Source organism: Variovorax sp. P5_A3, assembly GCF_056400665.1.
In genome coordinates, this window is sequence record NZ_JBFUKW010000004.1 from 112,263 (window position 1) to 223,918 (window position 111,656).

A 111,656-nucleotide genomic window follows, 5' to 3' on the forward strand; every position below is an offset into this window, starting at 1 on the left:
GGCGCCCTTCTTCCTTGCCGAGAGCAAGGGCTACTACAAGGATGAAGGCCTGGACGTCACGATCGACACGGGGGCAGGTTCGGTCGCTTCGATCACGCGCATCGCAAGCGGCGTCTACCAACTCGGTCTGGGCGACATCAGCTCGCTGGTCGAATTCAACGCGCAGAACCCGGGTACGCCCATGGTGCAGGCGGTCTACCAGTACTACAACCGGGCGCCTTTCGTGATCATCGGCCGCAAGGACCGCGGCGTTACCGGCGACTTCAAGAGCCTGCAGGGCAAGAAGGTCGCGGCCGCCGCGGTGGAGTCGACGCGCCGCGCCTGGCCTCTGGTGGCGCGCAAGCAAGGCATGAAGCCGGACGCCTTGCTGTGGCAGACCACCGACTTCAGCGCGCGCGACAACGTGATGGTGCGCGGCGATGTCGATGCCGCCACCTACTTCCACGACTCGGCCGTGTCGCTCTTCGCGCGCATGAAGACGGACGACCTTTCGGTGCTCAAGTACGCGGATGCCGGCGTCAACCTCTACGGCAACGCGATCCTCGCGAGCAGCAACCTGATCGCGCAGAACCCGAAGGCCGTGGCCGCGTTCCTGCGCGCGACCAACCGCGCGCTCGTCGAGACCTTCTCGAATCCGGCGCCCAGCATCGCGGCGATGCGCCAGCGCGAACCCATCCTCGACCCCAAGGTGGAACTCGATCGCTGGGCCATCACCGCGCAGTACGTGGGTGCGGCCGACACCCGGACGCACGGTCTGGGCGACATCCGCAAGCTCACGCTCGAACAGCAGGTCGACGAGGTGGCCGAGGTCTTCGGGCTGAAAACCAAGCCGTCGGCGGACGCGATATTCAACAGCTCGATGCTGCCCGCGCGCAGTGAACGTAGCATCAAGGCATGAGCGCAGTACCCCAAGACACCTTTTCCCCTGAAACGCGGCTCGACGAACGCGACGGCCGCTATCTCCGCAAGGCGATCGTCTGGTCGCACGCCGGGCGACGGCGCGGCAACCGGCCTTTCGGCGCCGTGATCGTTTCGAAGACGGGCGAGGTGCTGGCGGAGGCCTACTGCAACACGGCCGAGACCGGCGACGTCACCGGCCACGCGGAGACCAACGCGGTGCGCATGCTGGCCGACCGCAAGCTGTCGCGCGAGGACCTGGCGGGCGCAACGATCTATTCGTCGGGCGAGCCCTGCGTGATGTGCGCCGGCGCCATCTTCTGGTCGAACATCGGCCGCGTGGTTTTCGGCATCGATGCCGAACGGCTGCGCCTCTTCCGCGGCGAGCGCGGCGACCAGCGCGACGCCGAGTTGTCGTGCCGCGACGTGTTCCGTGCGTCGCCGCATCCGATCGAATGCATCGGGCCCGCGCTGATCGACGAGGCCGGCGCGGCGCACGTCGGGGCCTGGAAAACCTGAGGGATTCACAACGCGGGATCGCGGGCGGATCGTTTAACCTGCGGCGTTGAACATCTGACATTCGCCCGGCATGAAATCCAAAGTGCAATTTCGCCTGCGCATCTACCGTGACGACAGCATTGCCATCGGCCCCGGAAAGATCGCACTGCTCGAAGCCATTGCCGAGACCGGGTCGATCTCGGCAGCCGGTCGCCAACTCGGCATGTCGTACCGGCGTGCCTGGATGCTCATTGACGAGATGAACAAGGCGCTGAGTTCGCCGGCAGTGAGCACGGCGGCCGGCGGCTCGCACGGTGGGGGTACCGCGCTCACGTCGGTGGGCGAGCAGATCGTCATGCACTACCGGGCGATCGAGAGTACCGCCCGTGTCACCGCTGCAGCGGACATCACGGCGCTGACGCGCCTGCTGGCCCAATGACTCCGATCCAGACGGCCGGATGAAGTGAGCGGCCCGCTCGTCTGAGTTCGACGCTGTGTCGGCAAGGATACGGACACAGCGTCGACGCCTGTGTTGCACGACCATGTGTAACAATCTCGTCATTCCCAAATGAACACGACGATGTCGCTCCTCGCTTCGATGGACTGGTCGCCCCTCGTCCTGTCGATCAAGGTTGCCGCCTTCGCCACCTTGCTGGCGCTGGTGACCGGCGTGATGCTGGGCTGGGTATTCGCCCGCAGGCGGTTTCCCGGCTCCGCGGTGCTGGAATCGCTGTTCATGCTGCCGCTCGTCCTGCCGCCGACGGTCATCGGTTACGCCATCCTCGTGGCCGCCGGGCGCCGCAGTCCGCTGGGCGGCTGGCTGCGCGAGCACTTCGACTACACCATCATCTTCAGTTGGCACGGCGCCGTCGTGGCGTCGGCCGTGGTCGCCTTGCCGCTGGTCCTGAAGTCGGCCAGTGCGGCCTTCGAAGGCGTAGACCGATCGCTGGAGGCGGCCGCCAGCACCTTGCGTCAGTCGCCCTTTTCGATTTTCCTGCGGGTGACCCTGCCATTGGCGTGGCCGGGCGTCCTGGCGGGCACCTTGCTCGCCTTCGCGCGCGCCATGGGGGAGTTTGGCGCGTCGCTCATGGTGGCGGGATCGATTCCCAAGCAGACCCAGACCCTCTCCATGGCGATCTACGACGCTGCCCAGGCCGGCAACGACGACCTGGCGCTCGTCCTGGTGATCGTCACGTCGCTGCTTTCCATCACCGTGCTGGTTCTGTCGAACCGATTCTTCTCCCTTCGCTGATCCCAAAGGAGCCGCATCATGTGCGTGTCCCGTCTCGCTTCCATCGTCCTCGCGCTGGCCCTGCCCCTGGGCGCAGCGGCGCAACAACTCACCGTGTCGGCGGCCGCGAGCCTGACGGATGCATTCAAGGAATTGGGCACGAGATTCGAGGCGAGCAAGCCCGGCGCGACGGTGCGGTTCAACTTCGCGGCCTCGGGCGTGCTGCTGCAGCAGATCAGCCAGGGCGCCCCGGTGGATGTCTTCGCCAGCGCCGACAAGGAAACCATGAACCGCGCCGCGGAGCAAAAGCTGATCGACACGGCCACGCGCAAGGACTTCGTGACCAACAGCCTCGTGCTGGTCGAACCTGCCAAGGACGGCCCGGGCCTGAAGAGCATGCAGGACCTGACGGGGCCCGCCGTCAAGAAGATCGCTGTCGGCAAAACGGCAACGGTGCCCGTGGGCCGCTACACCAAGGAGGTACTTGAGAGCGCCAATCTCTGGACCGTTCTCGAACCCAAGTTCGTCCAGGCTGACAGCGTGCGCCAGGTGCTCGACTACGTGAGCCGCGGCGAGGCCGAGGCCGGATTCGTGTACCGTACGGACGCGTCCATCATGGGAGACAAGGTGAAAGTGGTGCTCACGCCGTCGGGCCATACGCCAGTGACCTATCCGATCGCCATCGTCGCCGACAGCAAGGAGAAGGCGCTGGCCCGTGACTTCATAGCCTTCCTCTCGACCGATGCGGCACAGCAGACGCTGGCGCGGTTCGGTTTCGGCAAACCGTGATCGATGTCGACATCCAGCTGACGGTCACGGACGGCGCACGGCGCTTCGACCTCGCGGCGCGCTTTGCGAGCGATGTGCCCTTCGCGGCACTCTACGGACCCTCCGGTTCAGGCAAGTCGCTGACTTTCCAGGCCATCGCCGGACTCCTTCATCCCACCCGGGGGCGCGTGCAGCTCGACGGCCGCACGCTCTTCGATTCCGCGCAGCGCATCGACGTGCCGGCGGCTGGGCGCCGTATCGGCTACCTGTTCCAGAACTACGCGCTGTTTCCGCATCTATCGGTACGCGACAACATCGCATTCGGGCTGACGTCGTGGCGCCATCGACGCCTGTCCCGCGAAGACAGCGATCGGGTCGACGCCTTGCTCCGGGGCTTCGACCTCATCGCCATGGCCGACAGTCGGCCACGACACCTCTCCGGCGGCCAGCAGCAGCGCGTGGCACTCGCGCGCGCGCTCGCCTGCCGTCCGCAAGTGCTGCTGCTGGACGAGCCCTTTGCAGCACTCAATCCGATGCTGCGCAGCACCGTGCGCGAGGACCTCGCCAGGATGCGCCAGGAATGGAACATCCCGGTACTGATGATCACGCACGACATCGACGATGTCCTCGAACTGGCCGATATCGCCTTCGTCTACCAGAATGGGCAGGTGGTTCGGGAGGTCAACCTGCACGACGGCACCAGCCGGGAAGTCATGGCCCAAAAACTCGGGGTATCTTCCTTGAAAGAGGACACCCCGCTGCGAGGCAAACTGCGCCGCCTGCTCAAGGGCGAATAGTGATGGAGGTGCCCCGATAAATGCCGGGTGCGCGCAGTCCGTACCCACCATGACGCTCGATGCCTTGACGACTGCAAAGGCCTTGGCGCTTTCGGCCAGGTTGAGCGATTGGGCGGAGCTGCTGGTCCGAGTGCCTACACTCGCGCCATGCCATGGCACGCGCGACTCGACCTCGACTACCAACTTGAACAACAACGCAGCGTCGCGCGCTTTCGCCACGACGGCCCGCTTCGCATCCTGCAAAGCCTCTACCCCGAAGGCGACGCGGTATGCCACAACGTGCTCGTTCACCCGCCGGGCGGCCTGGTCGGCGGCGACACGCTGGACATCCGTGTGCATGCCAAGGGCGGCAGCCACGGCCTGATCACCACGCCGGGCGCAAGCCGCTTCTACCGTTCCGAGGGCGAGCTGGCGCTGCAACGCACCGAGCTGACCGTGGAAGCCGGCGCCCGTCTCGAATGGCTGCCGCTCGAAGCGATCTGCTACAGCGGCTGCCGTGCCGAGAATCGCCTCACGCTGCGCGTCGCCGAGGGCGCGGAGCTGATCGGCTGGGACGTGACCGCGCTCGGCCTGCCCAACGCGGGCAAGCCTTTCGAACGCGGGACGCTGCAGCAGCACATCGAGGCGCCCGGCGTGTGGCTGGAGCGCGGGCGGATCGACGCCGCCGACCGACGCCTGCTGCAAAGCCCGATCGGTTTCGGCGGCCATCGTTGCATCGCGTCGATCTTCTTCGTCGCGGGCACGCCGGTCGCGCGGGCACGCCGCGATGCCGCCCTCGAAATCGCGCGCTCGCTGAGCGACGGCCATGCATTGCATGAGAGCGCCGGAGCGACCAGCCCGCATGCCGAAATCATCGTCCTGCGCGCACTGGCACCGATGGTCGAGCCCGCCATGCAGTTGCTGCGCCAGGTGTGGATGGCGTGGCGCTCCGAACTCTGGAAGCTGCCCGCGCAGGCGCCGCGGATCTGGTCGATGTAGGCCGCTCGCACCGCAGTGCGAAGCACGGAGGTTTGCCATATGAGCGTCACGCACAGCGACATACCCGCCCGCCTCGACCGCCTGCCGTGGTCGCGATGGCACTGGCGCGTGGTGATCGCCCTCGGCGTGGCCTGGATGCTCGACGGGCTGGAGGTGACGCTGGTCGGCTCCATCGGCGGCGTGCTGGAGCGGCCCGACACGCTGGGGCTGAGCGCGGCGCAGATCGGCTGGTCGGGCTCGCTCTACATCGGCGGCGCGGTCGTCGGCGCGCTGGTGTTCGGCCGCCTTGCGGACCGGCTTGGACGCAAGAAGCTCTTTCTCGTCACGCTGGCCGTCTATGCCATGGCCACGCTCGCCACGGCCTTTTCGCCGAACTTCGCCTTCTTCGCGCTGTGCCGCTTCGCGACGGGGCTTGGCATCGGCGGCGAGTACGCGGCCATCAACTCCGCCATCGACGAGCTGATTCCCGCGCGGGTGCGGGGCCGGGTGAATCTCGCGATCAACGGCAGCTTCTGGATCGGCGCCGCGCTCGGTGCCGGACTGAGCCTCTGGCTGCTCGATCCGCGCGTGCTGGGGCCGGTCTGGGGCTGGCGCGCGGGCTTCGGCCTCGGCGCCGTGCTGGCAGTGGCGATCCTGCTCGTGCGCCGCGATGTGCCGGAAAGCCCGCGCTGGCTGATCGCGCACGGCCACGCGGATGAGGCGGAGCGCATCGTCCGGCACATCGAGGCGGAGGTGGGCGCGCAGCACGGCGCACTGCCGGCCGCCGTCGGCCACGTCAGCTTCGGTGGCCGCGCCAGCCCCGGCTGGCGAGAGGTGGCGCGGGTGCTCTTTCGTCGCTACCCGCAGCGCAGCATGGTCGCGCTCGCGCTCATGATTTCGCAGGCCTTCTTCTACAACGCGATCTTCTTCACCTACGCGCTGGTGCTGACGCGTTTCCACGGCGTGCCCGAAGGCAAGGTCGCGCTCTACATCTTTCCCTTCGCGCTCGGCAACGTGCTGGGGCCGCTGTTGCTGGGGCCGCTTTTCGACCGCGTGGGCCGGCGCCGGATGATCGCGCTGACCTATGTGCTGTCCGGCGTGGGCCTCGCGTTGACCGGATGGGCCTTCATGGAAGGCTGGCTCGATGCGCGCAGCCAGGCGCTGTGCTGGTCGGCCGTGTTCTTCCTTGCATCGGCGGCGGCGAGTTCAGCCTACCTCACGGTCAGCGAGGTGTTTCCGCTCGAGATGCGCGCTATCGCCATCTCGATCTTCTATGCGGTGGGCACGGGGGCCGGCGGCTTCGTGGCGCCGGTGCTGTTCGGCGCATTGATAGAGACCGGCAGCCGTGGCGCGGTCGCGGTCGGCTATGCGATCGGCGCGGCGCTGGTCATCGTGGCGGGTTTGCTTGCGCTGCGCTATGCGGTGAATGCCGAGCGCAGGCCGCTGGAAGAAGTGGCGCCGCCGCTCGGCTCGGAGATGGACGAAACCCCCGTCAGCCGGCGCTGAACGCTCAATGTTGCGTGGTCGGGTGCCCCGCCTCGACCCACGCCTCCAGCCCGCCCAACAGTGGACGCGCGCGTTTCAGGCCCCTTGCCGCGAGCGCTTGCGCGCCCAGCGCGGCGGAGACTTCATTGGGGCAACTGCAGTAAAGGATGATCTCGCGGTCCGCGCCGTCGAAAGGCAGTTCGGATCGCCGCTGCTGGATCTCCTTGAGGGTGAACGGCAACGCGCCCGGAATGCGCCGCGGGTCGACCTGGACGCCCGCATCACCTCGCACGTCGATGACGATGGGTGGCGGCTCGCCGCCCATCAACGCCCGAAGCTCGCCCACCGTGACGCGCGGCATGCCGGTCAGCCGCAGGAACGCCCGCCGCCGCAGGTAACGCACGATCAGCATCACGGCCAGCACCACCACCAGCCCCACGGTCGCCAGGGTGCCCGCATCCGCGATGACTTCCAGCACCGCCTGGATCTCGTCGCGGAACAGCCAGCCCAGGCCCAGGAACACGACCACCCACAGCAACGCACCCGCCACCTCGAAAGCCAGGAAGCGCAGCGACGACATGCCGAGCGCACCCGCCATCGGCGGCGCCACCACCGACACGCCAGGCACGAACTTGGCCGCCACGAGCGACAGGCCACCCCAACGGCCGATCAGCGTCTCGCTGCTTCGGACGCACGAATCCGGCGAGATCGAGATCTTGCACAGCAGGCGCATGAACCGGTAGCCGTAGGTGCGCCCCGCGTAGAACCAGATCGCGTCGCCCAGCACGTTCGCCAGCACCGCGACAGCCACCATCGAGACCAGCAGCGCAGGATCCGCGATGGCCGCCAGCCCACCGGCGACCACCAGCACCGGCGATGCCGGCACCGGCAAGCCGACACGCGCCGCCAAGGTCACGAGGAACACCACGAGGATCGCGTGGCTGACCATGAGCAGCATCAGCTCTTGCACGCTGCGCTCCCGGTCGAGGGTGGACGGCGAAGAGTCGGGCGCTGCGGCATGGAGTCTCTCGGGCGATGGAAACCCCGAGCGTAGCGCGTGCCGGGGCGCCCTGCAGCGAAAGCTCAATGCACGGCGCCGACCGTCACTTTTGCCGTCATGTAGGGATGCACCGCGCAGACGTAGTCGTACACGCCGGGCCTGGAAAAGGTCCGCTTGAATGACTGGCCGGGCAACATCAGATCCATGCCCGGGGCGCCATCCGCAAAGGCGATGCCGTGCGGGGCGCCGTCGTTGTTGATCCAGGTCACCCTCTGGCCCGTGGCGATCGCGAGATCCACAGGAGCGAAGGCGAAGTTGTCGATCGAGACCTTCGCCTGGGCGCTCGTCCCAGGACGATGCTGGACGGCCACCTTGCGGGGCGCGTTGCCCACGGGAATCGTCACGGCCGGGCCGCCCGCGAGGTCGACCACGGTGACGTCGTTCGAGCCTTCGTTGGTCACCATCACCTTCTTGTGATCCGGCAGGACGTCCACCCAGTGCGGCTGCTTGCCCACCGCGACGCTGCCGGAGGCGGCGCGTGTCGCCGGGTCGAACATCATGAGTTCTCCCGGCCCCTGCACCACCACCACGCCCGCGCTCGTGCCAGGGAAGTGATGCGCGACATGGGGCGAGACCCCGGTGGGAATCTGCGCCACCAGGCGGTTCGACGCGGGGTCGAAGACCTGCACCGCGCTCACGCCGGCCAGCGTTACGTAGAGCGCCTTGCCGTCGGCGCCGAATTCGAGGTCGCGCGGCGTCTTCTCGACGGGCACGCTGGCGGCCACCGCCCGGGTCGGGAGGTCGATCACCACCAGGGCAAAGTTGCCCGGCGCCTGCGAGGAAACGTAGGCCTGCTTGCCGTCCGAACGGATCGCGATGGTGTGCGGCTTGGGCACCGGCACCGTGGCCTGCACCGTGCGGGTGGCCGTGTCGACGAAGGCCACGCGGTCGTCGCCGTTCACGGCCACCAGCAGCCAGCGGCCGTCGGGCGTGATCGCCAAGCCCTGCGGCCCCTTGCCGACCTCGACGGTGGCCGTGACCTTGTCGCTCGCGGTGTCGATCACGCTGAGACTCGACGCGCTCGCGCCGCTCACGAAGACCTGGGCATCGTCGCGCGAGACGGCGATGCCGTCCGGCCCCGCGGCGACCGGCACCGTGGCGACCACGCGCGAGGCGGAGGTATCGATCACGCTGACCGTGTTGTCCTTGAAGTTCCCGACGTAGGCCTTCGGCCCCGCGGCCCAGGCCGGCGCCGCGAGGCACAGTGCCGTCAAGGTGGAAGCAAATATCGAATGCAGCTTCATGAGCAGACTCCCGGGTGGTTTGGAGAAGGAACAGAATTGCCATCACGCATGACGCGCCGGACGATCCGCCTATTCCCGATCCAACGAAAAAAGCGATTCGCGGAATAAAGGGGGCCGTCCGACCGTCATGCAGGGAAGGAATCCGTTGAACGACCGAACCCGTCGATTCGAGGCCGTCGCCTTGCCGCATCTGCCCGCCGCGTACAACCTCGCGCGCTGGCTGCTGCGCGACGACCGGCAGGCCGAGGACGCCGTACAGGAAGCCTGTCTGCGTGCCTTTCGCTTCCTCGACGACCTGCGCGGCGAGGACGCTCGCCCCTGGCTGCTGGGCATCGTGCGCAACGCCTGCTACGACTGGATGCGCCACCACAGGCACCTGGCGGACCAGGTGGAGTTCGACGAAGTGCGCGACAGCGGCGCCGTCGAGCCCGGCATCGGATCGAGCCCACCGGATGGCGGCGACCCCGCGGCGCTATGGGAACAACGCGCCCGTGGCCAGCGCATCGACGCGGCGATCGACGCGCTGGCACCGGCTTTTCGGGAGGTGATCGTCTTGCGTGAACTCGAAGACATGTCGTATGAGGACATCGCGCGCATCACCGGCATTCCCATCGGGACGGTGATGTCGCGCCTGTCGCGCGCCCGCGCCCTGTTGCGTGCCGCGTTGCGTGCGGAGGCGCCGCGCGGGCAGGCGGAAGGAAAACGTGATGCAGGCACCTGACGACGACGAGCTCGGTCTTCTGATCCGGCGCGAAGCCACGCGGCACGCGCCGCCGCCGGCATTGGCCGAGCGCATCCTCGCCGACCTGCGGAACGCCGATGTGCGCGAACCGGCTCGCCCGCCAAGACGCCCCCTGCCATGGCGTTGGCTACAGGCGATCGCGCTGTTCGGCGCGGGCGCAGCCACCGCCTGGGGCATCGCGCTGAGTCTGCTGGTGATGCCGGTGCAGGACCTCATGAGCGAGTCCGTCACCGACAGCCACGTTCGTTCATTGATGGGATCGCACCTCACCGACGTGCTGTCATCGGACAGGCATACGGTGAAGCCCTGGTTCGCCGGAAAACTCGACTTCTCGCCGCCTGTGGTCGACCTTGCCGCGGAGGGCCTGCCACTCGTCGGCGCACGGCTCGACTACATCGAGGGGCGGCCGGTCGCTGCGCTGGTCTACCAGGCAGGCCAGCACGTCATCAACCTGTTCGTGTGGCCGGCACCGACGGAGAAGGCGGCCGCGCCGCGAACGATGGCCAGGCGCGGCTACAACATCGTTCACTGGAATGAAGGCGGCATGCAGGCCTGGGCCGTGTCGGATCTGAATCCGGGGGAACTTCAGGCTTTCGCCACGCTGGCGCGCGAGCGGATGGCAGCGGCGGACACCGCGCCGCGCTGATCAGATCGCCACCAACTGCCGCACGCCCTGGGCTTCCATGTCCTTGCCGAGGCCGCGCGCGATGACTTCGCCGCGCTCCATCACCAGGTAGTCGTCGGCCAGTTCCTGCGCGAAGTCGTAGTACTGTTCGCACAGCACGATCGCCATGTCGCCGCGGTCGGCCAGCATGCGGATCACGCGGCCGATGTCCTTGATGATGCTGGGCTGGATGCCTTCGGTGGGCTCATCCAGGATCAGCAGCTTGGGTTTCGGCGCCAATGCGCGTGCGATCGCGAGTTGCTGCTGCTGGCCGCCGGACAGGTCGCCGCCGCGGCGGTTGAGCATCTGCTTGAGCACCGGGAACAGCTCGTAGAGCTCGGGCGGGATCGGCGTGCTGCCGGACTTGTAGGCGAGGCCCATGCGCAGGTTTTCCTCGACCGTGAGACGCGCGAAGATCTCGCGGCCTTGGGGCACGAAGCCCATGCCGGAGCGGGCTCTTTCATAGGGTGTCTTCTTCTGGATGGGTCCGCCGTCGAACTCGATGCTGCCGCTCTTGATGGGGACGAGGCCCATGAGGGACTTGAGCAAGGTCGTCTTGCCTACGCCGTTGCGGCCGAGCAGGACGGTGACCTTGCCTAGGCGGGCTTCGAAGCTGACGTCGCGGAGGATGTGAGAGCCGCCGTAATACTGGTGGATGTTTTTTACGCTGAGCATGGGTTGCCTTTGTTCCCTTTGTTGAGGGCGGGGGCCGGGTCTCGCCCCGGCGGGCGACTCACTTTCTTTTGCTTCGCCAAAAGAAAGTAAGCAAAGAAAAGGCGACCCTGCTGTGGGCGGGCCGTCGCTTCGCTCGGCCAGTTGAATACCGGCAGCCCGACGCAAATCAAGTACGCGCCATGGCGCGTACTTGTGGTTTTCGGTATTTGTATTGGGGTCCCCTCTGTGCGTGCCGAGGAGCGCAGCTTCAGGCGGAAAAAGGGCCGCGCGTGTTTGAGCGAAGCGAGTTTGCGCGGACCCCGCCTGAAGCGAGCACCGCAGGTTGCCCGTATCGAAGCGAAGGGACACGCACAGTGGGGTCGCCTTTCTTTTGCTTACTTTTCTTTGGCGAGACAAAGAAAAAGTCGCCCGCCGGGGCGAGTCCCGGCCACCAACCTCCCCCTCAACGAGACCGTTGCTACCGTCCAAGATAAACCTCGATCACCCGCTCATCAGCCTGCACCTCATCCAACGTGCCCTGCGCCAGCACAGACCCATCGCACAGCACCGTCACGATCTCCGAAATGGTCCGGATGAAGCTCATGTCGTGTTCCACCACCATCAGCGAGTGCTTCCCCTTCAAGGTCAGGAACAGTTCGGCCGTCCGTGCCGTCTCTTCATCGGTCATGCCCGCCACGGGCTCGTCGAGCAGCAGCAACTTCGGGTCCTGCATCAGCAGCATCCCGATCTCCAGCCACTGCTTCTGCCCGTGGCTGAGATTGCCCGCCAGCCGAAGCACGCTGCCTTCGAGATGGATCGTATGCAGCACCTCGGCCAGGCGATCGCACTGCGCCGAATCGAGCTTGAAGAGCATCGACGCCTTCACGCCCTTGTCGGTCTTGAGCGCCAGTTCGAGATTCTCGAACACGGTGAGATGCTCGAACACCGTCGGCTTCTGGAACTTGCGCCCGATGCCGAGTTGGGCGATCTCGGCTTCCTTGTGGCGCAGGAGGTCGATGGTGCTGCCGAAAAACACGGTGCCTTCGTCGGGGCGCGTCTTGCCGGTGATGATGTCCATCATCGTGGTCTTGCCCGCACCGTTGGGGCCGATGATGCAGCGCAGTTCGCCGGGGGCGATGTCGAGCGACAGCTTGTTGATGGCCTTGAAGCCGTCGAAGCTCACGCTCACGTCCTCGAGGTAGAGGATCCGGCCGTGTGTCGTGTCGACTTCGCCGGCCGTCATGGGGCGGCCATAGCCCGCGGCACGACCGCCCGATTCGGTCTGCAGCGCATGGTCGAAGGCAATGTGCCTGGCGACGCGCTCGGCGCCGGCTTCCATCAGGTCGGGGGTCATGCGCGTGCTCCTTTCGGTTCGACCGCCAGCGGCGGTGTCAACGCGGCGGGTTCGACGCCCTGCTCCGCGGCCATGGAGCGCTGCGCTTCGCGGCGGCCCTCGGCGGGCGCCTTTTCCCTCGTTGCCCATTTCTTCACCAACCCGACGATCCCGTTCGGCAGGAACAGCGTGACCGCAATGAACAGTGCGCCCAGGAAGTAGAGCCAGTATTCGGGGTAGGCCACCGTGAGCCAGCTCTTCGCGCCATTGACGATGAAGGCGCCGATGATCGGCCCGATCAGCGTCGCGCGACCGCCGACCGCGGCCCAGATCGCGATCTCGATCGAGTTGGCCGCGCTCATCTCGCCCGGGTTGATGATGCCGACCTGCGGCACATAGAGCGCGCCGGCCACGCCGCACATGATGGCCGATATCACCCAGATCGTGAGCTTGTAGCCCAGCGGGTTGTAGCCCGAGAACATCACGCGCGATTCGGCGTCGCGGATGGCCTGCAGCACGCGGCCGAACTTGCTGCCGATGAGCCACTTCGAGAACAGGAAGAAGCCGAGCAGCGTGAGGCCTGTGAGCACGAAGAGCGTCATCCGCATCTCCTGCGTTGCCACGGGAATACCCAGGATGCGCTTGAAGTCGGTGAACCCGTTGTTGCCGCCGAAGCCCGTCTCGTTGCGGAAGAAGAGCAGCATCGCCGCGAAGGTCATCGCCTGCGTGATGATCGAGAAATACACCCCCTTGATGCGCGAGCGGAATGCGAAGAAGCCGAACACGAAGGCGATCACACCCGGCACCGCGACGATCAGGATGAGCGTGGCGATGAAGCTGTCGCTCAGGCTCCAGTGCCAGGGCAGCGTCTTCCAGTCGAGGAACACCATGAAGTCGGGCAGGTCGCTCTTGTAGTTGCCGTCGCGGCCGATCTGGCGCATGAGGTACATGCCCATCATGTAGCCGCCCAGCGCGAAGAAGAGGCCGTGGCCCAGCGAGAGAATGCCGGTGTAGCCCCAGATCAGGTCCATGGCGAGTGCGCAGATTGCGTAGCACATGATCTTGCCGATCAGCGCGACCGCGTAGTCGCTCATGTGCAGCGCGCTCTCCGTGGGCACCACCATGTTGAGCACCGGCGCCAGTGCGCACACGACGATCAGCACGACGAAGAAGACGGTCCAGCCCTTGCCGCTGAGCAGCGGGCCTTTGGAAGGAAGTGCGACCTTGGTCATGCCTCTGCGCTCCGGCCTTTCATTGCGAAGATGCCCTGCGGACGCTTCTGGATGAAGATGATGATGAAGACCAGCACCGCGATCTTCGCGAGCACCGCGCCGGCCCAGCCTTCGATGAACTTGTTCAGGATGCCCAGGCCCATGGCCGCGTACACCGTGCCGGCGAGCTGGCCGACGCCGCCCATCACGACCACCATGAAGGAGTCGACGATGTAGCTCTGCCCGAGGTCAGGCCCGACATTGCCGATCTGCGAGAGCGCGCAACCGGCAAGCCCTGCGATGCCGGAGCCGAGCGCGAACGCATAGGTATCGATGCGCGCGGTGTTGACGCCCATGCAGGACGCGATCGGCCGGTTCTGCGTAACGCCGCGCACGAAGAGCCCGAGCCGCGTGCGGCCGATCAGCCAGCCCATCGCGAGCAGCACCAGCCCCGCGAAGATGATGATGCAGATGCGGTTCCACGGCAGCGTCACGTTGCTCAGCATGGTGAAGCCCCCGCTCATCCACGCCGGGTTCTCCACGCCGACGTTTTGCGCGCCGAAGATCGATCGCACCAGTTGCTGCAACATGAGGCTGATGCCCCAGGTGGCAAGCAGCGTTTCGAGCGGACGGCCGTAGAGAAAGCGGATCACCCCGCGTTCGAGCACCGCGCCGACCAGGGCCGAGGCCAGGAAGGCCACCGGAATCGCCGCGACCAGGTACCACCCGAAGGCCGACTCCGGAAAGTAGCGCTGGAAGATCCCCTGCATCACATAGGTCGCATAGGCGCCGATCATCATCAGCTCGCCGTGCGCCATGTTGATCACGCCCATGAGCCCGTAGGTGATCGCCAGGCCCAGGGCGGCAAGAAGCAGCACCGAGCCGAGGCTGATGCCGCTGAAGATCGCGTTGATGCGGTCACCCCAGACCAACGAGCCGTCGATGCTGCTGATCGACGAGACGATCGCCGCCTTGACGTCTGCTTCGGTCTCGTCGGCAAGGCGCTGGTTGAGCAGCAGCTTTGTCTCGGGGCTGCGGCTCTCGCCCAGTTCCTTGGCCGCGACCAGGCGCTTGCCCTTGTCCGTACTGCTCAGCATGCTGGCGGCGCGCACCAGTTCGAGCTGCGCCTTGATCTTCGGATTGGTCTCGGCGGCCAGCGCCTTCTCGACCAGCGGCAGCCGCGACTCGTCCGGCTCCTTGAACAATGCCAGCGCCGCCTCGGAGCGCGTCGCGTCGTCCTTGCTCGTGAGCTTGAGCGCCGCCTGCGCCGCATCGAGCGCGCCCCGCATCATGTTGTTGTTGACCACGTCCTGCGCGTCGTCGGGCAGCTTCTGCTCCGCGCCGGAGACCGGGTCGAATGCCTTGTCATCCTTGATGACAAAGACCTTGTCCTCGGTGAACTTCACCGCATCATCCGACATCGCCTGGATGAACGCCGCCGTCTTCTCGTCAGCCGTCGCAACGGCCTTGTTGAGCGCCGCAATACGCTCCTCCGACTCGCCAGAAGCGATAGCCTTCGCTTCCTCAGTGGTCAGTGCATGGGCAGAAACACCCATCAGCAACATGACCGCAACCGCTGATAAACAGATAAGGCGCATAAAACCAATCACCCACGTTCCAGATTCCAGAAACACCGCGGGCCGGCTCGGCCGGCCCGCTGGTGTTGCCCCCTGAAAGGGGGTGCCCGAGCCACACGAAGTGGGCGAGGCTGGGGGTTAGAGAGATTTCCCGGCAGGTTGGTCAGGCTTCTTGTCGTTGCCCTCGATGTACGGGCTCCACGGCTTGGCCTTGACCGGGCCCGGCGTCTTCCACACCACGTTGAACTGGCCGTCGGCCTTGATCTCGCCGATGAACACGCTCTTGTGCAGGTGGTGGTTCTTCTCGTCCATCTTCGAGACGATGCCCGACGGTGCGTTGAAGGTCTGGCCGGCCATCGCGGCGATCACCTTGTCGGTGTCCGTGCTCTTCGCCTTCTCGACCGCCTGCTTCCACATGTGGATGCCGATCCAGGTGGCTTCCATCGGGTCGTTGGTCAGCGGCTTGTCCTTGTGGCCGGCGATGTTCTTCGCCTTGGCGTAGTCGCTCCACTGCTTGATGAACGCCGTGTTGGTCGGGTTCTTGATGCTCATGAAGTAGTTCCACGCGGCCAGGTGGCCGACCAGCGGCTTGGTGTCCACGCCGCGCAGCTCTTCCTCACCCACCGAGAAGGCCACCACGGGCACGTCCTTGGCCTTCAGGCCGGCATTGCCGAGTTCCTTGTAGAAGGGCACGTTGGAGTCGCCGTTGATAGTCGAGACCACTGCCGTCTTGCCACCGGCCGAGAACTTCTTGATGTCGGCGACGATGGTCTGGTAGTCGCTGTGGCCGAAGGGCGTGTACTTCTCGTCGATGTCCTTGTCGGCCACGCCCTTGCTCTTCAGGTAGGCGCGCAGGATCTTGTTGGTGGTGCGCGGATAGACGTAGTCCGTGCCCAGCAGCACCCAGCGCTTGGCGCCGCCGCCTTCCTTGCTCATCAGGTAGTCCACCGCGGGGATGGCCTGCTGGTTGGGCGCAGCGCCGGTGTAGAACACGTTCTTGCTGAGTTCTTCACCCTCGTACTGCACGGGGTAGAACAGCAGGCCGTTCATTTCCTCGACCACCGGCAGCACCGACTTGCGCGACACCGAGGTCCAGCAGCCGAAGATCACGGCGACCTTGTCCTGGCCGAGCAACTGCTTGGTCTTCTCGGCGAAGAGAGGCCAGTTGGAAGCCGGGTCGACCACCACGGGCTCGAGCTTCTTGCCGAGCACGCCGCCCTTGGCGTTGATGTCGTCAATCGCCATGAGCACCGTGTCCTTCAACACGGTCTCCGAGATCGCCATCGTGCCGGACAGGGAGTGCAGCACGCCGACCTTGATGGTGTCCTGCGCGAACGCGGGTGCCGCGGACAGGCTCGCCAGGGCGACGGCGGCGGTAAGCGCCTTGAGAGTGAAACGACGTTGCATGATGGGACCTTCTCCTGTTTGTGAACGATGGAGAGGAGTCTGCGGAAGAGGTCATGGAGCTGAAATACGCCGGGTGGCGTACGAGCCGCGAGCGCAGGAAAGCGCTAGGGGTAGCGCTGCTCCAGATTTTTTTTCAAGACAATGAACAAGCTCTTCGCCCGCGCCGTGCATTCGGCGACCATGTCGGACGTCACCACATCGCCCGTGTAGTCGTTGGAGTTGCGCTTTCTTCGCAACGCATCGAGCACGATCCACGTCTCATTGGCGACCCCGAGGGTGAGCGGCAGCGATTGGATGAGCGTGACATGATGTCCGGGCTCGCTGGTGGAGGGTCGGTAGCCGGAATCCAGCATCGCGGCCAGCGCACACTGCATCACCGCCTTGTACGCGGCGTCGAACCGAGTCTCGTCGCTGATTGAGATCACCGCTGCATCGGCAATATTCCGCTCGATCGCAATCAGCAGTTGCCTGATCTCAAGCGCCGTGGCCACGTGCTCCTTGAGCTTTCCGATGCTCAACAAGTTCTGCAAAGTCATTCTCATCCCCCTTTAGCCAAATCTTGGGGCTTTCAGCCACGTTGGCTGCAAAGCCTTGCCCTTCCTTCAACTTCTTCGCGAAGTCTGCGATGCTCATGGGCGTGGGATTGACCTCTCGACCCAGGATCGATTGGGCCTCGACCAGGGCAATCGCAATGTCGGCGAAACCTGCACTCCCGAGAACCATGACATCGACGTCGCTGCGCGCGGTTTCCTTTCCCGACGCTATCGAGCCATAGACGAAGGCCAGGGAAATTTCTTCGCCGAGGGGCGACAGCGCGCGGCGCAGCACGTCGGCAACGCCAAGCGTCTTGCGCAGGAATCCGGCCAGTTCATGGAAGACGGGACTTTGGACGTTGGCCTGGTAGTGCACCTGCCGTCCGCTTTCGGTTCGCAACAGGAGGCCGGCTTCGGTCAGTCCTCGCAGTTCGCGATGGAGGGAACCCGGCGATGCGCCGGTGGCGCGCGCCAACTCGCGAACATGCAATGCCTGCTCCGGATGGAGGAACAACGTCGCAAGCACGCGTGCACGCGCCTGACCCATCAAATATTCGGCAATACCTGTCATGTTCTCAGAATTGCTTCAATTGTAGCCAATTTGAGAACATGAATTGGGAGGATTGGTGGCTACCCGAAAAACGCTCTCGCATAGTTGATCGGCGCATGGTCCGCCAGTTCGCGCAGCAGCACCGCCCCTGGCTTCCACGCATGCTCGGTCGCATAGCGGGCGCGCCCCTGGATGCGATCGGCTTCGACCATGGGCGGCGCCGGATCATCGACGCAAATCCCATCGAGGCAGGTGATGTAGGTCACCGCGCCGGCATGCGCGTAGAACGAAAGCGCCGGCGGCAGTTGCGTCACCACGTCACAGCCATCGACCAGTCGCACGATGTTCGTTTCGGCCAAAGCCGCCACGAAATCTGCATCGCCCACTCGGGGCGATCCGAGCGTGATGAGCAGGTCCGGCCGCAGCACGGTGGCGGTCAATGTCGCGAGAGCCGCGCCCAGGCTGTGGCCGGCGAGGATCAGCCGTCTGCGCTGGATGCCGACCCCCGCCAGCCATTCGTGCAACTGGGGCACGACGGCGCGTGCAGCCGTCGCGAAGCCGGCATGCGCGCGACCGCCGCTTTCGCTCCAGGGCGACTGCTGGGCCTGGAGATTGGTCGCAAGGTGACGGATCTCGTCGGGTTGCGTTCCCCTGAAGGCGATCAACGCACTGTGGTCGCCCGCATGCACGGTGCCGAACGCAAAGATGGCGCCGTCAACGAACAGCGTGGGCGGGCCGAAGCCGGCGTTGGCCAGCGCGACCGTCAGCCGCCATTTCTCCGCCTCGGAAACCTCGGCGCGGTAGTACGCCAGTCGGGACGTCTCGATGGCCCATTGGATGGGCGTGTGGTTGCGGCCCTGCTCGAACAGCGTCTCGTGCCGCTCGGGCGAATACAGCGCGGTTCGGCTGGCGTCGTAGGAGAGGATGGGCATGGACTGGCGCCTCGCAGGTCCGCCCTAGTGCTGCGCCTCGGCCAGCCGGAATTGCCGCGCTGCGAACGACCACACGATCTTGGTCGCGTCCGGGCCCGCTGCATCGGTGAACAGCATGCTGGCCACGCCGCCGCTCCAGGCATGGCCGAGGCCGGCGATCTCGCACAGCGTGACCACGGTGCTGCCCCGGCGGGTGTAGTCGGTGATGCGCATGGGATGACGCTTGCCGCGCTGCCGTATCCGGGGCTCTCCGGGCCGCGCGCCAGTGGCCATGGCCCAGACCTCGGCGGTGCTGCCGGCATTGCTGGCCGAGACGACGGTATCGGCGTCGCCATGAAGGATGAGCAGCGGCGGCAGTGTCGTGAACGCCGCCGCTGCGCCCATGGCCTTGCCGACCGCCGTCGCCGGCATGAGCGGCACGTGCTGCCCACGCATGGCACCGAGCGCCGTGGCCGGCGACTTGGCGGCGCCCGGCGCCACGCCCGAGTGCATGGCCAGCGCCTTGAAGCGCTGCGGATAGCGCGTGGCCAGCAGGGCCGCCATGCTGGCGCCGGCCGAGAGACCGGCGATCGCGACCCGTTCGCGGTCCACGGGATAGAGCGCCTGCGCCTGGTCGATGGCCACCATCAGTGTCGCGGCTTCGGCGTCGGCCTTCCCCGAGCGGCGGTCGTACCAGTTCCAGCACCCTTGCGCGTTGGCGAGGCGGTCCTGCTCGGGATAGAGCACCAGGAAACGCTCGCGCGCCGCAAGACGGTTCATGCGGGTGCTGACGGCGAAGTCCCGGCCGGTCTGGCCGCAGCCGTGGAGCATGACCATCAGCGGCAGCTTCTCGCCAAGCTGGAGATGCAGGTCCGGCGGACGGTACAGGTGGTAGCGCCGTGCGCCGGCCGGGCCGAGCGCCACGCCGGGCAGCCAGTCGCCCTTTCCGGGCGGCGGCTTGAGTTGCTTGGCCGCCGCGCGCCGAACCTGGTTGGCGATGCGCTTGCTGCTGCTCAGCGTGGCCTTCGTGAGCGCCTTGAGGTTGCGCTGGTAGGCACGCGTGAGCGGGGAAATGAGACGTCGGGGCATCGAGGAGCGCAGGGGTCGGTCGACGCACGGTAGCAGCTTCGACCGCAGCTTTCCACCCGGTCGAACGGCCGGGCCGAGCCAGGCACCGGCTCCCGGATCAGTACACCTCGGGCACGTACATCTCGGCGGGAACCGGGTGACGCAGGTAATCCGCGTTGCGAACACGCGCGGGAAGCGTGATCGGCGCGTGTTCGATCTCGTGATAGGGCATCTGTTCCAGGAGGTGGGTGATGCAGTTCAGGCGCGCCTTCTTCTTGTCGACGGCCTGCACGACCCACCATGGCGCCTCCGGGATGTGGGTCCGATCGAGCATGGTCTCCTTCGCCTTGGTGTATTCCTCCCAGCGGCGACGGGATTCCAGGTCCATCGGACTCAGCTTCCACTGCTTGAGGGGGTCGTGGATGCGGCCCAGGAAGCGCATATGCTGCTCTTCGTCGGTGATGGAGAACCAGTACTTGATGAGCTTGATGCCCGAGCGAACCAGCATCCGCTCGAAGTCCGGCACAGTCCTGAAGAATTCCTCGTATTCATCGTCCGTGCAGAAGCCCATCACGCGCTCCACGCCGGCACGGTTGTACCAGCTGCGGTCGAACAGCACCATCTCGCCCGCCGCGGGCAAGTGCGCCACATAGCGCTGGAAGTACCACTGGGTTCGTTCACGGTCGTTGGGCGCCGGCAGCGCGGCCACCCGGGCCACGCGCGGGTTCAGCCGCTGGGTGATGCGCTTGATCACGCCGCCCTTGCCCGCCGCATCGCGTCCCTCGAACAGGATCACGACCTTCTGCTTGCTGTTCTGCACCCAGTCCTGCAGCTTGACCAGTTCGCCCTGCAGGCGAAACAGCTCCTTGAAATAGGCCTGTCGCCCGGCTTTGTCGGCGATCTTTCCCGACTCGAGTTCCTCGAGGTTGCGATCCTCGAGTTCGAGTTCGATCTCCTCGTCATAACTGTCGACCAGATCGCGCGCGATGCGCTCCATCAGGTCGTCGTGGTCGCCGAAGGTGCTGGGCAGCGTCATGGTCGTTCTCTGAGGGCAGGGAAAATCGCATCCTGCGGCCCCCGCGTGACCGTTCTGTGACAAAAAGTGCGCCGATCGGGTGTCGTCACATGGCTGACATACGCCAGAGACAGCATGAGGCGACTCATCACAACGCCTCCAAACACCATGAGTTCGATCGCCAGCGCCTCCCCGCTAGGGACCCATTCCGCACCATCCGGCAGGCCGCAACTCGACGGGAAGGTAGGGCCGGTCACCCTGATCGTCTTCGTCGGCCTGCTGGCCGCGGGCCTGCTCTATACCGCATGGAGCCTGGTCCAGGACGTGAGCGCTGCGCATGCACCCGTGACGACCTATGTGCCATTCATCCTGCTCGGCGTGGCGTTGCTCATCGCCCTGGGCTTTGAATTCGTCAACGGCTTCCACGACACCGCCAACGCGGTTGCCACGGTGATCTACACCCATTCGCTGCCGCCCAACTTCGCGGTGGTGTGGTCGGGGTTCTTCAACTTCCTCGGCGTGCTGGTGTCGAGCGGCGCCGTTGCATTCGGCATCATCTCCCTGCTGCCGGTCGAACTGATCCTGCAGGTCGGCTCGGGCGCAGGTTTCGCGATGGTCTTCGCGCTGCTGATCGCCGCCATCCTGTGGAACCTCGGCACCTGGTGGCTGGGGCTTCCGGCATCTTCGTCGCACACGCTGATCGGATCGATCATCGGGGTCGGCATCGCCAACGCGCTGATGCACGGGCGAGACGGGACCAGTGGCGTGGACTGGTCACAGGCGACCAAGGTGGGCTATTCGTTGCTGCTGTCGCCGCTGATCGGCTTCGTCTGCGCGGCGCTGCTGCTGCTCGCGCTGCGCGCCCTGGTCAAGAACAAGGCGCTGTACGAGGAACCCAAGGGCAACAAGCCGCCGCCGTTCTGGATCCGGGGCCTGTTGGTCCTCACCTGCACCGGGGTGTCCTTTGCCCACGGCTCGAACGACGGCCAGAAAGGCATGGGCCTGATCATGCTGATCCTGGTCGGCACGGTGCCGATGGCCTACGCGTTGAACCGTTCCATGCCGGCCGACCAGACGGTTCAGTTCGTCGCCGTGGCCGAAGTCGCTCAGAATGCACTGATCCGCAGCCTCCCGGCACCGGTTGCGGCCCCGCAGCAGGAGAAAGCGCGCGACACCGTTTCGAGCTTCGTGCGTACGCGCGAATTCAATGCGAATGTCGTTCCCGCCGTCGCGGCGCTCGCGGGCAGCATCGGCACCCAGGTCAAGGAGCATGGCTCGCTCGCCGGGGTCCCGGCCGACGCCGTGTCCAACGTGCGCAACGACATGTACCTTGCCTCCGAGGCCATTCGCCTGCTTGACAAGAGCAACGCCGCGAAGCTGGACGAGGATGCCCAAGCCAAGGTCAATACCTTCCGCAAGGAGATCGACGATGCGACCAAGTTCATCCCGTTGTGGGTCAAGGTGGTGGTGGCGATTGCGCTGGGGCTCGGCACGATGGTCGGCTGGAAGCGCATCGTCATCACGGTCGGCGAAAAAATCGGGAAGACGCACCTGACTTACGCGCAAGGCGCTTCCGCCGAACTGGTCGCGATGGTGACCATCGGCGCGGCGGACATGTACGGGCTGCCGGTATCGACCACGCACGTCCTGTCGTCTGGCGTGGCCGGCACCATGGCAGCGAATCGGTCGGGGCTCCAGTGGAGCACGCTGCGCAACCTGGCACTCGCCTGGGTGCTCACGATGCCGGCCGCGATCGTCCTGTCGGGCTCGCTCTACTGGCTTTTCAGCCACGTGCTCTGACGTATCGCCACCTTGCCAGTTCTCGAGGAAAGGGCCGTCGGCACCTACGGCAGCGATGAAGCAGGGCTGATCTGCGGCTACCTGTTCGATGCCACCTCGCCCGAGGCGGCGCGGTCCGTCGATTCGTCGCAGGCCGCCGAATGGCTCGCCCGACACGGCAGCACGAGCCAGGAGGCCGGCGGCGCCTACATGTGGCTCCACTTCAATCTCAGCCATGCACAGGCGGAGCGCTGGCTGGAGCGCCATGCGGGGCTTTCGGACCTCTTCTTCGAGACGCTCAGGGAAGGCCTCCACTCGACCCGAATCGAACGCGCGGACGACCTGCTGATCGCCGTCATCAACGACGTGCACTTCGACTTCGGCTTCGAGCCCTCCGACATCTCGACCCTGTGGATCAGTGTCGGCCCGCGTCTCGTGGTGACGGCGCGCACGCAGCCGCTGCGGTCGGTCGACGCGCTGCGCACCGCCGTGAAGGCCGGCGACGCGCCGCGCTCCAGCACCGAACTGCTGGAGCACCTCCTGCGGGTCCAGGCCGACGTGCTGGTGAACATCGTGCGCGGCGTGACCACGCGCATCGACAAGATCGAGGACGAACTGCTCGCTGGCCGCCTCGACCACAAGCGGGCGCGGCTCGGGGTACTGCGGCGGGTGCTGGTGCGGCTGCAGCGTCTCCTGGCGCCGGAGCCGGCCGCCCTCTTCCGCTTGCTGCAGAACCCGCCCGCATGGATGGCGGAACCCGATGCGCAGCAGCTGCGCGGCTCGACCGAGGAGTTCTCCGTGGTGCTGCGCGACATGAGCGCGCTGCAGGAACGCATCAAGCTCCTGCAGGAAGAGATCGCCGACAACGTGAACGAGGACAACAACCGCAGCCTGTTCGTGCTGACCGTGGTGACGGTGCTGGCACTGCCCATCAACATCCTCGCCGGACTGTTCGGCATGAACGTTGGCGGCATACCGCTGGCCGAGCACAAGCACGGGTTCTGGATCGTCGTGGCCATCGTGGCAAGCTTCACTGCCGTGGCGGCCTGGGTAGCGTTTCGCAAGAAGCGTTGAGGCCGCCATCGCGGCATCCGCAGCGCGGACGCCACGCGCTCGCTATTCATTTGATAGCACCTGACACAGACGCCATGCGCCCTGCAGGCAATCTCGAGAAAGAATAAGATCGAGGCGTGTCTTCCATCCTCAACGCCGACCTCCATTGCCACTCCGTGGTTTCGGATGGCACCCTGACGCCCGAGGCGCTTGCGGCCCGCGCTGCTGCCAACGGCGTCGAACTCTGGGCCCTGACCGATCACGACGAAATCGGCGGACAGCACCGCGCAGCCGCAGCGGCCCGCGAGCAGGGCATGAAATACCTCACCGGCACCGAAATCTCGGTGACTTTCGCGGGCGAAACCGTGCACATCGTGGGCCTGGGTTTCGACCCTGACGACGCGGCCATCAGCGAAGGCCTCTACGACACGCGCGGTGGCCGCGGCAAGCGCGCCCAGGAGATGTCCGAGGGGCTGGCCAAGGTGGGCATCCACGGCGCCTACGAAGGCGCGCTCAAGTTCGTGGGCAACCCCGAACTCATCTCGCGCACCCATTTCGCCCGCTTCCTGGTGGAAACGGGCCATTGCCGCGACACCTCCGAGGTGTTCCGCAAGTTCCTCACCGAAGGCAAGCCCGGCTACGTGCCGCACCGCTGGGCCACGCTGAAGGACGCGGTGCAGTGGATCACCGCGGCCGGCGGTCTGGCCGTGATCGCGCATCCGGGCCGCTACAAGTTCACGGCCAATGAGGAGTACGCGTTGTTTGTCGAGTTCAAGGCGCACGGCGGCAAGGCGATCGAGGTCGTGACCGGCAGCCATACGCCGGCCGAATACGTCGAATATGCCGACAAGGCGCTTGAATTCGGCTTTGCCGCCTCGCGCGGCAGCGATTTCCACAGCCCCGACGAAAGCCATTGCGACCTCGGCAAGCTGCCCTGGCTCCCAGGCAAGCTCACCCCCGTGTGGGAACTGCTGGAGCACCGCATCCAGTGACAGCGTTGGACAGCGGCATGGCCGCCGCGAGAAAGAGCACGCGCGATCTGGAATCGGAGCGCATCCTCGCCGGCATCGGGCTTGTACTGCTTGCCGTCGCGTGCTTTGCCACACTCGATACTGCCACCAAGCTCTCGACCGCCGCCGTGCCGATCCTGATGGGCGTTTGGGTGCGCTACGCCTTCCAGGCCGTCGCGACGACGCTCGTCCTGCTGCCGAAGTACGGCCCCCGGCTGCTGAGCACGCAACACCCCAAGTACCAGTTGCTGCGCGGCGCCCTGCTGCTCGCATCGAGCACGCTGGCCTTCCTGAGCCTGCGCTACATGCCACTGGCGGAGTTCACCTCGATCGTGCTGATCGCGCCGCTGGTCATCACGCTGCTGGCTGCGACCGCGCTCAAGGAACAGGTCTCCCCTTTGCGATGGGCGCTCGTGGCGGGCGGATTCGCGGGCACGCTCGTGATCCTGCGGCCGGGCGGCGAGGCGTTCAGCTGGGCCATGCTGCTGCCGATCGGACTGGTGCTCACCAACGCCTGGTTCCAAGTGCTGACCAGCAAGCTGGCGCGCACGGAAAACCCGCTCACCATGCACTTCTACACCGGCTGGGTGGGCACGCTCCTCGCATCGATCGCGGTGCCCTTCGTGTGGACGGCCCTGCCTTCGTGGCACTGGTGGGCGCTGCTGTGCCTCATGGGCTTCATGGGAACGGTGGGGCACTTCATCCTGATCCTCGCCTACCAGCGGGCTCCGGCCTCGACGCTCACGCCCTACCTCTACGCCCAGATCGCCTTCGCGATGCTGGGCGGCTGGCTCATCTTCTCGCAAGTGCCGGACGCGATATCGCTGACCGGCATGGCGCTGATCGCCATCTGCGGGGCCGCCGGCGCATGGCTCACGGTGCGCGAGCGTCGCGTGCCGATCGAGCCGGCCGAATCCTGAACCCCCGATACTGTGCATCCCCCGACCCAATGACGCCATGGCCCAGTTCTTCGAAGTCCACCCCGACAATCCGCAACCGCGCCTGCTGAAGCAGGCCGTGTCCCTGCTCGCGCGGGGCGAGATCGTCGCGGTGCCGACCGATTCGAGCTACGCCCTGGCCTGCCATCTCGACGACAAGGACGCGGTCGATCAACTGCGCCGCATCCGGCAGGTCGACGAGAAGCACCATCTCACGCTGATCTGCCGCGACCTGAGCGAGCTTTCCAACTATGCGCGGGTCGACAACAAGCAATACCGGCTCTTGAAGGCGGCCACGCCCGGCCCCTACACCTTCCTGCTCGAAGCCACCAAGGAAGTGCCGCGGCGCGTGAGCCATCCCCAGCGCAAGACCATCGGCCTGCGCGTGCCCGACCACAAGGTACTGTGCGAACTGCTCACGCTGCACGGCGAACCGCTGTTGGCGACCACGCTCATCCCGCCCGGCGAGACCGAGGCCCTGAACGACGCCACAGAGATCCGCGAGCGCTTCGAGAAGCAGATCGGCGCCGTGATCGACTCCGGCGCCTGCCCCTCGGAGCCGACCACCGTGGTGGACCTCACGCCGATGGGAACGGGCGGCGATCCCGTGCTGGTGCGCCTGGGCCGGGGACCGCTCGCGGTGCTCGGTCTCTGAGTCCCGCGAGGACAGGCAAGCGTCTGAGACAATCCGGTGGTGGATTTCTCAAACCTCATCCAAACCGTCCTCATCTATGCACTGCCCGTGATCTTCGCGATCACGGTGCACGAAGCCGCACACGGCTACGTGGCCCGCTACCTGGGAGACAACACCGCCTACGTGCTGGGCCGCGTCACGCTCAATCCCGTGAAGCACATCGATCCGATCGGCACCATCCTGATGCCGCTGATGCTGTATTTCGCGACCTCCGGCGCCTTCCTGTTCGGTTATGCCAAGCCGGTGCCCGTCAATTTCGGGCACCTGCGCAATCCGAAGCGCGACATGATCTGGGTGGCATTGGCCGGACCTGCCTCGAATTTCATCCAGGCGATCATCTGGGCCCTGTTCTTCTACGGGCTCGTCGGCGCGGGCATCCATGAACCTTTCTTCATCAAGATGGCGCAGGGCGGCGTGCTCGTGAACCTCGTGATGTGGGCCTTCAACCTGTTTCCGCTGCCACCGCTCGACGGCGGCCGCGTGCTCGCCGGCCTGCTGCCACGCGGCGGCGCGCAAAACTTCCTGGCGCGCATCGAGCCGTACGGCTTCTTCATCGTGATGGGCCTGGTCCTTGCAGGCGTCGTCAGCACCTACTGGCTGCGGCCGTTGATGGGCTTCGGCTACGGCGCCATCGACCTGCTGCTCACGCCCATTGCCGCTCTGATCCGCTGAATCTTCTCCCATGGCCACGTCTTCTCCCGACATCGTTCGCTTCCTCACAGGTATCACCACCAGCGGGACGCCGCACCTCGGCAACTATGTCGGCTCCGTGCGGCATTCCGTGCGCTTCAGCCGCCGGGCCGATGTGCAGAGCTTTTATTTCCTGGCGGACTATCACGCCCTCATCAAGGTCGACGAACCCGCACGCATCCAGCGCTCGACGCTGGAGATCGCGGCCACGTGGCTGGCTTGCGGGCTGGACCCCGAGCGCGTCACCTTCTACCGGCAGTCCGACATTCCCGAGATCCCGGAGTTGACCTGGTTCCTGACGTGCGTCACGGGCAAGGGGCTTCTGAACCGCGCCCATGCCTACAAGGCTTCGGTCGACAAGAACGTTGCCAAGGGCGACGATCCCGATGCCGACGTGAGCGCGGGCCTCTTCATGTACCCGGTGCTGATGGGCGCGGACATCCTGATGTTCAACGCGCACAAGGTTCCGGTGGGCCGCGACCAGGTCCAGCACATCGAGATGGCGCGCGACATGGCGCAGCACTTCAACCATCTCTACGGCGAGCACTTCACGCTGCCTGAAGCCGAGATCGACGATGCCGTGGCGACGCTGCCCGGCCTCGACGGCCGCAAGATGAGCAAGAGCTACGACAACACGATCCCGCTGTTCACGCCGCGCGCCCAATTGCAGAAGCTGATCGCCGGCATCGTGACCGACTCGCGTGCACCCGGCGAGCCCAAGGACACCGAAGGCTCGGCGCTGTTCCAGATCTACCAGGCCTTCGCGGACAGCGAGGAAGCGGAGACCTTGCGGAAGGCCTTTGCCGACGGCATCGGCTGGGGCGATGCCAAGCAAATCCTGTTCGAGCGCATCGACCGCGAAGTCGCCCCGATGCGCAAGCACTACGAGGCCCTCATGAACGACCCGGCGCAGATCGAGAAGATCCTGCGCACCGGGGCCGACAAGGCGCGCGAGATTTCGCGCCCGTTCATGGCCGAGTTGCGCCAGGCGGTCGGCCTTCGCAACCTGGCGAGCCAGGACAGGACAGCGAAGCAGAAGGCGGCCAAGGTTGCACGCCCGAGCTTCAAGCAGTACCGCGAAAGCGACGGGCTCTTCTATTTCAAGCTGCTCGACGCGAGCGGCGTTCAACTGGTACAAAGCCGGGGGTTCGCGTCGCCGCAGGAAGCAGGTCGTGCGATCGGCATGTTGCGGGAACAGCGCGGGGCCGCACTTGCCCTACTCGCCGCGCAGCTCGAGCCCGTCGACAATGAGGCAACAAGTGCGGCATCTGCCGCATTGGAGGCGCTGGCTGCCGACGCAGCAAGCGAAAACTGATTGATGTGACGGCCAACACGCGGCGATGGGCAATCCCCGACCTGCGGACACAGTGAGTAAACCATGAGTATCTATGTCATCGACGACCACCCCCTGATGCGCGACGCCATCGTGATGGTGCTGCGGCGCCTGCGTCCGGCCGAGAACATCGTCGAGCTCGAGCGGCTGGACAAGTTGTCCGCCGCGGTCAAGCAGCACGGTGCGCCGGGCCTTTTCTGCCTGGACCTGAAGCTGCCTGACACCACGGGCGTTTCCGGTGTGGTCGAAGTGAAACGCGCCTACCCGGACGTCCCGATCGCGGTCTATTCCGCCTCACCGTCGGCCGACATGGAGGAAGCCTGCATCGAGGCTGGTGCCGACACCTACATCGAGAAGTCGGCCAGCTCGGCCGAACTCACCGCGGCACTGCGCGGGCTGCTGATGGCCGACACCGAAGCCGAAGAGCCGGTCGCTGCTGCGAACAGCAAGCTGTCGAAGCGACAGACCCAGCTGATCGCGATGCTCGACCAGGGGATGAGCAACCGCGACATCGCCACTGAACTGGACATCAGCGAGCACACCGTCAAGGTGCATCTCTGGCGGCTGTTCCGTCGGCTCGGGGTGAAAAGCCGCACACAAGCCCTGCACCACGCCCGCACAAATGGATTGCTTTCTGGCTAACCCCCAGGCTTGCCCACTTCGTGTGGCCGCCCACCCCCTTGCAGGGGGCGCCGCCCTGCGGCCCGGCCAAGCCGGTTCCGCGGCGGCTCACGAACGGGGCGCGCTGCGCGGCCCTTAGCCCACCGCTCCTGAAATTCGGGTTTGGGCTTGGGATTCGTCGGCGTCGTGCAACGCGACGCGGAATACGCTTCCGCGGCCGAGGCGCGATCGGACGCTGACCGGATGTCCCAATGCGTGCGACAGGCGGGCGACGATTGCCAGACCCAGGCCGAAGCCGTCCGAAGTGCCGGCGTGGTCGGCCACCTTGTAGAACTCCAGGAACACGTCGCGCAGGTGCTCGCGCGCGATGCCGATGCCCGTGTCCCACACCTCGACGCGCAGGCCGTCGCGCGTCTGCCTCGATGCCAGCAGGATGCCGCCCTCGGCCGTGTACTTGATGGCATTGGCGAGCAGGTTGCCGATCATGCGGCGCACGCGGATCGGATCGGTCAGCACGGTGCCCGGCGTCACATGCATGCGGAAGGCGAGGCCCTTGGCCTCCGCTACGGGGCGGTACTGCAATTCGAGATCGTGCAGCAACTGGGCGACGTCGACGCGCTCGATGTGCAAGCGCACCTGCCCCGAATCGATGCGCGCCAAGTCGAAGAGCGAGTCGAACAGCGCATTGACCGCATGGGTCGCCCGCACGATCTTCGGCGCGATCTCGGCCACCAGTTCGGGTTCGTTGCGCAGCCAGTCGGCATAGAGCGAGAGCGCCAGCACCGGCTGGCGCATGTCGTGCGCGGCGCTGGCGAGGAAGCGGTTCTTCATCGCCACGGCGGACACGGCCGCCTGGCGCTGCTGCGTGAGCGAGTTGATCAGGATGTGGTTGTGGAAGAGCAGTTCGAAGCTGTTGCGCGCGGTCTCGTGGATGCGTCGCCCCGCGCGCAGCAGGAGCCACCAGTGCAGCCCCGGCAGCATCAGGAAGCCGTAGTGGAAATGAGGGCGCTCGAAGTTGAGCTCGATCATCCGGAGGAGGATCGCCGCCAGCATCGTGAAGAAGAGAGTGTTGACGTAGCGCTTGAGCAGCGGCGGATGCAGCGCGAGCCCGTTCAGCGGAAAGGTCGCCACGCCGGCGACGATCAGCCAGCTCATGAACTGGTTCACGAGCGGCGTGCGCTCGAAGAAGATCAGGATCGAGAGACCCCACGCGAACGCGCTCGTGCTCCAGAGCCAGCGATAGCGCTCGACAAAGTACTGTTGCGCGGCCGAATCGCGATCGGCATAGTGCCGCGCATAGAGCTGTTCGCCCCAGATCCGGCAGCCGGTCGCGGCGATGCCGATGCAGAACCACACGATCAGTTGCCACGGCGGCACATGCCCCCAGCTCAGCCCGACCATGGCCGGCATCAGTGCCGCGGCCAACAGGTACGAGCCGCGCGATGCCCGCATCAGGCTGCGGATCAGTTCGCCGCGCACCCACGGTTCGGCCTCGTCGGCCGAAGCCGGTGCCGGTGTGAGGCTTGCGAAGGACGAGTTGCCCAGTCCCGCGAACGACGAATTTCCAATCATGGCTATACCGCCCCCTGTCAGCCCGGCCACAAAAAAGGCCCCTCGCGAGGGGCCCTGGCATGTGCGGCGCTGTGGCTCGCAAATAATGAATCGCTGGACGGCATTGGATGCCGCCCCGGACCGCCACCTTTTTGATGGCTGCACACCCGCCTGATCTTAATTGCCAGCGCTGGCATCCTCCTTTAAATCCCTGCGGGATGCGTCGCGCGCGCGCAACGAAAGCCGAAGGGGAGCCGCCTGCTTGCGGAAGAAATCACTGAGGCCCCTAGTGGACGCACTCGCCGCCACGGCCGAACTCGACGTATTGAGGGAAACGTATCACACGCGCATGAAAAAGCCCCGTCTGGCGGGGCTTTTCAAGATTTTGTGCGGATGACGGAAGTCAACCGCGAAACCATTTCTGGAGGAGAGGGAGGGATTCGAACCCTCGGTACTATCGCTAGTACGCCTGATTTCGAGTCAGGTACATTCGACCACTCTGCCACCTCTCCGGTGTCTGTCGAGCCTGCGATTCTAACAGAGCCCGAAGCGCACTTTTTCAGCCGCGCAACACTTCGATGCCGCCCAGATAGGGGCGCAGCGCGACCGGCACGCTGATCGAGCCGTCCTCGTTCTGGTGGTTTTCCAGCACGGCGACCAGCGTACGGCCGACGGCCAAACCCGAGCCGTTGAGCGTGTGGACGAGCTCGTTCTTGCCCTGCGCATTCTTGAAGCGGGCCTGCAGACGCCGCGCCTGGAAGGCCTCGCAGTTCGAGACCGAGCTGATCTCGCGGTAAGTGTCCTGCGCCGGAAGCCACACTTCCAGGTCATAGGTCTTGGTCGAACCGAAGCCCATGTCGCCGGTGCTCAGCAGGACGACGCGGTACGGCAACTCCAGCGCCTGAAGCACGGCTTCGGCGTGGCCGGTCATGGCCTCGAGCGCCTCGTAGCTCTTGTCGGGATGGGTGATCTGGACCATCTCGACCTTGTCGAACTGGTGCTGGCGGATCATGCCGCGCGTGTCGCGACCGGCGCTGCCGGCTTCCGAGCGGAAGCACGGCGTGTGCGCGGTGAGCCTGATCGGCAATTGCGACTCGGCCACCACCTCGTCGCGCACGAAGTTCGTGAGCGGCACCTCGCTGGTGGGGATGAGGTACAGCGCCGAATGGTCGGGCGCCGGCTCGCCGTCCTGTCCACCTTTTTTCGCGGCGAACAGATCCCCTTCGAACTTGGGCAACTGGCCGGTACCGCGCAGCGTCTCGGCGTTGACGATGTACGGCACGTAGCACTCGGTGTAGCCGTGCCGCTGTGTCTGGATGTCGAGCATGAACTGGGCAAGCGCGCGATGCAGGCGCGCGATCGGGCCCTTCATCACGCTGAAGCGCGAGCCCGAGAGTTTGGCGCCGGTCTCGAAGTCCAGGCCCAGCGGCTGACCGAGGTCCACATGGTCCCTCGGCGTGAAGCCCAGCGCGGAAGCGGATGCGCCCGCGCCGCCGTTGGGGCTCCAGCGACGCATTTCGACATTGGCATGCTCGTCCTCGCCGACGGGAACGCTCGCGTGCGGCAGGTTCGGCACGGCCAGCAACAGCGCCTGGAGTTCCGGCTGGATCGCATCGAGCCGGGTGGCCGACGATTCCTGCTCCGTCTTGAGGGCGTTGACTTCGGCCATCAGCGCGTCGACCGACTCGCCCTTGGCCTTCAGCGGCCCGATCTGCTTGTTGAGGGCATTACGGCGCGCCTGGATTTCCTCGGTGCGCGTCTGCAAGGTCTTGCGCTCCGCCTCGAGCGAGGTGAACCTGTCCACGTCGAGGTAGGGCTGGTCCTTCTTGCGTGTTTCGAGGCGGGAAACGACCGACGCGAGGTCCTTGCGTAACAGTGTGATATCGAGCATTTGGGTGATTTTAGGTGCGCGTAGGATCGTGCTCCCTGCCAGCTCACCTCATGGAGATGCAATGCAAGCCTATCTGTCATTCAACGGGAACGCTGCCGAGGCGCTCGCGTTCTACGCCAAGTGCCTGGACGGCAAGATCGTCCTCAGCATGACCTTCGGCGAGAGCCCCATGGGCAAGGAAACGCCCGATTCGCACAAGCAGAAGATCATGCATGCCACGCTCGAAGCTCGCGGCGACAAACTCATGGCGTCCGACCTGCCGCCGGGCTACCCCTTCGATGGCTACAAGGGCTTTTCGCTCTCGGTCCAAGCCAAGGACGTCAAGGAAGGCGAGAAGCTCTTCAAGGCGCTGTCCGAGGGCGGCAAGGTCACGATGCCGTACGCGGCAACGTTCTGGTCCTCCGGCTTCGGCATGCTCGAAGACAAGTTCGGCGTGCCGTGGATGGTCAACTGCGAGCAGCCGCCGGCAAGCAGCTGAAAACTCAACTCAGCGTTGCCGGATCGACATTGGCGCCGCAGACGATGAGGCAGACCTTCTCGCCCTCGCGCGGCACGTAGACGCCGGTTCGCAGCGCGGCCAGCGGCAGGGCCGCGGCCGGCTCGACGGCCAGCTTCAGCTCTTTCCACAGCCAGAGCTGCGCAGCGCGGATGGCTTCGTCCGGCAGCAGAAGCGCGTCGCGCACATGGCGCTGCGTGATCTCCCAGGAAATCGCGCCGATGCGCCGTGCGCCCAACGAGTCGGCTGCGACGCCGCCAACGTCAACGTCGACCGGCTCGCCGGCTTCGCGCGCGCGCACCAGCGTCGGCGCAAGCTTCGGCTCGAGCGCCACCACGCGGCTGCGCTGCTCGAACCAGGCTGCGAGGCCTCCGATCAGGCCGCCTCCGCCCACGCTCACCAGCACCGAATCCGGAAGGCCGCCCTGCTGCTCGACCTCGCGGCCGAGCGTGCCCGCGCCGGCGACCACCTCGGACTGGTCATAGGCATGCGTGAGCAGCGCACCGGTTTCACCTTGGCGTTCGAGACAGGCGGCCAACGCATCGGCGTACGCTTCGCCGACCACGACCACTTCGGCCCCGAGCGCACGCAGCCGCGCCCGCTTGGCCTCGGTCGACACCTTGGGGAGATACACCGCGCAATGCACGCCGAGCGCCTGTGCGGCGGCGGCCGTGGCGATGCCGGCGTTGCCACCCGAGGCGACGATCGCCCCGGCAGCGGGTATGTCATTGGCGAGCAGCCGGTTCATCATGCCGCGTGCCTTGAAGCTGCCGCTGATTTGCAGATGCTCGAGCTTGAGCCAGACTTCGAGGCCTTGCACCTTGACGCCCAGCGCCTCACCGGACACCTTCCAAAGCGGTGTCTCGCGCAGGAAGTTCGGCGCGCGCTCTCGAAGCCGGCGCGCCGCAACCTCGATGTCGCTGCGCCAGGCGTGTGCCGTCCCGCTCACGAGATATGCCCCGGCGGAGGAATGTCGTCGAGCTTGAGGCCCTTGGGCAGCGGGAACTTGAGGGTTTCCTCTATGCCGTCCATCTTGCGCACGGAAACGGCACCCAGTGCCTTCACGCGATCAATCACCTCACGCACCAGGATCTCGGGCGCCGAGGCACCCGCCGTCAGGCCTACGCGCGACTTGCCTTCGAACCATTCCGGCCTCAATTCAGCGGCCGAATCGACCATGTAGCTCTCCGTGCCGAGGCGCTGCGCGAGTTCGCGCAGGCGGTTGCTGTTGGAACTGGTCGGGCTGCCGACGACGATCACCAGGTCGACCTGCGGGCTCAGGATCTTCACGGCATCCTGCCGGTTCTGCGTGGCGTAACAGATGTCCTGTTGCTTGGGCTCGCGCACGTTCGGGAAACGTGCGCGCACAGCCGCGGAAATCTCGGCGGCGTCGTCCACCGACAGCGTGGTCTGCGTCACGACCGCGAGCTTGTCGGTCTGCGACGGCGAGACGTTCGCGACATCCTCCACGTCCTCCACTAGGTGAATGCCGCTCGACAGTTGCCCCATCGTGCCTTCGACTTCGGGGTGCCCCTTGTGGCCGATCATGATGAACTCGTAGCCCTCTTTCGCCAGCTTCGCGACCTCGACGTGCACCTTGGTGACGAGCGGGCAGGTCGCATCGAAGACCTCGAAGCCGCGTTCGCGCGCCTCGGCCTGCACGGCCTTGCTGACACCGTGCGCGCTGAACACCAGCGTGGCGCCCGGCGGCACGTCGGCGAGGTCCTCGATGAAGACCGCACCCTTGGCCTTGAGCTCGTTGACGACGTAGGTGTTGTGCACGATCTCGTGCCGCACGTAGATCGGCGCACCGAACTTCGCGATGGCGCGCTCGACGATCTCGATCGCGCGGTCGACGCCGGCGCAGAAGCCGCGTGGCTCCGCGAGGATGACTTCCTGGACTCCAGTCACAACACGCCGATCAACTTGACCTCGAAGGTCACGGGCTGACCTGCGAGCGGATGGTTGAAGTCGAAGCGCACCGCGGTGTCGTTCGATTCGATGACGGCCCCCGCATAGCTGCCGGTGCCGTCGGGCGTCGGGAACTGCACGACATCGCCCACGGCGTACTGCTCGTCCGGATCGCCCATCTGCGCGAGCAGCTTGCGCGCCACCCATTGCTGCATCTCGGGATTGCGTTCGCCGAAGGCATCGCCGGCGGGTAGCTCGAAGGTGGCGTGCGCACCCTCCTCCATGCCGATCAGTCGCTGTTCGACCGCCGGAGAGAGTTCGCCCGTGCCTAGCGACAGCGTGGCGGGCTTGTCCTGGAAGGTGTTGATGATGTCGCCCGCAGGCCCGGCCAGCCGGTAATGCAGGGTGAGAAATGAACCGGCCGTGACGGCGGCGGCGGTGGTAGTCGAAGACAAGGTGAAGAGTCCCGATAGACTGGGGCCTATATTTTAGGGAGTGGGGCTTGAACCCCGAATGCGCCATGTCTTTCAAGGACCTGATCGAAGAAGCGCGGCCGCGCGAAAAACTCATGGGGCTCGGCGCAGGCGCGCTGGCCGACGCCGAACTGGTGGCGCTGCTGCTTCGAACCGGCATCCCCGGCAAGAACGTGCTTCAGCTCTCGCAGGAACTGCTCGACGGCTTCGGCGGCCTCACAGGGCTGCTCCATGCCGAGCTGGACGATCTCAAGCGCATCAAGGGACTCGGCGGCACCGCCAAGCGCGCCGAGCTGGCGGCCGTCCTCGAACTCGCGCGCCGCGTACTGGCCGAGCGCCTGAAAGAACGCGCTGTGTTCGACTCGCCGGATGCAGTGAAACAGTACCTTCAACTCCATCTCGCCGCGCGGCCCTACGAGGTGTTCGCCGCCCTCTTCCTGGACGCGCGGCACCGTATGATCGCGATGGAAGAACTGTTTCGCGGCACGCTCACGCAAACCAGTGTCTATCCGCGCGAGGTGGTCAGCCGGGCGCTGCACCATCACGCCGCGGCGGTGGTGCTGGCGCACAACCATCCCAGCGGCTGCGTGGACCCCTCCAGGGCGGACGAGTCACTCACGCAGATGCTCAAGTCCGCTCTGGCGCTGATCGACATCCGGGTCCTGGACCACGTGATCGTGGCCAGGGGCAGTACTCTCTCGATGGCAGAACACGGCCTCGTTTGAAGGCCTGCGCTCTCCCTTACCATCCCCCACTTCATGCCTGCCAAATCCAACAGTCTCAAGAGCCTTGCCGACCTGAAGCAGGTGCAGCGCTCGCTCATCGAGCAGCGCGAGCGCGAAGCGGCGGAGGCTGCGGCGCATGCGGCAGCCCAGAAGAAGCGGGTGGCCGACCAGGATCTGTTCACGCGCGCGATCGGTGCCACGAAGCCCCTGCGGCAAAAGGCCGCCGTGCCGCTGGCCCCGGAGCCGCCGGCGCCGATCCCCGTGCAGCAGCAACTCGACGAACAGCGCGTGCTGCGCGAGTCGCTGTCCGACGAGTTCGACGTCAGCACGCTGCTCGACGCGGACGACGCGATGAGCTTTCGCCGCCCCGGCATCAACACCGACGTGACGCGCAAGCTGCGTGCGGGCGAATGGTCGATCCAGCGCGAGATCGACCTGCACGGCCTGCGTAGCGACGAGGCGCGGGAGGCGCTCGGCGCCTTCATTCGCGAGGCGTACAAGCAGGGCGTTCGCTGCGTGCGCGTGGTGCACGGCAAGGGCCTGGGCTCGCCCGGCAGGCAGCCGGTGCTGAAGGCGAAGGTGCAGCGCTGGCTGATCCAGAAGAATGAAACGCTGGCCTTCGTCCAGGCCAAGCCGGCCGAAGGCGGAGCGGGCGCGCTGGTGGTGCTGCTGGCGCCTTCGCGGCGCTGATCAGGAGGCCAAGAGGCCGGGCGGGTCATTCGCCGCGGTTGCGCATCCAGTCGGCCGTCTGGAAGAAGGATCCGCGCAAGCGTTCGCGCAGGTCTTCCGGCACGCCGGTTTCACCCATCGCCTGGTCCATGCAGGCAAGCCACTGGTCGCGTTCCTTGATGCCGATGCTGTGGCCGCCGATGCTCCGGGGCAGGTGGCGCGCACGCAGCATGGGGTGCCCGAAGCGGTCGGTGTAGTGCTGCGGGCCGCCGAGCCAGCCACAGAGGAACCAGAAAAGGCGTTGCCGCGCGTTGTCGAGCGTGGTGCCGTGTACCGCGCGCAGTTGGGCGTAGGCGGGTTCGAGGTCCATGAGGTCGTAGAAGCGTTCGACCAGTGCATGGACCCTGTCTTCGCCGCCGATCCATTCGAAGGGCGTGTCGAAGGGCGGTTTGTCCTGGATTTGCATGGGCGAGATTGTCGCCAAGACTTGCGGCACCATCGGGGCATGCGTGATTTGACCCCACCCTCCTCCGGCAGCGACGCCCTGCCTGTCATCGACGTTTCGGCCTTGGTTTCCGATGCGCCGGGGCGCGACGATGTTGCCGCGCAGATCGGCGCCGCATGCAGGGCGCACGGATTCTTCTATGTCACCGGTCATGGCGTCGACGAGGCGCTCGTGGAACGTCTCGAAGTTCTGAGCCGACGCTTCTTCGCGCTCGACGAGGGCGCCAAGATGAAGTGGCGGATGGCGCTGGGCGGCCGTGCGTGGCGCGGCTATTTCCCGCTTGCCGGTGAATTGACTTCGGGTCGGCCGGACTGGAAGGAAGGCCTCTACCTCGGCACCGAGCTTCCGGAAGACGATCCGCTGGTGCGCGCCCGCACACCTGTGCACGGACCGAATCTGTTTCCGGACATCGAGGGATTCCGCGACACGGTGCTCGCATATATCGATGCAGTTTCGAAGCTGGGTCACCGGTTGATGGAGGGCATCGCCCTGAGCCTCGGCTTGCCATCGACCTATTTCGCCGAGCGCTACACGGCGGACCCTCTGATACTGTTTCGCATCTTCAACTACCCGACCCAGTCGGTGCCCGAGGGCATGGATGTCCATTGGGGGGTCGGTGAGCACACGGACTATGGGCTGCTCACGATCCTTCACCAGGACGAAGTGGGCGGCCTGCAGGTGCGCACGCCGGAAGGATGGATCGAAGCACCGCCGGTGCCGAACTCCTTTGTCTGCAACATCGGCGACATGCTCGATCGCATGACCGGCGGGCTCTACAAGTCGACGCCTCATCGTGTGACGCGCAACACCTCGGGGCGCGACCGGCTTTCATTTCCCCTGTTCTTCGACCCGAACTTCGAGGCTCGTGTGCAACGCATCGAAGGGCTGGCGGGGGCCGCTGCCCAGGACGACAGCGCAGTGCGCTGGGATCGGGCGAATGTGCATGCCTTCAATGGCAAGTACGGCGATTACTTGCTGGCGAAAGTTTCGAAGGTGTTTCCGCAGCTTCGGGATGAAGTGCTGTAGGTGGGGCTTGGGCCTTGGGAAGTGCGCCCGGTAGGCGGTGCGGGCCGGTCGACCCCGCTACGCCGGCCCTTCGGGCTCCCTTCCGGTGCTCGCTTCAGGCGGGGGCCGCGCGTGTTTGAGTGGAACGAAGTGGAGCGAGTTTGCGCGGACCCCGCCTGTCGGGAGCAGCGCAGGGAAGCCGCGAAGCGGCCGGTGACGTCGGCCGGCACAGGGCACACCGCCCGACGACGACGCCCCCTATTCCGCCGCCTGCCGCAACGTCGCCACCACAGGCCGCCGCAGCACCTCGCGCAGCCCCCACCAGCCCGCAGCGAGTGCGAGGACGGCACCCGCCAGCGCCCCCGCGACCGGCACGATCGGCGATGCAGTCCAGGTGAAATCGAACACATAGCGCGCCAACGCCCAGCCGATCACCGAGGCCACGATGCTCGCCAGGAATCCCGCCAGCAACCCGACGCCGACCAGTTCCGCGCGCTGCACCTGACGCAGCAGACTCGCCCTTGCCCCCACCGCGCGCATGACCGCGAACTCGCGGGCGCGTTCTTCGCGCGTGGCTGTGACCGCCGCGAACAGCACCACCAGCCCCGCCGCCAGTGTGAAGCCGAAGAGGAACTCCACCGCGCGAATCACCTGGTCGAGCACGCGCTGCACCTGCCCGATCGTGGCGCTCATGTCGACATTGGTGACGTTCGGATAGGTGCGCACCAGCGCGTTGTCGAAGCCCTTCACGTCCGGCGCCCGGAACGCGCCCATGTAGGTGATAGGCACGTCGGCCACCGAGGCCACGGTGTACATCACGAAGAAGTTCGCATGCATCGACCCCCAGTCGACCTTGCGCAGCGAGGTGATGCGCGCATCGTTCTGCATGCCGCCGATGTCGAAGCGCAGCTTGTCGCCCAGCTTCAGCCCGAGCGTCTCCGCGAGCCCTTCCTCGACACTCACCTCGCCCGCGGCGCCAGGTTTCCACGCGCCGGCAGTGACGATGTTGTGGGCCGGCGCATCGACGCTGTTGCTGAGATTGAATTCACGGTCGACCAGCCGCTTCGCGCGATCGTCCACATAGTCGTCGGACGACACCGGCTTGTCGTTTACCGCGACCAGCCGGCCGCGGATCATCGGATACCAGTCGAACTTGCGCACGCCGTTGTCGCGCAGCGTCTTCTGGAACACGTCGCTCTGGTCCGGCATCACGTTGATGACGAAGCGGTTCGGCGCGTCGGGCGGCGTAGCCTTGCGCCAGCTCGACACGAGGTCCGTGCGCAGAAGCACCAACAGGATCAGCGCGAGCAAGCCCACCGCCAACGCACTGACCTGCACCACGGCATAGGCCGGCCGCGCGGAGATCTGGCGCGTGGCCAGCACCAGCCAGCGCGGCGCCGTGGTTTCGTTGACGCTGCGGCGCAGCAGCAGCACGGCGACCCAACTCAACAGCGCGAACACGGCCACTGCCGCGGCGAAGCCGCCGACTGCGATGAGGCCCAGCTTCAGGTCGCTGCTAGCGGCCACCAGCAGTGCGGCAAAGCCCGCGACGCCCAGCCCGAGCACGGCGATCGATGTGGGCTTGAGGTTGCCGACGTCACGCCGGATCACGCGCAGCGGTGGAACGCGCGCCAACTGCAGCACCGGCGGGAGGCCGAAGGCGAACAACAGCGTGAGCCCAACGCCGAAGCCGAAAGCGACGGGCCAGAGCGTCGGCGCAGGCAGCGCGCTCTGCACCAGCCCCGCGAGCAACACCACGAACGCATAGTGCACCCCGAACCCGATGGCAACGCCGAGCGCGCTGGCAATCACGCCCACTACCGCGAACTCGAAGGCGTAGGCGCCGGCGATGGTGCGTTGGCTCTGGCCGAGCACGCGCAACATGGCGCAGTCGTCCAGATGGCTGGCAGCGAAGCCGCGCGCCGCCAGGGCCACGGCGACGGCCGACAGCAACGCGGCGAGCAGTGCGACCAGGTTGAGGAATTTCTCGGCACGATCGAGCGTCTGGCGCATCTCGGGCCGGCCGCTCTCGAAGGAATCGAGACGCGCACCACGCACGTCGCCCTTCTTGATCGTCGCCTCGGCCCAATCGCTGAAGCGCTTCACCGCATCCGCCTCGCCCGCGACGGCGAAGCGGTAGCTCACACGGCTCGCAGGCTGCACGAGACCGGTGCGCGGGACGTCGGCCTGGTTGAGCATGACGCGGGGCGCGAAGCTCATGAAACCGGCGCCACGGTCCGGTTCGAGCGTGATGATCCGCCCGATGCGCAGGGCGGCATCACCCAGCAGCAGCGTGTCGCCCACCTTGAGCGAGAGCGAATCAAGCAATGACGCGTCGACCCAGGCCTCCCCGGGCGCGGGAATGTCACGGGTGATCCGGCCCTCCGCCGCCGGATCGGTGCTCACCTGCAGATTGCCGCGCAGCGGGTAGCCTGCCGTGACCGCCTTCAGCGCCACCAGCTTGCTCGCGCCGCCCTGGGCTTCGTCCGCCCGCGCCATGGTCGGGAATCCGTAGGTGCTCGAGCCTTCCAGGCCGAGGGACCGCGCGTGTTCCACGAAGGCTACCGGCGTCGGGTTGTCGGTTGCGAGAACCGCGTCGCCGCCAATCAGCTGGCGAGCGTCGCGCTGCAGTCCGCCCTTGAGCCGATCGGCGAAGAAACCGACCGCCGTGAGCGCCGCCACGGCCAGCAGCACGGCGACGATCAGGAGACGGAGCTCACCGGCACGAAGGTCGCGCCAGAGCGTGCGCCAGCCAAGGCGAATGAAAGCGTTCATGGGGACCGACGATAGCCGATGAGGGATCGGCACCCGGCAGCAAGGGATTGACCCAGGACGTTTCAAAAAGTTAAACCATGTAGTACTTTTGTGACAAAGGTCGCATCGAAACAGAAACCATAGTTCTCATTTCAGAGAAATCTCGTGGTTCTGGGTTTCAATCAAGCCATACCAACGGAAAGCACTCGCATGAGCTACTACGAACACGATTACGGACTCTCCGCCCTCGAGGTGAAGGTTTCCGATCTGCTCATCGCCACGCCCGATGCATGCGACCCGTTGCTGGATCCCGCCGTCTACCAGGTCCTGAAGCTGTTGCGCGACCAGCACGCCACGGAGGCGGCATTCGCCTGTGAAGTCAACGACGGCCAACGCGTGTCGCGCCGTGTGGAACTGTCCCACCGCGCCCAGTTCATCGATGAACAGGCCGAACCCCTGGAACTGGCTTTCTGCAAGCAGGTGCTGAGTGCGCGCGTTCCGGCAGGCTGCTACCTCAGCGCGCCGGTGGTGCTCGCCAGCGGCGCGATCTACGGCACCTTCTATTCCTTCTGCTTCAACCCGGACCCGGCGATCGAGGCCCGTGATCTCAAGAAGCTCGAAATGGCCGCGCAACTGGCCGCGCGCCTGATCGACGAGCGTCGGCCGCGTGCTGCGACGCCCACTGCCGCCGCTCCGGCGGTGCAACGCCAGGCCGTCGCAGCCTAGTTCGCCTGAGCGCTCAGCGCACGAAGGTGCGGGTGTCGAGTCCGATCCGGCCGCTGGGGAGCTTGCCGCGGCCGCTCTGCGCTTCCGTCTCTTCGAGGTGCAGCAAGGCGTCGGGCGCCGTCAGCAGTCGCAGCGCCTCGACCGGCGGCAGCGTCCTGCTGCTGAAGAGAAATCGCAGCTGGCAATCCCCGACGACGATCGCATCGCCGTTCTTCAGGGCGCGCGACCGCACCTTTTCATTGTTGACGTAAGTGCCGTTGCGGCTGCCCATGTCGGTGAGCATGAAGCCCTCGCCGGTCCACTGGATGGCGGCGTGATGCCGGCTCACACGTTCGCTGTCGATGCACACCCTGTTGCCGATGGAACGCCCGATGGTGGTGAGCGTTGCCGCGATGTTGACCTGCCGGACACTGGCATGCCGGGCCAGGATGATCAGTCTTGCCATACCCAAATCCTCTCGATTGCTGGAGTGGCGTCGAGCTTAGGACGGGGGTCTCATTTCACAAGACTGAAACAGAAGGGTTAATCCATTCCTGTTCATCCTGGGGACGAAGGATTTGGCACGTGCGGTACGAGCACGACCGGGATCGCCTTGGATGCCGGCGTGCCCGCGTTGAGTGCGACGGAATCCAGCGGCACCAGCGGATTGGTTTCCGGGTAGTAGGCCGCGAGGTTGCCGCGCGGGATGTTGTAGGCCACCACCCTGAACTTGTCGGCCCTCCGCTCCTGGCCGTCATGCCACACCGTCTTGATGTCTACCCAGTCGCCGTCCTTCAGGCCCAGCGCGCGGATGTCTTCCTCGTGGATGAAGACCACGCGCCGCTGGCCGAACACGCCCCGGTAGCGGTCGTCCATGCCGTAGATGGTGGTGTTGTACTGGTCGTGCGAGCGCGTGCTGAGCAGGGTGAACACGACGGTGTCGCGCACCAGCGCACGGGCGCGGTGGGAGGGCGTGTCCTGCGGCACCGCATGGGTGTAGAAGCTCGCCTTGCCCGACGTCGTTTCCCAGACGCGGTCACTTGCCGCGTTGCGCAAGCGAAACCCGCCCGGTTCCGCCACGCGCCGATTGAAGTCCTTGAAGTCGTCGAAAACAGCTTCGATCCGGTCGCGGATACGGCCGTAGTCCTCGATCAGCCAGCGCCACGGCGTGCGGCTGCGTTGCCCGATGGTGGCGGCTGCGAGCCGCGCGACGATCGCCGGCTCCGACAGCAGGTGCTCGGAAGCCGGCGGATTCATGCCGACCGAGATGTGGACCATGCTCATCGAATCCTCGACAGTCACGCCCTGCACGCCGCCGGCCTGCCTGTCGATCTCGGTGCGGCCGAGGCACGGCAGGATCAGCGCCTCGCGGCCATGCACCACATGGCTTCGGTTGAGCTTGGTGGTGACGTGCACCGTCAGGTCGCACCGGCGCAGCGCCTTCCATGTCTCGTGGGTGTCGGGGGTGGCGGCCGCGAAATTGCCGCCGAGTGCGAAGAAGACCTTTCCCCGGCCGTCCAGCATGGCGCGGATGGATTCGACCGTGTCCCAGCCGTTCTCGCGCGGCGGCTCGAAGCCGAAGACGTCGCGCAGTCGATCGAGCAGCGCGACGGGCGGCTTCTCCCAGATGCCCATGGTGCGATCGCCCTGCACGTTGCTGTGACCGCGCACCGGACAGGCGCCTGCGCCGGGACGCCCGATGTTGCCGCGCATCAGCAGCAGGTTGAGCAGCATCTGGATCGTGGCCACGGCATCGGTGTGCTGCGTGATGCCCATGCCCCAGCAGACGATCGCGCTCCCGGCCTTGCGATAGACATCGGCCGCGGCACGGATCTGCGCTTCGCTCAAGCCCGACTCGCGCTCCAGCAACGGCCACGACTCGGCACGCAAGTCGGCCAGCAGCGCGTCGAAGCCGACTGTGTGCTCGGCAATGAACCCATGGTCCAGCACCGCCTCGCCCGCGTCCTCGCGCTCGACGAGATGCTTCATCATCCCCTTGACCACCGCGAAGTCGCCGCCCACGCGCAATTGGAAGTAGTGCGTGCTGATGGGCGTGGAGCCGCCCGTCGCCATCTCCAGCTTGTCCTGCGGATCGGCGAAGCGCTCCAGACCGCGCTCGCGCAGCGGGTTGAAGCTGACGATCTTCGCCCCGCGCCGGTGTGCGGCGCGCAGCTCGCCGAGCATGCGCGGATGGTTGGTGCCGGGGTTCTGGCCGAAGATGAAGATCGCGTCGGCCTTCTCGAAATCGTCCAGCGTGACCGTGCCCTTGCCCACGCCGACCTGCGGCCGCATGCCGCTGCCGCTGGGCTCGTGGCACATGTTCGAGCAGTCGGGGAAGTTGTTGGTGCCGTACTCGCGCACGAAGAGCTGGTAGAGAAAGGCAGCCTCGTTGCTGGCCCGGCCCGAGGTGTAGAACATCGCCTGGTTCGGATCCGGCAGTCCGTTGAGGTGGTGCGCGATCAGGGCAAAGGCGTCGTCCCAGGCGATTGGCCGGTACCTGTCGCTGGCGCTGTCGTAGACCATCGGATGCGTGAGACGGCCCTGGTCCTCGAGCCAGAAATCGCTCTTCTCGGCCAGTTCCGCCACGGTGTGCGCGGCGAACAGTTCCGGGCCCGCGCGGCGCGCCGTGGCCTCCGCCGCGACCGCCTTCACGCCGTTCTCGCAAAACTCGAAGGTCGATGCGTGGTTGCGGTCAGGCCAGGCGCAGCCGGGGCAGTCGAAGCCGTCGGGCTGGTTGGCCGACAGCATGGTTCTCGCCCCCTTCAGGGGAATGTCCTGCTTCAGGAGCGCGTTCGTCACGCTGCGCAGCGCACCCCATCCTCCGGCCGGGCCCTTGTACAGGGCAATCTTCTGTTCTTGCATGCGGCGAGTGTTCTCGGCACTCGCCGCAGCGTCCAATTGAATCGGGACATGCCCCGATTCGAAATCGAAATGGAAGTGCCTTGCTCAGTGCGTGACGCGCCCGCGCATCGCCGCAGGGTGGCCCGCGAGGCTGAAGGAGTGCCCCCTCAGGTGCCGAAGCGGCTGGGGATGCCGGGCTGGTCCTCCGGCTTCAGGCCCTTCATCTCGAAGGCCAGCACGACGAGCAGCAAGCCGAAGACGATCGAATAGCTCGCGATCACCCACACCAGCGCGACCGCGCCGCGCCCGGGACTCAGGATCATCAGCGCCCCGAACAGGATCGAGACCGCGCCGGAAAGGATCAGCATCCACTCGTTGTCGATCTCCTTGCGGATGCGGATCGCGGCCGCGACCTGCAGCACACCGATGAAGATGGCCCAGGCGGCAATGAACATCAGCAGCACGAAGGCCGTCATGCCTGGCCAGACCAGGGCCGCAAGGCCCGCGACGATGCCGATGAAGCCGGTCAGCACCAGCGGCCAGACCGGCTTGATGCCGTCGCGGATCCGCAAGCCCGCGATGATCGAGAACACCCCGTCCGCCAGCGCGTACGCGCCCCAGAAGAGGGCAAGCGTCACCAGGGTCGCGCCCGGCCACGCAAAGGCCAGCACGCCGAAGAGGATGGCGGCGACACCGCGCAACGCCATCCACCCCCAGTTGCCGCGGAGGTGTCCGAACATGCTTTCGATCGCCATGATTTCTCCTTGTGCCACGAGGGCCTCGGGACGCCGATTCCCTGCCAGCAATATAGGGGGCCATTCAGGGCGCGTAAATGGCCCTTCGGACAGGGCTCAGCTTCCGGCCTTGCCCCGCGTGCCGAAACGCGTCTCCAGGAAGTCGAGCAGCGCCCGCAATGCCGCGCTGTTGTGGCGCCGCTGGAGGTACGCGGCCGACAGCCACATGTCGCTGCGCGCGAACTCCTGCAGCACGGGCACCAGCTCGCCATGGTCGATGTGCGGCTGCACCAGCATCTCGGGCATGTAGATCACGCCGAAGCCCTGCATCGCGACCTGGATGAGGGGCGCCGACTCGGTGGCGTCCATTCGCGTTCGCACGGTCACGTCGAAGGGCTTGCCGTCGACCTCGAAGCGCCATTGGGGATGCAGTCCCAGGCGCGACTGCGTGAGCGCGTCGTGATGGGCCAGCTCGCTCGGATGCTGCGGCTTGCCGTGCTTCTTCCAGTACACCGGCGAAGCGCACACCACCAGGCTCCGGCGTGCCAGCTTGCGGACGATGAGGTTCTCGTCCTCGATCGGCCCGAAGTGGAGGGCCAGGTCGATGGCATCCTCCGCCATGTCGTCGAGCGGCCGGCTTGTCAGGTGCAGACTGATGCTGACATCGGGGTAGTGCCCCATGAACTGCCCGATCAGCTTCGGCACATCGCCCTGCCCGGCCCCGAGCGGCGCCGAGATGCGCAAGCGACCCGTCGGATGGTTCGCGTGCTCCTGCACCTCGGCCTGGGTGAGCTCGAACATTTCCATCATCGGCTTGCTGCGTTCGAGCAGCAGCGATCCGGCGTCGGTGAGGCTCACCGCGCGCGTGGAACGGTTCAGCAGGCGTACGCCCAGGCGCGACTCCAGCTCGGAGATGTACTTGCTCACCGTGGCCTTCGACACGTCGAGCTTGGTGGCCGCGCGCGAGAAGCTCCCGTGCGAGGCGACTTCACGAAAGGTTTTGATCAGGTCGAGGCTGTCCATGTCTGGGGCGCATTGTCCCCCGTCGCACCGGTTCCGCAGCCTCGTTGACTCAGACCGTCAGTTGAAGAACTTCGCCGCAGCCACCAATGTCTTGTAGACGCCCCATGCGAGCGGGATGCCGACGGCCCCCCAGGCCAGCCCGACCACCAGCGGGCTCACCGTGCCGCCGCCGTCCATGGACGCCGAACCCACTTCTGCCGCGACGGCCTTCTCATGGGCGAGCTTCTTCTCGTGCGCGAGTTCCTCGTCGCTCATGAAGTGCTTGTCCGCCACCGGCCGCACCAACAGGTTGGCGATCAGCCCGATCACCAGCATGCCAACCAGGATGTACATGGTCTGGTTGTAGACCTGCTCGCGCGGAATGCCGAGCCCCAGCTGGTACTCGCGCATGTAGTTCACCACCACCGGCCCGAGGATGCCGGCCGTGGCCCAGGCCGTCAGCAGGCGGCCGTGGATTGCGCCCACCATCTGCGTGCCGAACAGGTCGGCCAGGTAGGCCGGCACGGTCGCGAAGCCGCCGCCGTACATCGACAGGATGATGCAGAAGGCGCCGACGAAGAGCAGCTTGCTGCCGGCGCCCGCCGACGACGGGATGCTCCAGTACAGCAGCCCGCCGAGCACGAAGAACACGGTATAGGTCAGCTTGCGGCCGAGCCTGTCGGACAGGCTCGCCCAGAAGAAGCGCCCGCCGATGTTGAAGAGCGACAGCAGCGCCGCGAAGCCGCCGGCCACCGCGGCGATCGAGGCAAGCTGGGTCTTGTCGAGTTCGCCGAACTTCTTGGCGACGCCGATGAGGTTGCCGCCGAACACTTCCTGCAGCATCGGGCTGGCCATGCCGATCACGCCGATGCCTGCGCTGACGTTCATCGTGAGCACCAGCCACACAAGCCAGAACTGCGGAATGCCCCACACCTTCTTCACGTGCACGTGGCGCTGCGTGATCATGGCATTGCTGGTCTGGGCGGGTGGTGGCGTCCAGCCCTCGGGCTTCCAGCCGGTGGGCGGCACGCGGTAGCCGAGGGCACCGCCCATCATGAAGACGAAGTAGACGATCGCCATCACGACGAAGGTCTGCATCACGCCCACGTCGGTCGGGCTGGAGAAGGTCTTCATCAGGTCGACTGCGAGCGGCGAACCGATCATCGCGCCGCCGCCGAAGCCCATGATCGCCATGCCGGTCGCCATGCCGCGACGGTCGGGGAACCATTTGATGAGCGTGCTGACCGGCGAGATGTAGCCCAGGCCCAGCCCGATGCCCCCGATCACGCCCGAGCCGAGAATCATCAGCCAGAACTGGTGCAGGTGGATGCCCAGTGCCGACAGGATCATGCCGCCGCACCAGCACAGCGCCGACACGACACCGGCCTTGCGCGGACCGGCGCGTTCGAGCCAGCCGCCCCAGAGCGCGGCCGAGCAGCCGAGGAAGACGAAGAAGAGCGTGTACATCCAGCCCAGCGTGGCGATGCGCCAGTCGCAGCCGCTGGCGAACAGCTCGGCGAAGAAGCTCATGTCCTTCGCGCAGGCCTGGGCGCCCGTGCCTGCCGTGGCGAGCGCCTTCGAAAGCGGCAGCCAGAACACCGAGAAACCGTAGGCCATCCCGATGCAAAGGTGGATCGCGAGCGCCGCGGGCGGCACGAGCCAGCGGTTGAAGCCCGGCCCCGCGATGATTCGTTCCTTGTCTAGAAAGCCGGGTTGCGAACCCAGCCCTTCGATGGTGCCGCCCCCATCGAGGACGCCAGCACTTGAACCTGCCATTGCCATTACTCCTGTACCAGTTGTTGAATTCGCCGGGCCCCTCTCTGGAGGCCCCGCGGAGTTTCGACGGAGTTGTTACAACAGGTCAAGCGGGTTTCACATGGTTAACAGTTCCGGAATCCAGAAACGGGACGGGCTCCGCGATCGCGGCGGCTCAGCCTCCGAGGGCGCCGCTGTGTTGTTCGACCTGCGCGCGCCATTGCGGCGTCTGCAACAGGTCGAGCGCGGCCGCGAGAGCACGCGAAGGCCGCACGCCCTGCTGTGTCATGAAGCCGATCGGCGTCCGCACGTCCGGCGAGACGAGCGGCAGCGCTTCCAGGTCGCGATGGCTGCGCACCGCCGCGACCATGGCGCCCGGCAGCACGCTCCAGACCTCGCCGGCCTCGACACTCAGCACGAGCGCCAGCACCGAGTTGGTCTCGATGGCCGGCGTCACCGTGATGCCCGCTCTGTCGAAGGCCTGGTCGATGATGAAGCGGTTGTGCATGTCCGGCGCGAGAAGGCACAGCGGGTGCCGGGCGGCTTCCGCCCAGGGAATGGACTTCCCGATCTGCAAGGTGTCGGCCGCAGGGCGCGACGCGCGGCGCAGCAGGAAGTAGTGCTCGATGCACTGGGGCCACGCCTCCAGCCTGACTTCGCGCAGTTGCATCCGTTCGGTGTAGCCAAGCGCGAGATCGAGCGACAGGCTGTCGAGGCCCGTTTCAAGCTCTTGCGAGCTCATCGACAGCACGGAGGGCACGATGCCCGGATGCCGCTGCTGCAGCATGGCTGCGAAGCGGGCGAGCATCGGGACGGCGGTCGGCACGGCGGCCATCCGCACATGGCCGCAAGGGCGGCCTTCCTCGCTGCGCAACTCCTGCTGGAGCAGCTTGCTTTCGTGCAGCATGCGTTGCGCCGTCGCCAGTACGCGTTCGCCTTCATGCGTGAGGCCCACATAAGTGCGCCCGCGACGCACGATGACCACGCCGTACTCGGTCTCCAGCGCGCGCAGCGCATTCGACAGCGCCGGCTGGGTGATGTGGCAGGCTTCTGCGGCGCGGCCGAAATGGCGGTGCTCGTCGAGCGCGACGAGATAGCGCATCGAAGCGAGCAGGTTCATTCGGCGAGGCGAGGGGTCAGGTGTTCTTGCTGACCGTGATCGTTGGGAACTTGGCGGAAAAATCCTTCGCCTTCTCGGCGATACCCACAGCCACGCGTCGCGCGACCGCCTTGTAGATGCCCGCCACTTCCCCATCGGGATCGGCCACCACCGTCGGCGTGCCGCTGTCGGCCTGCAGGCGGATGTTGATGTCCAGCGGCAGCGCGCCGAGGTAGTCCATGTTGTATTGCTCGGCCATCTTCTTGCCGCCCTCGGCGCCGAAGATGTGTTCGACGTGGCCGCAGTTCGAGCACACGTGCACCGCCATGTTCTCGACGATGCCGAGGATCGGCACGCCGACCTTCTCGAACATCTTGATGCCCTTCTTCGCGTCGAGCAGCGCGATGTCCTGCGGCGTGGTGACGATCACCGCGCCCGTCATGGGCACGCGCTGCGAGAGCGTGAGCTGGATGTCGCCGGTGCCGGGCGGCATGTCGACGATCAGGTAGTCGAGGTCCTTCCAGTTGGTCTGGCGAAGCAACTGCTCCAGCGCCTGCGTGGCCATCGGGCCGCGCCAGATCATGGCCTCGTCCTGGTCGACCAGGAAGCCGATCGACATGACCTGTACGCCGTGGTTCTCCAGCGGCTTCATGGTCTTGCCGTCGTCGCTCTCGGGGCGGCGGTCGATGCCCAGCATCATGGGCTGGCTCGGGCCATAGATGTCGGCGTCCAGCAGCCCGACGGTGGCGCCTTCGGCCGCCAGCGCCAGCGCGAGGTTGGCTGCGGTCGTGCTCTTGCCCACGCCGCCCTTGCCCGATGCCACGGCGATGATGTTCTTCACGTTGGGCATCAGTTGCACGCCGCGCTGCACGGCGTGGCTGATGACCTTGGTCGCGATGTTGACCGAGACGTTGCCGACGCCCGGCACTGTCCTGGCGGCGGCGACCAGTGCCTGGCGCATCGCGGGTATCTGGCTCTTCGCGGGATAGCCCAGTTCGACGTCGAAGGACACATCGCCTTCCTGGATCTGCACGTTCTTCAACGCCTTCGTGCTGACGAAATCCTTGCCGGTATTGGGATCGAGAACCGACTTGAGCGCCTCCGCGAGCGCTTCTTGCGTAACTGCCATTGGAAACTCCTGAATGGCGGCTAGTCTAGTGCGCCCGCGCAAGCGCCTCTCGGAACGCCCCGGTTTGCCCCCATTCCAGGAACACCGCGGATCCGGCTCCGCCGGTCCGCAGGTGTTGCCCCCGGCAGGGGGTAGGCGGCCACACGAAGTGGGCAAGCCTGGGGGCGAGCTAGAGTGTTTTGAAGTGGTGCGTCCCGTCAGCAGCAAGCTGCGCGACCAGGCCGAATTCCCAGTCGAGATAGGCCTGCATCGCTTCCGTCGGCGCATCCGTGCCTTCGTAGGGGCGCCGATAGCGGTCGGTCGCCGGGGTCGCCAGGCGACTCCACCCGGTTTCGACCGGCAGCCCGGCAGCGAACCATGCGGCGTTGCCGCCCTCCAGGACCAGCACCTCGGCGTCGCGCCCGCGCGCAGCGAGCAAGGCGCGCACATCGAGGGCGGCAAAGCGGGCGAGCAGGCTGCTTCCGCAGGTGAGCACATAGCGCCGCGCGGCGGGAATCACGTCCAGAGCCTGCGCGAGCTGGGCACGGATCGCAAACCACGCGCCCGGAACGTGGCGCTTCGCGTGATTGACACTGGTCGTGACGTCGATCACCGCGGCATCCTGCGGCGAATCCCTCTGCAACTCGGCCAACCGGGCCGGCGTGATCCCGGACACCGACGGCGCCGCGGGATGATCGGCCGGCGAAGCGCCCTGTGCACTCCGTGCGGCAACGGGATGCGCCTCCACCACGTACGCCTCCCATCCCATCTGCGCGAGCCACGACGCCGTCATCGACGCGCGCACGCCGTCGTCATCGGCCAGCACGACGCGCGCGCCCCGCACGGGTACGTGATGATCGGTCTCCTGCACCAGTTGTCCGCCTGGTGCGCTCGCAAAGCCCGGCAGATGGCCGTGTTCGTACTCCTCCGGCGTACGCACGTCGAAGCGGTAGACCGTGCGGCCCGGCGCTTCGAGCGTCGCGAGCGCGCCAAGGCCGATCCAGCGCACGCCCGCGCGACGTGCCACGTCCTGCGCATTCGCCTGGGCGACGGCACGATTCGCATCACCCGCCGCCGGTGCGCGACGCGATGCTCCGTGATCCAGCACCTGCCCGGCCAGCTTCCAGCCGATGGTTCCGTTGCGCAGCGCGGCGACCGGGTTGGGAATGCCCGCATTCACCAGCGATTGCGTGCCGATGATGCTGCGCGTGCGGCCGGCGCAATTGACGATCACCTGCGTGCGCGGATCGGGCGCCAGTTCCCGAACGCGCAGCACCAGTTCCGCGCCCGGCACGCTGGTCGCGGTGGGGATGCTCATGGTCTGGTACTCGTCGAAACGCCGCGCGTCGAGCACCACCACATCGGCACGCGCATCGATCAAGGCCTTGACCTCCTGCGCCGAGAGCGAAGGTGTGTGACGCTCGTGCTCCACCAACTCGCCGAAGGCCTTGCTCGGCACGTTGACGTCGCGGAACAGTTCGCCGCCCGCAGCGCGCCAGCCGTCGAGCCCGCCTTCGAGCACGTGCACGCGCGTGTAGCCAAGCTCGGAAAGCCGCGCGGCCGCGATCGGCGCGAGGTCGACACCTTCATGCGCGCCGTAGACCACGACCAGCGTGTCTCGGCGCGGGATGCGGCGCCATGCATCGAGCTCGATGCGCGACAGCGGCAAGTTGGCAGCCCACAGCGGATGCGCCTGCGCGTACGGATCTTCTTCGCGCACGTCGAGCAAGGCGATTTCATCGCGTGCGAGGAGATGGGCGCGCACGGCGGCAACGGTGAGAGGGGCGGTCATGTGATGGAAACGAGTTGGCCTGCGGGCGATTCGGAGTATCCGGAGACGAAGGGCTTGCGCCCGCCTTCAGGTGGATAAGTATGGCGTTGTACCTTGCCGATGTCGGCACCGTAGACGTGGATGCTGATCGACACGCGGTCGTCGCAGGCATTGCGCACGCGGTGCACATCGCCGATGCGCGGCGAGACGGCCTCGACATCGCCCGGGGCGAGCCGCACAGGTGGGCCCTCGGCCATCGGCAGGCCTTCGCTTTCGCGGTAACCCTGGCTGATCTCGGCGCCGCGCAGCATGCCGATCAGGCCCCATACGGTGTGGTCGTGCACCGGCGTGGCTTGCCCCGGCCCCCAGACGAAGCTCACGACCGAAAAGCGCGCTGCCGCGTCGACGTGGAGCAGATATTGCTGGTACCGCTCGGGATTCGGTTTGGCGAATGCATCCGGCAGCCAGTCATCACGCGCCACCAGGCTGCGAAGCAATGTGCCGCCCTCTTCCAGGATGCGCGCTTCATCCGGATCCGCATCGAGCAGCCGGCCGAAGGCGATGACGAACTGGCGCAATCGCGTACTCATCGGGCCAGCGCGCCCTTGCCGGCAGCGACCAGGATCGCGTCGTTCTGCGGCGTGTGGATGCGGCTGCACAGCACGTCGCGATAGTGGCGTTCGAGCGGGTTCTGGCGCGTGAGGCCGTGATTGCCGCTGAGCTGAAGTGCGAGTTCGACCGCGCGAATCGCCTGCGTGGTGACGGTGTATTTCAGCAAGCCGCTGTCCGATGCCGAGGGCGCACGGCCTGCATCGACTTCGGTGGTCGCGTGCTGCAGCAGGACGCGGTTGGTGCGCAGCAACGATTCGATCTCGCCAACGGTCTCCTGCACGCGCGGCAGGCTCGCCAGCGCCGCGCCGAGTCCGCTCGGGGCCCGCCGGTTGAGGAAACCGACCAGCCAGTCGCGCGCCGCGCGAGCCACCGCGTCGTAGAGCGTGCCCAGCAGCACCACCATCCACGCTTGCTGCGTGGCGTGGGCGTCGATGTCGGTCTGGCTGCCCGCATCGGGCGCCCAATCGGCCGGCGCGCGCAGGTCGACGGCGTGGTCGAGCGGGATCGCGACATCCTCGAACAGCACCTCGTGGCTGCCCGAGGCGCGAAGGCCCAGGTGGTCCCAACTCGCGATCACGCGAACACCGGGCGCATGGCGTGGCACGAGGAAGACGCCGACACGTGGCGCGGCTTCGTCCGTCCGGCCCCAGACCGACAACCAGCTCAGTCCTTCGATGCCGGTCGTGTAGAGCTTGTGTCCGTCGAGCTTCCACTGGTCGCCCTCGATGCGCGCGGTCGTGGCCGGCAGGCCGCCGCGCGCGGGCGAGCCCAGCGCAGGCTCCACGCGCAAGGCGTTGATCAATGCACCGTCGCGCACTGCGTCGCGCAGCACGCGTTCGCGCAGATGCGACGGCCACCGGCTGTCGGTGCGGCCAATGGCCAGATGCTGCAGCCAGGTCATCGTCAGGATCAGCGCGGTTGCCGGCTCGCCATGGGCCACCGCCGCCAGCACGCGGCGTGCGGTTTCGAGCGATGCACCGCCGCCGCCCTGCGCGCGCGGTGCGACGAGGCTGACGAGCCCGTTCGCATGCAATGCGGCGAAGTTCTCGCGGGGAAAGGCGCCGCTGCGATCGAGATCGGCGGCGGTCTCTGCAAAGAGGGAGGACAGGCGCGCAAACAGCGCGTCGTCCGAATCTGGCGCGGCCGGCACGCGGCGCAGGACTTGTGTACTCATGGGGCCGGACCTTAGCCGCCGTCGTGCGCGCGGAAAACGACGGAAGCCGCATATCCAAACTCGTTTTTCTGCGTTCGCTTTCGATGCGCAGCGCATTACGGTCACGCCTCTGTTCAAGCGACACGGAAGGCGCGAGCTTCATGACATTTCCTCTTCACCCGGACCATGCCGCCGCCTGGTCGCGCCGCCGCTGGCTGCGGACTGCCGGCGTGGCCGCTGCCTTCGGCGCTGCAGGTCCGATCGCCTCGTCCGCCATCGCAGCGACGGCGACCGACCTCTCCGGCGTCACGCTGCGCATCGGCACCTACAAGGGACTCTGGCGTCCGCTGATCGAGGCATCGGGCCAGGGCAGGACGCCCTACAGGATCGACTGGCGCGAGCTGAACAATGGCGTGCTCCACATCGAAGCCATCCAGGGCGACGCGCTCGACGTCGGCTCCGGCAGCGAGATTCCGGCCACCTTCGCGGCACGCCAGAAGGCCAAGGTGCGCTTCGTCGCCGTGATCCACGAGGACCTGAACAACCAGGCGACGCTAGCGCGCAAGGATGCGCCCATCAAGACCATCGCCGACTTCAAGGGCAAGCGCGTGGGCTATGTGCGTGCCACCACGGCGCACTACTACCTGAGCAAGCAGCTTGCAGAAGCAGGCCTCTCGTTCAGCGACATCCAGCCCATCAATTTGAGCCCGGCCGATGGTCTCTCGGCCTTCGCACGCGGTGATCTCGATGCCTGGGCGATCTATGGCTACAACGGGCAACTCGCACGCACGCAGTACGGCGCCAGGACCATCAAGACCGGCAAGGGCTATCTCTCGGGCAACTTCCCGGTCTATGCCAATCCGCGCGCGGTGGATGACCCGTTGCGCCATGCCGCCATTGCGGACTTCCTGCTGCGCCTGCAGCGCGCGTACGCGTGGGCCAACGACAACTACCTGGACTACGCCAAGGCGCAATCCGCCGAGACGCGCGTGCCGGTCGGCGACCTGATCGAACTCTTCAACGGCCGCAGCAACGACTACGGCCTCGGCCCCGTCACCGACGCAGCGGTGCGCAGCCACCAGGAGGTGGCCGACACCTTCGTGAAGCTCGGCGTGCTCGACGGCCCGGCCGATGTCGCACCACTGTGGGACCGCAGCTTCGGCGCGGCGCTGTCGCGCGGCAATCCGGCCTGACTCCCCTGCTTCCATTTCATCCATTCCTCTCTTCCATTCCAAGGACGCACCCATGAGCGACATCGAATTCATCGGCATGATCCAGACCCAGAAGGTCTCGGAGATCCACCCCGCGCGCGGCCCCGCCATCGACCGCGACTACGTGCGCGCCTTCGCGCAGGCCCATGAGCAGGCCGGCTTCGACCGCGTGCTGGTGCCGCACCACTCGACCAGCCCCGACGCCACCTTGACCGTGGCCTACGCCGCATCGGTCACCGAGCGCATCCATTTCATGCTGGCGCACCGGCCCGGCTTCGTCACGCCGACACTTGCGGCGCGGCAGTTCGCCTCGCTCGACCAGTTCAGCGGCGGCCGCCTCGGCGTGCACTACATCTCCGGCGGCTCCGACGACGAGCAGAAGCGCGATGGCGACTGGCTCGACCACGACCAGCGCTATGCCCGCACCGACGAATACCTCGACGTGCTGCGCAAGGTGTGGACCAGCGACAAGCCCTTCGACCACGAAGGCGCGCACTATCGCTTCAAGGATGCGTTCTCGGAAGTGAAGCCGGTGCAGTCGCTCAACGGCAGGCCGCATGTCCCGGTCTACTTCGGCGGTGCATCGGAGGCCGCGATCCCGGTCGCCGGCAAGCATGCGGACGTGTACGCGCTCTGGGGCGAGTCGCTCGACCAGGCCCGCGAACTCACCGGCCGCGTGCGCGCCGAAGCCGCGAAGCACGGCCGCAGCGTGCGCTTCTCGGTGTCGTTCCGTCCGATCCTGGCGGAGACCGAGGAGAAAGCCTGGGAACGCGCCGACAGCATCCTGGCGGAGACCCGCCGCCTGCGCGTGGTGCAGGGCTTCGGCCGCGGCGGTCCGCAACAGAGCGAAGGCGCCCGGCGCCTGCTCGCCGCAGCCGAAAAGGGCACCCGCCTCGACAAGCGCCTGTGGACCGCCGTCGCGCAGGAAATCGGCGGCCGCTCGAACAGCACGGCGCTGGTCGGTACGCCCGAGCAGGTGGCCGACGCCCTGCTCGACTACTACGACCTCGGCGTGACGACCTTCCTGATCCGCGGCTTCGATCCGCTCGAGGACGCCATCGACTACGGCCGCGAACTGATTCCGCGCGCACATGCCCTGGTGGCGCAGCGCCTGGCCGCGCGGCGCAAGGCGGCCTGAGCCCTTCGATGCATCCACGTGCCAGAAAGGACCGCATGAGCGCCGTACTCGAACTCGACCGCAGCGGGGACCGCACCCGTGGCAGGCTCGTCCTCAATCCTCGCCCGCAGCAGAAATACTGGTTCGATCCGCCTGCACCGCGCGCCAGCGTGGAGGCCGAGCGCCGCCATCGCCAGGAGCGCCTGGCCGGCGCCTTCCGCCTCTTCGCGCGCTTCGGCTTCGCGCAGGGCCTGGCCGGCCACATCACGGCGCGCGACCCGGAGTTGACGGACCATTTCTGGGTCAACCCGCTGGGCGTGCACTTTTCGCGCATCAAGGTGTCGGACCTGCTGCTCGTCAATTCGAAGGGTGAAACCGTGATCGGCGATCGCCCGCTCAACAAGGCGGCCTTTGCCATCCACGCAGCGATCCACGAATACAACCCGAAGATCATCGCGGCCGCGCACACGCACTCGACTTACGGCAAGGCCTGGTCGACGCTGGGCCGCCCGCTCGACACGCTCACGCAGGACGCCTGCGTGTTCCACGAAGATCACGCGCTCTTCGACGATTTCACCGGCATGGTGGTCGACGAGAGCGAGGGTCTGCGCATCGCCAGGGCGCTCGGTGACCGCAAGGGCGCGATCCTCAAGAACCACGGCATCCTGAGCGCCGGCCCAAGCGTGCAGGCGGCCGCATGGTGGTACATCGCGCTCGACAACGCCTGCCACACGCAACTGCTGGCCGAAGCCGCCGGCAAGCCGCAGCCCATCGACGAGGCGGTCGCGCGCCACACGCACGGCCAGATCGGCGGACCCGAGGGCGCGCTGCACGCCTTCGAGAGCCTCTACGAAGGGCTGGTCGAGGCCGAGCCCGAACTGCTCCAGTGAACCGGCAACCCACTCTCACGATCATGAACAACACATCCTTCTCGCGCCGCAGCGTGCTGCGCGCCGGCGGCGCCGCCGCCGTCATCGCATCCAGCGGCCTGATCGCCACGCGGGCCTGGTCGCAGCAGCGCAAGCTGAATTTCGCGTGGAACGCGTCGGCCTTCTGCCTCTCGCCCGTCGTGGTGGCGCAGGAGCGCGGCATCTTCGAGAAGAACGGGCTGCAGGTCGAACTCATCAACTACACCGGCTCGACCGACCAGTTGCTCGAATCGCTGGCCACGGCCAAGGCCGATGCGGCCGTGGGCATGATCCACCGCTGGCTCAAGCCGCTCGAATCGGGCTTCGACGTCAAGATCGTCGGCAGCTCGCACGGCGGCTGCGTGCGTCTCGTGGGCGTGAAGGAAGCCGGCGTGACCGACCTGCAGAAGCTCAAGGGCAAGACCATCGGCGTGTCCGACATCGCGAGCCCTGGCAAGAACTTCTTCTCGATCCTGCTCAAGAAGAACGGCATCGACGCCGACAAGGACGTGACTTGGCGCCAGTACCCCGCCGACCTGCTCGACATCGCGGTCAACAAGGGCGAGATCCAGGCTATCGCGGACGGCGACCCGACGCTCTACCTGATCGAGAAGCGCAACAAGGGGCGCTACCAGGAACTGGCATCGAACCTTTCGGGCGAATACAAGGACAAGGTCTGCTGCATCGTCGGCGCACGCGGCGAACTGGTGCGCGCGGAGAAGCCGGTGGTGGCCGCGCTCGTGCGTTCCATCGTGCAGGCCTCGGATTTCGTGGCGGAGAACCCGAACGAATCGGCGAAGCTGTTCGCGAAGTATTCGCCGAAGGTGCCGGTCGAGGACCTGCAGGCGCTGCTGGGAACGCTGACCCACGCCCATCACCCGGTCGGCAAGAACCTGCGCGACGAGGTGGAGTTCTATGCGCGCGACTTCCGCTCGGTGGGCGTGCTGAAGCAGAGCACGGATCCGGTGCGGCTCGCGAACCACGTGTCGGTGGACGTGCTGGCATGACGACGGCCGGGAACATCCTGGGCGCGCCGCCGCGCCCCCAGGCGGCGCCGCCGCGCGCGCAGGTTCGCCGCGACGCGGCAGCGGTTGGTATACCGGCCGTGTTGCACGAGGCCGCTCCCACAGGCATCTGGCGAACAGGCATCGCCGCGGCGACGGCGTGGCTCGCGCTCGGCGTGCTGACGGTGTATTGGCCGAACCGCGAAGTCGGGTTCAGCGACTGGAACTTCACGAACGACTTCGGCGTCGGTGCGATCGTCGTCGCGGCGTTGCTGCTCGCGGTGGCGCTGCTCGGCGCCCGTGCGGGCCGCGTCGGCCGCAAGCTGCGACCCGCCGGCCATTGGCTCATCGCGGCACCGCTGTTGCTCGCGCTGTGGGAGGTGCTGACCGCCAAGCTCGGCGTCCTGCCTCCGCCCTTCTTCGCGCCGCCGCAGAGCCTGCTGGACGTCGCCTATGAGGACTGGGCCCGGCTCGGACTCTCGACCGCGCATTCGCTGCGGCTGCTCGCGCATGGCTTCGTGCTCGGTGCGCTGGTCGGCTTCGTGACGGGCGTGTGGATCGGCTGGTCGCGCATCGCAGGCTACTGGGTGCATCCACTGCTGCGATTCCTCGGGCCGGTGCCGGCTTCGGCGCTGCTGCCGCTGGCCTTCTTCTTCGCGCCGTCGAGCTATGCGGCGGCGGTGTTCCTGGTGGGGCTCGCGACCTTCTTCCCGGTCGCGGTGCTGAGTTGGTCGGGCGTGGCCTCGGTCAACAAGAACTACTACGACGTCGCACGCACGCTCGGTGCGCCGGAGTGGTTCCTGGTACTGCGCGTGGCCGTGCCGGCTGCGCTGCCGCAGGTCTTCGTCGGCCTGTTCATGGGGCTGGGCGCATCGTTCTCCGTGCTGGTCACCGCCGAGATGATGGGCGTGAAGGCGGGTCTCGGCTGGTATCTCCAATGGGCCCAGGGCTGGGCGGCCTACGCCAACATGTATGCGGCGCTACTGGTGATGGCGGTGCTGTGCTCCGGACTGATCACGCTGCTCTTCGCTGTGCGGGACCGCGCGCTCTCGTGGCAGAAGGGGACGGTCAAGTGGTAGGCACGACGACAGCGCAAACATCCGCGCCGACGGCGGATGCCGGTGCGCACATCGACATCCGCAACGTCAGCCACTGGTTCAAGCTGCCGAGCGGGGTGCTGCAGGTCCTCGACGGCATCGACCTCGATGTGCAGCCCGGCGAGTTCGTCGCCTTGCTGGGGCCGAGCGGCTGCGGCAAGTCGACGCTGTTGCGGCTGGTGGCCGGACTGGAACCCGCGACCGCCGGGACCATCACGCAGGACGGCGAACCGATCACGCGGCCCGACCCTTCACGCATCGTCGTATTCCAGGATCCGACGCTCTATCCGTGGCGCAGCGTCTGGGACAACGTCGCGCTGGGTTTGCAGGCGCGCGGCCTGCTGAAGACGCAGCGCTCGCGCGTCGACGACGCGCTCAGGCTCGTCGGCCTCAGCGAGTTCGCGAAGAGCTTTCCGCATCAACTTTCGGGCGGCATGGCGCAGCGCGTCGCCCTCGCCCGCGCGCTGGTCAACGACCCGCGCCTGCTGGTGCTCGACGAGCCGCTGGGCAAGCTCGATTCGCTCACGCGCCTGACGATGCAGAGCGAACTGGTAAGCCTGTGGCAACGCGCCGGCTTCTCGGCGCTGCTGGTGACGCACGACGTCGAGGAGGCGCTGTTCCTGGCCAACCGCGTGATCGTGCTGAGCGACCGGCCGGCGCGCATTGCCGCGGAACTGGTGGTCGACCTTCCGTATCCGCGGCATCGAGGTCATGCGCGGCTCGCAGAGCTTCGACATGAAGCGCTTCGCCACCTCGGCCTTGACGCGACGTGGTGAGTGTTGCTCGCCCCCAGGCTGCGCGCACTTCGTGTCGCTTCGCCTACCCCCTGCCGGGGGCGGGCCGGCCGCTTCGGGCGGCCGGGCGCGGCGGCCCCTGCGGGTGAGGCATGGATGCACAGTGGCTGAATCCGTTGATCGGGCTGCTTCAGAGTGCGCAACTGGGCCTGTTGCAGCTGCTGACGTGGCTGGGTCTGGCGGGGACCAGCCACGGTCAGGCCGCTTGGCCGTGGGCGCTGCGATTGTCAGGCGAGAACCTGCTGATCGACCTGGGGCAGGCTCGGCGGCTGGCGTGGACCTTGATCTTGCTCGCGCTCGCGGTGCTCTCGTTGCTGGTCGCGTTGGTCTGGCGGCGGAGGCGCTGGCTCTTCGCTTCGGCGGTGCCGCTCCTGCTCTTCGTGGCGCCGTGGCCCGACGCCGAGGTGGTGCTGGTGCCGGCCTATCCCACGAGTTTTCATCGCTCGCCCACAGGCTTCAGCGCCGAGTCCATCGTGCGAGGACACACGCTTTACGCGCAGCATTGCATCGGATGCCATGGCGACGATGGCCGGGGACAAGGTCCACTCGCTGCGGCGCAGCCGGTGTGGCCGCCGAATCTCACCGGCCCCTTGCTGTGGCGGCGTGCCGATGGCGACGTGCTGTGGCGCGTGCTCCACGGCACGAAGGACCGGCACGGCGCTTCGACCATGCCGGCCTTCGATGGGCTGGCCGACGGCGACGCCTGGGCGTTGATCGATTTCATGAAGGCCCAGGGCGCCGGCCAGAGCCTGCGGGCGACCGGCGTCTGGAGCCAACCCATCGGCTTGCCCGATGTCATCGTTCGGTGCGAGGGACGCGCGCCCCGCGCGCTCTCGGGCTGGCGGGGACAGCGCCTGCGCATCGTCGCGGCGGGTGCGACGACCGCCGGGTTGCTCGAAGACCCGCGCATGGTCACCGTGCAGCTCCAGCCTCCTGGCGGCGCGGAACCGCGAAGCACCGCGGACTGCGTCGTCGATTCCCCCGCAGCCTGGGATGCATTCGCACTGATCGCCGGCACCGAAGCACTGGGTGGCACACAACTGCTGGCGGATCGCGACGGCTGGCTGCGCGCACGCGGTTCGCCGGGCGACGCCGGCTGGTCGGAAGACGACCTGCTGTGTCGCAACGCCAGCGGCTCCGGAAGCGCGCAGGACGGCCCGCTGCCCACCGACGGTCTCGGCGCACTCATCGCTCGCATGGATGCCGAGCCGGTTCGCTTCCTCAAAGGTGGCTTCATCCACTGACCGCCTTCGCATTTCATCGCTTCAAGGAGTTTTCGCATGACACACGCATCCCGCCGCCAGTTCATCACTCATTCGTTCGCAAGCGCCGCAGCGCTCGCGCTTCCGACGACCATCCTGCATGCGCAATCGCGGCCCGTGCTCAAGGCCGGCGACCAGAAGGGCGGCCTGCGTGCGCTGCTCGAAGCGGCGGGCGGGCTCGAAGGCCTGTCCTATGACATCCAATGGTCGGAGTTCCCAGCCGCTGCGCCGTTGGCCGAGGCGCTCAACGCCGGCGCCGTCGACTCGGGCCCGATCGGCGATGCACCGCTGATCTTCGCGCTCGCAGCCGGAACACGCGTGAAGGCGATAGGCGCGAACCGTTCGGATTCCTATGGCACGGCCGTACTCGTCCGCCCGGATTCGCCACTGAAGACCGCAGCCGATCTCAAGGGCAAGAGCATTGCGACCAACCGCGGATCGATCGGCCACTACGTCACGCTGAAAGCCATCACCACCGCAGGCCTGAAGCCGGAGGACGTCAACATCCGATTCCTCGCGCCCGCCGATGCCAAGCTCGCGCTGACGCAGGGCTCGGTCGATGCGTGGGCAACCTGGGAGCCCTACACCGCGCTGGCCGAGACGAGCCATCATGCGCGGGTGCTGGTGAGCGGGCGCGACCTGCTGCCCGGCCTGAGCTACCTCGCGGCCACCGACGCCGCGATCGCCGCGAAGCGATCTGTGCTGCAGGATTTCCTGCAACGAGTGGTGAAGGCGCAGGCCTGGTCGTATCGCAACGTCGATGCCTTCTCCGCCACGCTGGCGCGGATCATCGGCATCCCGCCCGAGGCCGCGAAGCTGCAGTTCGAGCGGCGGCAGCAGAAGTGGGTTCCCATCGACGGGCAAGTGATCGCCGATCAGCAGCGCACGGCCGACTTCTATCACCAGGTGGGGCTGATCAAGCAGCCGCTGGATGTGCGACCGACCTTCGACATCGGCTTCGCGACCAGCGCCTGAGGGTCCTTTGCGGCCCCCGTTCGCGCCCACGCTTCCGCGCGACGTGGTGGAGAAGGCGCTCGCAGCGGATGCGCCGGCGCAGATCGGTGGCTGATCAAGGCGGCTCATTGCATGACGCGCAACCCCAGCAGGACAACCAGGACAGCGGCCAGCAGGACCGTGGTGCATTGCCAGAAGAGCACGGGGTGCCGCTCGATCAACGCCGGCTGGCGCGGCCGCAGGAACTCCGGACCCGGCGCCTTGAGATCGTGCGCGAACTCGGACGCCGCCTGCTGCCGCCTCGCGGGATCCGGATGCAGCGCCTTCTGGAGCACCGCGTCGACCCACGCGGGCAGTTCGGGCCGGAAGTGCCGGACCGGCACGTAGCGCAGCCGTTTCGCCTCGGCGGTCGAGCGGACCCGCGACGCTTGCAAGCCGTACGGCAACTGACTCGTGAGCATCTGGTAGGTGATGACGGCCAGCGAGAAGAGGTCGGAGCGAGTGCTGCCGCCATGACCGACGAAGTACTCCGGCGCGGTGTACTGCAAGGTGCCTTCGATGGCGAGCGCGCGTTTGTCGCGAGCGCTGTCGGCCAGGCCCGCGACGTGGGTCGACGCCAGGTCGATGATCCTGACGGTGCCCGTGCGATCGATCATGACGTTCTCGGGGCGAAGATCCTGGTGCAGCATCTCCTTGCCGTGCAATGCCTGAAGCCCGCGGGCCAGTTGCTCGACGATGCCGCGCACGATGTCCAGCATGGGTGCGGGGTGATCGATCATCCACTGCGCGAGCGTCTGGCCGTCGACGTACTCCATCGCGACATACAGGTGCTGGCGCGCCCTGTCGATCGGGCTGGCCTTGAGGACGTGGATGTTGTCGACGCGACGCGCCACCCACTCCTCGAGAACAAAGCGATCCAGGTAGTCCGCGTCGTCCCGCAGGTCGACCGAGGGAAGCTTCAGCACCACCTGCCGCCCCGTCGCTTCGTCCACGGCGAGATGCACATGGCTGCGAGAACTCACATGAAGTTCACGAACGAGGCTGAAGCCCTCGAAGCTGTCCCGCGGCGCGAGCGCGGGCGCGATCGCCAGGCCCTTGCGCTGCTGCAGCAGCTGTGCCGCGTCGGGCGCGGGGAGTTCGTCGATGCGAAGGAGCTGGACGGTACTGTCGTCGTTGCCGCCCTTCGCGCGTGCCGTGGCAGTGAGCCACTGGGCCGCCTTGTCCAGGTCGTCCCCGCACTCGGCCAGCGCCTGGTGCACCGCCACGGCGTCAAGGTGCGCATAGGCGCCGTCGGTCGCCAAGAGGTAGACCTCGCCGACTTCCGCTTCCCAGCAACGGTAGTCGATCTCCACGTTGGCACTCGCCCCCAGTGCGCGCCCCAGGTACGACTCCACCGACGACAGGTGAACGCGATGGTCTTCGGTGAGCTGCTCCAGCGCGTTGGGGTGCAGCCGATGGATCCGGGCGTCGCCGACGTGCAGCAGATGCAAGTCCCGGCCTTTGAGGATCAGCGCGCTGAAGGTGCACACATAGCCGCTGTCCTTGTCGAAGCGCGCATCGCTTCGCATCGTTTGCGCGTGCAGCCACGAGTTCGTGGCATTCAGCACCCGCTGGGCCGAACGGCGCACCGACCACGCGTCGGAGGTCGCGTAGTAGTCATCCAGAAAGCCGCGCACCGCCGCGGCGCTCGCCACCTGGCTGACGCGGCTGGAGCCGATGCCGTCGGCGAGAGCGACGGCGATGCCCTTGGAGATCCGCAGCGACCCTTCCGGCAGCATGGCGCCGTGGAAATCCTGGTTGACCGAATGGGGCCTGGCCAGCGAGTGCTGGCCGAGCGTCACGCGCAATGCATTGCTCATTCAGGCATTGAGGCGCGCGCGACGGATCAGCTCACGACGCGCTTCGGCGCCGTCTTGTAGTGCGTCGAGTACAGGGTCGCGCCGACGAAGGTCAGGCCACCCACCAGGTTGCCAAGCACCGTCGGGAGTTCGTTCCAGATGAAGTAGTCCATGAGCGTGAACTTGCCGCCGAGCATCAGGCCGGTGGGGAACAGGAACATGTTGACGATCGAGTGTTCGAAGCCCATGTAGAAGAAGACCATGACGGGCATCCACATGCCGATGGCCTTGCCCGACACGGTGGTGGACATCATCGCCGCGACGACGCCGGTGGACACCATCCAGTTGCACATCACGCCGCGGATGAACAGGGTGAGCATGCCGGCGGCGCCGTGGGCGGCATAGCCGACCGTGCGGCCTTCGCCGATGGCGCCCAGCTTCTGGCCGACGAGACTGGGGCCTTCGGAGAAGCCGAAGGTGAAGATGATCGCCATGAACACCGACACCGTCAGCGCGCCGGCGAAGTTGCCGACGAACACCAGCCCCCAGTTGCGCAGGCAGCCGCGCCAGGTGGCGCCGGGGCGCTTGTCGAGCACCGCCAGCGGCACCAGCGTGAAGACGCCGGTCAGCAGGTCGAAGCCCATCAGGTACAGCATGATGAATCCCACCGGGAAGAGCATCGCACCCACCAGCGGGTTGCCCGTGTTCACGCTCACCGTGACGGCGAAGGCCGCCGCGAGCGCCAGGATGGCGCCCGCCATGTACGAGCGGATGAGCGTGTCGCGGGTGGACATCAGGAGCTTGGATTCGCCGGCGTCGACCATCTTGGTGACGAACTCGGCAGGTGCTAGATAGGCCATCTTGGTTCCTTGGAAAAGCGGGAGAAGACTGAAACTGTCGAAGTGGTTGAGGCGAAGGGACTACGCGAGCGCAACGAGCACGCGCCCCTCGTGGACGCGCACGGCATGGGCTCGCACCGAGTGTTCCGGTGCTTCGAGGCATTCGCCGTTGCGCAGGTCGAAGTGGTTCTTGTAGAGCGGCGAGGCCACGACGATTCGGTCCCCCAGGCTGCCGACCAGTCCGCGCGAAAGCACGCTGGCCTTCGCCTTGGGATCGACGTTGTCGATGGCATAGAGGTCCTGTTGCTGTCCGACCCGGAAGATCGCGACGTGCACACCCTCCACGAGGGCGCACACACCGGTGTCGGGCAGGATGTCGCTGGCGGCGCACACGGCGGTCCAGTGAAGCGATTCGGTGGTCATGTGGAATGTCCTCTGGCGTTCAAACGGTGGCAACGTCGTCCTTGGCTTCGCGTTCCTCGATCCGGGCGGGCCGGTTCTGGCCGCGCTCCTTCACGAAGACGATGTGCTCGTCCGGCTTCTCGCTGTTGACGAAGGAGCGGAAGCGCTCGCGCGTGGCCGGGTCGTTCACCGCGGTCTTCCACTCGCACTGGTAGGTGTCGACCACGCGCTGCATCTGCGCCTCCAGTTCGGCGGCCAGTCCGAGGGTGTCCTGGATGAGCACGTCCTTCAGGTAGTCCAGGCCGCCCTGCAGGCTCTCGCGCCACGTGCTGGTGCGCTGCAAGCGGTCCGCCGTGCGCACATAGAACATCAGGAAGCGGTCGATGAGGCGGATGAGCTCGGCCTTGCCGAGGTCCGTGGCGATCAGCTCGGCGTGGCGCGGCTTCATGCCGCCGTTGCCGCACACGTAGAGGTTCCAGCCCTTGTCGGTGGCGATGATGCCGACATCCTTGCCCTGGGCCTCGGCGCATTCGCGGGTGCAGCCCGAGACGCCGAACTTGATCTTGTGCGGCGCGCGCAAGCCCTTGTAGCGGTTCTCCAGTTCGACCGCCAGGCCCACGCTGTCGTCGACGCCGTAGCGGCACCAGGTCGATCCGACGCAGCTCTTCACCGTGCGCAGCGACTTGCCGTACGCATGGCCCGATTCGAAACCGGCGGCGATGAGTTCCTCCCAGATAGGCGGCAGTTGCTCGACGCGGGCGCCGAAGAGGTCCACGCGCTGGCCGCCGGTGATCTTGGTGTAGAGGCCGTATTTCTTCGCCACCTGGCCCACCGCGATCAGCCCCTCGGGCGTGACCTCGCCGCCGGGCATGCGCGGCACGACCGAGTAGCTGCCGTCCTTCTGGAGGTTGCCGAGGAAATAATCGTTGCTGTCCTGCAGCGCAGCCAGGTCCTTCTTGAGGACGAATTCGTTCCAGCACGACGCGAAGATGCTGGCAGCGGCCGGCTTGCAGATGTCGCAGCCCAGTCCCTTGCCATGCCGGGCCAGGAGGTCACCGAAACTGCGGATCTCGCCGACGCGAATCAGGTGGTACAGCTCCTGGCGGGAGTAAGCGAAGTGCTCGCAAATGTGATTGTTGACCGCCAGCCCGCGCCTGGCCATCTCGGCCTTCATCACCTGGCCCACGAGTGGAACGCAGCCCCCGCAGGTCGCACCGGCCTTGGTGCAGGCCTTCAACCCGGCGACGGTGCAGGCGCCCTGCCCGACCGCCTCGCATATCTGTCCCTTGGTCACGCTGTTGCATGAACAGATCTGGGCACTGTCGGGCAGCGCGTCCACGCCGAGCCCGGGCCTGGCCTTGCCGTCGCTCGAAGGCAGGATCAGGAACTCCGGCTCGGCGGGCAGCGCGATGCCGTTGAGCGCCATCTGCAGCAGGGTCCCGTATTCGGCCGCGTCGCCCACCAGCACCGCGCCGAGCAACTGCCTGCCGTCTTCGCTGACGACGATCTTCTTGTAGATCTGCTTGTGCTCGTTGACGTACTGGTAGGAACGCGACTTCGGTGTCTTGCCGTGCGCGTCGCCGATGCTCGCGACGTCCACGCCCATGAGCTTGAGCTTGGTGCTCATGTCGGCGCCCGCGAAGGCCGCGTCGTCCTGCCCGGCGATGTGCTTCGCGGCCACGCGCGCCATGTCGTAGCCCGGCGCGACGAGGCCGAAGATCTGCTCGTTCCACGACGCGCACTCACCGATCGCATAGACGTTGCGATCGCTCGTGCGGCAGTGGCTGTCCACCGCCACGCCGCCGCGCGGACCGACCGCCAGCACGCACTGGCGGGCCAGTTCGTCGCGCGGGCGGATGCCGGCGGAGAACACGATCATGTCGGTCTCGAGCCAGGTGCCGTCCGCGAAGACCATGCGGTGGCGGGCCGTCGCCCCATCGGTGATATCCACCGTGTTGCGACCGGTGTGCACGTGCACGCCCAGCGCCTCGATGCCGCTGCGCAGCGCGTGACCGCCACCCTCGTCGACCTGCACCGCCATCAGCCTCGGCGCGAACTCCACGACGTGGGTTTCCAGGCCCATGTCGCGCAGGGCCTTGGCGCACTCCAATCCCAGCAGGCCGCCGCCCACGACGACGCCGGTGCGGGAGCGCGCGCCGCAGGCCTTCATGGCTTCCAGGTCCTCGATGGTGCGGTAGACGAAGCAGTTCGGCCGATCGCGGCCCGGCACCGGCGGCACGAAGGGCGCGGAGCCCGTGGCCAGCACGAGCTTGTCGTAGGGCACCACTTCGCCATCGACAGTGGTGACGGTCTTGTTGCGCCGTTCGATGGCCACGGCCCTCGCCGCAAGCCGCAACGTGATGCCGGTGCGCTCGAAGAAGCCCGGCTCGACGAGCGAGAGGTCTTCGGCTGTCTTGCCGGCGAAGAATTCGGACAGGTGAACCCGGTCGTAGGCCGGACGAGGCTCCTCGCAGAGCACCGTGACCTCTGCGTTCGCGAGGCCGAGTTCGTCGAGCTGCTCCAGGAATTTGTGGCCCACCATGCCGTGGCCAATCACTGCAATCTTCATGTCGGATCCTGCACACAACCGCCCTCGTGACGGGTGCAGACCGCAAGGAGGCTGTCAGACAGCCAGTTGCAGAGGACCCCCGCGTGGAACGGATGCGAATCGGGTTGGAACAGGCGAACCGCTTGCGTCCCCGCGCACAGTTCGCTCGAATCCCGCCGTCATTAGCGGAGGCACCGTAAATCCGCGGCAACGGTGCCGACGGAACAGTGGAGGATCCTGAGCAACATCCGTGCCAAACGAAATCCACGGGATGGGCCAGGACTCGCACCGAAGCACGCGGCAAGGCGCGTGCGGGGCCCGAGGCGATGCGCCGTTGTGGCGCATGGCCTCGCCGGTTTGGTGCGGCGAGCTACTTGCCGGACGTCCCGGTCCAGCGTAAGGTCAGTCGCGAAATCCATGGGACCCTTCTCTTGATCGAAGTAGCGCAGTGACTCACACCGGCCTGGTACTGACCGGTGGCGGAGCACGCGCCGCCTACCAGGTCGGCGTGCTGGAGGCGCTGGCGGCCATCCGGCGAGATGCGGGTGCCGCCGGGCAGTCGAGCCTCTTCCCCATCATCACCGGCACGTCGGCCGGCGCGATCAACGCCGCGGCGTTGGCCTGCGGTGCCGACGACTTCGACGGCACGGTGCAGAAGATTGCGCGGGTCTGGGCGGGACTTGTGCCGGCGCAGGTCTACAAGGCGGACGCGCTGACCGCACTGCACAGCGATGCGCCCTGGGCACGCCTGCTTTCCGCGGGCTGGCTGATCGCGCAATGGCGACGCAGCGGCCTGCGTGCCCTGCTCGACAACACGCCGCTTCGAAAGCTGCTGGAGCAACTGGTGCCGCTGGACCGGCTCGCCGGCCTGATGGGGCGGGGCCACCTCGATGCGCTGGCGGTCACGGCGTCGAGCTACAGCTCGGGCGAGCACGTCACCTTCTACCAGGCGGGCCCGCAACAGCAGCCCTGGATCCGGTCCCGCCGCATCGCCGTGCCTGTCGACATCGCGCACGAACATTTGCTGGCCTCGTCCGCGATCCCGTTCGTCTTCCCGGCGGCGGAAGTCGAGATCCATGGACGTGCCGAATACTTCGGCGACGGCTCGATGCGCCAGTCGGCGCCGCTGGCCGCGGCCATCCACCTGGGCGCGGAGCGCATCCTGGCCATCGGCGCGGGTCGCATGCAGGAGCCCGCCGATGCACTGCCGCCCAACGCGCTGAGCGGCTACCCGACGCTGGCCCAGATCGCCGGTCATGCGCTGTCGAGCATCTTCCTGGACGCGCTCACAGCGGATGTGGAGCGACTGCGCCGCATCAACGGGACCTTGTCGCTGATCCCGCACGAAGCGCGCGATCGAACCGTGCTGCGGCCGGTGGAACTGCTGCTGATCGCGCCGTCGCAACGCATCGACGTCATTGCCGCGCGACATGCGCAATCGCTGCCCCGAGCCGTGCGCAGCCTGCTGGGAGCGCACGCCGTCCCGGCGACGACGGCCGACATCCAGGGTTCGGCGCTGGCAAGCTACCTGCTGTTCGACTCGGCCTTCACGCAGGAATTGATGGCACTGGGGCGGGCGGACGCGCTGGCGCAGCGTGAAGCGGTTTGCGGCTTCTTTGGGTGGACGGTCAAGACTCCGGCCCCAGGCGCTTGACCATCCTGACCGCATCCTCGACGTCTTCGTAGTAGCCCGGGCTCGTGCCCGCTTCGGCGAAGCCGTGGCGAAGGTAGAAGGACTTGGCCTCCGCGTTGCCCGCCCTCGCCTCCAGGCGGATGGTGCGGATGCCGGCGACGGCCGCAGTGGCTTCGAGCCAGGCCAGCAGCGCCGAGCCCAGGCCGCTGCGGCGCTGGGATGCACGCACCGCGAACAGCGAAATGTGCGCGTCGTCGTCACCGTACTGCATGATCGCGAAGCCGAGAAGGACGCCGTCGCGCCGGGCCACGGCCACGTTGGTGGCCTCGTCGCGGACGCTTCGCCGCACGCGCCGCTCGGTCCATCGCCATGAAAGACCGCGCTCGATCGCATCGCGCGACAGCGCCGCGATCTCCTGTGCGTCCGCCGCCTGGGCAAGGGTGATTTCGTACTGTGTGATCACGGGCGATCCTGGAGTCGACGCGGAGACTATAGCCTCCCACCTAAAATGCTCCTCCCGCCGGTGGCAGCGCCGGCCGCAGTCCCCTCCAGCAGTTTCTTCCTTTCCCCCGAAAGCGCCCTTCGCGATGTCCCAGCGCAAACTCTTCGTCACCACCGCCCTGCCCTACGCCAACGGCAAGTTCCACGTCGGCCACATCATGGAATACATCCAGGCCGACATCTGGGTGCGCTTCCAGCGCATGCAGGGGCACATGGTGCACTTCGTGGGTGCGGATGACGCGCATGGCGCGCCGATCATGATCGCGGCCGAGAAGGCCGGGAAGACGCCGCAGGAATTCGTCGGCGAGATCGCCGCGGGCCGCAAGGAGTACCTCGACGGCTTCCACATCCGCTTCGACAACTGGCACTCGACCGACAGCACCGAGAACACCGAACTCGCGCAGGGCATCTACAAGAAGCTCAAGGCCGGCGGCATGATCGCCACGCGCACGATCGAGCAGTTCTACGACCCGGTCAAGGGCATGTTCCTGCCTGATCGCTATATCAAGGGCGAATGCCCGGTGTGCCACGCCAAGGACCAGTACGGCGATGCCTGCGAGGTGTGCAGCAGCGTCTATTCGCCGACGGAACTCATCAATCCCTATTCGACGCTCACGGGCGCAACGCCCGAATTGCGCAGTTCGGAGCACTTCTTCTTCAAGCTTTCCGACCCGAAGGTGGTCGACTTCCTCAAGAGATGGACGCAGGACGGCAAGCTACAGGCCGAGATGGCCAAGAAGGCGAGCGAGTGGTTCGAAGCCGGCATGGCCGACTGGGACATCTCGCGCGAGGCGCCCTACTTCGGCATCGAAATCCCCGATGCGCCGGGCAAGTACTTCTACGTGTGGCTCGATGCGCCCGTGGGCTATCTCGCCAGCCTGAAGAACCACTTCGACAAGGGTCAGGCCGCGCAGCACTGGCACGAGCCTTCGCGCACCTCGCAGAGCTTCGATGAATTCGTGGCCGACCCGGCGGTGGAGCAGGTGCACTTCATCGGCAAGGACATCGTCTACTTCCACACGCTGTTCTGGCCCGCGATGCTCCAGTTCAGCGAGCGCAAGACGCCGAGCCAGGTCAATGTGCATGGGTTCATCACGGTCTCGGGCGAGAAGATGAGCAAGAGCCGCGGCACCGGCATCGACCCGCTCAAGTACCTCTCGATCGGCATGAACCCCGAATGGCTGCGCTACTACATTGCGGCCAAGCTCAACGCCAAGGTGGAGGACGTCGATTTCACGGCCGAGGACTTCATGGCTCGCGTGAACGCCGACCTGATCGGCAAGTACATCAACATCGCGAGCCGCGCGGCCGGCTTCGTCGCCAAGCGCTTCGGCGGCAAGCTGGGCGCCGTGTCTGCCGACGGCGCGGCCCTGCTGACCGCACTGCAAGGCGCGTCCGCGTCGATGCAGGCGCTCTACGACGGGCGGGACTACGCGCGGGCGCTGCGCGAGATCATGCTGCTGGCCGACAAGGTCAACGAGTATGTCGACCAGAACAAGCCCTGGGAACTGGCGAAGAAGGAAGGCATGGAGGCGCGCCTGCACGACGTGTGCACGACCTGCATCGAGGCCTTCCGGCTGCTGACCATCTATCTCAAGCCGGTGCTGCCGGCGCTGGCGGCACAGGTCGAAGCCTTCCTGGGCAGCGCACCGCTGCTGTTCGCCGATGCGGGCCGGCTGCTGGGCGCAGGCCATGTGATCAACGACTACAAGCACCTGATGCAGCGCGTCGACGACAAGCAGCTCGACCAGCTCTTCGAGCCGCCAGAGCCCGTGGCCGAAACTGCTACTGCCGCGACCGAACTGCCCGGCGGCGAAGGCATCGCGCCGACCATCACGATCGACGACTTCGCGAAGATCGACCTGCGCCTCGCGAAGATCGTAGCCTGCCAGAAGGTCGAAGGCTCGACCAAGCTGCTGCACCTGACGCTCGATGCCGGCGAGGGCAAGACGCGCAATGTGTTCTCGGGCATCGCCTCGGCCTACCAGCCGGAGCAACTCGTCGGGAAGCTGACGGTGCTGGTCGCCAATCTCGCCCCGCGCAAGATGAAGTTCGGCATCTCCGAAGGGATGGTGCTGGCTGCGAGCCACGCGGACGAGAAGGCCAATCCAGGCATCTACGTGCTCGAACCCTCGCCGGGCGCGACACCCGGCATGCGAGTCCGGTGAACATGCTTACCCCCACGCTTGCCCACTTCGTGTGGCCGCCCACCCCCTTGCAGGGGGCAACACCTGCGGCCCGGCGAAGCCGGTTCCGCGGTGTTTCCCGAATCCGCTTGCTGACGGCGTTGGCTTGCACGGTTGCGCTGAGCGGCTGTGCGGTGGCGGGGGCGGCGGTCAGCGTGACCAGCACTGCGGTGAGTATCGGCGCGGGCGCGGTCGGGCTTGCAGCCGACGCGGCGATCGGCACGGCCCGCATCACGGGCAAGGCGGTGGGCGCGGCGGCCGATGCGGTGCTTCCCGGCGATTCCGACTGAACATCGACAGGGCGCGTCCACAATAGCGCGCATGACCTCTCCCCTGGCGAACTTCCGTCCCCGACTGATCGACGCGCTGGCGGGCTACAACCGGGAACGCTTCTTCAAGGATCTTGGCGCAGGCGCCACGGTGGGCATCGTGGCACTGCCGCTGGCCATGGCCTTCGCGATCGCCTCGGGGCTCAAGCCCGAGGCCGGCATCTGGACCGCGATCATCGCGGGCTTCCTGATCTCGGCGCTCGGCGGATCGGCGGTGCAGATCGGCGGGCCGGCCGGTGCATTCATCGTCATCGTCTACGGCATCGTCGAACGCTACGGCGTGGCAAACCTGCTGATCGCGACCACCTGCGCCGGTGTGCTGCTGTTCCTCATGGGGCTGTTCCGGCTGGGAACGCTGGTGCGCTACGTGCCGCTGTCGATCGTCGTCGGCTTCACCAACGGCATCGCAGTGCTGATCCTGATCTCGCAGATCAAGGACTGGCTGGGGCTTTCGATCGCCAAGATGCCGGCCGACATGTTCTCGCAGATGCACACGCTGGCGACGCATCTCGGCACGTTCAACGCCTATGCCTTCGGGCTCGGTCTTGTCTGCCTGATCGGCCTGTTCGCGTGGCCCCACCTGCTTCACGACAAGACGCGCTTCGGACAGGCCGTGCACCTGGTCCTGGGGCGCATGGTCGAAACGCGCGCCGCGCGGGCGGGGTCGCGCATGCCGGGGCCCATCGTCGCGCTGGTCACCCTCACGCTGATCTCCTGGGGATTCAGCCTGCCGGTCGAGACCATCGGCACGCGCTTCGGCGGGATCCCCGGGAGCGTACCTGCTTTTGCGCTGCCCGACTTCTCGTGGGAAATCGTCAAGCAATTGGTGACGCCGACACTCACCATCGCGATGCTCGGCGCGATCGAATCGCTCTTGTGCGCGCGCGTGGCCGATCAGGTCAGCGGACTGCCGCGCCACGATCCGAACCAGGAGCTGATGGCGCAGGGCATCGCCAACGCAGTCGTTCCTTTCTTCGGCGGCATGCCGGCCACCGGCACGATCGCCCGGACCGTCACCAATCTGCGCGCCGGCGCGACTTCGCCCATCGCGGGCATCGTGCACGCGTTCACGCTGACGGTGGTCGTGCTCGTTGCCGCGCCGCTCGCGCACCATGTGCCGCTCGCGGTGCTGGCCGGCATCCTCGTGTATGTGGCCTGGAACATGGGCGAATGGCGCGAATTCTCTCCGTCCATGCTGAGGCGCTTCAGTCGCCACTACCGCTTGCTGATGTTGGGCACCTTCCTGCTCACGGTAGTGTTCGATCTCACGGTGGCGGTGCAGGCCGGCATCGTGCTGGCCTGCGCGCTCTTCGTGCGCCGCATGAGTACATTGTTCAGTGTCGAGATGGTGTCGCTGGAGCCGCCGGTGCTGACCTTCAGGCTCTACGGCGCGTTGTTCTTCGGTGCGGCGGCCAAGCTGGACCCGGCGGTGCAGGCGGTCGAACACGCGCCGCGCGGCATGACAGTGGTGCTGGATGCGATGCACCTGATCTCGCTGGACGCGACCGGGCTCGACGCGCTGCGGCAAGTGCACAAGGCCGTGTTGTCGCGCGATGGCGTGTTGCGCATCGAATCGCTGCAGCCCCAACCGCTGGAGGTGATCATGCGATCGGGATTCGCGGACGAGCTTGCGTCGCGGGCGCCGGACCCGGCCGGGCACGGCGTCTGAGCTCCTAGTTCGCCTCGGTGCTGCGGTCCGGCGATGATCCTGCGCTTACCACGCGCTGATCGTCATCGAGGGTGGCGGTGAACACCATGGGCGAGTTCGGCGGCTGGACCCAGCGCCATTCCCATTCTGTCTGGTTCTTCAACGGGTAGGGCGTGCGCTTCGCGGGCTTGCCCAACAGCTTGCGCAAGTCCTCCATGGGCATGCCGGGGCGCACCTTGTCGAAGTTCGCGGGAGTGAGGACCTGGCGCAAGGCGCTCATCCTGCCGTCCGAGCCGATGGTGATCATGTAGTTCTTCTGGCCCTGGGGCTGGCGGTTGTATTCGAGCACCCGTCCCTGGGGCGAATCCCAGATGTTCTCGGGCTGGCCGAAACGTGCGCGCACGTCGGCCTCGGTGGATACGCCTTCCTCCAACTCGCTGATGTTTTTCGTGTCGCAGCCGGCCAGCCAGAAGACGCAGCTCAGGAGCGCAGTTGCCAGGCGCCAACGGGTTTTCGATCGCGCCATGTGCGCCTCCACTGTCAATTGGTGGCGCCGAGTCTAAGGCCGCCTTCCAGCGGCCTGTTTCCGGATATCGTCTTCAGTTCTGCGCGAAGCAGTAGAGCAGTCCCGCGCCACCCGTCGACTTGAGTGCATCCATGCTGCAGCCCCGCGTGGCATGCGAGGAGTTCCACGACATCGACGCCGGAGGGGCGTTCGTGCCCATGCGATTGTGATGTCCGACGATCGCCGAGCCGTCGCCGCTGGAGGTCCAGTTGCCGCAGGTCGTGTCTTTGCCGGGATCGATGACGGCCCGGCCATCGGGCGATGATCCGGTCATGATGTCGTGTTGGTTGACGGGGTCGCCGCTTGCAGGGACGACGTCGCCTTTCTCCGTCAGCCCGGTCTGCTTGTTGATTTTGTTGTCGCCGTGCAGTTGCTCGACGTTGCTCGCAATCAACTCGCCCTTGACGTTGTACCAAGGTCCGGTGCCGACGCGGTCGCGGGCATTGACCGCCGGCGCTCCTCCTGCCGGGGTGGTGCTGAGGTAGGCGCGCCAGGAGCGCCCACCAGCGCCCACAGCCGTGGCCAGACTCTGGCAGTAGCGGTCGGCGCCCGCCAGCCCGCCGAAATCGGCGCCCTTGCCGGGATTCACGCTGGTGATGAAGAAGCTCATCTTGCTTTGCGGCGTGGCGGTGCCGCTGCCGGCACAAGCAGCCACCAGCAATGCCGTGGCAGCAGACGCGGCAAGGACCATCGTGAGTCGGCGTTTCATCGACATTGCTCCTGGTTGAAATGGTGTCGCCACGCTAACGCATGCCGAAGACCGGTTCAAGGCGGATTCCACCCGGTAAAATCCCGCCAAAGGTCCTTACTGCCATGTCCATCTTCGCCCGTCCGCACTACACGTCCGAAATCACCGACTTCATCGAGCAGATGAAGGAGAAGAAGCCGACGCTGGAGGCCGAGCAGCGCGCCGGCCGCGCGCTGCTGTGGGACAAGCACCTCGATCGCAACCTGCTCACCGAGTACAGCGAAGCCAAGGTGCCGCAGCAGCCCTACGTCTACCAGACCCTCGTGAAGTAAAAGTGACCATTCGCGCCGTGCCGGGCTCCGGCGCCCGCCGGCAGGGCGATGGCGCCGCGTCGAACGAGAACATCGGTTCCGCTTCGGACGAAGTCATCGCCGACGACGGCGCTGCTGTGGTTGTCGCCATGCCCGAAGTGATCGACCAGGTCGCTCTCGCCCGGCTCTACGGCGAGCCGCTCTTCGCGCTCCCGCACGACCTCTATATCCCGCCCGAGGCGCTCCAGGTGTTCCTGGAAGCATTCGAAGGCCCGCTGGACCTGCTGCTCTACCTGATCCGCAAGCAGAACTTCAACATCCTCGACATCCCGATGGCAGGGCTGACGCGGCAATACCTCAGTTACGTCGACGAGATTCGCCAGACCAATCTCGAACTGGCGGCCGAGTACCTCCTCATGGCCGCGATGCTGATCGAGATCAAGTCGCGCATGCTGTTGCCGCCCAAGAAGACCGCCGAGGGCGAGGAAGCCGAGGATCCACGCGCGGAGCTGGTCCGCCGCCTGCTGGAATACGAACAGACCAAGCTGCAGGCCGCGTCGCTCAGCGCCATGCCGCAGGCAGGGCGCGACTTCTGGAAGGCGCAGGTCTACATCGAGCAATCGCTCAAGCCGCGCTTCCCCGACGTGAACGTGGTCGACCTGCGCGAAGCCTGGGCCGACATCATGAAGCGCGCCAAGCTGGTGCAGCACCACAAGATCTCGCGTGAGGAACTCAGCGTGCGCGAGCACATGAGTATCGTGCTGCGCCACCTGCAGGGGCGCCAGTTCGTGGAGTTCGAGAAGCTCTTCGACGTGACGCGCGGCACCCCGGTGCTGATCGTCACATTCATCGCGATGCTCGAGCTCGCGAAAGAGACGCTGATCGACATCACGCAGGCCGAGGCCTTCGCGCCGATCTACGTGCGCCTAGCCTACGCGCCGGCCTGAACCTCACCGACGGGCCGGCTCAGGCCGATTCGACGCCGGGTTCGCGCCCCATCAGCTCCGCAACGGCCTCCGCAGGCCGCACGCGGCCATCGAGCAGTGCGACGACGCTGGACGCAATGGGCATCTCGACGCCCAGGTGCCGCGCACGTTGCACCACGGTGCGGGCGCAATAGACGCCCTCGGCCACGTGGCCGAGTGAGTTCACTGCCTCCTCCAGCGTGAGGCCCTGGGCCAGCAGCAAGCCGACCTTTCGATTGCGGGACAGATCGCCAGTGGCCGTGAGGACGAGATCGCCCAGGCCGGATAGCCCCATGAAGGTTTCGGGCCGCGCGCCGAGGGCAGCGCCAAAGCGCGTCATCTCGGCCAAGCCACGGGTGATGAGCGCAGCGCGCGCATTGAGGCCCAGCGCCAGCCCGTCGGCGAGGCCGGTCGCGATGGCCAGCACGTTCTTGACGGCACCGCCGATCTCGACGCCGACGATGTCCTCGTTGGCGTAGACGCGCAATGCCGGTCCGTGGAAGGCGCTGACGAGCGCGTCGCGCACCGAGGCGTGCGGACTGGCGGCAACCAGCGCCGTCGGCCTTCCCCTTGCCACTTCGAGAGCAAAGCTGGGGCCACTCAGCACGCCGGCATGCAGCCCGGGCGCCACTCGCGCCTGGATTTCGTGAGCGAGCAAGCCTTCCTCGCCGGAACCCGCGATCGCCGGCTCGACGCCCTTGGAAAGCCAGGCCACGGGGCAGGCGATGTCGCGAAGCTTGCCGAGTTGCTCGCGCAGCGCCGCCATCGGCGTGGCGACGATCACGAGATCGGCTTCCGCCAGGGCGACAAGAGGATCGCCGGACAGCAACGTCAGCGAGTGAGGCAACGAGACACCGGCCAGATAGCGTGCGTTTTCATGCGCGTCCGACATTGCCTGGATCTGAGCCGCATCGCGACCCCACAGGGTGACCGTGTGACGGCCAGCCGCATTCACCGCGAGCGCCGTGCCCCAGGCACCGGCGCCGAGCACGCAGATTTTCATCGGCGTTGCGCGGTCGCAGGTTTACTGAGTGATGATCGGCGAGGTCTGCGCCGCGGCTTGCGCCTGCTGCTGCTCGAACATCGCCTGGAAGTTGATTTCAGCCAGGTGCACCGGCGGGAAGCCACCGCGCTGGATCACGTCGGCCACGTTGCCGCGCAGGTACGGGTAGACGATCTGCGGGCAGGCGATGCCGAGGATCGGGCCCATCTGCTCTTCGGGCAGGTTGCGGATCTCGAAGATGCCGGCCTGCTTGGCCTCGACCAGGAAAACCGTGCGGTCCTGGATCTTCGTCTGCACGGTGGCCGACACGGTGATCTCGAAGATGCCGTCCGTCACGGGCTGTGCGTCGACACCGAGCTGAATGTCGACGGTGGGCTGTTCCTGCTCGAGCAGGATGGCCGGCGAATTGGGTTGTTCGAGCGACAGGTCCTTCAGATAGACGCGCTGGATCTGGAAGACGGGATCTTGTGCTTGGTCGGCCATGGCTGAACTTTCGAGTGTCAAAACAACGCCCGCCCGGGGATATCCCAGAGCGGGCTTCTGGAGGTAGCCGGCGATTATCGCCCGGCGAAGTTCAGGCGGCCTGCAACAGCGGCATCAGGCCGCCGCGCCCGTCGAGGGCGATCAGGTCATCGCAGCCGCCGACGTGCGTTTCGCCGATGAATATCTGCGGCACCGTGCGGCGCTGGGTGACGTCCATCATCGTGGCGCGTGCGTGCGGGTCGCTGTCGATGCGGATCTCTTCGATCTGCTCGACGCCCTTGGACTTGAGGATTTGCTTCGCGCGAATGCAGTAGGGGCAAACGGCGGTCGTGTACATCTTGACAGCTTGCATCGGAGTATCTCTGGAAAGTTCAGGCCTTTTCAACCGGAAGGTTAGCGTCTTTCCAGGATTTGAGTCCGCCGGCCACCGCTTGGGCTTGCTCATAGCCCAGCTTCTTGGCCATGGCGACCGCGCGCTGCGCCCGACCTCCCGTTGCACACACGAGCAACAAAGGCAACGTCTTGTTCTTGACCGTTGCGGGGAGCTTCTGTTCGAGTTGGTCGAGCGGCACGTTCTTTGCACCCGTGACATGGCCAGCGGCAAACTCCTCGGGCTCCCGCACATCGACCACGACCGCGCGCTGGCGATTGATGAGTTGGACCGCACCCTGCGCCGTGAGCGATCCGGCATTTGCGCCGCGCACCATCGGCCAGGCCAGCATGCCGCCCGAGCTGAGCGCAATCAGGATCAGCATCCAGTTGTCGACGATGAATTTCACGTTATTCCTTGAGTGGCAAACCCCGGATTTTAGAATGTCAGGTTTCCGCTCGCGTTCCCAAAGGCCTCTCCCATGCACAAACTGGTCCTGATCCGCCACGGCGAATCAACCTGGAATCTCGAAAACCGCTTCACCGGCTGGACTGACGTCGACCTGACGCCGACAGGCGTCGAACAGGGCAAACAGGCCGGCCGGCTTCTCAAGGCCGAGGGCTACGACTTCGACGTCGCCTACACCAGCGTGCTCAAGCGCGCCACCCGTACCCTGTGGCACACGCTCGACGAACTCGACCGCACGTGGCTGCCAGTGGTGCATTCCTGGCGCTTGAACGAACGCCATTACGGCGGGCTCCAGGGCCTCAACAAGGCGGAAACCGCCAAGAAGTACGGCGATGAGCAGGTTCTGGTCTGGCGCCGCAGTTACAACACGCCGCCGCCGCCCTTGGAACCCAACGATCCGCGCAGCGAACGCAGCGACGTGCGCTACGCAAAGCTTGCCCCGGAGCAAGTGCCGCTGACAGAGTGCCTCAAGGACACCGTGGCACGCGTGCTGCCCTTCTGGAACGAATCCATGGCGCCGGCGATTCGCGCCGGACGCCGCCTGGTCGTCGCAGCCCACGGCAATTCGATCCGCGCCCTCGTGAAGTACCTCGACGGCATTTCCGACGACGCGATCGTGGGCCTCAACATCCCCAACGGAATTCCGCTGGTCTATGAACTCGACGACGATCTCAAGCCCTTGCGCCACTACTACCTCGGCGATGCCGATGCGGCCGAAAAAGCCGTAGCTGCAGTCGCTGCACAAGGCAAGGCCTGAAGGAAAGTCAGAGCTTCATCGACGGGTTCGAGGAACCACGGCAGACAACTTGCTTCCAAGCCCTGTATATTGGATTGACAGGCGACAAGGACACTTACACATGGGCCAGAAATTGAAGATCACCGGCTGGGTTGCCGCGGGCGCCTTTGCCGGCGCGCTGACCACCGTCTCGTTGCAAACTGTTGCAAGAGGCTCCCTGGCTCCACTCCCGCTCGAGGAACTGCAGCAACTCGCTGCCGTGTTCGGCATGGTCAAGAGCGACTACGTCGAACCGGTCGACGAGAAAAAGCTCATCTCCGATGCCATTTCGGGCATGGTTGCCGGGCTCGACCCGCACTCGCAGTACTTCGACAAGAAGTCCTTCAAGGAATTTCGCGAGGGCACCACGGGCCGCTTCGTCGGCGTGGGCATCGAGATTTCGCAAGAGGACGGCCTGATCAAGGTCGTGTCCCCGATCGAAGGCTCTCCGGCCTTCCGTGCTGGCCTCAAGCCGAACGACCTGATCACCAAGATCGACGACACCGCCGTGCGCGGCCTGACGCTCAACGAAGCCGTCAAACGCATGCGCGGCGAAGCCAACACCAAGGTGCTGTTGACGATCTACCGCAAGGACGAGAACCGCACTTTCCCCGTGACCATCACGCGCGAGGAAATCCGTACGCAATCGGTTCGCGGCAAGATCATGGAGCCGGGCTACGGCTGGATTCGCCTGTCGCAGTTCCAGGAGCGCACCGTCGACGACTTCGTCAAGAAGGTCGACGAGCTCTACAAGCAGGACCCCAACCTCAAGGGTCTGGTGCTCGACCTGCGCAACGATCCGGGCGGCCTGCTCGATGCCGCCGTGGCGATTTCCGCCGCGTTCCTGCCCGAGAACGTCACCGTAGTGTCGACCGACGGCCAGTTGGCCGAGAGCAAGTCGGTGTACAAGGCCGCGCCGGAGTTCTACCAGCGCCGTGCCGGCAGCGATCCGTTGCGCAGCCTGCCCGCCGCGCTCAAGACGGTGCCGCTGGTGGTGCTCGTCAACGAAGGCTCTGCCTCTGCCAGCGAAATCGTGGCCGGCGCCCTGCAGGATCACAAGCGCGCCACGATCATGGGCAGCCAGACCTTCGGCAAGGGCTCCGTGCAAACCGTGCGCCCGCTGGGCCCGGACACCGGCCTCAAGATCACGACGGCACGCTATTACACGCCGAGCGGCACCTCGATCCAGGCCAAGGGGATCGTTCCCAACGTGCTGGTCGACGAAAGCGCCGAAGGCAGCCCCTTCGCGGCGTTGCGCATGCGCGAAGCAGACCTCGAGAAGCACCTTGCCAGCGGCCAGGGCCCCGAGAACAAGGATCCGGAGCGCGAGAAGGCTCGCGACGAGGCCCGCAAGCGGCTCGAGGAAGAAGCCAAGAAGCCGCCGCAGGACCGCAAGGTGCCTGAATTCGGCTCTGCCCAGGATTTCGCGCTGACGCAGGCGTTCAACCGTCTCAAGGGCCAGCCGGTGCTCGTGAGCAAGACGCAGGTCATCGTCGAGAACAAGGAAGAAAAGAAGGAAAACTGATCTCGGGGCGGCTCTGTGGAGCCGTCACTCCCGATGATCGGCGCGCGCATGGAAGACCAGGACCTCCTGCGCTATTCGCGCCACATCCTGCTCGAGGAATTCGGCATCGACGGCCAGGCGCGAGTCAGCGCGGCCAACGCGCTGGTCATCGGCGTCGGGGGATTGGGATCTCCGGTCGTCCTGTACTTGGCTGCAGCCGGTGTCGGACGCGTGACACTGGTGGATGACGACGAACTCGACCTCACCAATCTTCAACGGCAGGTAGCACATGCGACGGCCCGCGTCGGAATGGCCAAGGTCGAATCGGCCGCGGAGGCGATGCGCAACATCAACCCCGACATCGCGATCGAAACGCACAAGCTGCGTGCCGATGACGATCTCCTCGCCCGATTGGTGGCGGTGGCAGACGTGGTGGTCGATTGCAGCGACAACTTCGCCACGCGCCATGCCGTGAACCGCGCTTGCGTCCAACACGCCAAGCCGCTGGTGGCGGGCGCGGCCATTCGCTTTGACGGGCAACTGAGCGTCTATGACACGCGCGACCCGCAATCGCCCTGCTACGCCTGTCTGTTCCCGGCCGACGCAGAGTTCGAGGAGACCCGCTGCGCCGTGCTGGGCGTCTTCGCTCCGGTTGTCGGCACCATCGGAACCCTGCAGGCCAGCGAGGCACTGAAATTGCTCGCAGGCATCAGCCCCTCTCTCGCGGGCACCCTCCTGATGTTCGACGGCCGCCGCACGGCATTCGACAGCATGCGTGTAGCGCGCGACCCGGGTTGCAGCGTCTGCGGTCACCGCCCAAGCCACTAGCCTCCGGTAGATGCCGGTCGCTTCTTCGCCTTGGCAACGCCCGCTGCGGCTGCGCGCGAATTCGGTTGCTTTGCTTCGGCCAGTACCTCCTTGCAGTCGGCATCCTGGCCGGGCCCTGTCTCGATGGTGGCTGCTAGCGCGAGCAGCGGATTGATCAAGCCCAGGGCCACTGCGGCTGCGCCGCGCGTCGCCAGCGGTCCGGCCTCGACTCCCGCCTTGGGTGACGCAAAGTTGCCACGAACGACCAGCGGCGTACGCAACGCCAGGATGCTCATGTCCTTGGGCTGCTGCCGCACCACGATGTCCATCGTCTCGTTGGCAAGGTTGATGTTGCCCGTGGCGTTGAACACCGTGTCCGACGTGTCGAAAACCAGGCTGCGACCGTTCATCACACCCTTCTCGACGTCGAACGCCACCGCCGCGCAGCGCAACGTGACGTTGTGGTCGCCTTCCAGCAGGAACTTGATGATCTCGCCGCCATCGAGCCCCAGGAACTCCAGCAGCAGGTTGCTGAACTGCCCCCGGCCCGTGATCGCCGCGACGTCGCCCGAGGCACCGCCGAGCCAGCCGGCCACGGAGTTGCCGCGCCCGGACAGATTGATGCGGCCGTCGAGCCGGCCGAAACTGGTCTTCAGGGTTTCGACCTTCGGGATCAGTCGATTGATCTGCATGGCGCGCACATCGAGTGACGCCCGAATGTCCGCCGGGTTCTGTGTCGCATCGATGCGAATCGCGCCAGCCACATTGCCGCTGGCGACACCAAGCGCGAGTGGATCCAGGCTCAGGACGCCGTCCTTGAGCTCCACCTGAACGCTTCCCTTGTCGAGCGGTATTTCGCGCACGTTCTGGATGCGGTCAGCGGTGTATTTCACATCGGCGTTCATGGCGCGCAGGCGCTCGAAGTCCAACGTGGCATCGGGAAGCACCTTGCGACCGGGATCGCGTCGCGCGCCCTGCACCTGCGTGATGGTGGGCGGCGGCGCGACACCTTCGACCGCGTTGGCCGATCGGCTCGTCGGCGGCAAGCCGATCAGCGGCCCGAGATCGTCCATGTCCATCACACGCGAGCGCAGCGTGCCGCCGAGATGGGGCACCTTTTGCGACTTGTCGAACTGCATGTCGCCGCCGATGTCGGACAGCCCGAGGCGCCCCTTGAGGCCTCGAATTTCCCACAACGACGCCTGCTTGCGGAGATTGCCGCTGATGGCGTAGGGCGGCGTCTGGGGTAGCGCGATGCCCAGCACAGGGTAGAGATTGCCGAGGTTCTGTCCTCGCATGTCGAACTGGGCGTCGAGGCCGTCAAGACTGGCCAGTTCGGCGACCGTTCCGTGCGCCTTCAGGCGAGCGTGCCCGGCCACGAGGGCGATCTCGATCGGGAACGGCGGCTGCCCCGCGGCCTTCAGTTGCAGCGCGTTGCCCGTGCGGCCTTCGGCGGTAAGCGGCTGGCGGCGATAAGTCCCCTTGACCTTGTAGCTGAGCGGCATGTCGCCGCGGGAGGAGTCGAAGTTGAAATCCGCGTGCAGGTCGACGTCCAGGTGTTTCGCGAAAAAGTCGAGCGAGCCTCCGTCGACCTGCAGCAATCCGATGGTCGGGACCGTCCCCTCGTCCGAGGTGTCCTTGCCTAGTGCCCAGGTGCGCCGCCCGTCCTCTTCCATCTGGAGACCCAGGGACGGCGACTCCAGGGCCAGACGAGGAAGCACCACCTTGCGTGAAAGCAGTTGCCAGAAACTGAGGTCGAACTCCGCACGCTGGGTCCGAACGAGATAGGGATCCCGCGCCCAGGACGGATTGGCGAATTCGACCCCGTCGAGCCTGACCGTGGCAAGTCGCCATCCCACATCCACGTCCAGGTGGCGCGTGATCTCGAATTTGCGACCGGTCTTGTCGCTCACGTAGCGATTGACCGGTTCGCGCAGAAGATCCCAGGGGAAGAACGCGATCACCAACACCAGCACAGCCATCAGACCGAGCAATACCGCGCCGAGCCTGAACCAGACCGAGCGACGCAGCGACGATGCAGCGTTCGCCGTCATGGCCGCTATCCCTTCATTCGGTCGCCGGCGTCTTGCCGCCCGACGTCACGGCCTGAGGCGCCGCGAGAAAGCAGATCACCGCGTCGGCGGTGGCAGCGACGGTCGCCGCTTCGGCCATCCTCAACTCGGCCATGGCCGGCTCGCCGCCGGCGACGACCGCAGCAGCGCACAGGGTGAGCACACCTGCTGCGACGTAGCTCCACACGCTATTCATGTCTGTACCTTCTGATGGGTGGTCGACGGGTGTTCGGAAATCCTGATGAAGAGTAAGGGACGTGCCTCCTCGCGAGGGTCGGTAGCGGGCCGTTGTCAGTGTGCGGCCGCGCCTACGTCCGAAGTTCCCATTTCTTCGTAAGACCAAGCCTACAGCCGCAGGCCCAGGAACCCTTCATGATGTTGGCCAATAACCAGTAGCATCGAACAAGGCGAATGCGCAGTTCGCCAGGAATGCTCGGCTCGCCAAGGGGGCAGGCGGTTCTCATGGACCCACGATTGAAAACCTACATCGTCGAAGACAACGTCACGATCCGAGAGAATCTCGTCGGCACTCTGGAAGAGCTCACGTGCATTTCGGCCATCGGCTTTGCAGAGACGGAAACCGAAGCCAGCCAATGGCTGATCGCCAACAGCGACGACTGGGAATTGGCCATTGTCGACCTGTTCCTGAAGCAGGGAAGTGGCCTCGGCGTCCTGCAGGCCTGCATGTCCCGCCGACCCGACCAGATGGTCGTGGTGCTCAGCAACTACGCGACCCCCGACATTCGCAAGCGGTGCGCCGAATTCGGCGTGGATGCCGTCTTCGACAAGTCGAACGAAATCGACGGTCTCATCGACTTCTGCATCGAGCAGACTGCCAGGCTCCGTCAATCGGCCAGCCGCAACTAGGGGGCCGGGGCCGACCGCCGTCTGATCAGTCGATCAGCTTGTTCTTCAGGGCGTAGTAGGTCAGGTCGCTGTTGGAGGAGAGGTTCATCTTCTCCATCAGCCGCGTGCGGTACGTGCTCACCGTCTTGACCGACAGCGACAGGGTCTTCGCGATGTCGCCCGCGGTCTCTCCCTTTGCCAGCTTGAGGAATACCTGGAACTCGCGTTCGGAGAGTTGCTCGTGCGGCGCGGCATCGTCCTTGCGGTCGAGTTGGCGGGCCAGCAACTCGGCCACCGCCGGCGTGATGTAGCGGCGACCCAGCGAGATGGTGCGGATCGCGTTGACGATCTCGATCGGATCGCATTCCTTGTTGAGGTAGCCGCTCGCGCCCTGACGGATCAGGTTCATCGCGTAGTGCTCTTCGGGATAGCCGCTCAGGATCAGGATGCCGACATCCGGCGCCTTGGCGCGAATCATGGCCAATGCATCGATGCCGCTCTGGCCGGGCATCGAGAGGTCCATCACCAGCACGTCCAGTTCGGTGGTGCGAACGAGTTCGATCGCTTCGCGGCCGCTCGCGGCTTCACCCACCACGCGCAGATCGACGTGCTCGGAGAAAAACTGGCGCAAGCCGGAGCGCACGATGGCGTGGTCGTCCACAATTCCGATCTTGATCATCTGTTACCTTCTTTGTATCGCGGCCTTTTGCGTCGCAATCTGCCGGTCCCTGGTCGACTCTGATTATTCACGAATTTGAACCACAGGTATCACTCGGAACCCTCATGCGCTGGTTAGCTTTCCCGAAGATGGCCCTGGGCCTAACGCTCGCCGTGCTGGCAGCGCTGGTGCTGGTGGGAATCAACGAAGCCGGCTACCGACAATCCTCGCAGGCGTTGACCGAAGTCGGCGACGCCCAACGCGCGCGCATGGTGCTCAACCTGATGCTCCAGAACGTCCTCGATGCAGAAACGGGCCAGCGCGGCTATCTGTTGACAGGAGAAGCCCGCTATCGCGAGCCTTACGACAACGCGGTCAAGCAGGTGAGCGGCCATCTGGCCGCACTCCAGGTCCTGTATGCGCAGCGACCCGGGGAACTCGCACAACTGAACCAGCTCGCGAATCACGTGTCGCGCAAGCTCGCCGAAATGAACATGAGCGTCCGCCTGCGCGAGAACGGCAACGAGGATGCCTGGAAATTCGTCATCACGACCGACGTGGGTCGCGAGGAAATGGAAGCCATTCGCAACGAGACCGGCAACCTGATCGCGATCCGGAACGACGAACTCACGCGCGGCCAGCTGCAGATCGCGAAATCGTTGCGCTTCGCGCGCATCGGCATCGGGCTGGTGGCACTGGCGGGGCTCGCTGCCTTCTATCTCTACTTGCGGCAGGCCCACGCGCTGCGCTCCGTCGGCGAACGGCAGCAGAAGGCGCTCGAGCGCGAGCGCAACGCGCTAGAAGACGAAGTGCGCGAGCGCACCGCGACACTGGCGGAACTCGCCACTCACTTGCAGCAGGTGCGCGAGACCGAGCGGGGCTACCTCGCTCGCGAATTGCACGACGAGTTGGGTTCGCTGCTCACTGCAGCCAAGCTCGACGTCGCGCGCCTGAAATCCCGGCTGACCGACTCGCCCGACGCGACGCAGCGCCTGCAGCACCTGAACGAGCTCCTCAACAGCGGCATCGCGCTGAAGCGCCGCATCATCGAAGACCTCAGGCCTTCGTCGCTGTCGAACCTCGGTCTTGTAGCTTCGCTCGAAATCCTCGGGCGCGAGGTCGCCGAGCGCTCGAACATGGAGATCGAGATGGTGCTCGAACCCGTGACACTGGACGAGTCGAACCAGCTCACGGTCTACCGGATGGTGCAGGAGAGTCTCACCAACATCAGCAAGTACGCGCAGGCCACTGAAGCCAGCATCGTGATGAAGAACTACGGCAACCATGTCGTCGTGGAAGTCGCCGACAACGGCAAGGGCTTCGACACGCAGCACGCGCGCCCCTCGACGCACGGGCTGGCGGGCATGCGGCATCGCGTCGAGGCAGCCAAGGGCAAGCTGACCGTGTCGTCCTTGCCCGGGCAGGGAACGAAGCTGAGCGCCGTCCTGCCGTCCAGTGCGGCCTGACGTCCGTAGCGCGCGCCAACAGCGCTGATTCGGCCCTCTCCTACGCCCCCCGCCCCCTGCTGCTGACAGGGTCCGGGCGACCGCCCTTTTAACGTTGATGCCAGGCCGTTCCTCCATCGAACGCGCTGGTATTCATCTCAACGGGACCTTCCTCCAAAGGAGTTCACCATGTTGCACTACGCAGTCGTGTTCCTGGTCATTGCCTTGATCGCCGCACTCTTCGGCTTCGGTGGCATCGCGGCCAGCGCGGTGGGTATCGCGAAGATTCTCTTCGTCATCTTCCTGATTCTTGCCCTTGCCAGTTTCATCGCGGGCTTGATACGACGCGGCTAGCGTCGTTACGATGATCAGGCACCCGCAAACAAATCCAATCTCCTGGAAGGATCCACTTCATGAACACGACAACCAAGACTCCTGCTCAACTGGCGGAGGACGCACGCCAGACGGCCAGTGACGCGATCGACACCACGCGCGCCTATGCCCAGAATGCCGTGAACGCTGCGGGCGAAAAGGTGCGCGACCTTCGGCGCGAAGCAGAGCCTGCCGTGGAGCAGCTCGCAGCCCGGGTTCAACAGGCTGTGCAGCGCGGGCTCGACGCTGCGTCGACGACCAGCGCCCGCGCCCAGCGTCGGCTGGAAGCGGCTGCGGATGTGACCGGCAAGTACATCGCCGATCAGCCCGTTCGCTCGGTACTCGTGGCCGCGGCCGCCGGTGCAGCCATCACGGCATTGATCGTGCTGGCCAGCCGCCGCCGCGACGACTATTGATCCGATGACCTGATCGCGCCTCATCGGCTCCGGCGGAGCCCATCTCCCAAGCACCTGCAGCAACATGCTTCATCCCATTTACTCCACGGTGCTCGGGCATCCTGAGCTGATTGCCGATCATCTTGCCAACTACGGCGCGCTCGTTCGGCAGGAGACGCACGAGGCGACGCGGGGCGTGGTCGCCCGCATGGTCGCAGGCGTCCTTGCGGCGGCGAGCGCGATGCTGGCCCTGGGATTGATCGGTGTTGCCGTCATGCTGGGCGTGCTGCATGGGAGCTTTCACTGGGTTCTGGCGGCGGTGCCTGGCGTCGCGGTGGTGATTGCGCTGCTCTCGGCCTATGTCGCCAGTAGACCGCAGGAATTCCACGCCTTTGCCGACCTCCGCGCACAACTCGACGCGGACGTCCGCGCGCTTCATCTGGCGGGAGAGCACCATGGCCGCTGAGCCCGACAGCCTTTCGCCGCAGCAGCGTCTGGCGATTTCCCGTCGAGCCCTCGTTTCCCAGTTGCACGGGGACCGTACGCACATTGCCGAAGAAGCGGAGCCCTTTCATCGGCCTCGTCTGGCCAACCCCGCGGCGAATCAGTTCGCCTGGGGTGCAGTCGCACGGAACGTGGCCCGACGCTGGTGGCGAAGACATCCCGCCAATGCGGTCACCCAGGTCGCCCGCCCGCTGCTGAAACGCTACGCGCGGGAAGAGCCGGCAAAGCTCGTCGCGGCCGCTGCCGCCACGGGCGCCTTGCTGGTCCTGGTCAAGCCTTGGCGCCTGCTGTCGATCACCGCCGTGCTGGCCGTCGTACTCAAGACATCCGACGTCGCCGACCTGGTGAACACGTTGATGCAGAAAAACACAACCCCACGAAAGGATCCCCCATGAACACCGCCGTCAAAGAACGCCCGAAGCACCTGGTTCTCGACCAGGCAGCCATCGATGCCGCCTCCAAGAGCCTCGACGAAGGCGCCGTCACGCCGAGCTATGGCCCCTGGCGAGATGACATCGTCAAGCTGCTGAACGATGCCCTTGCGACCGAACTCGTCTGCGTGCTGCGCTACAAGCGCCACTATTTCACCGCCACGGGCGAGGCATCGCCCAAGATCGCCGAGGAGTTTCTCGTACACGCCAACGAGGAGTCCGGCCACGCGGACAAGATCGCCGAGCGCATCGTCCAGCTCGGCGGAGAACCGGATTTCAATCCACGAACGCTGCTGGAACGCAGCCACGCCGACTACGACGAGGCCCTGGATCTGCAGGCGATGGTGCGCGCCAATCTGGTGGCGGAACGCATCGCCGTGGAGTCCTATCGCCAGATGATCTCGCTGATCGGCGACAAGGACCCGACGACGCGGCGCATGCTCGAAGAGATCCTCACCGACGAGGAAGAGCACGCCGACGAACTCAAGGACTGGCTCAATCGCTGAGATGATCGTTCAGCGGCACAAGAAAAAGCCCGGGGCGACCCGGGCTTTTTCTTGGATCCGAAAGGAGTCAGAGAACTCGAATCGTCACATCTTGACTTCGAGGTTGTTGTTGACTGCGCTGACGCCCTTGACGGACTTCGCGATCTCCTCGGCGCGCGCCTTGGCTGCGGCATTCGGCGCCGGGCCGCTCAGGCTGACGGTCCCACCCTTGGTATCGACATCGATCTTGATGGCGCTCAGGTCTGGATCCTTGGCCAAGCCGGTCGACACGGCGGCCGTGATGGTTGCATCGTCCACAGCACCCGCGACGCTGGCACCCGCGTCCTTCACGGCTTCCTTGGCGTCCGTGGCGCCTTGCTTCATGCTCGACCCCGCCGATGCGGCAGCGGACTCCGACTTTGCCTTGGCATCGGCGCCGGCTTGTTCAGTCTTGGCGATGGCCGAATCCACCTTCTGGCCTGCGGTCTCGTTGCCGGCCTTGTCGCCGCAGGCGCTCAGTGCGAGCACGCCGCTCGCAAGCATCCATGCCAACACATGGCGTGAGCTTCGGGGAGAGTGGTTGAGATGAATCATGAGAACCTCCTGTCGAGATGGCAGGACTCGCGCAACTGCACGCGCGAGCCCTGGTCGGGTCACAGCTTGTCGGCGTCGCGTTTGATGGCGTCCTTGGCCTGTTCCTTGGCGTCGCCATAGGTCTTCTGCACCTTGCCCGCGGCCTGGTCGACCATGCCTTCGGTCTGGAGCTTTTCACTGCCGGTGACCTTGCCGGCGGCCTCTTTCACTTTGCCCTTGGCCTCTTCGACGCGGCCTGCCACTTGGTCCTTGTTCATAGCAATTTCCTTCAACAAGTTGGTGATGAGTGGTTCGCCCGAACCACTTGATCCAATCTAGCGAGGGTGTCCGGACGCTGGCCTGCGGCGGCGGCTCGACCTGCTGTAGGACACGGAGTGGTCAGGCAGTCACGATCCAGCCCTCGAGCGGATCGATCTTCGCGGGGAGGCCGTAGCCATGCCCGTCGCTCGAACGGCGTGCGGCCGCCCAGGCCGCCTGAAGCAGGCAGAGTGCCGCATCGACGCAGTCGCCCTTGGCGTCTTCCAGCAGTTGCTTCCGGACAACCGCGTCCACGGCAAGGCCAAGCCCCAATCGCGAAGAGCCTTTCCCCAACGCCTCGACGAGGTCGGCCCGCGCTTGTCGGCGCGCCTCGGTCTGGGTGGCGATGTCATCGCTCTTGTAGCTGCGCCGGCCGATCAGTTCGCGCGCCAGCAGGCCCGGATAGGCTTCCAACGCGATGCGCGCCCCGCCCGACGGCGGCAGATGCAATCCGGGCAGCGTGGCCCCGGCTTCCAGCAGCCGTGGCACCCCGGCATGCAGCATGAACGCGACGGGAGGATTGACCCACTTCATCGACGGGCTGGACCCCGCGGGGCCGTCCGTAGCCCGGTGGGCGAACTTGCCGCCAACAGGCCGTGACGCGCAGAAAGCGGCGAAGGTTTCGCGGATCCGGGCGCGGTCGAGCGCGGCGTAGTGCTTGATGAGTGCAGGCCATTGCAGGGGCCATCCCAGGTGCTCGACCAACTCGCGCGGCAAGCCGAAAGGGAAGTCGAAGCCGCCGACCCACGCCGGAGCGTCGGCGAGCCACCGTGCCCAGGCGTCAAGCGAGGCGAAGAATTCGAATCCCGACAGGCTGACGCGCCGTCCACCGGCGCTGCCGATCGCGATCACGATCGGCTTTCGCGCGCTTGGCGCGCTGGAGAAGTCGCAACCGAGCAGCAACACCCGGGAGATGGCGCGTCAGTGACGCCCGACGATGGCGGCGGTCGCCATCAGCTCTTCCAGCAGTGCGAGCGAGACCTTGCCCGAGACCGCATAGGGGTCGAGTTCAGGCCGTTCCGAATACTTGAGCAAGGTCGACGCGTTGAGCTTGGACAGATTGACCTGGCCCATCGTCCATCCGCCGAATCGGCGCTCGGAGATTTCCTCGTAGTGCAGCAGCACCACGTCCTTGTGCCGTGGGTCCTTCTGGATGTGGCCGTACAGCTCGCTGATCGCCATCCGCCCGCCTTCGATGGCCTGCAGGAAAACGCCTGCGCCATAGCAAAGGATGCCGGTGATGCCACAGGCCGTGTTGTGCGAACGCGATTGCGCGAGGATGGCTTCGATCGCGCCCGGACTCGTGTCCGCAGCACGACTGGCGTAGAGAAGTCGTACGAGCATGATGTGTCAGCGCTTGCGCGGGAGAAGGGAGAGGAATTCGCGGCGAAGGTTGGGATCCTTCAGGAACACGCCGCGCATCACCGAATTGATCATCTTGCTGTCCATCTCCTTGACGCCGCGCCACTGCATGCAGAAGTGCTCGGCCTCGACCACCAGGGCCAGGCCGTCGGGCTGCGTCTTTTCCTGGATCAGGTCGGCCAGCTGCACCACGGCTTCCTCCTGGATCTGCGGGCGGCCCATCACCCACTCCGCCAGCCGCGCGTACTTCGACAGGCCAATCACGTTGGTCTTTTCGTTCGGCATGACGCCGATCCACAGCTTGCCGATGATCGGGCAGAAGTGGTGCGAGCAGGCGCTGCGCACCGTGATCGGGCCGACGATCATCAGCTCGTTCAAGTGCTCCGCATTGGGGAATTCGGTGAGGGACGGCGGGGCCACATAGCGGCCCCTGAACACCTCGTTGAGGTACATCTTCGCGACGCGACGGGCCGTGTTGCCGGTGTTGTGGTCGTTGTCGAGATCGATCACCAGGCTTTCAAGCACGTGCTTCATCTTGCCTTCGACTTCGTCGAGCAGGTGCTCGAGTTCGCCGGGCTCGATGAACTCGGCGATGTTGTCGTTGGCGTTGAAGCGCTTGCGGGCGGCGAGCAGGCGCTCGCGAATCTTCACGGACACTGGCGTGCCCTCGTCTTCAGCCCCTTCCGTGGGGCGCCTCGCGGCGTCGATGGTCCTAAGCATTAGCGCATCCTAACAGCGAATGGAATCAAGCGATTGCCCCTACAAAGCCCTGCCCGCCTCACCGCAATGCTACTGTTTTGATAGCGAAAAATCCGTCACCAGCGGCAGGTGGTCGGACATGCGAGCCCAGATCGGACCGCGGGGCACGGCGCATGCGAGCGGCATCAATTGCCGGCCGTAGATGAAATCGAGCTGCGCGACCGGCATGCGCGAGGGGTACGTCAGTGTCCGCGGCCCACGCAGGTCGCTGGAGTCGCGCATTCCCATGGCATTCATCGCGTAGCGCATGCGCGCACCCCAGTCGTTGAAGTCACCCGCGACGACCAGCGCCTCGCCGGGTGGAATCTCGCGATCGATGAATTCGCGCAACTGGGCCACCTGGCGGATGCGGCTGCCCTTGATCAATCCCAGATGCACCACGATGGCGTGCACAGGCATGCCGTCGAGGTCGATTGCCACGTGAAGCAACCCACGCTGTTCGAACCGATGATCCGAGATGTCCTGATGGGTCTTCCGGAGTACCGGCCAGCGGGTGAGCAGCGCATTGCCGTGCTCGCCGTGCTTGGTGATGGCGTTGGTCTCGTAGACCGCGGTGTAGCCCTCGGGCGCGAGGAAGTCCGCCTGCGGCAGCTCGGGCCAATGGCGGAAGCGGGCTGCGGCTTGGCGGTTCACCTTGCGGACTTCCTGCAGGCACACGATGTCGGCGTCCAATTGCTCGATGGCGTGGCCAAGGTTGTGGATTTCGAGGCGTCGGGCCGGCCCGATGCCTTGCACACCCTTGTGGATGTTGTAGGTAGCCACTCGAAAGTTGTTCGCCGGCGAATTCATTTCGCAAATTGTGGCAGGAGCAGGATCGCTTCGGCGTTCGAGGGCGAAAAGCAGGCATCCGCCGCATCGCGGTACGGCAGCCACCGCCAGGCGGTGTGCTCGCGCGGGTGGAGTCGCGGGGTCACCCGCTCCGGCACGCGCAGGCCGAAGAGATGCTCGGTGTTGTGGGTGACGCCCGGCGCGTAGCGTGCGCGCCAGCGTGGGTAGATCTCGTAGACGTTCTGCAGTCGCCAATCGACGAGATGGGATGCGAGGTCACTGCCCTCGCCGCAGAGGATGCCAGTCTCCTCTTCGACCTCGCGCGCAGCCGTCAGGGCCAGGGGCTCGTCGACCGCATCCTTGCTGCCGGTGACCGACTGCCAGAAGTCGTCGGCATCGGCGCGCTGGATCAGCAGCACGTCCAGCGCCGGTGTGTGGATCACGACCAGCACCGACTCCGGGATCTTCCAGGGGCGCTCGCTCATGCTCGCAGCCCCTGCCCGTTCAGGCCGCGGGTTGTACGTTGCGCAGCTTGATGTGCAGTTCGCGCAACTGCTTCTCGTCGACCGGGCTCGGCGCCTGCGTCAGCAGGTCCTGCGCGCGCTGGGTCTTGGGGAAGGCGATCACGTCGCGGATCGATTCCGCACCGCTCAGCAGCATCACCAGGCGGTCGAGACCGATCGCGATGCCGCCGTGCGGTGGCGCGCCGTACTGCAGGGCATCCAGCAGGAAGCCGAACTTGTTCTGTGCATCTTCGGCGCTGATCTTGAGCGCGCGGAACACCTTGCTCTGCACTTCCTCGCGGTGGATACGCACCGACCCGCCGCCCATCTCGATGCCGTTGAGCACCATGTCGTAGGCCTTGGCAATGCACTTCTCGGGTGCCGTGTCCATGAGGTCTTCGTGACCATCCTTCGGCGCGGTGAACGGATGGTGCACCGCCGACCAGCGCTGGCCTTCCTCGTCGAATTCGAACATCGGGAAGTCGACCACCCACAGAGGCGCCCAGCGGGCTTCGAAGAGTCCGTTCTTCTTGCCGAAGGCGCTGTGTCCGATCTTCACGCGCAATGCGCCGATCGCGTCGTTGACGACCTTTTCCTTGTCGGCGCCGAAGAACAGGATGTCGCCGTTGCGGGCGCCCGTGCGCGCGATGATCTCGGACAGCGACGCGTCGTTGAGGTTCTTGACGATCGGGCTCTGCAGGCCTTCGCGGCCTTGCGCCGCGTCGTTGACCTTGATGTAGGCCAGACCCTTGGCGCCGTAGATCTTGACGAACTCGGTGTAGGCATCGATTTCGCCGCGCGACATGCCGCCTTCGCCCCCGCCGCCGGGCACGCGCAGGGCCACGACACGGCCACCGGGCGTGCTGGCCGCCTGGGCGAATACCTTGAACTCGACATTGCGCATGACGTCGGTGAGTTCGGTGAACTCGAGCTTGACGCGCAGGTCCGGCTTGTCGGAGCCGTACTTGAACATGGCGTCGCCGTAGCTCATGACGGGGAACGGCGGCAGCTCGACCTCGGCGGCCGCACGGAAGACCTTGCGGATCATGCCTTCGAACATTTCGCGGATCTCTTCCTCGGCCATGAACGAGGTCTCGATGTCGATCTGCGTGAACTCGGGCTGGCGGTCGGCGCGCAGATCTTCGTCGCGGAAGCACTTGACGATCTGGTAGTAGCGGTCGTAGCCGGCCACCATCAGCAACTGCTTGAAGAGCTGCGGCGATTGCGGCAGCGCGAAGAAGCTGCCGTCGTGCACGCGGCTCGGCACCAGGTAGTCCCGCGCGCCCTCGGGCGTGGACTTGCCGAGCATCGGCGTCTCGATGTCGATGAAGCCGTTGGCATCGAGGAACTTGCGCGCCTCCATCGTGACCTTGTAGCGCAGCATCATGTTGCGCTGCATCACTGGACGGCGCAGGTCCAGCACGCGGTGCGTAAGGCGCGTGGTCTCCGAGAGGTTGTCGTCGTCCAGCAGGAACGGCGGCGTCACCGACGGGTTCAGCACCTTCATTTCGTGGCAGAGCACTTCGATCTTGCCGCTCTTGAGGTTCTCGTTGATCGTGCCCTCGGGGCGTGCGCGCACAAGGCCGGTGATCTGCACGCAGAACTCGTTGCGCAGGCCCTCGGCGGTGGCGAAGGTGGCGGCACGATCGGGGTCGCACACGACCTGCACGTAGCCTTCGCGGTCACGCAGGTCGATGAAGATCACACCCCCATGATCGCGCCGGCGATTGACCCAGCCGCAAAGGGTGACGGTTTGGCCCAGGAGGGCTTCGGTCACGAGACCGCAGTAGTTTGAACGCATGGGCATAGGTGGATTCCGGGCGCCGGTGGGGCGCATCTTTATTTGATCGCGATCGTTGCGGGGCCGCCAGGGACGACCACCCCCATCGAGACGATGTACTTGAGCGCGTCGTCCACGCTCATCTTGAGTTCGATGCAGTCGCTGCGCTTGAGCATCACGAAGTAGCCGCCCGTGGGATTGGGCGTGGTCGGCACGTACACGCCGAGGTAGTCGCCACCACCGAGGTGGGTCACGACTTCGTGGCCGGGCGTGCCGGTCACGAAGGCAATGGTCCAGACGCCTTCACGCGGCCACTGGACCAGGACCGCAGTGCGAAACGCGTTGCCGTTCTCGGAGAACAGCGTGTCGGAGACCTGCTTGACGCTGGAGTAGATCGAGCGCACCACCGGGATCCGGCGGACCACCGCGTCGCCCCAGCCCAGCAGGCGCTTGCCGACGAAGTTGCTCGCGATCGCGCCGACGGACAGCAGGATGGCCAGCGTCAGCAGCACGCCGAGCCCGCGCACCTTGTGTTCGGTGAGGTACTGCTGCCATTCCTCGGGCAGCAGCCACAGCGTCTGGTCCAGCGTGCCGATGATCCAGTTCAGCACGCCCAGCGTGATGACCAGCGGGACGATGACCAGCAAGCCGGACAGCAGCCATTTGCGCAGCGCGAGCATGGCGAGTCTCAGTCGCCGCTGCTGGCCGGGGGTGCCGCAGCCGGTGCGGGAACCGGCGCCGGTGCGCTGGCGGGAGCGTCCGCCGGCTTGGCGGCGGCGCCGTCCGCGGGCGCGGCAGCCGGAGCGGCGACGGGCGTTTCGGCGCCCTCGCCATTCTTCTTGCCGCCGCCGTCACGGAAATCGGTGACGTACCAGCCGGAACCCTTGAGCTGGAAGCCGGCGGCGGTGAGCTGCTTGCTGAACGCACTCGCGCCGCAAGTCGGGCAGTCCGACAGGGGAGCGTCGGACATTTTCTGCAGCACGTCCTTGGCAAAGCCGCAGGCGCTGCACTTGTAGGCGTAGATAGGCATGGATTGGGGGGCGAAATGAGCGGCCGGCGGCCGCTCGCAAAGCCCTCGATTATAGGGCGCCCTCCCGCCTGCCTCCGAGGCGATCAGACAGGGTCGACGGCCAGCGGGCGGTGCGCCGTGCGCGTGTTCGACACCCACTGCGGCGCCAGCGAACCGGCCACCATCCCGCCGAACGAAGCCAGCAAGCCCGCCAGTTGCGCCGGGAATTCCTTGCCCCAGGGCATGCCCAGGAACAGCAGCCAGACCCCGATGCCGAGCACCACGGACGCCACCGCGCCCTGGGTGGTCGCGCGCTGCCAGTACAGGCCGCAGACCAGCGGCACGAATGCGCCTACCAGAGGCACCTGGTAGGCGCCGGAGACCAACTCATAGATCGGGGTGCCCTGCATCCGGATCGCGTAGGTCAGCACGGCCGCGCTGAACAGCAGCACGGTGATGCGCATGGTCATCAGGTTGGACTTGTCGCTGCCCGCCGGGCGGAACTGGCGCCAGATGTTCTCGGTGAAGGTCACGCTCGGGGCCAGCAACGTCGCCGAAGCCGTCGACTTGATGGCCGACAGCAGCGCGCCGAAGAACAGCACCTGCATCACGAAGGGCATCTTCTCGAGCACCAGCGTCGGCAGGACCTTCTGCGGATCGTCCTTGAGCAGCGTGGCGGTTTCCTCCGGCATGATTAGCAGCGCGCTGGCCACCAGGAACATCGGCACGAAGGCGAACAGGATGTAGGCGACGCCGCCGATGACCGGCCCGCGCGTCGCGGACTTGACGCTGTTGGCCGACATCACGCGCTGGAACACGTCCTGCTGCGGGATCGAGCCCAGCATCATGGTGATCGCCGCCGCGAAGAAGAAGATCATGTCCTTCAGGTTCGGCTCGGGCCAGAACTTGAACAGGTCCTTGCTGACCGCGAAGGCGACCACCTTGTCCGCACCTCCGGCCATGTTGCCGGCGAAGACGGCGATCACCGCGAGACCGAGGACCAAGATGATCATCTGGATGAAGTCGGTCACCGCGACCGACCACATGCCGCCGAAGAGCGTGTAGGCGAGGATCGAGACGACCCCGATCACCATGCCCACCGGAACGCTGATCGCGCCTCCGGACAGCACGTTGAACACCAGCCCCAGCGCAGTGACCTGCGCCGACACCCAGCCGAGGTAGCTCAGCATGATGATCAGCGAGCAGGCCACCTCGATGGTGCGGCCGAAGCGTTCGCGGTAGTAGTCGCTGATGGTCAGCAGCGTCATGCGGTAGAGCTTGCCCGCGAAGAAGAGGCCGACCAGGATCAGGCACGTGCCGGCGCCGAAGGGGTCCTCGATCACGCCGTTCAGGCCGCCCTCGATGAACTTGGCCGGAATGCCGAGCACGGTCTCGGACCCGAACCACGTGGCGAAGGTGGTGGTCACGATCATGTACAGGGGCAGATGGCGCCCCGCGATCGCGAAGTCGGTGGTGTTCTTCACGCGCTTGGCCGCATAGAGACCGATCGCGATGGTGACGAGCAGGTAGACGATGACCAGGGTCAGCAGCACGGCAATTTCCTCCAATCAGAAAAGACGCACGCGCACCAGCACCTGCATCGCGATCAACCCCAATACAAATCCTATGCCACCGTAGATGATCGCCTGCAGGAGACGGTTCGTACGCTTCTGGGCAGCCAGCAGCTCCATGAGTTCCCGGCGGTGGTCCGCGGGGCGATTTTCCAGGAAATCGTGCATCAGCCGCGGCAGTTGCGGCAGCAGCTTGGCATAGCGCGGCGCCTCGGCGCGCAACTGCTCGAAGAGCTTGCGCGGGCCGATCTGCTCGCTCATCCACTTTTCCAGGAACGGTTTGGCGGTGTTCCAGAGGTCGAGCTCGGGGTCGAGTTGGCGCCCCAGGCCTTCGATGTTGAGCAGGGTCTTCTGCAGAAGTACCAGCTGCGGCTGGATCTCGACATGGAAGCGGCGCGAGGTTTGGAACAGCCGCATCAGCACCATGCCGAGCGAGATCTCCTTGAGCGGCCGGTCGAAGTACGGTTCGCACACGGTGCGTATCGCGCCTTCCAGCTCGTCGATGCGCGTGCCCACCGGCACCCAGCCGCTCTCGAGGTGCAACTCGGCCACGCGCTTGTAGTCGCGGCGGAAGAAGGCCACGAAGTTCTGTGCGAGGTATTCCTTGTCGGACTCGGTCAGCGTGCCGATGATGCCGAAATCGAGCGAGACGTAGCGCCCGAAGGTCGCGGGGTCCAGGCTCACCTGGATGTTGCCCGGATGCATGTCGGCGTGGAAGAAGCCGTCCCGGAACACCTGGGTGAAGAAGATCGTGACGCCGTCGCGCGCCAGCTTCGGGATGTCGACCCCGGCCGCGCGCAGGCGGTCGAGTTGCGCGATCGGGACGCCCTTCATGCGCTCCATCACGATCACTTCCGGGTGGCAGAAATCCCAGAACATCTCGGGGATCATCACCAGCTTGAGCGGCTCCATGTTGCGGCGCAGTTGCGCCGCGTTGGCCGCTTCGCGCACCAGGTCGAGTTCGTCGTGGAGGTACTTGTCGAATTCGGCGACCACCTCGCGCGGCTTCAGGCGCTTGCCGTCGGCCGACAGGTTCTCGACCCAGCCGGCCATCATGGCCATGAGGGCCAGGTCCTTCTCGATGACGTCGCGCATGCCCGGCCGCAGCACCTTGACCGCAGCCTCGCGCACGGTGCCATCGCTCACGCGCACCGAGGCGAAATGCACTTGCGCGATCGATGCGCTCGCCACCGGCGTCTCGTCGAACTGCACGAAGATGTCGCCGACCGGCCGGCGGAAGGCGCGCTCGATGGTGGCGATCGCCACCTTCGACGGAAAGGGAGGGACCCGGTCCTGCAGCCACGCCAGTTCGTCGGCGATGTCGGCCGGCAGCAGGTCGCGCCGGGTGGATAACACCTGGCCGAACTTGACGAAGATCGGACCGAGCCGCTCCAGCGCCTCGCGCAGGCGCTGGCCGCGCGGCGCGTCGAGGTTGCGGCCGACCGACACGATGCGGGCCACCACACGCAGCCACGGCTTCTGGAAGCTGGTGAGAACGAGTTCGTCGAGGCCGAAGCGGAGTGCGACCCAGACGATGAAGATGCCGCGGTAGACGCGGCTCATTCGGCTGCAGGCCCGCCGGCCTTGCCGGAGCGCTCGCCGACGAAGTGCCGCAGCGCTTCCACCACGCGGCGGGTGCCCGTCGCGATCGTGTGCGCGGGCACATCGCCGATGGCGCGCGCGAGGTCGTCTTCGACGTCCCAGCGCACGTGGTCGACCAGCCAGTTGACCTCGGCCGCCAGCTGCACATCGCCCTCGATGCGCACTGCGGGTTTCTCACCTCGGAATGCAGCGCGTGCGAGGCCGAAGGGCGACTCCTCGGTCACCGTCAGCGTCAGTTCGGACGCGGCGCCATCCGGCGCCAGGTCGAGCAGGCCGGCCGGCGTGGCGACGAACTTCATCGTCACGAAGCGCCATTCGAACTGCACCACACGTCCCTGCTGGCGCCTGAGTCGCTCCTGTGCCTCGGGCTCCTGCTGAAGCACGTGATTCAGGAAAAGCACCGCCCGGTGCTGGATCTCGTGAACCGCCCACGCCGGGGGCTGCAAGCGGCTGCCCACGCGATTGAAGAGGTCGTCGAGAAAAGAAAATGGGGACGATGGTGTAACCATGTCCCCATTATCCCGGTCTTGTGACCGGATCGAAGCGCGCAGCGCTTACTGAAGTGCCTGAACTCCGGCCACCAGCCACCCGCTCGAACCGCTGGTCGGCTTGGTCATGTTCCACACCTCGCGGAACGGGCTCGGACCGGACGAGATGTCCTCGCGGATCATCCCCGAGAACTCCACGCTCGCCAGGTAGGCGTCCGGCAGTTCCTCGATGCCCAGCAGCTTGGCGTCGAGCATCACGACCTCGGTCTTGTTCGGCTGGCCACCGGTGTGGTTCTCGCGTTCGGCCAGTTGCTGGCGGATTTCGCCGACCATGCCGTCGGTCATCATCGAGCGCAGCATGCCGATGTCGGCACGGTCCCACGCGTCCTGCAGGGTCACGAAGTTGCGCTTCGCGGCGGTCAGGAAGCCATCGGCATCGAAGCCGGCGGGAATGCCCCAGCTTTGTGAGCCGGCCAGCGCCGAACCGATCATGCTGCCGCCGCCTGCCGCGGCCGCACCGGCCATCGACGAGCCACCGACGTGTTCGGGCTGCGCCGGCGTTGCGTCGAAAGCCGCGGTGTTGCGCTCCCACGGACGGGCCGAGGCATCGTTCCCGACGTTGTTCGGGCTGTATTGAATGGGCGCAGTCGCATCTGCGGGATTGCCCGCGCCCTGGAAGGCCAAGCCACCGGTGCGTGGCGTAGCGCCTCCGCCGTTGCGCGAACGCGCCGCAAAAATGCGCCACACGACCACGGCCGCCAGGACGAGCAGGCCGATCAGCAGGATGTTGCCGAAGGCAGCGCCGAGGCCCAGCGAGTGCGCGAGCCATGCGAGGCCCAGGCCTGCGGCCAGACCGCCGAGCATGCCGGCCCACGGGCGCTTGGGTGCCGCAGCGGGTGTCGCCGCAGGCGCGGCAGCGGGCTTGGCCGCGGCGGCATTGTTCGCACTCTGCGCGGGCGCTCCCGGCGTAGCGGCGGGTGCCGCAGGCGGGGTGGCCTGGCGTTGGGTCACATTAGCCGACTGCCTGCCGAACGACTTTCCGCCGCCCATGCGGGCAGCGTCGGCATCGATGCTCACGATGGCCAGCGCACACACCAGCATCACGGACCAGAAATTCTTCATGACGTCTCCTCTTCGGCAAACAAACAACTTCAACACTTGATTCCAACATGCAGGGCCGCGACGCCGCCAGTCATGTTGTGATAGTCCACATGCCCGAAACCGCCCTCCTTCATCAGGGTCTTGAGTTCCTCCTGGGCGGGATGCATCCGGATCGATTCGGCGAGGTAGCGGTAGCTGGCGTCGTCGCCCGCGACCACCTTGCCCAGACGGGGCAGCACGCTGAACGAATACCAGTCGTAGGCCTTCTGCAGCGGCTTGGCGACCTTCGAGAACTCGAGCACGAGCAGCTTGCCGCGCGGCTTGAGCACGCGGTTCATCTCCTTCAGCGCGATGTCCTTGTGGGTCATGTTGCGCAGGCCGAAGGCCACGGTCACCACGTCGAAGTGGTTGTCGGGGAAGGGCAGCTTTTCCGCATCGCAGACCAGGGTGGGCAGTGCGACGCCGGCATCGAGCAGCCTGTCGCGCCCGGTGCGCAGCATGGCCTCGTTGATGTCGGTGTGGACCACCTCGCCGGTGCTGCCGACCTTCTTCGCGAAGGCCAGCGCGAGGTCGCCCGTACCGCCGGCGATGTCGAGCACTTTCGAACCCTCGCCGACGTTCGCGACCATGACCGTGTAGGCCTTCCATGCGCGATGGAGTCCCATCGACATGAGGTCGTTCATGACGTCGTAGCGCTTCGCTACCGAATCGAAGACACCGCGCACGCGGCGTGCCTTGTCGCTTTCATCGACCGATTCAAAGCCGAAATGGGTGGTACTCATGCACCCGATGTTAGGCCGGAAGCGTTCACATCAAGTCGACGACCCCGCAGGGACACCGGGCATTCGTGATCAATGACTGCCGCAGGCGTGCCCGCCCTTTTGGGGCATCGGGGCATCGCGATCCACGCCGGCCGCTGCGAGGCGTTGCTCGTACTCGGCCCAGAGTTCGTCCTGCCGGGAGCCGAGTTCGTAGAGGAGGTCCCATGAGAAGATGCCGCTTTCGTGGCCATCGCTGAAGGTGGGTTGCACGGCGTAGTTGCCAACCGGCTGCAGGTCGATCAGGTCGACATCGCGCTTGCCGGTCTGCAGCACTTCCTGCCCCGGTCCGTGGCCCTGCACTTCCGCCGACGGCGAATAGATGCGCATCAACTCGAACGGGATGCGGAAGCTCGCCCCGTCGGAAAAGGCGACCTCCAGCACGCGCGACTGGTTGTGCAACGTGATCGACAACGGCGTCGGAGCGCCCGATTTCAAACCTGCCATCAGAAACTCCTTGCAGTCAGGCGCTGGACCATATCGCGTTCGGCGGCAGGCAGTGCGGCTTCGACCGTGGCTTCGCGAGCCGGATCGGGCTGGCGCTGTGCTGCCGCCCACACTGGGGACGGGAAGCGCGTGTCCCAATCGAAGCGTGCGATCACATGCCAGTGCAGATGCGGGACCATGTTGCCGAGTGCGGCGAGGTTGATCTTCGCGGGTGCCAGCGCGTCGCGCAGGCTCTGCTCCACCACAGCGACCGCCTCCATGCAAAGGGCACGGTCCTCGGGCGACAGGTCGGACCATTCAGGCACATGGCTCTTCCACACGACGCGAAAGAACGCAGGAAAGTTCGCCTCGGCCGCATGGATCACGCGCAGCTTCGATCCATCGAACACCAGCCGGCCGCCGACTTCGTCGCACAGGGGGCAATCCGCGACGCGCATGGCCGTCATACCAGCACTCTTTCGATGCCGCCCTGGTTGGCAGCCGCCACGTACTCGGGCATCCAGTCCTGGCCGAGAATCCTGTTCGCCATCTCGACCACGATGTAGTCGGCTTCGAGCAGGCCGTTGTTCAGGTCGTTGCCGTAGCGGCTCAGGCCCTGCAGGCAGCTCGGGCAGCTCGTCAGGATCTTGACGTTGTCCGACGGCGCCACCTTGCCGGCGTCGCGCAGCGCGGCCTCTCCCTTGCGGAGCTCTTCTTCCTTGCGAAAGCGGATCTGCGTCGAGATGTCCGGCCGCGTCACGCCCAGCGTGCCGGACTCGCCGCAGCAGCGGTCGTTCTTGAGCACGTTGTCGCCGACCAGTGCCTTGACCGTCTTCATCGGGTCCTGCAGCTTCATCGGTGTGTGGCAGGGGTCGTGGTAGAGGTAGCCGCCACCGCCCGCGTCGCCCAGCGTGATGCCCTTCTCCAGCAGGTACTCGTGGATGTCGATGATCCGGCAGCCCGGGAAGATCTTGTCGAATTGATAACCCTGCAACTGGTCATAGCAGGTACCGCAGCTCACCACCACGGTCTTGATGTCGAGGTAGTTCAGCGTGTTGGCGACGCGGTGGAAGAGCACGCGGTTGTCGGTGATCATCTTCTCGGCCTTGTCGTACTGGCCGCTGCCGCGCTGTGGATAGCCGCAGCAGAGGTAGCCAGGCGGGAGCACGGTCTGCACGCCCGCGTGCCACAGCATGGCCTGTGTGGCGAGGCCCACCTGCGAGAAGAGCCGCTCCGAGCCACAGCCGGGGAAATAGAACACCGCCTCGGTCTCTGGCGTGGTGGTCTTCGGGTCGCGGATGATCGGCACGTAGTCCGCATCCTCGATGTCGAGCAGCGCGCGCGCCGTCTTCTTGGGCAATCCACCGGGCATCTTCTTGTTGATGAAGTGAATCACCTGCTCCTTGACCGGCGCAGGACCGAGCGTGGCCGGGGGCGCGGCGGTCTGCTTCTTCGCGAGGCCGCGCAGCAGGTCGTTGGCCAGGCGCTGCGCCTTGAAGCCGATGTCGACCATGCCAGTGCGCATCATCTTGATGGTCTGCGGGTTGGTCGCGTTGAGGAAGAACATCGCCGCCGCGTTGCCAGGCCGGAAGGACTTCCGCCCCATCTTGCGCAGCAGGTTGCGCATGTTCATCGACACGTCGCCGAAGTCGATCTTGACTGGGCACGGCGAGAGGCACTTGTGGCAGACCGTGCAATGGTCGGCCACGTCCTCGAACTCTTCCCAGTGCTTGATGCTCACGCCGCGCCGGGTCTGCTCCTCGTAGAGGAAGGCCTCGACCAGCAGCGAGGTCGCGAGGATCTTGTTGCGCGGCGAGTAGAGCAGATTGGCGCGCGGCACATGGGTGGCGCAGACCGGCTTGCACTTGCCGCAGCGCAGGCAGTCCTTGACGCTGTCGGCGATGGCGCCGATGTCGCTCTGTTGCATGATGATCGACTCGTGCCCCATCAGGCCGAAGCTCGGCGTGTAGGCATTGGTCAGGTCCGCGTGCAGCGCGCGCCCGTCCTGCGCGAGGTGCTCGTTGCTGCGCAGCAGCTTGCCCTTGTTGAACCGGCCTTCCGGGTCGACCCGGCGCTTGTAGTCGGTGAAGGGTTGCAGTTCCTCGTCGCTCAGGAATTCCAACTTGGTGATGCCGATGCCGTGCTCGCCCGAGATCACGCCGTCGAGGCTGCGCGCCAGCACCATGATGCGTGCGACCGCCGCGTGCGCGGACTGCAGCATCTCGTAGTTGTCGCTGTTGACCGGAATGTTGGTGTGCACGTTGCCGTCACCCGCATGCATGTGCAGTGCGACCCACACGCGGCCCTTGAGCACGCGCTTGTGGACCTCGTTGCATTCGGTGAGGATCGGCGCGAATTCGGCACCCGAGAAGATGGTCGCCAGCGGCGCGCGAATCTGCGTCTTCCAGCTTGCGCGCAGCGAATGATCCTGCAGTTGCGGGAACAGCGCGTCGACGTTGTCGAGCCATCCCTGCCACAGCGTGCGCACTTCGCGCACCAGCGCGATGGCTTGCGCCACGCGGTCTTCCAGCAGTTCGGCCGACGGGATGTCGTTGGCATCGTCGCTCTTGCCCAGCGGCAAATTGCCGCGCGCGAGAAAGGCCTCGAGTTCGTCGGCCAGCGCGATCTTGTTCTGCAGCGAGAGCTCGATGTTGATGCGCTCGATGCCGTCCGTGTACTCGGCCATGCGCGGCAACGGGATCACCACGTCCTCGTTGATCTTGAAGGCGTTGGTGTGCTTGCTGATGGCGGCCGTGCGCTTGCGGTCGAGCCAGAACTTCTTCCGCGCCTCGGGGCTGATGGCGATGAAGCCTTCGCCGCTGCGCGAATTGGCGATGCGCACCACCTCGGACGTCACGCGCGCGACGGCGTCGGCATCGTCGCCCGCGATGTCGCCGAACAGCACCATCTTCGGCAGGCCGCCGTGCTTCTTCGATTTCGTCGCGTAGCCCACCGCCTTGAGGTAGCGGTCGTCCAAGTGCTCAAGCCCCGCCAGAAGCACGCCGGAGCGCTTCTGTTCGGCAAACATGAAGTCCTTGATCTCGACAATGCTCGGCACCGCATCCTTCGCATTGCCGAAGAACTCCAGGCAGACCGTGCGCGTGTGCGCCGGCATGCGGTGCACGATCCAGCGCGCGCTCGTGATGAGGCCGTCGCAGCCCTCCTTCTGGATGCCGGGCAGGCCCGACAGGAACTTGTCGGTCACGTCCTTGCCGAGGCCTTCCTTGCGGAAGGTCTTGCCGGGAATCTCCAGCCGTTCGGCACGCAATGCGGTCTTGCCGTCCGCGGCGAAATACTGTAGTTCGAACACGGCGCTTTCGGCGTCGTGGATCTTGCCGAGGTTGTGGCCGACGCGAGTGACTTCCAGCCACTCGGCCTGCGGCGTCACCATGCGCCAGGACGCGAGGTTGTCGAGCGCCGTGCCCCAGAGCACCGCCTTCTTGCCGCCGGCATTCATGGCGACGTTGCCGCCCACGCACGAGGCCTCTGCCGACGTGGGATCCACGGCGAACACGAAGCCCGCGCGCTCGGCCGCATCGGCGACGCGCTGCGTCACGACGCCGGCTTCGGTCCAGATCGTCGGGACAGGATTCTCCAGGCCGGGCAACGGGATCATCTCGACCTCGGTCATCGCCTCGAGCTTCTCGGTGTTGATGACGACGCTGTTCCAGGTCAGCGGGATCGCTCCGCCCGTGTAGCCGGTGCCGCCTCCGCGCGGAATGATGGTGAGGCCCAGCTCGATGCAGCCCTTGACCAGTCCGGCCATCTCGGCCTCGGTATCGGGCGTGAGCACCACGAACGGGTATTCGACGCGCCAGTCCGTCGCGTCGGTCACGTGCGACACACGCGAGAGACCGTCGAACTTGATGTTGTCCTTGGCAGTGAGCCGGCGCAGCGTGCGCGTGGCCTTGCGCCGCAGAGCGGCGACGTCCCGGAACATCGTGTCGAAGGCCGAGATTGCCCGGGCCACGAGCCCGGTCAGCTCGCCGACCAGCAGGTCGCGCTGGGCGTCGGTGTCCGGCGTGCGGCGCTTCTGCACTTCGGTCAGGCGGTGATTGAGCGCATCCACCAGTTGGCCGCGTCGGCGCGGGTTGTCCAGCAGGTCGTCGACGAGATAGGGATTGCGCTGCACGACCCAGATGTCGCCCAGCACTTCATAGAGCATGCGGGCCGATCGGCCGGTGCGGCGCTCCGAGCGCAGGATCTGGAGGAGTTCCCAGCCGCGCTCGCCCAGCAGGCGAATCACGATCTCGCGATCGGAGAAGCTGGTGTAGTTGTAGGGGATCTCACGCAATCGCACAGGCTCTGCGGCCTGCGACAACAACGCCGTCAACGCGGTCGGAGCATTCATCGGGGAGTGGCCTCGGTCGGGCGCTGCGCGCCCATCAACCAGGGGCGTGAATTTTAAGGCAGGCCCGCGGGGCCTGCCGGAGGGTCAGAACAGGACGCGGCTGCGGATGGTGCCCGGTACCTTGGCCAGCTTCTCCAGGGCAAGGTCGGACGAGGCGGCATCGATGTCGGTCACCACGTAGCCCACCTTCTCGTTGGTCTGCAGGTACTGCGAGGAGATGTTGATGTTGTTGTCCGAGAAGATCCTGTTGATCTCGGACAGGACGCCCGGCACGTTCCGGTGGATGTGCAGCAGCCGATGCTTGCCGGGATGCGCGGGCAGCGCCACCTCGGGGAAGTTGACGGACGAGGTCGAGGTCCCGTTGTCGCTGTACTTCACGAGCTTCTCGGCCACTTCCAGCCCGATGTTGGCCTGCGCCTCCATGGTCGACCCGCCGATGTGCGGCGTGAGGATCACATTGTCCAGCCCGCGCAAGGGCGACTGGAATTCGTCCTTGTTGCTGCGCGGCTCGACCGGGAACACGTCGATCGCGGCGCCTAGCAGCTTCTGCTCTTTCAGGGCCGCGGCCAAGGCCTCGATCTCGACCACGGTGCCGCGCGATGCATTGATCAGGATGGCACCGGGCTTCATCGCCGCGATCTCCTTCGCGCCGATCATCCATTGCGTGGCCTGCGTCTCCGGCACGTGCAGGCTCACGATGTCGCTCTGTGCCAGCAGGTCGGGCAGGAGCCGGACCTGGCGCGCGTTGCCCAGGGGGAGCTTGGTCACTACATCGAAGAACGCCACTTGCATGCCCAGCGCCTCGGCCAGCACCGAGAGCTGCGCGCCGATGGAACCGTAGCCCACGATGCCCAGCGTCTTGCCGCGGATCTCGAAGGCGTTGTCGGCCGACTTGAGCCAGCCGCCGCGATGCGCGACCGCGCTTTTCTCGGGCACGCCGCGGAGCAAGAGGATGGCCTCGGCCAGCACCAGTTCAGCGACCGAGCGCGTATTCGAATAGGGGGCGTTGAAGACCACGATGCCATGCTCGCGCGCCGCATCGAGATCGACCTGGTTGGTGCCGATGCAGAAGCACCCCACGGCCACCAGCTTGTTCGCCTCGGCGAAGACCTCGGCCGTCAACTGCGTGCGCGACCGGATGCCCAGGAAGTGCACATCGGCGATCCGCGCCTTGAGTTCGGCATCCGGCAACGCACCGGAGAGCGATTCGACGTTCGTATAGCCCGCTGCGTGCAACACCTCGACCGCCGAAGGATGGATGCCTTCCAGCAGGAGGAACTTGATCTTGCTTTTGTCGAGGGAAGTCTTGCTCATGCGCGTCCGGAAGGCCCGCCAGAACCCAGGAGGCAGAGCCGAAAAAAGGGGAGGAGGATGCTAGCATGGTGCGCCGCAGCATGCAGGACGCAGGGTCGGCTCGAACAGCGCACCAAAAAGGGTTTCCCCCGGTTGGGGAAGCATGCGCCCGCGCGAAAATATTGTGACGCTGTCGTGTCATACACGTGACCTAGCATCCGCGCTTTTGTTTCCCCCCTCAGGAGTTTTCATGCGATTCAAGACGCTCGCCATGGCCTCGGCATTGGCCGCGACGCTGTTCACCCCCGCGTTCGCGCAAACCGAAATCCAATGGTGGCATTCCATGACCGCCGTGAACGGCGAATGGGTCAATGACCTGGCGAAGCAGTTCAACGAGAGCCAGAAGGAATTCAAGATCGTGCCGACCTACAAGGGCCAGTACGACGAATCCATGACTGCCGCCATCGCCGCGTTCCGTGCCGGCAATGCGCCGCACATCCTGCAGGTGTTCGAAGTGGGCACCGCGACGATGATGGCCAGCAAGGGTGCCATCGTGCCGGTGGGCAAGGTCATGAAGGACGCCGGCGAGAAGTTCGATCCAGCCGCCTACATCCCCGCGGTCGCCGGCTACTACACGGCGCCCAGTGGCCAGATGTTGAGCTTCCCGTTCAACAGCTCGACCACGATCTTCTATTTCAACAAGGATGCATTCAAGGCGGCCGGCCTGCCGACCGACAAGGCGCCCGCCACCTGGCCCGAAGTGGTCGCAGCAGCCGCGAAGCTCAAGGCCAGCGGCCACAAGTGCCCGTTCACGACGGCTTGGCAGAACTGGACCCAACTCGAGAGCTTCTCGGCCTGGCACAACGTCGAGTTCGCCACGAAGAACAATGGCCTCACGGGCCTGGATGCTCGCCTGAAGGTCGATTCGCCCCTGCACCAACGCCACATCGAGAACCTCGCAAGCATGGCCAAGCAGGGCCTGTTCGTCTACAAGGGCCGCTCCAACGTGCCCGAGGCGTCCTTCGTCTCCGGCGAATGCGCCATGATCGCCACCTCTTCCGGCTTCTACGGCAACGTGGCGAAAAACGCCAAGTTCGCCTATGGCCTGACCGCGCTGCCCTACTACCCCGACGTTCCCGGCGCACCGCAGAACACGGTCATCGGCGGTGCCAGCCTCTGGGTGATGGCAGGCAAGAAGTCCGAGGAATACCGTGGCATTGCCAAGTTCTTCAGCTTCATCTCCACACCTGAGGTCCAGTCCGCCAGCCACAAGCGCACCGGCTACCTGCCGATCACGACTGCCGCCTACCAGCTGACCGACAAGTCCGGCTTCTACAAGGAGCATCCGGGTACCGACGTCGCCGTGACGCAGATGATCCGCAAGGTGACCGACAAGAGCCGCGGCATCCGCCTGGGCAACTACGTGCAGATCCGCGCGATCGAGGACGAGGAACTCGAACAGGTCTGGAGCGGCAAGAAGACGGCCAAGGAGGCACTCGACGCCATCGTGACGCGCGGCAACGAACAGCTGGAACGCTTCCAGAAAGCAAACAAGAGCTGACGCATTCATCGCGGCTCGGGCCGCCCCTGCCGAGCTAACATCCACCGCCCCGCCTGCAGTGCAGCCGGGGCGGAATTGTTATCAGGGGGGCGGTCTTCTATTCGGTATCGCTCATGGAAAAACGCGTCGTCTTTCGCTCGGGTTGGCTGCCCTGGGCGCTGCTCACGCCGCAGCTCATCGTCATCATCGTGTTCTTCTTCTGGCCCGCGAGCCAGGCGCTGATGCAATCGATGCAGGTACAGGACGCCTTCGGCACCTCGACCGAGTGGGTCGGCTTGCAGAACTTCAGGGAACTGTTCAACGATCCAGCCTACGTCGAGTCCTTCGAAACGACGGCCCTCTTCTCGATCCTGGTCGCCGGCATCGGCCTCGGCCTCTCGCTGCTGCTGGCCGTGTTCGCCGACCGCATCGTGCGCGGCGCGATGATCTACCAGACGCTGCTGATCGTGCCGTACGCCGTGGCGCCCGCCGTGGCCGCGGTGCTGTGGGTCTTCATGTTCTCGCCGTCGCTGGGCGTGATCGCCTACGGGCTCGGCAAGATCGGCATCGACTGGAACCACCTGCTCAATTCGAAGCACGCCATGACGCTGATCGTGATGGCGGCGGTCTGGAAGCAGATCTCGTACAACTTCCTCTTCTTCCTCGCAGGCCTCCAGTCGATTCCGAAATCGCTGATCGAGGCGGCCGCGATCGACGGCGCGCGGCCGTGGCGGCGCTTCTGGACCGTGCAGTTCCCCCTGCTCTCGCCGACCACCTTCTTCCTCCTGGTGATCAATGTGGTGTACGCCTTCTTCGACACCTTCGCGATCGTCGATACGGCGACCCAGGGCGGCCCGGGGACGGCCACCCGCATCCTGGTCTACAAGGTCTATCACGACGGCTTCAAGGCGATGGACCTGGGCGGCTCGGCCGCGCAGTCGGTGGTCCTGATGGCGATCGTCATCGTGCTGACGGTGGTTCAGTTTCGATACGTGGAAAAGAAAGTGAACTACTGATGAGAGCTCACCCCCAGGCTTGCCCACTTCGTGTGGCCGCCACCCCCCTTCCGGGGGCAACCCCAGCGGCCCTGCAAAGCCGGCTCCGCGGGATTCCTGGAGAAATCCGGCATGGTTGAGCGCAATCCTTCCCTTGGCATCCTGGCGCACGCCGTGGTGATCTTCGGCGTGCTGATCGTCGCCTTTCCGCTCTACCTGGCGTTCGTGGCATCGACGCACACGGCGCAGGAGATCGTGCAGGCGCCGATGCCGCTCCTTCCGGGGGGACACTTCTGGGAAACCTACAAGTCCGCCTTGTTTGGCCGCACCGCTGGCGCCGGGTCCCTCGCACCGGTGGCACGGATGATGTGGGTGAGCCTCGTGACGGCGCTCGTCATCACCTTCGGGAAGATCGCGATTTCGCTGCTGTCGGCATTCGCGGTCGTGTACTTCCGCTTTCCGTTCAAGAGCCTGTGCTTCTGGGCGATCTTCATCACGCTGATGCTGCCGGTCGAAGTGCGGATCGGGCCGACCTACCAGGTCGTCTCGGACCTCGGCATGCTCAACAGCTACGCCGGCCTGACCATCCCGCTGATTGCGTCGGCGACGGCCACCTTCCTGTTCCGGCAGTTCTTCCTGACCGTGCCCGACGAACTCATCGAAGCCGCCCGCATGGACGGCGCGGGGCCGATGCGCTTCTTCTGGGACATCCTGGTGCCTTTGTCGAAGACCTCGATCGCCGCGCTCTTCGTGATCCAGTTCATCTACGGCTGGAACCAGTACCTCTGGCCGCTGCTCGCGACCACGAGCGAGGACATGTATCCGGTGGTGATCGGCATCAAGCGGATGATCGCCGGGGGCGACGGACAGAACGAATGGAACATCGTGATGGCCACTGCGCTTCTCGCCATGCTGCCGCCGACCGTGGTGGTCATCCTCATGCAGAAGTGGTTCGTCAAGGGCCTGGTGGATACGGAAAAGTAACGGACAACAAGAACATGGCAGCTCTTTCACTTCGCAACGTCATCAAGCGCTACGGCCATGGGCCGAAGGCAAACCAGGTCATCCACGGTGTCAGCGCCGAGATCGCCGACCACGAATTCATCGTCATCGTCGGGCCTTCGGGCTGCGGCAAGTCCACGCTGCTGCGCATGGTCGCGGGCCTGGAGGAAATCAGCGCGGGCGAGATCCGCATCGGCGACCGCGTGGTGAACAACCTCGAACCGGCCGAGCGCGACATCGCGATGGTGTTCCAGAACTACGCGCTCTACCCGCACATGACGGTGTTCGACAACATGGCCTACGGGCTGAAGATCGCCAGGGTGCCGGTGCCGGAGATCAAGACGCGCGTCGACAAGGCAGCCAAGATCCTGGAGCTCGGCCATCTGCTGGCACGCAAGCCGCGCGAACTGTCCGGCGGACAGCGCCAGCGCGTGGCGATGGGTCGCGCGATCGTGCGTCAGCCGCAGGTGTTCCTGTTCGACGAGCCGCTGTCGAATCT

At 65.9% G+C, this 111,656-nt stretch carries 113 protein-coding genes and 1 tRNA gene (2 of these 114 cut by a window edge); 51 read left to right on the top strand and 63 right to left on the bottom strand.

Annotated elements, in window-relative coordinates; all coding sequences use genetic code 11:
- The 8 genes from AC1D3B_RS07950 to AC1D3B_RS07985 all read left to right on the top strand — a co-directional run.
- On the top strand, window positions 1–898 hold the 3' portion of the coding sequence (locus tag AC1D3B_RS07950) for an ABC transporter substrate-binding protein (protein ID WP_478190114.1). 131 nt of this gene lie to the left of the window's left edge; 898 of the gene's 1,029 nt are visible here — the last part of the coding sequence; its start codon lies off the left edge, out of view; its stop codon occupies window positions 896–898.
- Window positions 895–1,416: a nucleoside deaminase gene (locus AC1D3B_RS07955; protein ID WP_478190115.1), complete on the top strand. Its 522-nt coding sequence runs from the start codon at window positions 895–897 to the stop codon at window positions 1,414–1,416. The genes AC1D3B_RS07950 and AC1D3B_RS07955 overlap by 4 nt, the downstream gene beginning before the upstream one ends.
- Window positions 1,417–1,486: 70 nt before the next feature.
- Window positions 1,487–1,834, top strand: coding sequence for a winged helix-turn-helix domain-containing protein (locus tag AC1D3B_RS07960; RefSeq protein ID WP_478190116.1), 348 nt, complete (start codon window positions 1,487–1,489; stop codon window positions 1,832–1,834).
- Between the two features lie 129 nt (window positions 1,835–1,963).
- Complete coding sequence (modB, locus tag AC1D3B_RS07965) at window positions 1,964–2,647, top strand: molybdate ABC transporter permease subunit (protein ID WP_478190117.1); 684 nt, start codon at window positions 1,964–1,966, stop codon at window positions 2,645–2,647.
- An 18-nt stretch (window positions 2,648–2,665) separates the two neighbouring features.
- A complete protein-coding gene (gene modA, locus AC1D3B_RS07970; RefSeq protein ID WP_478190118.1) occupies window positions 2,666–3,415 on the top strand; it encodes a molybdate ABC transporter substrate-binding protein in 750 nt (249 codons plus the stop codon).
- On the top strand, window positions 3,412–4,191 hold the full coding sequence (locus tag AC1D3B_RS07975) for an ABC transporter ATP-binding protein (RefSeq protein WP_478190119.1): 780 nt from the start codon (window positions 3,412–3,414) through the stop codon (window positions 4,189–4,191). The genes modA and AC1D3B_RS07975 overlap by 4 nt, the downstream gene beginning before the upstream one ends.
- 147 nt (window positions 4,192–4,338) lie before the next feature.
- The gene (locus AC1D3B_RS07980) at window positions 4,339–5,169 is read left to right on the top strand and encodes an urease accessory protein UreD (protein WP_478190120.1); all 831 of its coding nucleotides are present in this window, start codon (window positions 4,339–4,341) and stop codon (window positions 5,167–5,169) included.
- A gap of 39 nt (window positions 5,170–5,208) precedes the next feature.
- Window positions 5,209–6,654, top strand: a complete 1,446-nt coding sequence (locus AC1D3B_RS07985) for an MFS transporter (protein WP_478190121.1) — start codon at window positions 5,209–5,211, stop codon at window positions 6,652–6,654.
- Between the two features lie 4 nt (window positions 6,655–6,658).
- Here the strand turns inward: AC1D3B_RS07985 and AC1D3B_RS07990 are convergent, their stop codons facing one another.
- Window positions 6,659–7,603 carry a VTT domain-containing protein gene (locus AC1D3B_RS07990; protein WP_478190122.1) on the bottom strand — a complete coding sequence of 315 codons (945 nt, stop codon included), beginning with the start codon at window positions 7,601–7,603 and terminating at the stop codon, window positions 6,659–6,661.
- A gap of 113 nt (window positions 7,604–7,716) precedes the next feature.
- A complete protein-coding gene (locus tag AC1D3B_RS07995) occupies window positions 7,717–8,937 on the bottom strand; it encodes a YVTN family beta-propeller repeat protein (protein WP_478190123.1) in 1,221 nt (406 codons plus the stop codon).
- Window positions 8,938–9,082: 145 nt separating this feature from the next.
- Here AC1D3B_RS07995 and AC1D3B_RS08000 point away from each other — a divergent pair, with 145 nt between their 5' ends.
- Both AC1D3B_RS08000 and AC1D3B_RS08005 read left to right on the top strand, forming a co-directional pair.
- Complete coding sequence (locus AC1D3B_RS08000; protein ID WP_478190124.1) at window positions 9,083–9,658, top strand: sigma-70 family RNA polymerase sigma factor; 576 nt, start codon at window positions 9,083–9,085, stop codon at window positions 9,656–9,658.
- Window positions 9,645–10,325 carry an anti-sigma factor family protein gene (locus AC1D3B_RS08005; RefSeq protein WP_478190125.1) on the top strand — a complete coding sequence of 227 codons (681 nt, stop codon included), beginning with the start codon at window positions 9,645–9,647 and terminating at the stop codon, window positions 10,323–10,325. Before AC1D3B_RS08000 ends, AC1D3B_RS08005 begins: the two co-directional genes overlap by 14 nt.
- On the opposite strand, the gene urtE is transcribed toward AC1D3B_RS08005, so the two are convergent.
- The 10 genes from urtE to ppk2 form a co-directional block, all read right to left on the bottom strand.
- A complete protein-coding gene (gene urtE / locus AC1D3B_RS08010; RefSeq protein WP_478190126.1) occupies window positions 10,326–11,018 on the bottom strand; it encodes an urea ABC transporter ATP-binding subunit UrtE in 693 nt (230 codons plus the stop codon).
- A gap of 457 nt (window positions 11,019–11,475) precedes the next feature.
- The gene (gene urtD, locus AC1D3B_RS08015) at window positions 11,476–12,351 is read right to left on the bottom strand and encodes an urea ABC transporter ATP-binding protein UrtD (protein WP_478190127.1); all 876 of its coding nucleotides are present in this window, start codon (window positions 12,349–12,351) and stop codon (window positions 11,476–11,478) included.
- On the bottom strand, window positions 12,348–13,562 hold the full coding sequence (gene urtC / locus AC1D3B_RS08020) for an urea ABC transporter permease subunit UrtC (protein WP_478190128.1): 1,215 nt from the start codon (window positions 13,560–13,562) through the stop codon (window positions 12,348–12,350). The genes urtD and urtC overlap by 4 nt, the downstream gene beginning before the upstream one ends.
- Window positions 13,559–15,106 carry an urea ABC transporter permease subunit UrtB gene (gene urtB, locus AC1D3B_RS08025; protein WP_478190129.1) on the bottom strand — a complete coding sequence of 516 codons (1,548 nt, stop codon included), beginning with the start codon at window positions 15,104–15,106 and terminating at the stop codon, window positions 13,559–13,561. Before urtB ends, urtC begins: the two co-directional genes overlap by 4 nt.
- 150 nt (window positions 15,107–15,256) lie before the next feature.
- Window positions 15,257–16,525, bottom strand: coding sequence for an urea ABC transporter substrate-binding protein (urtA, locus tag AC1D3B_RS08030; protein ID WP_478190130.1), 1,269 nt, complete (start codon window positions 16,523–16,525; stop codon window positions 15,257–15,259).
- Window positions 16,526–16,629: 104 nt separating this feature from the next.
- Window positions 16,630–17,043 (bottom strand): DNA-binding protein, encoded by a 414-nt coding sequence (locus tag AC1D3B_RS08035; protein ID WP_478190131.1) that lies wholly within the window; start codon window positions 17,041–17,043, stop codon window positions 16,630–16,632.
- Entirely contained in the window at window positions 17,000–17,629 is a 630-nt protein-coding gene (locus AC1D3B_RS08040) for a nucleotidyltransferase domain-containing protein (RefSeq protein ID WP_478190132.1), read from the bottom strand. The genes AC1D3B_RS08035 and AC1D3B_RS08040 overlap by 44 nt, the downstream gene beginning before the upstream one ends.
- A 59-nt stretch (window positions 17,630–17,688) precedes the next feature.
- Window positions 17,689–18,540, bottom strand: a complete 852-nt coding sequence (locus AC1D3B_RS08045; RefSeq protein WP_478190133.1) for a lipase family protein — start codon at window positions 18,538–18,540, stop codon at window positions 17,689–17,691.
- A gap of 24 nt (window positions 18,541–18,564) precedes the next feature.
- The gene (locus AC1D3B_RS08050; protein WP_478190134.1) at window positions 18,565–19,608 is read right to left on the bottom strand and encodes an extracellular catalytic domain type 1 short-chain-length polyhydroxyalkanoate depolymerase; all 1,044 of its coding nucleotides are present in this window, start codon (window positions 19,606–19,608) and stop codon (window positions 18,565–18,567) included.
- A gap of 97 nt (window positions 19,609–19,705) precedes the next feature.
- Complete coding sequence (gene ppk2 / locus AC1D3B_RS08055) at window positions 19,706–20,623, bottom strand: polyphosphate kinase 2 (protein WP_478190135.1); 918 nt, start codon at window positions 20,621–20,623, stop codon at window positions 19,706–19,708.
- A gap of 147 nt (window positions 20,624–20,770) precedes the next feature.
- Here ppk2 and AC1D3B_RS08060 point away from each other — a divergent pair, with 147 nt between their 5' ends.
- From AC1D3B_RS08060 to AC1D3B_RS08095, 8 genes are all read left to right on the top strand, one after another.
- Window positions 20,771–22,402: an inorganic phosphate transporter gene (locus tag AC1D3B_RS08060; RefSeq protein WP_478190136.1), complete on the top strand. Its 1,632-nt coding sequence runs from the start codon at window positions 20,771–20,773 to the stop codon at window positions 22,400–22,402.
- A 12-nt stretch (window positions 22,403–22,414) separates the two neighbouring features.
- Window positions 22,415–23,455: a transporter gene (locus AC1D3B_RS08065; protein WP_478190137.1), complete on the top strand. Its 1,041-nt coding sequence runs from the start codon at window positions 22,415–22,417 to the stop codon at window positions 23,453–23,455.
- 116 nt (window positions 23,456–23,571) lie between these two features.
- Window positions 23,572–24,426, top strand: coding sequence for a 3',5'-nucleoside bisphosphate phosphatase (locus tag AC1D3B_RS08070; protein ID WP_478190138.1), 855 nt, complete (start codon window positions 23,572–23,574; stop codon window positions 24,424–24,426).
- Between the two features lie 17 nt (window positions 24,427–24,443).
- Entirely contained in the window at window positions 24,444–25,364 is a 921-nt protein-coding gene (locus tag AC1D3B_RS08075) for a DMT family transporter (RefSeq protein ID WP_478190139.1), read from the top strand.
- 37 nt (window positions 25,365–25,401) lie between these two features.
- A complete protein-coding gene (locus tag AC1D3B_RS08080; RefSeq protein ID WP_478190140.1) occupies window positions 25,402–26,037 on the top strand; it encodes an L-threonylcarbamoyladenylate synthase in 636 nt (211 codons plus the stop codon).
- A gap of 39 nt (window positions 26,038–26,076) precedes the next feature.
- On the top strand, window positions 26,077–26,748 hold the full coding sequence (locus tag AC1D3B_RS08085) for a site-2 protease family protein (RefSeq protein WP_478190141.1): 672 nt from the start codon (window positions 26,077–26,079) through the stop codon (window positions 26,746–26,748).
- A 10-nt stretch (window positions 26,749–26,758) separates the two neighbouring features.
- Window positions 26,759–28,081 carry a tryptophan--tRNA ligase gene (locus AC1D3B_RS08090; protein WP_478190142.1) on the top strand — a complete coding sequence of 441 codons (1,323 nt, stop codon included), beginning with the start codon at window positions 26,759–26,761 and terminating at the stop codon, window positions 28,079–28,081.
- Window positions 28,082–28,144: 63 nt separating this feature from the next.
- Entirely contained in the window at window positions 28,145–28,741 is a 597-nt protein-coding gene (locus AC1D3B_RS08095; RefSeq protein ID WP_478190143.1) for a response regulator transcription factor, read from the top strand.
- 114 nt (window positions 28,742–28,855) lie between these two features.
- Here the strand turns inward: AC1D3B_RS08095 and shkS are convergent, their stop codons facing one another.
- From shkS to serS, 3 genes are all read right to left on the bottom strand, one after another.
- The gene (gene shkS / locus AC1D3B_RS08100; protein WP_478190144.1) at window positions 28,856–30,292 is read right to left on the bottom strand and encodes a surface-behavior sensor histidine kinase ShkS; all 1,437 of its coding nucleotides are present in this window, start codon (window positions 30,290–30,292) and stop codon (window positions 28,856–28,858) included.
- 401 nt (window positions 30,293–30,693) lie between these two features.
- Window positions 30,694–30,783, bottom strand: a tRNA-Ser gene (locus AC1D3B_RS08105).
- A gap of 47 nt (window positions 30,784–30,830) precedes the next feature.
- A complete protein-coding gene (gene serS, locus AC1D3B_RS08110) occupies window positions 30,831–32,162 on the bottom strand; it encodes a serine--tRNA ligase (protein ID WP_478190145.1) in 1,332 nt (443 codons plus the stop codon).
- Window positions 32,163–32,223: 61 nt separating this feature from the next.
- Here serS and AC1D3B_RS08115 point away from each other — a divergent pair, with 61 nt between their 5' ends.
- Window positions 32,224–32,640: a VOC family protein gene (locus AC1D3B_RS08115; RefSeq protein ID WP_478190146.1), complete on the top strand. Its 417-nt coding sequence runs from the start codon at window positions 32,224–32,226 to the stop codon at window positions 32,638–32,640.
- A 4-nt stretch (window positions 32,641–32,644) separates the two neighbouring features.
- Here AC1D3B_RS08115 and AC1D3B_RS08120 read toward each other — a convergent pair whose 3' ends face one another.
- From AC1D3B_RS08120 to AC1D3B_RS08130, 3 genes are read right to left on the bottom strand one after another with little or no spacing between them, the layout of a single operon-like run.
- Window positions 32,645–33,607 carry a threonine/serine dehydratase gene (locus AC1D3B_RS08120; RefSeq protein WP_478190147.1) on the bottom strand — a complete coding sequence of 321 codons (963 nt, stop codon included), beginning with the start codon at window positions 33,605–33,607 and terminating at the stop codon, window positions 32,645–32,647.
- Window positions 33,604–34,569, bottom strand: coding sequence for a 4-hydroxy-3-methylbut-2-enyl diphosphate reductase (gene ispH, locus AC1D3B_RS08125; protein ID WP_478190148.1), 966 nt, complete (start codon window positions 34,567–34,569; stop codon window positions 33,604–33,606). The genes AC1D3B_RS08120 and ispH overlap by 4 nt, the downstream gene beginning before the upstream one ends.
- A complete protein-coding gene (locus AC1D3B_RS08130; RefSeq protein ID WP_478190149.1) occupies window positions 34,566–35,024 on the bottom strand; it encodes an FKBP-type peptidyl-prolyl cis-trans isomerase in 459 nt (152 codons plus the stop codon). Before AC1D3B_RS08130 ends, ispH begins: the two co-directional genes overlap by 4 nt.
- A 65-nt stretch (window positions 35,025–35,089) precedes the next feature.
- Here AC1D3B_RS08130 and radC point away from each other — a divergent pair, with 65 nt between their 5' ends.
- The gene (gene radC, locus AC1D3B_RS08135; RefSeq protein WP_478190150.1) at window positions 35,090–35,767 is read left to right on the top strand and encodes a RadC family protein; all 678 of its coding nucleotides are present in this window, start codon (window positions 35,090–35,092) and stop codon (window positions 35,765–35,767) included.
- A 33-nt stretch (window positions 35,768–35,800) separates the two neighbouring features.
- Window positions 35,801–36,457 carry a Smr/MutS family protein gene (locus AC1D3B_RS08140; RefSeq protein ID WP_478190151.1) on the top strand — a complete coding sequence of 219 codons (657 nt, stop codon included), beginning with the start codon at window positions 35,801–35,803 and terminating at the stop codon, window positions 36,455–36,457.
- 25 nt (window positions 36,458–36,482) lie between these two features.
- Here the strand turns inward: AC1D3B_RS08140 and AC1D3B_RS08145 are convergent, their stop codons facing one another.
- A complete protein-coding gene (locus tag AC1D3B_RS08145; protein WP_478190152.1) occupies window positions 36,483–36,902 on the bottom strand; it encodes a group II truncated hemoglobin in 420 nt (139 codons plus the stop codon).
- A gap of 39 nt (window positions 36,903–36,941) precedes the next feature.
- Between AC1D3B_RS08145 and AC1D3B_RS08150 the strand changes: the two genes are divergently transcribed.
- Complete coding sequence (locus AC1D3B_RS08150; RefSeq protein ID WP_478190153.1) at window positions 36,942–37,967, top strand: isopenicillin N synthase family dioxygenase; 1,026 nt, start codon at window positions 36,942–36,944, stop codon at window positions 37,965–37,967.
- 237 nt (window positions 37,968–38,204) lie between these two features.
- On the opposite strand, the gene AC1D3B_RS08155 is transcribed toward AC1D3B_RS08150, so the two are convergent.
- Entirely contained in the window at window positions 38,205–40,721 is a 2,517-nt protein-coding gene (locus tag AC1D3B_RS08155) for an ABC transporter permease (RefSeq protein ID WP_478190154.1), read from the bottom strand.
- Window positions 40,722–40,910: 189 nt separating this feature from the next.
- On the opposite strand from AC1D3B_RS08155, the gene AC1D3B_RS08160 reads away from it, so the two are divergent.
- Window positions 40,911–41,426, top strand: coding sequence for a hypothetical protein (locus tag AC1D3B_RS08160; RefSeq protein ID WP_478190155.1), 516 nt, complete (start codon window positions 40,911–40,913; stop codon window positions 41,424–41,426).
- Between the two features lie 13 nt (window positions 41,427–41,439).
- Here the strand turns inward: AC1D3B_RS08160 and AC1D3B_RS08165 are convergent, their stop codons facing one another.
- The 10 genes from AC1D3B_RS08165 to AC1D3B_RS08210 form a co-directional block, all read right to left on the bottom strand.
- On the bottom strand, window positions 41,440–41,871 hold the full coding sequence (locus AC1D3B_RS08165) for an FHA domain-containing protein (protein WP_478190156.1): 432 nt from the start codon (window positions 41,869–41,871) through the stop codon (window positions 41,440–41,442).
- A gap of 92 nt (window positions 41,872–41,963) precedes the next feature.
- Window positions 41,964–44,267: an FdhF/YdeP family oxidoreductase gene (locus AC1D3B_RS08170; protein WP_478190157.1), complete on the bottom strand. Its 2,304-nt coding sequence runs from the start codon at window positions 44,265–44,267 to the stop codon at window positions 41,964–41,966.
- A 146-nt stretch (window positions 44,268–44,413) separates the two neighbouring features.
- Entirely contained in the window at window positions 44,414–45,001 is a 588-nt protein-coding gene (locus AC1D3B_RS08175; RefSeq protein ID WP_478190158.1) for an HdeD family acid-resistance protein, read from the bottom strand.
- A gap of 96 nt (window positions 45,002–45,097) precedes the next feature.
- Window positions 45,098–46,003 carry a LysR family transcriptional regulator gene (locus tag AC1D3B_RS08180; protein WP_478190159.1) on the bottom strand — a complete coding sequence of 302 codons (906 nt, stop codon included), beginning with the start codon at window positions 46,001–46,003 and terminating at the stop codon, window positions 45,098–45,100.
- 57 nt (window positions 46,004–46,060) lie between these two features.
- The gene (locus AC1D3B_RS08185; RefSeq protein WP_478190160.1) at window positions 46,061–47,758 is read right to left on the bottom strand and encodes an OFA family MFS transporter; all 1,698 of its coding nucleotides are present in this window, start codon (window positions 47,756–47,758) and stop codon (window positions 46,061–46,063) included.
- A gap of 154 nt (window positions 47,759–47,912) precedes the next feature.
- Window positions 47,913–48,857, bottom strand: a complete 945-nt coding sequence (locus AC1D3B_RS08190; RefSeq protein ID WP_478190161.1) for a LysR substrate-binding domain-containing protein — start codon at window positions 48,855–48,857, stop codon at window positions 47,913–47,915.
- A 16-nt stretch (window positions 48,858–48,873) separates the two neighbouring features.
- Window positions 48,874–49,965: an iron-sulfur cluster carrier protein ApbC gene (gene apbC / locus AC1D3B_RS08195; RefSeq protein WP_478190162.1), complete on the bottom strand. Its 1,092-nt coding sequence runs from the start codon at window positions 49,963–49,965 to the stop codon at window positions 48,874–48,876.
- Between the two features lie 169 nt (window positions 49,966–50,134).
- On the bottom strand, window positions 50,135–51,736 hold the full coding sequence (locus AC1D3B_RS08200; RefSeq protein ID WP_478190163.1) for a rhodanese-related sulfurtransferase: 1,602 nt from the start codon (window positions 51,734–51,736) through the stop codon (window positions 50,135–50,137).
- Complete coding sequence (locus AC1D3B_RS08205; RefSeq protein ID WP_478190164.1) at window positions 51,733–52,305, bottom strand: cysteine dioxygenase family protein; 573 nt, start codon at window positions 52,303–52,305, stop codon at window positions 51,733–51,735. Before AC1D3B_RS08205 ends, AC1D3B_RS08200 begins: the two co-directional genes overlap by 4 nt.
- Complete coding sequence (locus AC1D3B_RS08210; RefSeq protein WP_478190165.1) at window positions 52,302–53,501, bottom strand: acyl-CoA dehydrogenase family protein; 1,200 nt, start codon at window positions 53,499–53,501, stop codon at window positions 52,302–52,304. Before AC1D3B_RS08210 ends, AC1D3B_RS08205 begins: the two co-directional genes overlap by 4 nt.
- Window positions 53,502–53,641: 140 nt before the next feature.
- On the opposite strand from AC1D3B_RS08210, the gene AC1D3B_RS08215 reads away from it, so the two are divergent.
- The 8 genes from AC1D3B_RS08215 (at window position 53,642) to AC1D3B_RS08250 (ending at window position 61,848) form a co-directional block, all read left to right on the top strand.
- Window positions 53,642–54,673 (top strand): ABC transporter substrate-binding protein, encoded by a 1,032-nt coding sequence (locus tag AC1D3B_RS08215; RefSeq protein ID WP_478190166.1) that lies wholly within the window; start codon window positions 53,642–53,644, stop codon window positions 54,671–54,673.
- Between the two features lie 52 nt (window positions 54,674–54,725).
- The gene (locus AC1D3B_RS08220) at window positions 54,726–55,829 is read left to right on the top strand and encodes an LLM class flavin-dependent oxidoreductase (protein WP_478190167.1); all 1,104 of its coding nucleotides are present in this window, start codon (window positions 54,726–54,728) and stop codon (window positions 55,827–55,829) included.
- Between the two features lie 35 nt (window positions 55,830–55,864).
- Window positions 55,865–56,698, top strand: a complete 834-nt coding sequence (locus tag AC1D3B_RS08225; RefSeq protein ID WP_478190168.1) for a class II aldolase/adducin family protein — start codon at window positions 55,865–55,867, stop codon at window positions 56,696–56,698.
- Window positions 56,699–56,721: 23 nt separating this feature from the next.
- Complete coding sequence (locus AC1D3B_RS08230) at window positions 56,722–57,723, top strand: ABC transporter substrate-binding protein (protein WP_478190169.1); 1,002 nt, start codon at window positions 56,722–56,724, stop codon at window positions 57,721–57,723.
- Entirely contained in the window at window positions 57,720–58,799 is a 1,080-nt protein-coding gene (locus AC1D3B_RS08235) for an ABC transporter permease (RefSeq protein WP_478190170.1), read from the top strand. Before AC1D3B_RS08230 ends, AC1D3B_RS08235 begins: the two co-directional genes overlap by 4 nt.
- Window positions 58,793–59,593: an ABC transporter ATP-binding protein gene (locus AC1D3B_RS08240; protein WP_478190171.1), complete on the top strand. Its 801-nt coding sequence runs from the start codon at window positions 58,793–58,795 to the stop codon at window positions 59,591–59,593. The genes AC1D3B_RS08235 and AC1D3B_RS08240 overlap by 7 nt, the downstream gene beginning before the upstream one ends.
- Window positions 59,594–59,703: 110 nt before the next feature.
- Window positions 59,704–60,855 carry a c-type cytochrome gene (locus AC1D3B_RS08245; RefSeq protein ID WP_478190172.1) on the top strand — a complete coding sequence of 384 codons (1,152 nt, stop codon included), beginning with the start codon at window positions 59,704–59,706 and terminating at the stop codon, window positions 60,853–60,855.
- Between the two features lie 36 nt (window positions 60,856–60,891).
- A complete protein-coding gene (locus AC1D3B_RS08250; RefSeq protein ID WP_478190173.1) occupies window positions 60,892–61,848 on the top strand; it encodes an ABC transporter substrate-binding protein in 957 nt (318 codons plus the stop codon).
- Between the two features lie 104 nt (window positions 61,849–61,952).
- On the opposite strand, the gene AC1D3B_RS08255 is transcribed toward AC1D3B_RS08250, so the two are convergent.
- From AC1D3B_RS08255 to nirB, 4 genes are read right to left on the bottom strand one after another with little or no spacing between them, the layout of a single operon-like run.
- The gene (locus tag AC1D3B_RS08255; protein ID WP_478190174.1) at window positions 61,953–63,686 is read right to left on the bottom strand and encodes a bifunctional protein-serine/threonine kinase/phosphatase; all 1,734 of its coding nucleotides are present in this window, start codon (window positions 63,684–63,686) and stop codon (window positions 61,953–61,955) included.
- Between the two features lie 26 nt (window positions 63,687–63,712).
- Window positions 63,713–64,525: a formate/nitrite transporter family protein gene (locus AC1D3B_RS08260; protein ID WP_478190175.1), complete on the bottom strand. Its 813-nt coding sequence runs from the start codon at window positions 64,523–64,525 to the stop codon at window positions 63,713–63,715.
- A 60-nt stretch (window positions 64,526–64,585) separates the two neighbouring features.
- Window positions 64,586–64,927 (bottom strand): nitrite reductase small subunit NirD, encoded by a 342-nt coding sequence (gene nirD / locus AC1D3B_RS08265; RefSeq protein ID WP_478190176.1) that lies wholly within the window; start codon window positions 64,925–64,927, stop codon window positions 64,586–64,588.
- Window positions 64,928–64,946: 19 nt separating this feature from the next.
- Window positions 64,947–67,475 (bottom strand): nitrite reductase large subunit NirB, encoded by a 2,529-nt coding sequence (nirB, locus tag AC1D3B_RS08270; RefSeq protein ID WP_478190177.1) that lies wholly within the window; start codon window positions 67,473–67,475, stop codon window positions 64,947–64,949.
- Window positions 67,476–67,902: 427 nt separating this feature from the next.
- On the opposite strand from nirB, the gene AC1D3B_RS08275 reads away from it, so the two are divergent.
- Window positions 67,903–69,108 carry a patatin-like phospholipase family protein gene (locus AC1D3B_RS08275; protein WP_478190178.1) on the top strand — a complete coding sequence of 402 codons (1,206 nt, stop codon included), beginning with the start codon at window positions 67,903–67,905 and terminating at the stop codon, window positions 69,106–69,108.
- On the opposite strand, the gene AC1D3B_RS08280 is transcribed toward AC1D3B_RS08275, so the two are convergent.
- On the bottom strand, window positions 69,083–69,550 hold the full coding sequence (locus tag AC1D3B_RS08280; protein ID WP_478190179.1) for a GNAT family N-acetyltransferase: 468 nt from the start codon (window positions 69,548–69,550) through the stop codon (window positions 69,083–69,085). The two genes, AC1D3B_RS08275 and AC1D3B_RS08280, sit on opposite strands and share 26 nt — an antisense overlap.
- A gap of 124 nt (window positions 69,551–69,674) precedes the next feature.
- Between AC1D3B_RS08280 and metG the strand changes: the two genes are divergently transcribed.
- Genes metG through AC1D3B_RS08295 form a run of 3 tightly spaced genes read left to right on the top strand, consistent with a single transcriptional unit; the run spans window position 69,675 to window position 73,772 of the window.
- Window positions 69,675–71,756 carry a methionine--tRNA ligase gene (gene metG, locus AC1D3B_RS08285; protein WP_478190180.1) on the top strand — a complete coding sequence of 694 codons (2,082 nt, stop codon included), beginning with the start codon at window positions 69,675–69,677 and terminating at the stop codon, window positions 71,754–71,756.
- Between the two features lie 2 nt (window positions 71,757–71,758).
- Window positions 71,759–72,064, top strand: a complete 306-nt coding sequence (locus AC1D3B_RS08290) for a hypothetical protein (RefSeq protein WP_478190369.1) — start codon at window positions 71,759–71,761, stop codon at window positions 72,062–72,064.
- 31 nt (window positions 72,065–72,095) lie between these two features.
- Window positions 72,096–73,772, top strand: a complete 1,677-nt coding sequence (locus AC1D3B_RS08295) for a SulP family inorganic anion transporter (protein ID WP_478190181.1) — start codon at window positions 72,096–72,098, stop codon at window positions 73,770–73,772.
- A 4-nt stretch (window positions 73,773–73,776) separates the two neighbouring features.
- On the opposite strand, the gene AC1D3B_RS08300 is transcribed toward AC1D3B_RS08295, so the two are convergent.
- Both AC1D3B_RS08300 and AC1D3B_RS08305 read right to left on the bottom strand, forming a co-directional pair.
- Entirely contained in the window at window positions 73,777–74,277 is a 501-nt protein-coding gene (locus tag AC1D3B_RS08300; protein WP_478190182.1) for an outer membrane protein assembly factor BamE, read from the bottom strand.
- Window positions 74,278–74,350: 73 nt separating this feature from the next.
- Entirely contained in the window at window positions 74,351–75,025 is a 675-nt protein-coding gene (locus AC1D3B_RS08305; RefSeq protein ID WP_478190183.1) for a hypothetical protein, read from the bottom strand.
- A gap of 104 nt (window positions 75,026–75,129) precedes the next feature.
- Between AC1D3B_RS08305 and AC1D3B_RS08310 the strand changes: the two genes are divergently transcribed.
- Together AC1D3B_RS08310 and AC1D3B_RS08315 are read left to right on the top strand one after the other, a co-directional pair.
- Window positions 75,130–75,336, top strand: a complete 207-nt coding sequence (locus AC1D3B_RS08310) for a DUF3460 family protein (protein WP_478190184.1) — start codon at window positions 75,130–75,132, stop codon at window positions 75,334–75,336.
- A gap of 128 nt (window positions 75,337–75,464) precedes the next feature.
- Window positions 75,465–76,262, top strand: coding sequence for a segregation and condensation protein A (locus AC1D3B_RS08315; protein WP_478190370.1), 798 nt, complete (start codon window positions 75,465–75,467; stop codon window positions 76,260–76,262).
- Window positions 76,263–76,281: 19 nt separating this feature from the next.
- On the opposite strand, the gene AC1D3B_RS08320 is transcribed toward AC1D3B_RS08315, so the two are convergent.
- From AC1D3B_RS08320 to AC1D3B_RS08335, 4 genes are all read right to left on the bottom strand, one after another.
- A complete protein-coding gene (locus AC1D3B_RS08320; RefSeq protein ID WP_478190185.1) occupies window positions 76,282–77,283 on the bottom strand; it encodes an NAD(P)H-dependent glycerol-3-phosphate dehydrogenase in 1,002 nt (333 codons plus the stop codon).
- Between the two features lie 21 nt (window positions 77,284–77,304).
- Complete coding sequence (secB, locus tag AC1D3B_RS08325) at window positions 77,305–77,766, bottom strand: protein-export chaperone SecB (protein WP_435516419.1); 462 nt, start codon at window positions 77,764–77,766, stop codon at window positions 77,305–77,307.
- A gap of 91 nt (window positions 77,767–77,857) precedes the next feature.
- Complete coding sequence (gene grxC, locus AC1D3B_RS08330) at window positions 77,858–78,118, bottom strand: glutaredoxin 3 (RefSeq protein ID WP_478190186.1); 261 nt, start codon at window positions 78,116–78,118, stop codon at window positions 77,858–77,860.
- Window positions 78,119–78,137: 19 nt separating this feature from the next.
- Window positions 78,138–78,545: a rhodanese-like domain-containing protein gene (locus tag AC1D3B_RS08335; protein ID WP_478190187.1), complete on the bottom strand. Its 408-nt coding sequence runs from the start codon at window positions 78,543–78,545 to the stop codon at window positions 78,138–78,140.
- Window positions 78,546–78,617: 72 nt separating this feature from the next.
- Between AC1D3B_RS08335 and gpmA the strand changes: the two genes are divergently transcribed.
- The 3 genes from gpmA (at window position 78,618) to AC1D3B_RS08350 (ending at window position 81,711) form a co-directional block, all read left to right on the top strand.
- A complete protein-coding gene (gene gpmA / locus AC1D3B_RS08340; protein ID WP_478190188.1) occupies window positions 78,618–79,361 on the top strand; it encodes a 2,3-diphosphoglycerate-dependent phosphoglycerate mutase in 744 nt (247 codons plus the stop codon).
- A 100-nt stretch (window positions 79,362–79,461) separates the two neighbouring features.
- Window positions 79,462–80,904, top strand: a complete 1,443-nt coding sequence (locus AC1D3B_RS08345) for a S41 family peptidase (RefSeq protein WP_478190189.1) — start codon at window positions 79,462–79,464, stop codon at window positions 80,902–80,904.
- Window positions 80,905–80,952: 48 nt separating this feature from the next.
- The gene (locus tag AC1D3B_RS08350) at window positions 80,953–81,711 is read left to right on the top strand and encodes a HesA/MoeB/ThiF family protein (protein ID WP_478190371.1); all 759 of its coding nucleotides are present in this window, start codon (window positions 80,953–80,955) and stop codon (window positions 81,709–81,711) included.
- On the opposite strand, the gene AC1D3B_RS08355 is transcribed toward AC1D3B_RS08350, so the two are convergent.
- Both AC1D3B_RS08355 and AC1D3B_RS08360 read right to left on the bottom strand, forming a co-directional pair.
- The gene (locus AC1D3B_RS08355; protein ID WP_478190190.1) at window positions 81,708–83,744 is read right to left on the bottom strand and encodes an AsmA family protein; all 2,037 of its coding nucleotides are present in this window, start codon (window positions 83,742–83,744) and stop codon (window positions 81,708–81,710) included. The genes AC1D3B_RS08350 and AC1D3B_RS08355 overlap by 4 nt on opposite strands.
- Before the next feature lie 13 nt (window positions 83,745–83,757).
- Window positions 83,758–83,958: a hypothetical protein gene (locus AC1D3B_RS08360; RefSeq protein ID WP_478190191.1), complete on the bottom strand. Its 201-nt coding sequence runs from the start codon at window positions 83,956–83,958 to the stop codon at window positions 83,758–83,760.
- A 266-nt stretch (window positions 83,959–84,224) separates the two neighbouring features.
- Between AC1D3B_RS08360 and AC1D3B_RS08365 the strand changes: the two genes are divergently transcribed.
- The gene (locus AC1D3B_RS08365; RefSeq protein WP_478190192.1) at window positions 84,225–84,629 is read left to right on the top strand and encodes a response regulator; all 405 of its coding nucleotides are present in this window, start codon (window positions 84,225–84,227) and stop codon (window positions 84,627–84,629) included.
- A gap of 25 nt (window positions 84,630–84,654) precedes the next feature.
- Here the strand turns inward: AC1D3B_RS08365 and AC1D3B_RS08370 are convergent, their stop codons facing one another.
- Window positions 84,655–85,287, bottom strand: coding sequence for a response regulator (locus tag AC1D3B_RS08370; RefSeq protein ID WP_028249172.1), 633 nt, complete (start codon window positions 85,285–85,287; stop codon window positions 84,655–84,657).
- Between the two features lie 104 nt (window positions 85,288–85,391).
- Between AC1D3B_RS08370 and AC1D3B_RS08375 the strand changes: the two genes are divergently transcribed.
- The 6 genes from AC1D3B_RS08375 (at window position 85,392) to AC1D3B_RS08400 (ending at window position 88,919) form a co-directional block, all read left to right on the top strand.
- Window positions 85,392–86,732 carry a CHASE3 domain-containing protein gene (locus tag AC1D3B_RS08375; protein WP_478190193.1) on the top strand — a complete coding sequence of 447 codons (1,341 nt, stop codon included), beginning with the start codon at window positions 85,392–85,394 and terminating at the stop codon, window positions 86,730–86,732.
- Window positions 86,733–86,900: 168 nt separating this feature from the next.
- Complete coding sequence (locus AC1D3B_RS08380) at window positions 86,901–87,065, top strand: DUF1328 domain-containing protein (protein WP_286602063.1); 165 nt, start codon at window positions 86,901–86,903, stop codon at window positions 87,063–87,065.
- A gap of 59 nt (window positions 87,066–87,124) precedes the next feature.
- Window positions 87,125–87,499, top strand: coding sequence for a hypothetical protein (locus tag AC1D3B_RS08385; RefSeq protein WP_478190194.1), 375 nt, complete (start codon window positions 87,125–87,127; stop codon window positions 87,497–87,499).
- 64 nt (window positions 87,500–87,563) lie between these two features.
- On the top strand, window positions 87,564–87,944 hold the full coding sequence (locus tag AC1D3B_RS08390) for a hypothetical protein (RefSeq protein ID WP_478190195.1): 381 nt from the start codon (window positions 87,564–87,566) through the stop codon (window positions 87,942–87,944).
- Window positions 87,934–88,377, top strand: a complete 444-nt coding sequence (locus tag AC1D3B_RS08395) for a hypothetical protein (protein ID WP_478190196.1) — start codon at window positions 87,934–87,936, stop codon at window positions 88,375–88,377. Before AC1D3B_RS08390 ends, AC1D3B_RS08395 begins: the two co-directional genes overlap by 11 nt.
- Window positions 88,374–88,919 (top strand): ferritin-like domain-containing protein, encoded by a 546-nt coding sequence (locus AC1D3B_RS08400; RefSeq protein ID WP_478190197.1) that lies wholly within the window; start codon window positions 88,374–88,376, stop codon window positions 88,917–88,919. The genes AC1D3B_RS08395 and AC1D3B_RS08400 overlap by 4 nt, the downstream gene beginning before the upstream one ends.
- Window positions 88,920–89,003: 84 nt before the next feature.
- Here the strand turns inward: AC1D3B_RS08400 and AC1D3B_RS08405 are convergent, their stop codons facing one another.
- From AC1D3B_RS08405 to serA, 19 genes are all read right to left on the bottom strand, one after another.
- Window positions 89,004–89,492: a BON domain-containing protein gene (locus AC1D3B_RS08405; RefSeq protein WP_478190198.1), complete on the bottom strand. Its 489-nt coding sequence runs from the start codon at window positions 89,490–89,492 to the stop codon at window positions 89,004–89,006.
- A gap of 59 nt (window positions 89,493–89,551) precedes the next feature.
- Window positions 89,552–89,749, bottom strand: coding sequence for a CsbD family protein (locus AC1D3B_RS08410; RefSeq protein WP_478190199.1), 198 nt, complete (start codon window positions 89,747–89,749; stop codon window positions 89,552–89,554).
- 121 nt (window positions 89,750–89,870) lie between these two features.
- Window positions 89,871–90,695, bottom strand: a complete 825-nt coding sequence (locus AC1D3B_RS08415; RefSeq protein WP_478190200.1) for a DUF429 domain-containing protein — start codon at window positions 90,693–90,695, stop codon at window positions 89,871–89,873.
- Between the two features lie 15 nt (window positions 90,696–90,710).
- Window positions 90,711–91,133 (bottom strand): BLUF domain-containing protein, encoded by a 423-nt coding sequence (locus AC1D3B_RS08420; protein ID WP_478190201.1) that lies wholly within the window; start codon window positions 91,131–91,133, stop codon window positions 90,711–90,713.
- Between the two features lie 6 nt (window positions 91,134–91,139).
- A complete protein-coding gene (folE, locus tag AC1D3B_RS08425; protein WP_478190202.1) occupies window positions 91,140–91,871 on the bottom strand; it encodes a GTP cyclohydrolase I in 732 nt (243 codons plus the stop codon).
- A gap of 69 nt (window positions 91,872–91,940) precedes the next feature.
- On the bottom strand, window positions 91,941–92,699 hold the full coding sequence (locus AC1D3B_RS08430) for an endonuclease/exonuclease/phosphatase family protein (protein ID WP_478190203.1): 759 nt from the start codon (window positions 92,697–92,699) through the stop codon (window positions 91,941–91,943).
- On the bottom strand, window positions 92,696–93,163 hold the full coding sequence (nudB, locus tag AC1D3B_RS08435; RefSeq protein WP_478190204.1) for a dihydroneopterin triphosphate diphosphatase: 468 nt from the start codon (window positions 93,161–93,163) through the stop codon (window positions 92,696–92,698). Before nudB ends, AC1D3B_RS08430 begins: the two co-directional genes overlap by 4 nt.
- Window positions 93,164–93,182: 19 nt before the next feature.
- Entirely contained in the window at window positions 93,183–94,988 is a 1,806-nt protein-coding gene (aspS, locus tag AC1D3B_RS08440; RefSeq protein WP_478190205.1) for an aspartate--tRNA ligase, read from the bottom strand.
- Window positions 94,989–95,020: 32 nt separating this feature from the next.
- Entirely contained in the window at window positions 95,021–95,641 is a 621-nt protein-coding gene (locus AC1D3B_RS08445; protein WP_478190206.1) for a DUF502 domain-containing protein, read from the bottom strand.
- An 8-nt stretch (window positions 95,642–95,649) separates the two neighbouring features.
- Window positions 95,650–95,991, bottom strand: coding sequence for an FmdB family zinc ribbon protein (locus tag AC1D3B_RS08450; protein ID WP_478190207.1), 342 nt, complete (start codon window positions 95,989–95,991; stop codon window positions 95,650–95,652).
- An 83-nt stretch (window positions 95,992–96,074) separates the two neighbouring features.
- A complete protein-coding gene (locus AC1D3B_RS08455) occupies window positions 96,075–97,523 on the bottom strand; it encodes a high affinity choline transporter 1 (RefSeq protein ID WP_478190208.1) in 1,449 nt (482 codons plus the stop codon).
- Between the two features lie 15 nt (window positions 97,524–97,538).
- Window positions 97,539–99,104, bottom strand: coding sequence for a ubiquinone biosynthesis regulatory protein kinase UbiB (ubiB, locus tag AC1D3B_RS08460; RefSeq protein WP_478190209.1), 1,566 nt, complete (start codon window positions 99,102–99,104; stop codon window positions 97,539–97,541).
- The gene (locus AC1D3B_RS08465) at window positions 99,101–99,652 is read right to left on the bottom strand and encodes a ubiquinone biosynthesis accessory factor UbiJ (RefSeq protein WP_478190210.1); all 552 of its coding nucleotides are present in this window, start codon (window positions 99,650–99,652) and stop codon (window positions 99,101–99,103) included. The genes ubiB and AC1D3B_RS08465 overlap by 4 nt, the downstream gene beginning before the upstream one ends.
- Before the next feature lie 45 nt (window positions 99,653–99,697).
- Window positions 99,698–100,753, bottom strand: coding sequence for a Tim44 domain-containing protein (locus AC1D3B_RS08470; RefSeq protein WP_478190211.1), 1,056 nt, complete (start codon window positions 100,751–100,753; stop codon window positions 99,698–99,700).
- 29 nt (window positions 100,754–100,782) lie between these two features.
- Window positions 100,783–101,514: a bifunctional demethylmenaquinone methyltransferase/2-methoxy-6-polyprenyl-1,4-benzoquinol methylase UbiE gene (gene ubiE, locus AC1D3B_RS08475; RefSeq protein WP_478190212.1), complete on the bottom strand. Its 732-nt coding sequence runs from the start codon at window positions 101,512–101,514 to the stop codon at window positions 100,783–100,785.
- 69 nt (window positions 101,515–101,583) lie between these two features.
- Window positions 101,584–101,997: a gamma-butyrobetaine hydroxylase family protein gene (locus tag AC1D3B_RS08480; protein WP_478190213.1), complete on the bottom strand. Its 414-nt coding sequence runs from the start codon at window positions 101,995–101,997 to the stop codon at window positions 101,584–101,586.
- Window positions 101,997–102,434, bottom strand: coding sequence for an HIT family protein (locus tag AC1D3B_RS08485; RefSeq protein ID WP_478190372.1), 438 nt, complete (start codon window positions 102,432–102,434; stop codon window positions 101,997–101,999). The genes AC1D3B_RS08480 and AC1D3B_RS08485 overlap by 1 nt, the downstream gene beginning before the upstream one ends.
- A 5-nt stretch (window positions 102,435–102,439) precedes the next feature.
- The gene (locus AC1D3B_RS08490; protein ID WP_478190214.1) at window positions 102,440–106,327 is read right to left on the bottom strand and encodes a DUF3683 domain-containing protein; all 3,888 of its coding nucleotides are present in this window, start codon (window positions 106,325–106,327) and stop codon (window positions 102,440–102,442) included.
- A gap of 84 nt (window positions 106,328–106,411) precedes the next feature.
- Window positions 106,412–107,641, bottom strand: coding sequence for a phosphoglycerate dehydrogenase (gene serA / locus AC1D3B_RS08495; RefSeq protein ID WP_478190215.1), 1,230 nt, complete (start codon window positions 107,639–107,641; stop codon window positions 106,412–106,414).
- A gap of 229 nt (window positions 107,642–107,870) precedes the next feature.
- Here serA and ugpB point away from each other — a divergent pair, with 229 nt between their 5' ends.
- The 4 genes from ugpB to ugpC all read left to right on the top strand — a co-directional run.
- Entirely contained in the window at window positions 107,871–109,181 is a 1,311-nt protein-coding gene (ugpB, locus tag AC1D3B_RS08500) for a sn-glycerol-3-phosphate ABC transporter substrate-binding protein UgpB (protein WP_478190216.1), read from the top strand.
- A gap of 113 nt (window positions 109,182–109,294) precedes the next feature.
- Window positions 109,295–110,176: a sn-glycerol-3-phosphate ABC transporter permease UgpA gene (ugpA, locus tag AC1D3B_RS08505; RefSeq protein WP_478190217.1), complete on the top strand. Its 882-nt coding sequence runs from the start codon at window positions 109,295–109,297 to the stop codon at window positions 110,174–110,176.
- Between the two features lie 111 nt (window positions 110,177–110,287).
- Window positions 110,288–111,139 (top strand): sn-glycerol-3-phosphate ABC transporter permease UgpE, encoded by an 852-nt coding sequence (gene ugpE / locus AC1D3B_RS08510; protein ID WP_478190218.1) that lies wholly within the window; start codon window positions 110,288–110,290, stop codon window positions 111,137–111,139.
- Window positions 111,140–111,153: 14 nt separating this feature from the next.
- A protein-coding gene (gene ugpC, locus AC1D3B_RS08515) for a sn-glycerol-3-phosphate ABC transporter ATP-binding protein UgpC (protein WP_478190219.1) crosses the window boundary here: on the top strand, window positions 111,154–111,656 show its 5' end (the start). Its footprint extends 505 nt past the window's final position; the window shows 503 of its 1,008 coding nt (coding positions 1–503); it begins with the start codon at window positions 111,154–111,156; its stop codon lies beyond the right edge, outside the window.

Coding starts and splice junctions, on each gene's coding strand:
- AC1D3B_RS07955 (WP_478190115.1), top strand. CDS start 895: ATGAGCGCAGTACCCCAAGACACCTTTTCCCCTGAAACGCGGCTCGAC.
- AC1D3B_RS07960 (WP_478190116.1), top strand. CDS start 1,487: ATGAAATCCAAAGTGCAATTTCGCCTGCGCATCTACCGTGACGACAGC.
- modB (WP_478190117.1), top strand. CDS start 1,964: ATGAACACGACGATGTCGCTCCTCGCTTCGATGGACTGGTCGCCCCTC.
- modA (WP_478190118.1), top strand. CDS start 2,666: ATGTGCGTGTCCCGTCTCGCTTCCATCGTCCTCGCGCTGGCCCTGCCC.
- AC1D3B_RS07980 (WP_478190120.1), top strand. CDS start 4,339: ATGCCATGGCACGCGCGACTCGACCTCGACTACCAACTTGAACAACAA.
- AC1D3B_RS07985 (WP_478190121.1), top strand. CDS start 5,209: ATGAGCGTCACGCACAGCGACATACCCGCCCGCCTCGACCGCCTGCCG.
- AC1D3B_RS07995 (WP_478190123.1), bottom strand. CDS start 8,937: ATGAAGCTGCATTCGATATTTGCTTCCACCTTGACGGCACTGTGCCTC.
- AC1D3B_RS08005 (WP_478190125.1), top strand. CDS start 9,645: ATGCAGGCACCTGACGACGACGAGCTCGGTCTTCTGATCCGGCGCGAA.
- urtE (WP_478190126.1), bottom strand. CDS start 11,018: ATGCTCAGCGTAAAAAACATCCACCAGTATTACGGCGGCTCTCACATC.
- urtD (WP_478190127.1), bottom strand. CDS start 12,351: ATGACCCCCGACCTGATGGAAGCCGGCGCCGAGCGCGTCGCCAGGCAC.
- urtC (WP_478190128.1), bottom strand. CDS start 13,562: ATGACCAAGGTCGCACTTCCTTCCAAAGGCCCGCTGCTCAGCGGCAAG.
- urtB (WP_478190129.1), bottom strand. CDS start 15,106: ATGTTGCTGATGGGTGTTTCTGCCCATGCACTGACCACTGAGGAAGCG.
- urtA (WP_478190130.1), bottom strand. CDS start 16,525: ATGCAACGTCGTTTCACTCTCAAGGCGCTTACCGCCGCCGTCGCCCTG.
- AC1D3B_RS08040 (WP_478190132.1), bottom strand. CDS start 17,629: ATGACAGGTATTGCCGAATATTTGATGGGTCAGGCGCGTGCACGCGTG.
- AC1D3B_RS08045 (WP_478190133.1), bottom strand. CDS start 18,540: ATGCCCATCCTCTCCTACGACGCCAGCCGAACCGCGCTGTATTCGCCC.
- AC1D3B_RS08050 (WP_478190134.1), bottom strand. CDS start 19,608: ATGCCCCGACGTCTCATTTCCCCGCTCACGCGTGCCTACCAGCGCAAC.
- ppk2 (WP_478190135.1), bottom strand. CDS start 20,623: ATGACGCTGCCCAGCACCTTCGGCGACCACGACGACCTGATGGAGCGC.
- AC1D3B_RS08060 (WP_478190136.1), top strand. CDS start 20,771: ATGAGTTCGATCGCCAGCGCCTCCCCGCTAGGGACCCATTCCGCACCA.
- AC1D3B_RS08075 (WP_478190139.1), top strand. CDS start 24,444: ATGGCCGCCGCGAGAAAGAGCACGCGCGATCTGGAATCGGAGCGCATC.
- AC1D3B_RS08080 (WP_478190140.1), top strand. CDS start 25,402: ATGGCCCAGTTCTTCGAAGTCCACCCCGACAATCCGCAACCGCGCCTG.
- AC1D3B_RS08090 (WP_478190142.1), top strand. CDS start 26,759: ATGGCCACGTCTTCTCCCGACATCGTTCGCTTCCTCACAGGTATCACC.
- AC1D3B_RS08095 (WP_478190143.1), top strand. CDS start 28,145: ATGAGTATCTATGTCATCGACGACCACCCCCTGATGCGCGACGCCATC.
- shkS (WP_478190144.1), bottom strand. CDS start 30,292: ATGATTGGAAATTCGTCGTTCGCGGGACTGGGCAACTCGTCCTTCGCA.
- serS (WP_478190145.1), bottom strand. CDS start 32,162: ATGCTCGATATCACACTGTTACGCAAGGACCTCGCGTCGGTCGTTTCC.
- AC1D3B_RS08115 (WP_478190146.1), top strand. CDS start 32,224: ATGCAAGCCTATCTGTCATTCAACGGGAACGCTGCCGAGGCGCTCGCG.
- radC (WP_478190150.1), top strand. CDS start 35,090: ATGTCTTTCAAGGACCTGATCGAAGAAGCGCGGCCGCGCGAAAAACTC.
- AC1D3B_RS08140 (WP_478190151.1), top strand. CDS start 35,801: ATGCCTGCCAAATCCAACAGTCTCAAGAGCCTTGCCGACCTGAAGCAG.
- AC1D3B_RS08145 (WP_478190152.1), bottom strand. CDS start 36,902: ATGCAAATCCAGGACAAACCGCCCTTCGACACGCCCTTCGAATGGATC.
- AC1D3B_RS08150 (WP_478190153.1), top strand. CDS start 36,942: ATGCGTGATTTGACCCCACCCTCCTCCGGCAGCGACGCCCTGCCTGTC.
- AC1D3B_RS08155 (WP_478190154.1), bottom strand. CDS start 40,721: ATGAACGCTTTCATTCGCCTTGGCTGGCGCACGCTCTGGCGCGACCTT.
- AC1D3B_RS08160 (WP_478190155.1), top strand. CDS start 40,911: ATGAGCTACTACGAACACGATTACGGACTCTCCGCCCTCGAGGTGAAG.
- AC1D3B_RS08165 (WP_478190156.1), bottom strand. CDS start 41,871: ATGGCAAGACTGATCATCCTGGCCCGGCATGCCAGTGTCCGGCAGGTC.
- AC1D3B_RS08170 (WP_478190157.1), bottom strand. CDS start 44,267: ATGCAAGAACAGAAGATTGCCCTGTACAAGGGCCCGGCCGGAGGATGG.
- AC1D3B_RS08175 (WP_478190158.1), bottom strand. CDS start 45,001: ATGGCGATCGAAAGCATGTTCGGACACCTCCGCGGCAACTGGGGGTGG.
- AC1D3B_RS08180 (WP_478190159.1), bottom strand. CDS start 46,003: ATGGACAGCCTCGACCTGATCAAAACCTTTCGTGAAGTCGCCTCGCAC.
- AC1D3B_RS08185 (WP_478190160.1), bottom strand. CDS start 47,758: ATGGCAGGTTCAAGTGCTGGCGTCCTCGATGGGGGCGGCACCATCGAA.
- AC1D3B_RS08190 (WP_478190161.1), bottom strand. CDS start 48,857: ATGAACCTGCTCGCTTCGATGCGCTATCTCGTCGCGCTCGACGAGCAC.
- apbC (WP_478190162.1), bottom strand. CDS start 49,965: ATGGCAGTTACGCAAGAAGCGCTCGCGGAGGCGCTCAAGTCGGTTCTC.
- AC1D3B_RS08200 (WP_478190163.1), bottom strand. CDS start 51,736: ATGACCGCCCCTCTCACCGTTGCCGCCGTGCGCGCCCATCTCCTCGCA.
- AC1D3B_RS08205 (WP_478190164.1), bottom strand. CDS start 52,305: ATGAGTACGCGATTGCGCCAGTTCGTCATCGCCTTCGGCCGGCTGCTC.
- AC1D3B_RS08210 (WP_478190165.1), bottom strand. CDS start 53,501: ATGAGTACACAAGTCCTGCGCCGCGTGCCGGCCGCGCCAGATTCGGAC.
- AC1D3B_RS08215 (WP_478190166.1), top strand. CDS start 53,642: ATGACATTTCCTCTTCACCCGGACCATGCCGCCGCCTGGTCGCGCCGC.
- AC1D3B_RS08220 (WP_478190167.1), top strand. CDS start 54,726: ATGAGCGACATCGAATTCATCGGCATGATCCAGACCCAGAAGGTCTCG.
- AC1D3B_RS08225 (WP_478190168.1), top strand. CDS start 55,865: ATGAGCGCCGTACTCGAACTCGACCGCAGCGGGGACCGCACCCGTGGC.
- AC1D3B_RS08230 (WP_478190169.1), top strand. CDS start 56,722: ATGAACAACACATCCTTCTCGCGCCGCAGCGTGCTGCGCGCCGGCGGC.
- AC1D3B_RS08235 (WP_478190170.1), top strand. CDS start 57,720: ATGACGACGGCCGGGAACATCCTGGGCGCGCCGCCGCGCCCCCAGGCG.
- AC1D3B_RS08245 (WP_478190172.1), top strand. CDS start 59,704: ATGGATGCACAGTGGCTGAATCCGTTGATCGGGCTGCTTCAGAGTGCG.
- AC1D3B_RS08250 (WP_478190173.1), top strand. CDS start 60,892: ATGACACACGCATCCCGCCGCCAGTTCATCACTCATTCGTTCGCAAGC.
- AC1D3B_RS08255 (WP_478190174.1), bottom strand. CDS start 63,686: ATGAGCAATGCATTGCGCGTGACGCTCGGCCAGCACTCGCTGGCCAGG.
- AC1D3B_RS08260 (WP_478190175.1), bottom strand. CDS start 64,525: ATGGCCTATCTAGCACCTGCCGAGTTCGTCACCAAGATGGTCGACGCC.
- nirD (WP_478190176.1), bottom strand. CDS start 64,927: ATGACCACCGAATCGCTTCACTGGACCGCCGTGTGCGCCGCCAGCGAC.
- nirB (WP_478190177.1), bottom strand. CDS start 67,475: ATGAAGATTGCAGTGATTGGCCACGGCATGGTGGGCCACAAATTCCTG.
- metG (WP_478190180.1), top strand. CDS start 69,675: ATGTCCCAGCGCAAACTCTTCGTCACCACCGCCCTGCCCTACGCCAAC.
- AC1D3B_RS08290 (WP_478190369.1), top strand. CDS start 71,759: ATGCTTACCCCCACGCTTGCCCACTTCGTGTGGCCGCCCACCCCCTTG.
- AC1D3B_RS08295 (WP_478190181.1), top strand. CDS start 72,096: ATGACCTCTCCCCTGGCGAACTTCCGTCCCCGACTGATCGACGCGCTG.
- AC1D3B_RS08300 (WP_478190182.1), bottom strand. CDS start 74,277: ATGGCGCGATCGAAAACCCGTTGGCGCCTGGCAACTGCGCTCCTGAGC.
- AC1D3B_RS08305 (WP_478190183.1), bottom strand. CDS start 75,025: ATGAAACGCCGACTCACGATGGTCCTTGCCGCGTCTGCTGCCACGGCA.
- AC1D3B_RS08310 (WP_478190184.1), top strand. CDS start 75,130: ATGTCCATCTTCGCCCGTCCGCACTACACGTCCGAAATCACCGACTTC.
- AC1D3B_RS08315 (WP_478190370.1), top strand. CDS start 75,465: ATGCCCGAAGTGATCGACCAGGTCGCTCTCGCCCGGCTCTACGGCGAG.
- AC1D3B_RS08320 (WP_478190185.1), bottom strand. CDS start 77,283: ATGAAAATCTGCGTGCTCGGCGCCGGTGCCTGGGGCACGGCGCTCGCG.
- secB (WP_435516419.1), bottom strand. CDS start 77,766: ATGGCCGACCAAGCACAAGATCCCGTCTTCCAGATCCAGCGCGTCTAT.
- grxC (WP_478190186.1), bottom strand. CDS start 78,118: ATGCAAGCTGTCAAGATGTACACGACCGCCGTTTGCCCCTACTGCATT.
- gpmA (WP_478190188.1), top strand. CDS start 78,618: ATGCACAAACTGGTCCTGATCCGCCACGGCGAATCAACCTGGAATCTC.
- AC1D3B_RS08345 (WP_478190189.1), top strand. CDS start 79,462: ATGGGCCAGAAATTGAAGATCACCGGCTGGGTTGCCGCGGGCGCCTTT.
- AC1D3B_RS08350 (WP_478190371.1), top strand. CDS start 80,953: ATGGAAGACCAGGACCTCCTGCGCTATTCGCGCCACATCCTGCTCGAG.
- AC1D3B_RS08355 (WP_478190190.1), bottom strand. CDS start 83,744: ATGACGGCGAACGCTGCATCGTCGCTGCGTCGCTCGGTCTGGTTCAGG.
- AC1D3B_RS08360 (WP_478190191.1), bottom strand. CDS start 83,958: ATGAATAGCGTGTGGAGCTACGTCGCAGCAGGTGTGCTCACCCTGTGC.
- AC1D3B_RS08365 (WP_478190192.1), top strand. CDS start 84,225: ATGGACCCACGATTGAAAACCTACATCGTCGAAGACAACGTCACGATC.
- AC1D3B_RS08370 (WP_028249172.1), bottom strand. CDS start 85,287: ATGATCAAGATCGGAATTGTGGACGACCACGCCATCGTGCGCTCCGGC.
- AC1D3B_RS08375 (WP_478190193.1), top strand. CDS start 85,392: ATGCGCTGGTTAGCTTTCCCGAAGATGGCCCTGGGCCTAACGCTCGCC.
- AC1D3B_RS08380 (WP_286602063.1), top strand. CDS start 86,901: ATGTTGCACTACGCAGTCGTGTTCCTGGTCATTGCCTTGATCGCCGCA.
- AC1D3B_RS08385 (WP_478190194.1), top strand. CDS start 87,125: ATGAACACGACAACCAAGACTCCTGCTCAACTGGCGGAGGACGCACGC.
- AC1D3B_RS08390 (WP_478190195.1), top strand. CDS start 87,564: ATGCTTCATCCCATTTACTCCACGGTGCTCGGGCATCCTGAGCTGATT.
- AC1D3B_RS08395 (WP_478190196.1), top strand. CDS start 87,934: ATGGCCGCTGAGCCCGACAGCCTTTCGCCGCAGCAGCGTCTGGCGATT.
- AC1D3B_RS08400 (WP_478190197.1), top strand. CDS start 88,374: ATGAACACCGCCGTCAAAGAACGCCCGAAGCACCTGGTTCTCGACCAG.
- AC1D3B_RS08405 (WP_478190198.1), bottom strand. CDS start 89,492: ATGATTCATCTCAACCACTCTCCCCGAAGCTCACGCCATGTGTTGGCA.
- AC1D3B_RS08410 (WP_478190199.1), bottom strand. CDS start 89,749: ATGAACAAGGACCAAGTGGCAGGCCGCGTCGAAGAGGCCAAGGGCAAA.
- AC1D3B_RS08420 (WP_478190201.1), bottom strand. CDS start 91,133: ATGCTCGTACGACTTCTCTACGCCAGTCGTGCTGCGGACACGAGTCCG.
- folE (WP_478190202.1), bottom strand. CDS start 91,871: ATGCTTAGGACCATCGACGCCGCGAGGCGCCCCACGGAAGGGGCTGAA.
- AC1D3B_RS08430 (WP_478190203.1), bottom strand. CDS start 92,699: ATGAATTCGCCGGCGAACAACTTTCGAGTGGCTACCTACAACATCCAC.
- nudB (WP_478190204.1), bottom strand. CDS start 93,163: ATGAGCGAGCGCCCCTGGAAGATCCCGGAGTCGGTGCTGGTCGTGATC.
- aspS (WP_478190205.1), bottom strand. CDS start 94,988: ATGCCCATGCGTTCAAACTACTGCGGTCTCGTGACCGAAGCCCTCCTG.
- AC1D3B_RS08445 (WP_478190206.1), bottom strand. CDS start 95,641: ATGCTCGCGCTGCGCAAATGGCTGCTGTCCGGCTTGCTGGTCATCGTC.
- AC1D3B_RS08450 (WP_478190207.1), bottom strand. CDS start 95,991: ATGCCTATCTACGCCTACAAGTGCAGCGCCTGCGGCTTTGCCAAGGAC.
- ubiB (WP_478190209.1), bottom strand. CDS start 99,104: ATGAGCCGCGTCTACCGCGGCATCTTCATCGTCTGGGTCGCACTCCGC.
- AC1D3B_RS08465 (WP_478190210.1), bottom strand. CDS start 99,652: ATGGTTACACCATCGTCCCCATTTTCTTTTCTCGACGACCTCTTCAAT.
- AC1D3B_RS08470 (WP_478190211.1), bottom strand. CDS start 100,753: ATGAAGAATTTCTGGTCCGTGATGCTGGTGTGTGCGCTGGCCATCGTG.
- ubiE (WP_478190212.1), bottom strand. CDS start 101,514: ATGAGTACCACCCATTTCGGCTTTGAATCGGTCGATGAAAGCGACAAG.
- AC1D3B_RS08480 (WP_478190213.1), bottom strand. CDS start 101,997: ATGGCAGGTTTGAAATCGGGCGCTCCGACGCCGTTGTCGATCACGTTG.
- AC1D3B_RS08485 (WP_478190372.1), bottom strand. CDS start 102,434: ATGCGCGTCGCGGATTGCCCCCTGTGCGACGAAGTCGGCGGCCGGCTG.
- AC1D3B_RS08490 (WP_478190214.1), bottom strand. CDS start 106,327: ATGAATGCTCCGACCGCGTTGACGGCGTTGTTGTCGCAGGCCGCAGAG.
- serA (WP_478190215.1), bottom strand. CDS start 107,641: ATGAGCAAGACTTCCCTCGACAAAAGCAAGATCAAGTTCCTCCTGCTG.
- ugpB (WP_478190216.1), top strand. CDS start 107,871: ATGCGATTCAAGACGCTCGCCATGGCCTCGGCATTGGCCGCGACGCTG.
- ugpA (WP_478190217.1), top strand. CDS start 109,295: ATGGAAAAACGCGTCGTCTTTCGCTCGGGTTGGCTGCCCTGGGCGCTG.
- ugpE (WP_478190218.1), top strand. CDS start 110,288: ATGGTTGAGCGCAATCCTTCCCTTGGCATCCTGGCGCACGCCGTGGTG.